Source organism: Amycolatopsis sp. NPDC003731 (assembly GCF_053586895.1).
On the sequence record NZ_JBSFNC010000021.1, the window covers coordinates 1 to 86,367 of the forward strand.

At 72.5% G+C, this 86,367-nt stretch carries 76 protein-coding genes and 1 other RNA gene; 25 read left to right on the top strand and 52 right to left on the bottom strand.

Translation table 11 applies throughout. The annotated features are described in order from the left end of the window. Positions 1–152: 152 nt before the first annotated feature. From rnpB to ACWDN5_RS11545, 4 genes are all read right to left on the bottom strand, one after another. Positions 153–544: RNase P RNA component class A (gene rnpB / locus ACWDN5_RS11530), an RNA gene on the bottom strand. 30 nt (positions 545–574) lie between these two features. After that, on the bottom strand, positions 575–1,810 hold the full coding sequence (locus tag ACWDN5_RS11535) for an NAD(P)/FAD-dependent oxidoreductase (RefSeq protein WP_310970677.1): 1,236 nt from the start codon (positions 1,808–1,810) through the stop codon (positions 575–577). Next, a complete protein-coding gene (locus ACWDN5_RS11540; protein WP_449676151.1) occupies positions 1,807–2,619 on the bottom strand; it encodes a 4Fe-4S domain-containing protein in 813 nt (270 codons plus the stop codon). Before ACWDN5_RS11540 ends, ACWDN5_RS11535 begins: the two co-directional genes overlap by 4 nt. Positions 2,620–2,627: 8 nt before the next feature. Continuing rightward, positions 2,628–3,296, bottom strand: coding sequence for a DUF4142 domain-containing protein (locus tag ACWDN5_RS11545; RefSeq protein ID WP_449676152.1), 669 nt, complete (start codon positions 3,294–3,296; stop codon positions 2,628–2,630). Positions 3,297–3,544: 248 nt separating this feature from the next. Between ACWDN5_RS11545 and ACWDN5_RS11550 the strand changes: the two genes are divergently transcribed. From ACWDN5_RS11550 to ACWDN5_RS11560, 3 genes are read left to right on the top strand one after another with little or no spacing between them, the layout of a single operon-like run. Continuing rightward, positions 3,545–4,123: a sigma-70 family RNA polymerase sigma factor gene (locus tag ACWDN5_RS11550; RefSeq protein WP_310970682.1), complete on the top strand. Its 579-nt coding sequence runs from the start codon at positions 3,545–3,547 to the stop codon at positions 4,121–4,123. Beyond that, on the top strand, positions 4,120–4,587 hold the full coding sequence (locus ACWDN5_RS11555; protein ID WP_310970683.1) for a hypothetical protein: 468 nt from the start codon (positions 4,120–4,122) through the stop codon (positions 4,585–4,587). Before ACWDN5_RS11550 ends, ACWDN5_RS11555 begins: the two co-directional genes overlap by 4 nt. A gap of 31 nt (positions 4,588–4,618) precedes the next feature. Then, a complete protein-coding gene (locus ACWDN5_RS11560; protein ID WP_449676153.1) occupies positions 4,619–7,471 on the top strand; it encodes an AAA family ATPase in 2,853 nt (950 codons plus the stop codon). 6 nt (positions 7,472–7,477) lie between these two features. Here ACWDN5_RS11560 and ACWDN5_RS11565 read toward each other — a convergent pair whose 3' ends face one another. The 5 genes from ACWDN5_RS11565 to ACWDN5_RS11585 form a co-directional block, all read right to left on the bottom strand. After that, positions 7,478–8,719 (bottom strand): SLC13 family permease, encoded by a 1,242-nt coding sequence (locus ACWDN5_RS11565; RefSeq protein ID WP_449676155.1) that lies wholly within the window; start codon positions 8,717–8,719, stop codon positions 7,478–7,480. A gap of 418 nt (positions 8,720–9,137) precedes the next feature. After that, positions 9,138–10,880, bottom strand: a complete 1,743-nt coding sequence (locus ACWDN5_RS11570; RefSeq protein ID WP_449676156.1) for a hypothetical protein — start codon at positions 10,878–10,880, stop codon at positions 9,138–9,140. Between the two features lie 184 nt (positions 10,881–11,064). Then, positions 11,065–12,198 (bottom strand): bifunctional RNase H/acid phosphatase, encoded by a 1,134-nt coding sequence (locus ACWDN5_RS11575; RefSeq protein WP_449676157.1) that lies wholly within the window; start codon positions 12,196–12,198, stop codon positions 11,065–11,067. After that, positions 12,195–12,932 carry a zinc ribbon domain-containing protein gene (locus tag ACWDN5_RS11580; protein ID WP_310970690.1) on the bottom strand — a complete coding sequence of 246 codons (738 nt, stop codon included), beginning with the start codon at positions 12,930–12,932 and terminating at the stop codon, positions 12,195–12,197. The genes ACWDN5_RS11575 and ACWDN5_RS11580 overlap by 4 nt, the downstream gene beginning before the upstream one ends. A gap of 10 nt (positions 12,933–12,942) precedes the next feature. Beyond that, positions 12,943–13,773, bottom strand: coding sequence for a Nif3-like dinuclear metal center hexameric protein (locus ACWDN5_RS11585; RefSeq protein WP_310970692.1), 831 nt, complete (start codon positions 13,771–13,773; stop codon positions 12,943–12,945). Between the two features lie 31 nt (positions 13,774–13,804). On the opposite strand from ACWDN5_RS11585, the gene ACWDN5_RS11590 reads away from it, so the two are divergent. The 5 genes from ACWDN5_RS11590 (at position 13,805) to ACWDN5_RS11610 (ending at position 18,168) form a co-directional block, all read left to right on the top strand. After that, positions 13,805–14,371, top strand: coding sequence for a chorismate mutase (locus tag ACWDN5_RS11590; RefSeq protein WP_449676160.1), 567 nt, complete (start codon positions 13,805–13,807; stop codon positions 14,369–14,371). A gap of 262 nt (positions 14,372–14,633) precedes the next feature. Next, positions 14,634–15,095 (top strand): low molecular weight protein-tyrosine-phosphatase, encoded by a 462-nt coding sequence (locus ACWDN5_RS11595; RefSeq protein WP_310970695.1) that lies wholly within the window; start codon positions 14,634–14,636, stop codon positions 15,093–15,095. An 82-nt stretch (positions 15,096–15,177) separates the two neighbouring features. Further along, a complete protein-coding gene (locus ACWDN5_RS11600; RefSeq protein ID WP_449676161.1) occupies positions 15,178–16,569 on the top strand; it encodes a ricin-type beta-trefoil lectin domain protein in 1,392 nt (463 codons plus the stop codon). A gap of 97 nt (positions 16,570–16,666) precedes the next feature. Beyond that, entirely contained in the window at positions 16,667–17,500 is an 834-nt protein-coding gene (locus tag ACWDN5_RS11605) for an SURF1 family cytochrome oxidase biogenesis protein (protein WP_449676163.1), read from the top strand. Between the two features lie 50 nt (positions 17,501–17,550). Then, positions 17,551–18,168, top strand: a complete 618-nt coding sequence (locus ACWDN5_RS11610; protein WP_310970698.1) for an FMN-binding negative transcriptional regulator — start codon at positions 17,551–17,553, stop codon at positions 18,166–18,168. Position 18,169: 1 nt separating this feature from the next. Here ACWDN5_RS11610 and ACWDN5_RS11615 read toward each other — a convergent pair whose 3' ends face one another. Then, entirely contained in the window at positions 18,170–19,054 is an 885-nt protein-coding gene (locus ACWDN5_RS11615) for a cobalamin biosynthesis protein CobD/CbiB (RefSeq protein ID WP_310970699.1), read from the bottom strand. Positions 19,055–19,096: 42 nt separating this feature from the next. Further along, entirely contained in the window at positions 19,097–19,801 is a 705-nt protein-coding gene (locus tag ACWDN5_RS11620; RefSeq protein ID WP_449676165.1) for a FadR/GntR family transcriptional regulator, read from the bottom strand. A gap of 103 nt (positions 19,802–19,904) precedes the next feature. On the opposite strand from ACWDN5_RS11620, the gene ACWDN5_RS11625 reads away from it, so the two are divergent. From ACWDN5_RS11625 to ACWDN5_RS11640, 4 genes are all read left to right on the top strand, one after another. Next, a complete protein-coding gene (locus ACWDN5_RS11625) occupies positions 19,905–20,402 on the top strand; it encodes a gluconokinase (RefSeq protein ID WP_449676166.1) in 498 nt (165 codons plus the stop codon). Then, complete coding sequence (locus ACWDN5_RS11630) at positions 20,399–21,766, top strand: GntT/GntP/DsdX family permease (protein WP_449676167.1); 1,368 nt, start codon at positions 20,399–20,401, stop codon at positions 21,764–21,766. Before ACWDN5_RS11625 ends, ACWDN5_RS11630 begins: the two co-directional genes overlap by 4 nt. A gap of 87 nt (positions 21,767–21,853) precedes the next feature. Continuing rightward, complete coding sequence (locus ACWDN5_RS11635) at positions 21,854–22,177, top strand: ArsR/SmtB family transcription factor (RefSeq protein WP_103340579.1); 324 nt, start codon at positions 21,854–21,856, stop codon at positions 22,175–22,177. Next, positions 22,174–22,683, top strand: a complete 510-nt coding sequence (locus ACWDN5_RS11640) for an SRPBCC domain-containing protein (RefSeq protein ID WP_310970705.1) — start codon at positions 22,174–22,176, stop codon at positions 22,681–22,683. The genes ACWDN5_RS11635 and ACWDN5_RS11640 overlap by 4 nt, the downstream gene beginning before the upstream one ends. A gap of 55 nt (positions 22,684–22,738) precedes the next feature. On the opposite strand, the gene ACWDN5_RS11645 is transcribed toward ACWDN5_RS11640, so the two are convergent. From ACWDN5_RS11645 to ACWDN5_RS11695, 11 genes are all read right to left on the bottom strand, one after another. Beyond that, positions 22,739–23,743: an N-acetylglucosamine kinase gene (locus ACWDN5_RS11645; protein WP_449676169.1), complete on the bottom strand. Its 1,005-nt coding sequence runs from the start codon at positions 23,741–23,743 to the stop codon at positions 22,739–22,741. Then, positions 23,740–25,005: a 6-phospho-beta-glucosidase gene (locus ACWDN5_RS11650; RefSeq protein ID WP_449676171.1), complete on the bottom strand. Its 1,266-nt coding sequence runs from the start codon at positions 25,003–25,005 to the stop codon at positions 23,740–23,742. The genes ACWDN5_RS11645 and ACWDN5_RS11650 overlap by 4 nt, the downstream gene beginning before the upstream one ends. Beyond that, entirely contained in the window at positions 25,002–25,895 is an 894-nt protein-coding gene (locus ACWDN5_RS11655; RefSeq protein WP_310970709.1) for a carbohydrate ABC transporter permease, read from the bottom strand. The genes ACWDN5_RS11650 and ACWDN5_RS11655 overlap by 4 nt, the downstream gene beginning before the upstream one ends. Next, positions 25,892–26,878, bottom strand: coding sequence for a carbohydrate ABC transporter permease (locus ACWDN5_RS11660; protein ID WP_310970710.1), 987 nt, complete (start codon positions 26,876–26,878; stop codon positions 25,892–25,894). Before ACWDN5_RS11660 ends, ACWDN5_RS11655 begins: the two co-directional genes overlap by 4 nt. After that, complete coding sequence (locus ACWDN5_RS11665) at positions 26,875–28,233, bottom strand: extracellular solute-binding protein (protein ID WP_310970711.1); 1,359 nt, start codon at positions 28,231–28,233, stop codon at positions 26,875–26,877. The genes ACWDN5_RS11660 and ACWDN5_RS11665 overlap by 4 nt, the downstream gene beginning before the upstream one ends. 11 nt (positions 28,234–28,244) lie before the next feature. Next, on the bottom strand, positions 28,245–29,456 hold the full coding sequence (locus ACWDN5_RS11670; protein ID WP_310971358.1) for an ROK family transcriptional regulator: 1,212 nt from the start codon (positions 29,454–29,456) through the stop codon (positions 28,245–28,247). A gap of 863 nt (positions 29,457–30,319) precedes the next feature. Beyond that, positions 30,320–31,339, bottom strand: a complete 1,020-nt coding sequence (nudC, locus tag ACWDN5_RS11675) for an NAD(+) diphosphatase (protein WP_449676172.1) — start codon at positions 31,337–31,339, stop codon at positions 30,320–30,322. Then, positions 31,339–32,718, bottom strand: coding sequence for a M16 family metallopeptidase (locus ACWDN5_RS11680; RefSeq protein ID WP_449676173.1), 1,380 nt, complete (start codon positions 32,716–32,718; stop codon positions 31,339–31,341). The genes nudC and ACWDN5_RS11680 overlap by 1 nt, the downstream gene beginning before the upstream one ends. After that, complete coding sequence (locus ACWDN5_RS11685; RefSeq protein WP_310970717.1) at positions 32,715–34,007, bottom strand: M16 family metallopeptidase; 1,293 nt, start codon at positions 34,005–34,007, stop codon at positions 32,715–32,717. The genes ACWDN5_RS11680 and ACWDN5_RS11685 overlap by 4 nt, the downstream gene beginning before the upstream one ends. Before the next feature lie 9 nt (positions 34,008–34,016). Beyond that, complete coding sequence (locus ACWDN5_RS11690; protein WP_449676175.1) at positions 34,017–35,579, bottom strand: DUF2207 family protein; 1,563 nt, start codon at positions 35,577–35,579, stop codon at positions 34,017–34,019. 2 nt (positions 35,580–35,581) lie between these two features. Then, a complete protein-coding gene (locus tag ACWDN5_RS11695) occupies positions 35,582–37,291 on the bottom strand; it encodes a DUF2207 family protein (protein ID WP_449676207.1) in 1,710 nt (569 codons plus the stop codon). 524 nt (positions 37,292–37,815) lie between these two features. On the opposite strand from ACWDN5_RS11695, the gene ACWDN5_RS11700 reads away from it, so the two are divergent. Beyond that, positions 37,816–39,006, top strand: a complete 1,191-nt coding sequence (locus tag ACWDN5_RS11700) for a neutral zinc metallopeptidase (RefSeq protein WP_449676176.1) — start codon at positions 37,816–37,818, stop codon at positions 39,004–39,006. 6 nt (positions 39,007–39,012) lie between these two features. On the opposite strand, the gene ACWDN5_RS11705 is transcribed toward ACWDN5_RS11700, so the two are convergent. Further along, entirely contained in the window at positions 39,013–39,915 is a 903-nt protein-coding gene (locus tag ACWDN5_RS11705; protein WP_449676177.1) for an RDD family protein, read from the bottom strand. Between the two features lie 34 nt (positions 39,916–39,949). On the opposite strand from ACWDN5_RS11705, the gene ACWDN5_RS11710 reads away from it, so the two are divergent. Further along, entirely contained in the window at positions 39,950–40,957 is a 1,008-nt protein-coding gene (locus ACWDN5_RS11710) for a stage II sporulation protein M (RefSeq protein WP_449676178.1), read from the top strand. 134 nt (positions 40,958–41,091) lie between these two features. On the opposite strand, the gene ACWDN5_RS11715 is transcribed toward ACWDN5_RS11710, so the two are convergent. From ACWDN5_RS11715 to ACWDN5_RS11735, 5 genes are read right to left on the bottom strand one after another with little or no spacing between them, the layout of a single operon-like run. Then, on the bottom strand, positions 41,092–42,384 hold the full coding sequence (locus ACWDN5_RS11715; RefSeq protein WP_449676180.1) for a DUF58 domain-containing protein: 1,293 nt from the start codon (positions 42,382–42,384) through the stop codon (positions 41,092–41,094). A gap of 1 nt (position 42,385) precedes the next feature. After that, the gene (locus tag ACWDN5_RS11720; protein WP_310970726.1) at positions 42,386–43,357 is read right to left on the bottom strand and encodes an AAA family ATPase; all 972 of its coding nucleotides are present in this window, start codon (positions 43,355–43,357) and stop codon (positions 42,386–42,388) included. Beyond that, positions 43,354–44,493, bottom strand: coding sequence for a DUF4350 domain-containing protein (locus ACWDN5_RS11725; protein WP_449676181.1), 1,140 nt, complete (start codon positions 44,491–44,493; stop codon positions 43,354–43,356). The genes ACWDN5_RS11720 and ACWDN5_RS11725 overlap by 4 nt, the downstream gene beginning before the upstream one ends. After that, positions 44,490–45,131: a DUF4129 domain-containing protein gene (locus tag ACWDN5_RS11730; RefSeq protein ID WP_310970729.1), complete on the bottom strand. Its 642-nt coding sequence runs from the start codon at positions 45,129–45,131 to the stop codon at positions 44,490–44,492. The genes ACWDN5_RS11725 and ACWDN5_RS11730 overlap by 4 nt, the downstream gene beginning before the upstream one ends. After that, entirely contained in the window at positions 45,125–46,303 is a 1,179-nt protein-coding gene (locus tag ACWDN5_RS11735) for a hypothetical protein (RefSeq protein WP_449676183.1), read from the bottom strand. Before ACWDN5_RS11735 ends, ACWDN5_RS11730 begins: the two co-directional genes overlap by 7 nt. A 250-nt stretch (positions 46,304–46,553) precedes the next feature. On the opposite strand from ACWDN5_RS11735, the gene ACWDN5_RS11740 reads away from it, so the two are divergent. Next, complete coding sequence (locus ACWDN5_RS11740) at positions 46,554–47,576, top strand: neutral zinc metallopeptidase (RefSeq protein ID WP_310970732.1); 1,023 nt, start codon at positions 46,554–46,556, stop codon at positions 47,574–47,576. On the opposite strand, the gene ACWDN5_RS11745 is transcribed toward ACWDN5_RS11740, so the two are convergent. Further along, complete coding sequence (locus ACWDN5_RS11745; RefSeq protein WP_449676209.1) at positions 47,569–47,988, bottom strand: hypothetical protein; 420 nt, start codon at positions 47,986–47,988, stop codon at positions 47,569–47,571. The two genes, ACWDN5_RS11740 and ACWDN5_RS11745, sit on opposite strands and share 8 nt — an antisense overlap. An 81-nt stretch (positions 47,989–48,069) precedes the next feature. Next, positions 48,070–49,149, bottom strand: a complete 1,080-nt coding sequence (locus ACWDN5_RS11750) for a potassium channel family protein (protein ID WP_310970733.1) — start codon at positions 49,147–49,149, stop codon at positions 48,070–48,072. Positions 49,150–49,228: 79 nt separating this feature from the next. Between ACWDN5_RS11750 and ACWDN5_RS11755 the strand changes: the two genes are divergently transcribed. Further along, entirely contained in the window at positions 49,229–49,597 is a 369-nt protein-coding gene (locus ACWDN5_RS11755) for a DoxX family protein (protein ID WP_449676185.1), read from the top strand. A gap of 146 nt (positions 49,598–49,743) precedes the next feature. Here ACWDN5_RS11755 and ACWDN5_RS11760 read toward each other — a convergent pair whose 3' ends face one another. Beyond that, positions 49,744–52,980: an ATP-dependent helicase gene (locus tag ACWDN5_RS11760; RefSeq protein WP_449676186.1), complete on the bottom strand. Its 3,237-nt coding sequence runs from the start codon at positions 52,978–52,980 to the stop codon at positions 49,744–49,746. Between the two features lie 343 nt (positions 52,981–53,323). Next, on the bottom strand, positions 53,324–56,497 hold the full coding sequence (locus ACWDN5_RS11765) for an ATP-dependent helicase (protein WP_449676210.1): 3,174 nt from the start codon (positions 56,495–56,497) through the stop codon (positions 53,324–53,326). A 234-nt stretch (positions 56,498–56,731) separates the two neighbouring features. Here ACWDN5_RS11765 and ACWDN5_RS11770 point away from each other — a divergent pair, with 234 nt between their 5' ends. Both ACWDN5_RS11770 and ACWDN5_RS11775 read left to right on the top strand, forming a co-directional pair. Then, positions 56,732–57,055, top strand: a complete 324-nt coding sequence (locus ACWDN5_RS11770) for an MGMT family protein (protein ID WP_310970739.1) — start codon at positions 56,732–56,734, stop codon at positions 57,053–57,055. A gap of 28 nt (positions 57,056–57,083) precedes the next feature. Beyond that, complete coding sequence (locus tag ACWDN5_RS11775; RefSeq protein WP_449676187.1) at positions 57,084–57,941, top strand: siderophore-interacting protein; 858 nt, start codon at positions 57,084–57,086, stop codon at positions 57,939–57,941. A gap of 19 nt (positions 57,942–57,960) precedes the next feature. Here the strand turns inward: ACWDN5_RS11775 and ACWDN5_RS11780 are convergent, their stop codons facing one another. Further along, positions 57,961–58,770: a uroporphyrinogen-III synthase gene (locus ACWDN5_RS11780; RefSeq protein ID WP_449676188.1), complete on the bottom strand. Its 810-nt coding sequence runs from the start codon at positions 58,768–58,770 to the stop codon at positions 57,961–57,963. Continuing rightward, positions 58,763–59,731 (bottom strand): helix-turn-helix transcriptional regulator, encoded by a 969-nt coding sequence (locus ACWDN5_RS11785; protein WP_310970743.1) that lies wholly within the window; start codon positions 59,729–59,731, stop codon positions 58,763–58,765. Before ACWDN5_RS11785 ends, ACWDN5_RS11780 begins: the two co-directional genes overlap by 8 nt. A gap of 62 nt (positions 59,732–59,793) precedes the next feature. Here ACWDN5_RS11785 and ACWDN5_RS11790 point away from each other — a divergent pair, with 62 nt between their 5' ends. Together ACWDN5_RS11790 and ACWDN5_RS11795 are read left to right on the top strand one after the other, a co-directional pair. Further along, the gene (locus ACWDN5_RS11790) at positions 59,794–60,189 is read left to right on the top strand and encodes a DUF3224 domain-containing protein (protein ID WP_310970745.1); all 396 of its coding nucleotides are present in this window, start codon (positions 59,794–59,796) and stop codon (positions 60,187–60,189) included. Between the two features lie 10 nt (positions 60,190–60,199). Beyond that, complete coding sequence (locus tag ACWDN5_RS11795) at positions 60,200–61,300, top strand: DNA glycosylase AlkZ-like family protein (protein WP_449676189.1); 1,101 nt, start codon at positions 60,200–60,202, stop codon at positions 61,298–61,300. A 138-nt stretch (positions 61,301–61,438) separates the two neighbouring features. Here the strand turns inward: ACWDN5_RS11795 and ACWDN5_RS11800 are convergent, their stop codons facing one another. From ACWDN5_RS11800 to ACWDN5_RS11850, 11 genes are all read right to left on the bottom strand, one after another. After that, positions 61,439–62,101, bottom strand: coding sequence for a DUF4097 family beta strand repeat-containing protein (locus ACWDN5_RS11800; protein WP_449676191.1), 663 nt, complete (start codon positions 62,099–62,101; stop codon positions 61,439–61,441). A 101-nt stretch (positions 62,102–62,202) separates the two neighbouring features. Then, a complete protein-coding gene (locus tag ACWDN5_RS11805) occupies positions 62,203–63,306 on the bottom strand; it encodes a uroporphyrinogen-III synthase (RefSeq protein WP_449676193.1) in 1,104 nt (367 codons plus the stop codon). Then, positions 63,303–63,647, bottom strand: a complete 345-nt coding sequence (gene nirD / locus ACWDN5_RS11810; protein WP_310970749.1) for a nitrite reductase small subunit NirD — start codon at positions 63,645–63,647, stop codon at positions 63,303–63,305. Before nirD ends, ACWDN5_RS11805 begins: the two co-directional genes overlap by 4 nt. Continuing rightward, entirely contained in the window at positions 63,644–66,151 is a 2,508-nt protein-coding gene (nirB, locus tag ACWDN5_RS11815; RefSeq protein WP_310970751.1) for a nitrite reductase large subunit NirB, read from the bottom strand. The genes nirD and nirB overlap by 4 nt, the downstream gene beginning before the upstream one ends. Position 66,152: 1 nt before the next feature. Next, a complete protein-coding gene (locus ACWDN5_RS11820; protein ID WP_449676195.1) occupies positions 66,153–67,547 on the bottom strand; it encodes a nitrate/nitrite transporter in 1,395 nt (464 codons plus the stop codon). Beyond that, positions 67,544–68,971 (bottom strand): FAD-dependent oxidoreductase, encoded by a 1,428-nt coding sequence (locus ACWDN5_RS11825; RefSeq protein ID WP_310970753.1) that lies wholly within the window; start codon positions 68,969–68,971, stop codon positions 67,544–67,546. The genes ACWDN5_RS11820 and ACWDN5_RS11825 overlap by 4 nt, the downstream gene beginning before the upstream one ends. Beyond that, a complete protein-coding gene (locus ACWDN5_RS11830; protein WP_449676197.1) occupies positions 68,968–71,016 on the bottom strand; it encodes a molybdopterin oxidoreductase family protein in 2,049 nt (682 codons plus the stop codon). The genes ACWDN5_RS11825 and ACWDN5_RS11830 overlap by 4 nt, the downstream gene beginning before the upstream one ends. 346 nt (positions 71,017–71,362) lie before the next feature. Continuing rightward, entirely contained in the window at positions 71,363–72,160 is a 798-nt protein-coding gene (locus ACWDN5_RS11835; protein WP_310970756.1) for a TIGR02569 family protein, read from the bottom strand. Positions 72,161–72,248: 88 nt separating this feature from the next. Then, positions 72,249–73,424, bottom strand: a complete 1,176-nt coding sequence (moeZ, locus tag ACWDN5_RS11840; RefSeq protein ID WP_310970757.1) for an adenylyltransferase/sulfurtransferase MoeZ — start codon at positions 73,422–73,424, stop codon at positions 72,249–72,251. An 89-nt stretch (positions 73,425–73,513) separates the two neighbouring features. Then, positions 73,514–74,680, bottom strand: coding sequence for a DUF3152 domain-containing protein (locus ACWDN5_RS11845; protein WP_449676199.1), 1,167 nt, complete (start codon positions 74,678–74,680; stop codon positions 73,514–73,516). Between the two features lie 81 nt (positions 74,681–74,761). Next, positions 74,762–75,739, bottom strand: a complete 978-nt coding sequence (locus tag ACWDN5_RS11850; RefSeq protein WP_449676201.1) for an alpha/beta fold hydrolase — start codon at positions 75,737–75,739, stop codon at positions 74,762–74,764. A gap of 113 nt (positions 75,740–75,852) precedes the next feature. Here ACWDN5_RS11850 and ACWDN5_RS11855 point away from each other — a divergent pair, with 113 nt between their 5' ends. After that, the gene (locus tag ACWDN5_RS11855) at positions 75,853–76,479 is read left to right on the top strand and encodes a TetR/AcrR family transcriptional regulator (RefSeq protein WP_003095505.1); all 627 of its coding nucleotides are present in this window, start codon (positions 75,853–75,855) and stop codon (positions 76,477–76,479) included. A 224-nt stretch (positions 76,480–76,703) separates the two neighbouring features. Here ACWDN5_RS11855 and ACWDN5_RS11860 read toward each other — a convergent pair whose 3' ends face one another. Together ACWDN5_RS11860 and ACWDN5_RS11865 are read right to left on the bottom strand one after the other, a co-directional pair. After that, positions 76,704–77,615: an alpha/beta fold hydrolase gene (locus ACWDN5_RS11860; protein WP_449676203.1), complete on the bottom strand. Its 912-nt coding sequence runs from the start codon at positions 77,613–77,615 to the stop codon at positions 76,704–76,706. Beyond that, positions 77,612–78,520 carry an AurF N-oxygenase family protein gene (locus ACWDN5_RS11865; protein ID WP_310970763.1) on the bottom strand — a complete coding sequence of 303 codons (909 nt, stop codon included), beginning with the start codon at positions 78,518–78,520 and terminating at the stop codon, positions 77,612–77,614. The genes ACWDN5_RS11860 and ACWDN5_RS11865 overlap by 4 nt, the downstream gene beginning before the upstream one ends. 55 nt (positions 78,521–78,575) lie before the next feature. Between ACWDN5_RS11865 and ACWDN5_RS11870 the strand changes: the two genes are divergently transcribed. After that, a complete protein-coding gene (locus ACWDN5_RS11870; protein WP_310970765.1) occupies positions 78,576–79,346 on the top strand; it encodes a TetR/AcrR family transcriptional regulator in 771 nt (256 codons plus the stop codon). Then, on the top strand, positions 79,343–79,666 hold the full coding sequence (locus tag ACWDN5_RS11875; RefSeq protein ID WP_310970766.1) for a DUF4873 domain-containing protein: 324 nt from the start codon (positions 79,343–79,345) through the stop codon (positions 79,664–79,666). Before ACWDN5_RS11870 ends, ACWDN5_RS11875 begins: the two co-directional genes overlap by 4 nt. Here ACWDN5_RS11875 and ACWDN5_RS11880 read toward each other — a convergent pair. The 3 genes from ACWDN5_RS11880 to ACWDN5_RS11890 form a co-directional block, all read right to left on the bottom strand. Further along, entirely contained in the window at positions 79,663–80,112 is a 450-nt protein-coding gene (locus ACWDN5_RS11880; protein WP_310970768.1) for a pyridoxamine 5'-phosphate oxidase family protein, read from the bottom strand. The two genes, ACWDN5_RS11875 and ACWDN5_RS11880, sit on opposite strands and share 4 nt — an antisense overlap. Positions 80,113–80,216: 104 nt before the next feature. Further along, on the bottom strand, positions 80,217–80,447 hold the full coding sequence (locus ACWDN5_RS11885) for a DUF3107 domain-containing protein (RefSeq protein ID WP_013223016.1): 231 nt from the start codon (positions 80,445–80,447) through the stop codon (positions 80,217–80,219). Positions 80,448–80,566: 119 nt separating this feature from the next. Beyond that, positions 80,567–81,220, bottom strand: coding sequence for a ferritin-like fold-containing protein (locus tag ACWDN5_RS11890; RefSeq protein ID WP_091304346.1), 654 nt, complete (start codon positions 81,218–81,220; stop codon positions 80,567–80,569). Between the two features lie 554 nt (positions 81,221–81,774). On the opposite strand from ACWDN5_RS11890, the gene ACWDN5_RS11895 reads away from it, so the two are divergent. Further along, positions 81,775–83,238 (top strand): DEAD/DEAH box helicase, encoded by a 1,464-nt coding sequence (locus ACWDN5_RS11895; protein ID WP_449676204.1) that lies wholly within the window; start codon positions 81,775–81,777, stop codon positions 83,236–83,238. 26 nt (positions 83,239–83,264) lie between these two features. Then, positions 83,265–84,563 (top strand): Rv3212 family protein, encoded by a 1,299-nt coding sequence (locus tag ACWDN5_RS11900; protein ID WP_310970774.1) that lies wholly within the window; start codon positions 83,265–83,267, stop codon positions 84,561–84,563. Between the two features lie 9 nt (positions 84,564–84,572). On the opposite strand, the gene ACWDN5_RS11905 is transcribed toward ACWDN5_RS11900, so the two are convergent. Together ACWDN5_RS11905 and ACWDN5_RS11910 are read right to left on the bottom strand one after the other, a co-directional pair. Further along, complete coding sequence (locus ACWDN5_RS11905) at positions 84,573–85,337, bottom strand: hypothetical protein (RefSeq protein ID WP_449676206.1); 765 nt, start codon at positions 85,335–85,337, stop codon at positions 84,573–84,575. Positions 85,338–85,383: 46 nt separating this feature from the next. After that, positions 85,384–86,235 (bottom strand): RecB family exonuclease, encoded by an 852-nt coding sequence (locus tag ACWDN5_RS11910; RefSeq protein ID WP_310971362.1) that lies wholly within the window; start codon positions 86,233–86,235, stop codon positions 85,384–85,386. Positions 86,236–86,367 lie beyond the last annotated feature (132 nt).

Below are 86,367 nucleotides of genomic sequence, written 5' to 3' on the forward strand. Positions count from 1 at the left end.
CTCGACGAGGCGGACGGCTCGGTGACGCCGCTGGCCGAAGAACTGACCGCCTGGTCTTCGACGAGCTTCGCGGCCAAACACGCGTGTCGACCCTTCAAGCACGCGTGTCGACCCTCTAAACACGCGTGTTGACCCTTTGAGCACGGGGTGGGCGGACGAGCTGGCATGTAAGCCGGATCCTGTTCCCCGGTCGCCTTGCGGCTCGCGGGGCGGCGGCCATCCATCTCGGCCTGCCGTCGCCGGCAGGCTCCAGCGGCCTACCCGCAGGCTCGGACGGGCCGTCCTCGAACGCCTGCGCAGGAGCTCGCGCTCCCTCTTGGCCTTGCTCCGGGTGGGGTTTACCTAGCCGTCCCGGTCGCCCGGGACGCTGGTGGTCTCTTACACCACCGTTTCACCCTTACCCCCGCCGAGGCGGGGGCGGTCTGTTTTCTGTGGCACTTTCCCGCGGGTCGCCCCGGGTTGCCGTTAGCAACCACCCTGCCCTGCGGAGTCCGGACTTTCCTCGGGCCGGGTCGCCCCGGCCCGCGACCGCCCTGCCAGCTCGTCCGCAGGCTGGATCGTAGCCCAGCGCGGCTCAGTGACCGGCCACCGCCTCGCTGCGGCGGCGGGGCCGGGCCGGGGGCGGGGACTCGGCGGGCGCCGGGTGCTGGCGGGCCAGTTCCGCGGTCCAGTGCAGGACGGCGGCCGGGCTGTCGAGGCCGATCAGGCCGACGAGCCGGCCCTGGCGGACGAAGCCGGTGATCGGCCGGGTGCCCGGGACCGGGGACTCCAGCAGCACCGTGTCGGTGGCCAGCGACGGCCGGCCGGCGACCTGGATCCGGACGCCGTGCTGCTCGGACCAGTAGCGCGGCACCGGCGTGTAGGCCGGGGCCCCCTGCGGCCCGGCCAGGAGGTTCTCGGCGGCCGCGCGGCTCATCTCCACGGCGTTGAGCCAGTGCTCCTCCCGGTGCGGTGCGCTGTCGAAGCGGAGGTTGGGCCAGCGGGCGACGTCGCCGGCCGCGACGATCGTCGACGAGCCGACCACGTGGCAGGTCGGCGCGCAGACGACGCCGTCGTCGAGCGGCAGCTTGGCGCCGCGCAGCCAGGACACCGCCGGGACGCTGCCGACCGCGACCACGACGCAGGCGGCCTCGAGGGCGCGGCCGTCGGCGAACTCGAGACCGACGTGCGTGGGCGCGGGCCGCCAGCGGCGGATCGTGGTGCCGAGTTCGAGGTGGACGCCGCGGGCGGTGTGCAGCGCCGTGAGCCAGTCGCCGATGTCGGGCCCGAGGACGTCGGCCAGGAGGGCGCGCTGCCGTCCGAAGAGGACGACCTCGCGGTTCATCTCGCGCAGGCTGGAGGCGACTTCGCAGCCGATGAAGCCGTCGCCGATCACGGCGACCGGGCCCGGGTTGGAGGCGAGGGCGCGCTGGAGGGCGATCGTGTCGGAGAGGGTGCGGACGACGACCACGCGCGGGTGGCCGTGCGGCGCGCCGGGCATCCGGCGCGGTTCGACGCCGGTGGCGACGATCAGGCCGTCGTAGTGGAGTTCTTCGTCGCGGAGGTGGACGACCTGACGGTTCGGCGAGAGCCCGGTGACCGGCGTGCCGAAGCGCCATTCGGCGTCGACCTCCAGGGGGTCGGCGAGCAGCGTGTCGGCGCGGCTGACCGCCCCGGTGAGCAGCTGCTTGGACAGCGCGGGGCGGTGGTAGGCGATGTCGGGTTCGGCGCCGAGGACGACGACTTCGCCGTCGAACCCGAGTTCGCGCAGCCGTTCGGCCGCGCGCAGGCCGGCCAGGCCGGCTCCGGCGATGACGATGCGTTCGCTCATCGGGTGGCTCCCAACAGGTGGATGGCTCTCATGGGGCAGGCGCGCGCGGCGGCCTGGACGTTCGGGACGAGCTGGGCTTCCGGGCGCCTCTCGTAGGCGAGCTGCCCGTCCTGGCCGAGCTGGAAGACCTGGGGCGCTTCGGACTGGCAGACCCCGTAGGCGTGACAGCGCTGGCTGTCGACGTCGACGCGCACGGTGGCCGGCTCCGGGCCGTCCCCCGCGGGCGGCCGCGCGACCAGGCCCACGCGGGCCAGCGCCTCGGCGGGCAGCACGCGCAGCACCGACAGCAGCACCGGCGGGACGAGCAGCGTGATGCCGGCCAGCCAGACGACGGCGAGGTGCCCGCTCGCGATGGCGCCGAGCCACGCGTGCACGGCGAGCAGGCCGATGGCGAGGTACCCCACCTGGTGGAACCGCAGCCAGCGGCCTTCGCGGGTGCCGCGGCGCAGGGCCGCGGTCACCGACACGGCGATGACGAGCTCGAGGCCGGCGATGCCCAGCGCGTGCCGGGGCGTGCCGTCGTAGAAGGGCAGGAGGAGGTCGGCGACGCCGAACGGGTCGTCCTCCAGGAAGAGGAAGGTCAGCCCGTGCAGGGTGCCGGTGGCGAGGGTGAACGCGGCGAGCACGACGTGCCCGGTGCGGATCGCGTCCTGGCCGCTGAACCGGCGGACCCAGCCGGTCGCGGCGAGGACGCCCCAGCACAGCGTCAGGCACATGCAGAGGTAGGTGAGGCGGCCGGACAGCGTGGCGGCCTCGGCGATCCCGGTGTCGTGCGGCGACACCGGGATCAGCGCGGCGTGGGGGGACATGGAGCGGCTTACCTCCGGGGGCGCGGCGAGGTCCTGCCGGGGGTTCCGAGCAGGCGGAGCAGGCCGAACGTGGCGACGGCGGCGAGGGCCACGAGAACGGCACCGGCGGCGATGGCGCCGCCGCCGAGGGTGTCGTCCTCGGTGGCGGAGACGAGCAGGGACGTGGTTTCGGCGAGCCCGGTGCTCTCGAGCAGGGTCAGGTGCCCGAGCGAGGTGTCGACGGCGGTCTGGGCGAACGCGCGGACGTCGTCGTCGCGGGTGCCCGCGCGGACGTCGGAGGCGAGCCCGAAGAGCGTGCCGTACTCGGCGCGGAGGCGGTTGACGTAGGCGCGGTCGAACGTGTCGCCGGAGTCGGCGGCGATCTCGTCGGCCCAGCCGCGCTCCCGGTCGGTCGGCTCCCCCGGCAGGGTGACGGCGAGCCGGTCGGCGACGGCGCGCAGGGCGACGTCGAGGCGGGCTTGGTCGTCGGCGATGCGGACGGCGACGGCGCGCACGCGGCGGTTGGTGGCCCGCTCGACGGCGAGCCTGCTCGACGGCACGGCCCACAGCGTGTGCTGCTTGAGCCGGGTCAGCAGGGCGCGGTCGGACTGCTGCAGTTCCCCGGCCGACGCCGGCCCGGCACAGCCCAGCAACAGCGCGGCCGCGGCGGCCAGCAACGCCACGAATCGGAGCGGCATCCCCGTTGTCCCTTCGCAAAGGAGTCCTCATCTCCTGGTACGGGGCAGGAGTGTGATCCGGTTCTCTCCGTCACCTTTTAGTGACCTGTGACCTGTATCACAAGACACATTGTGAACCGGCCGGTGGTGACACTCGCCGACGCTGCATCGAATTGAGCCGTGAAACTGATGCATATGGCCTATTAAGTGATTTTGCGCTACGCTCCGATGACCCTACGGTCCGCCAGTCAGGTGAGGTTGCGAGCTTTATGGAAGCAGCAGGAAGAGAAAGTCGCGGCCAGGTCGGCTACGCGTCGTCCGCGACAGCGGTCGACACCGGCCCCGCGGCGGGGGACGACCTCGTCCCGCTGCTCTACAAAGACTTCCGAGCCACCCTGTTTGCGCAGGTCCTGGCCCTGACCAACCATGATCGCCAGTGGACCGAAGACGTGGTGCAGGAGACCATGATCCGGGCCTGGCAGCACTCCGCGACGCTCGAACGCGAGCCCGGAATGCTGCGCGGATGGCTGCTCACGGTGGCCCGGCGGATCGTCATCGACGGCTGGAGGAATCGCCGCGTCCGCCCGCAGGAGGTCGCTCTGGAGATCCCGGAAAACGCCGAGTCCACGGACCGCACGGACAGCTCGTTAGCGGCGCTAACGATTACTCGGGCATTGCGGGAACTGGACGCCAAATATCAGTCGGTCATCTACGAGACTTATCTCGCGGGAAATACCGTTCGGCAGGCGGCGGAAATTCTCGGAATTCCCGAGGGAACTGTCAAATCGCGGTTGTACACGGCGATGCGGCAATTGCGGAAAGCGCTCGGGGAAGTGGCGATCCGATGAGCGGGCGGAAGGGGGACACCGCGGCCTACGGGCTCGGTGTCCACGACGATCCGGAAGAGTTCGAAGCCCACTTGCGGAGCTGCGCCCGCTGCCGGGGCCGGGTCGCCGGGTTCACCCCGGTGGCCGGCGCGCTGGCCGAAGCCGTGCGGCTGGGCTACCTGCCGCCGGGCGACGGGGCGGCCCGGCGCCGGAAGTCGGCGGGCTCGGCGGCCCTGCGGGGGCCCGCGGCCGGCCCGCTCCTGCTGCTGGCGCTCGGCGTGGCCGCAACGAATCTTGCGGGGGTCCGGGTGGCAGAGCCCCCGGCCCGCGGCGAAGCCGCGGATGTCACCGCCCTCTGCGCGCACCGGCCGGTGGTCGGGAAGATCCGGTTCGCAAGCCCTGCGTCCATCGTCTCCCCTGGTCAGGTCGTGGCCGGTACCGGCCGCGCACCGCGGTCTCTCCCGTGGTCGGCCGGTTTCCAGTAGTCTGCCCCAACCCAACATGAAAGTCCTTACGGTGGATACCGAAGTAAATCCCGAGCACCCCGCCAGCGGGGCTTCGGTACCGAAGCGTCCCGCCCCGCGGCTCCCCGGCCGCGAGCCCGAGCTCGGCCGCCTGACCGGTCTCTTCCCGGCCGTCCTGGGCGGCACGGCCGCCAACGCGGTGCTGGCCGGGGAGTTCGGCATGGGCAAGAGCGCCACCCTGCGGACCACCGCGGCGCTGGCCGCGGACGCGGGCTTCACCATCGCGACGGCCACCGGGTCGCGGCTGGAGAGTCACTTGGCCGGCGGGGTCGTCCGGCAGCTGGCCGACGCGCTCGAGGAGCCCGGCGCGCCTCCGCGCCCGCCCGTCGCCGAGCTGTGCGGCGCGGCCGGCGAGAGCGAAGCGCTCGACCTCTTCTTCCGGATCGTCCGCGACGCCACCGACCGCGGTCCGCTGTTCCTCGGCATCGACAACATCCACCTGGCCGACGCCTGGTCCATGCGGTGCCTGGCCTACCTCCGCAGCCGCGTGCTCGACCTGCCGGTGCTGGTCGTCCTGACGTCGGTCGTCGGCTACCCGCAGCACCGCGAGGTCGCGCTGCTGGACATGGTGGGGAGCACCCCGCTCACGGTCACGCTGAACGGCCTCGGCGACGCGGCCGCGGCGGAGGTCCTCGGCCTCGCCCCCGGCGAGCTGGCCTCCGCCTGCCGCGAGGCGACCGGCGGCAACCCGGTGCTGCTGCAGGCGCTGCGGCCGCGGCTGCTGCCCGGCGCGGACCCGCACGAGCTCGGCTCGTCGCTGATCGGGCAGGTGCTCACCACGCGGGTGCAGGAGTTCCCGCACGCGCCGGCCATCCTGCACGCGGCGGCGATCCTCGGCGAGGACGCCGGCTTCGACCTGCTGGCCCGGCTGGCCGGCGTCGACGAGCTCGACGCGCTGCAAGCGATCGACACCCTGGTCCGGCTGCACGTGCTGACCAACAGCGACCAGCCGACGCTGACCTACTCCTTCGTCCGCAACTCCGTGCTCAAGGACATGCCGCACACGACGCGGGCGGTCAACCACTCGCGGGCGGCGAAGCTGCTGACCGAGGCGGGGGCGCTGCCCGAGCGCGTGGCCGCCCACCTGCTGGAAGCGCCGTCGATCCGGATCCCGTGGGCGGTGGACGTGCTGCGGCTGAGCGCGCGCGACGCCGTGTTCTCCGGACGGCCCGAGCTGGCCGCGCGGCACCTGCGCCGGGCGCTGGAGGAGCGGCTGACGTCCGGGCGCCGGATGGCCGTGCTGCTGCAGCTCGCGCACGCGGAGTTCCAGTTCGACCCGCCCGCCGCGGCGAAGCGGGTGCGGGAAGCCGTCGACACGGTCGGCAACCGCGAGACGGCCGCGTACATCGCCACCGCGATGCTGCTGTCGCTGTGCGGCGGCCAGGACGCCCGGCTCGGGATCAGCGCGGCGGGCCAGATCGCGGCGCGGCTCGACGCGGGCGGCCCGGACGCGGTGTGGCCGCTGCTGTGCATGACCTACCTCGCCGAGGCCGGCAGCCGGCTCGGCCCGCCCCCGGAGTTCCGCGACTTCGAGGAGCAGTGGGCACCGCTGACCGACCCGGCGGCCCAGCGGAGCCGCTCGGCGCTGCTGGCGCTGGACGCGGTCCGCAGCGGCGAGTCGGCGCAGGACGCCATCGGCCACTTCGCCGACGCGCTGAGCCAAGCCGGGGCTTCGCCGCAGGCCGAGGGCGCCGCCACCCGGAGCCCCCGAGGGGTGGCGGGCGACGACGGCGACCTGTTCGAGCAGCACTACTTCTTCACGCTGGCCACGGCGGTGCTCGCGGACGAGCCGGCCCACGTCGACCGGCTGTGCCGGGTCCTCGACGTCGAGCGCGAGCCCTGGGACGTCCACGTGCCGCACGGCGCGCTCCCCACCCTGGCCCGCGGGATCGCCCTGCAGGCCAGCGGCGACCTGCAGCGCGCGAGCGTCCACTTCGAGTCGCTGCTGCGCCGCTTCGACGAGCGCGGCGCGACGACGACGTGCCCGGTCGGCGTCCTGTGCGCGGCGAAGCTCGTCGAATGCTGGGTGGACCTGGGCCGGTTCGAGGCGGCGACGTCCCTGCTGGACCGGATGGACTTCGTCGCCAGCCAGGGCTTGTTCACGCACACGTACCTGCTTTACGCGCGCGGGCGACTGCGCGTCGCGACGGGGTACACGCGCTTCGGGTTCGAGGACCTGCTGAGCTGCGGCCGCCGCCTGGCGCACCACGGCATGCGGTTCCCGGGGTTCGTGCCGTGGCGGGCCCACGCGGCGCGCGCGGCGCTGGCGCTGGGCCAGACCGACGACGCGGCCCGTCTGGCCGAAGAGGACATCAACGCGTCGGCCCGCTGGGGCGCGGCGCGGCCGCTCGGGACGGCGTTGACGACACTGGGGCTGGTCCGGGAGGACGACGAAGCCGAGCGGGCGTTGCAGAAGGCGATCACGACGCTGCGGTCGTCCCCGGCGCGGTTGCAGCTGGCGACGGCGCTGACGGAGCTGGGGACGCTGCAGGCCCGGCACGGTCAGTCGGAGAAGGCGATCGAGACGCTGCGGCAGGCGGTGGAGCTCAGCGAGCAGTGCGGGGCGCGGCCGCTGGCCCGCCGGGCGGCCGAGGAGCTGCGCTCGGCGCGGCGGGCGCTGACGCCGGCAAAGGACAACGAGCACGGGCTGACCCGGCAGGAGAACCGGATCGCGGTGATGGCGGCGCAGGGCCTGACGAACCGCGAGATCGCGACGGCGTTGCACCTGACGCGGCGGACGGTGGAGCTGCACCTGTCCGGGGCGTACCGGAAGCTGGGGATCCCCGGGCGGGCGGAGCTCGGTGGCGCGCTGGCGAAGTCGTCCCAGCGGGTGGACGGCCGCTGAGCGCGGTCAGCCCGCGAGTCCCAAGCCCAGCCAGAGCGCGACGGTGGCCGCGGCCAGGCACAGCGGGGTCGTGAGCGCCCCGAGGACGTGGAACGTCTTGAAGGAGGGCGGCTTCGGGAGCGTCCGGCGCCAGAGCAGGGTGGCCAGGGAGCCGAGGTAACTCGCGTTCGGGCCGATGTTGACGCCGAGCAGCACCGCCAGCAGCACGCCCGGCGCCGGGTGCGCGCCCAGCACCGACAGCAGGATCAGCGTGGCGGGCAGGTTGTTGACCAGGTTGGCCAGCAGCGCGGCCACCCCGGCGGCGATCAGGAGGTCGACCAGGCCGGTGGACGTCGGCAGGACGTCACGCAGCACGCCGCCGAGGACGTGCTCCGACACGGCCTCGACCACGACGGCCAGGCCGAGCACGAACAGGCACAGCTGCGGCGCGGCCTCGGTGACCAGCTGCCACGGCCGGATCTTGCCCTGCGCGAGCGCACGCACGCCGAGGACGAGCGCGGCCAGCGCGGCGATCCAGCCGGGTTCGACGTGCCCGAGCTGCCCGACGGCGAACCCGGCGAGCGTCAGCCCGAGGACGACGAGCGAGAAGGTCGGCGTCTCCAGGTGCTGCCGCGGTTCGGGCGTCTCCCGCGGCCGCAGGTCGGCCTTGAAGAACCGGAGGAAGACGAGCAGTTCGAGGCCGATGGTGACGAGCCACGGCAGGGCCATCAGCGCGGTGAACCCGGCGAAGGTCAGCCCGGACGCGGCGAAGGCGAGCAGGTTGGTCAGGTTGGAGACGGGCAGCAGCGTCGACGCCGAGTTGGCCAGGTGCGCGCAGGCGTAGACGTGCGGCCGCGCGGGCAGTTCGAGGCTGGTGGCGGTGGCGAGGACGACGGGGGTGAGCAGCACGACGGTGGCGTCCAGGCTGAGGATCGCGGTGACCCCGGCGGCGGCGGCGAAGGTGAGCACGAGCAGCCGCCGCGGCCGGCCGTGGCACGCCTCGGCGAGCCGGTTGCCGAGCCAGGCGAAGACGCCGTCGACACTGGCCAAAAAGGACAAAAGCAGGATAGCGGCCAGAAACCCCAGCGTGGGCAGGATTTCCACCGCCCGCTCCCCGGCGGCGGCGGGGTGCACCAGTCCGAGGAGGAGGGCAACCCCGGCAGCGGGAACGGCGGCAACGGCTTCGGGCCACCCCCGCGGCCGGACGATGGCGAAGACGAGCACACCGGCGAGGAGCAGCAGGCTGGCCGCGCCCGCGAGGAGATTCACGCGTTCACGCTAACCGCGGCCCGATTTTGTCGGTGCCACCGGGTAGCGTGGAAAACGGGGGGCGCCCCCGCGGGCCGGAGTCCGAAGTGGACGCCGGCTGGGCTTGCGTGGCCCGGTGGCGGGGCGCGAAGGGACATGACGCGCGGGCCTGGCGGGCCTCACGCGTGGCTGGAGCGGCATCACGCCAGCCTGAAGAACCACCACACGCACGGCGGGACATCCGCGGAACCGGAGCGGCACCACACGGGACCGGAGCGGCGTCACGCGGGCTCCGCGGGGCATCACGTGGGACCGAGCGGGTAACTCGCATAGTTGAGACCGGATCTCACGTGATCGGAGCCGGGTCCCGGGTGGTCGGCGGTTCCGGGCTCAACCACTCCGGCCAGAGGCGCGCCGGGGACCGGCGGTGAGAGCAGGGTCAGCTGGGCATGGTGATCGTCTGGCCCGGCTTCATCGTCGCCCCGCAGTCGTCGAGGGGGCCGCCGAAGCGGTCGGCCGCCACGGCCGGGATCGTCTTCGCCGCATACTCCTGGGCCGCCTTCAGCTTGGCCGGGTCCGTCACCGCGTCTCGGCGGACCCAGTCTCCGTTGCGCAGGCCCTCGATCGGCGATGAATAGATCAGCACGTAGTCGCGGTCGAGGCGCGGGTCCAGTGCGATGCCGTTGCCCGCCGCCCAGGGGCCCCACGAGTGGATGAACGTCGGCTTGACCGTGTCGAACACGTAGTTGCGCAGGCCCGCCAGGTCGTTGTCGTGGACCAGGTCCGCGATCGGCTTGTTGACCAGGCCCGCCATGTCGACCAGCTCGAGCCGGCTGGTCATCGACGAACCGCCGAGGTCCGGCAGCAGCAGCGACGCCTTCTGCAGGCCCAGGATGTCCGCGTACGTGTTGAAGCCGCGGCCGAAGCGGTCGGCCACCAGGCACGCCGTGATGTTCGGGTTCTTCGCGAACTTGTCCGCCGCGGCCGCGAACCCGACCGCCGACGGGACGAACGCGCCCACCAGCACCACGACGATCCCCGCGCGCAGCAGTACCTGCCGGTGGCGCAGCAGCTCGCCGGCCGACAGCGTGCCCGCGATCACCGCCAGCGCCCAGATCGGGCTGGCGAACCGGTGCTGGTACATCCAGTCGGCGACCATCACGCCGTACGCGACGATCCCCAGCCCCAGCGGCACCAGCAGCGCGATCAGCGACCGCCGCCACGGGGCCTTGACCAGCGCGAACACGATCACCAGCGCCAACGCGATGACGCCGGCCCAGCCCGCGTAGCCGACCAGCTCGAACGGCCGCTTGACCGCGTCGAAGCCGGGCAGGCCCTGCTGCTTGGCCACCGACGGGTTGGCCAGTAGCCGCCCGAACTCCGCGTGGCGCCAGACGACGTACGCGCCGAACGGCACCGCGAACGCCGCCACCGACAGCAGGGCGAGCCGGAAGCTCTTCCAGAACAGCCCCGAGCGCAGCAGGAACAGCGCCGCCAGGGGGTACGCGCCCGCGTAGATCAGGCCTTCCGGGCGGGTCAGCGCGGCGAACGCCACCATGACCCCGGCCCAGAGCGCGACCTTGGGGGTCAGGAGCCGGTCCTTGCGCACCGCGACGAACAGCGTCACGCCGAGGGTGACGACCGCGAACGCGAACAGCGAGTTCTCCAGGCCGGACACGACCCAGATGACGTACGACGGGATCGTCGCCAGGGTCAGGCCCGCGATCAGCGTCGCCAGCCACGCGAAGCGCGTGAAGATCTGCTTCGCGGCGATGTGGCAGGCCGTCAGGACGCCGCCGGTGAACAGCAGGCCCAGCGCCTTCGGGAACAACACGTAGTCCGGGATGCCGAAGATCGCGCCGTGGTCGAACAGGCCGACGAGCTTGCCGAGGCCGAGCAGCACCATCCACGTCGGGTCGGAGAAGCCCTCGACCGGCGGCGCGCCCGGCTGCAGCACCGGGCCGAGGCCGTCGGCGAAGCTGCGGGCGTAGGAGAAGGTGATGGCGGCGTCGTCGACGATCCAGTGGCCGTACCGGGTGGCGTGCACGGCCACGGCCGCGACGCCGGCGAGCACGGCCAGCACCGGCGCCAGGCGCGCGCCCCAGCCGCGGGTGGCCGTGGTGGTGGCCGGGTCCTCGGGGACGTCGCTCGGGGAGGTCTCGGTGAGTGCGCTAGCCGTCATGTCCTCGTCACTGTTCCGCCCGCAGGCTTCTGCCGGTGGGATACGCGCGAGCTGGCGCCCCCTGACTGGGTCGATCTTCGAGACCCGCCACCGCGGCGACGCGGTCGAGACACTGTAGCCAATACCCCATCCGGGGTCCGCCACGCGTCGGTGTTGAGCGTGATCCACCCCACATTTTCGCCGGTCAGGCCAGGTGCGAGGTGTCGTTGACGAGGCGGACCGAAGCGTTCCCGTCCGGGTAGAACTCGACGATCGACAGAGACGCCAGATCCAGGTGCAGCCGGAAGAGCAGCTGCGGGCCGGCGTCGAGGCCCATCCGCAGCAGTGTCTTGATCGGCGTCACGTGGCTGACCAGCACCAACGTCTTCCCGCCGTGCTCGGCGATGAGCTCGTCGCGGGCCTTGCGGACCCGCCGGTGGACGACGTCGAAGCTCTCCCCGGCGGGCGGCGGCACCGAGCTGTCGCCGAGCCAGGAGCGGTGCAGCTCGGGGTCGCGGTCGGCCGCTTCGGCGAAGGTCAGGCCCTCCCACTCGCCGAAGTCGGTCTCGATCAGGCCGGGGTGGGTCTCGACGCGGCCGCCGAGCGCGTCGGCGACGGCCTGCGCGGTCTGCTTCGTGCGGGTCAGCGGCGAGGAGACGATCGGGACGGCCTCGCCGTCGACGACCAGGCCCTCGGTCGCGGCCAGCCGCTTCGCGGCCGCGGCGGCCTGCGCCCGGCCCAGCTCGGTGAGCGGGACGTCGCCGCGGCCGGAGTAGCGGCGCAGCGCCGACATCTCGGTCTGGCCGTGCCGGAGCAGGAGCAGCCGGGTGGGGGTGCCTTTCGCGCCCGTCCAGGCCACCGTCGCGCGGTCCGGCTTGCGCGTCGGGAGCTGGGGTTTGGCGGCGGTTCCGGGGCGCCCCGCGGCGGGCTTGCCGGTCGCCGCGTCCATGGCCTCGTTGGCCAGCCGGTCGGCGTGGGAGTTCTGCGCGCGCGGGATCCACTCGTACTTGACGCGGGAGAAGCCGGCGGCCAGCTCCTTGGCCCGCTCGGCCAGCGGCTGCATGTCCGGGTGCTTGATCTTCCAGCGCCCGGACATCTGCTCGACCACGAGCTTCGAGTCCATCCGGACGTCCACAGTGGACGCCCCCAGCTCGGCCGCGGCGGCCAGGCCGGCGATCAGGCCGTTGTACTCGGCGACGTTGTTGGTGACCACGCCGAGGCTTTCCTTGCGCTCGGCGAGGACTTCGCCGTCGGCGTCGCGCACCACGGCGCCGTAGCCGGCCGGCCCGGGGTTGCCGCGGGAGCCGCCGTCGGCCTCGACGATGACGTGCGAGGTCACAGACCCGACTCCAGGGTCCGGACCAGGATCGCGCCGCAGTTCTCGCACTGGATGACTTCGTCCTCCGGCGCGGCCTTGATCTCGCTGACCGTGTTGCGGTCCAGCTCCAGCTGGCAGGCGCCGCAGCGGCGGGCCCGCAGCAGCGCCGCCCCGATGCCCTTGTGCTCGCGGACGCGCTCGTACAGCTTGAGCAGCGGCTCCGGGAAGCGCGGCACGAGCTTCTCGCGGTCTTCGGCGCGGCGCGCGCGGGTGGTGTCGAGGTCCTTGAACGCCTCGTCGCGGCGGGCGATCGCGGCGGCGACCTCGGCTTCGGCCTTGTCGACCTCGGCGCCGGTGCGCTGCGCGTCCAGGCCGAGGGCCTCGCGCTGCTCCATCAGCTCCAGCAGGTCGTCCTCCAGCGCGCTCTGGCGGCGCTCCAGCGACTGCAGCTCGTGCTCGATGTCGGTCATCTGCTTCGCGTTCACCGTGCCGGAGGCCAGGAGCTTGCGGTCGCGGTCCTCGCGGGCGCGCACCGACTCGATCTCCTTCTCCTGCCGGGCGATCTCGCGGTCGAGGTCGGAGGCGGCGGTCTCCACCGACACGAGCGCGTCGCGGCGCTCGCGGACGGTCTTCTCCCCCGCGTCGATCTCGGCCAGCTCGGGCAGGGTGCGACGGCGGTGCGCGGTGCGCGAGAGCTCGGCGTCCACCTTGGCGAGCTCGAGCAACTGGCGCTGCACGGCGGGTTCGGCCTTCACGGTGCTCCTCTTAGATCGATGTGCGCTCGGCGCGGACGTTCCACGGGTCGGTGCGCCGCGTGGAGACGTGAACGTCGACGTTACCCGCAAACGCCTGCGCCACGAGCGCCGAGGCTTGCCCGCACCAGGGCCACTCGCTGGCCCAGTGGGTCAGTCCGACCAGCGCGGGCACCGGGCCGCGGCCGGCGAGGTGCTCGCCGGCGGGGTGATGCCGCAGGTCGGCGGTGACGAAGGCGTCGACACCGGCCTCGGTGGCCTGCTTCAGGTAGGAGTCTCCGGCGCCGCCGGAGACGGCGACGGTGCGGATCGGGCGGTCGGCGTCGCCCGCGCCGAGCACACCGGGCACGGTCGCCGGGAGGGCGTCGGCGACGCGCTGGACGAACACCGCGAACGGCTCGGGCTCGGGCAGCTCGCCGATCCGGCCGATGCCGGTGACGCCGTCGGCTTTCGGCTCCAGGGGGCCGGTGACGCGAAGGCCGATCGCCTGCGCGAGGGCGTCCGAGACGCCAGGGTCGGCGGAGTCGGCGTTGGTGTGCGCGCAGTAGAGGGCGATGCCTTCGCGGATCATCCGGTGGACGAGCGAGCCCTTGGCGGTGTCGGCCGGGACGCCGTGCACCCCGCGCAGCAGCAGCGGGTGGTGCGCCACGATCAGCTGCGCGCCGAGCTCGACGGCTTCGTCGACGGTCTCGGCGACGGGGTCGACGCAGAACAGCACGCGGTGCACGGGTTCGGCGGGATCGCCGCAGACGAGGCCGACGGCGTCCCACGACTCGGCGAGTTCGGGCGGGTAGGCCCGTTCCAGCACGGAGATGACTTCGGAAAGGGCGGAAGGCGCGGGCACGCGGTGATTTTCGCATGTAGCGTTCCGGGTCATGCGCCTTCGGTCCTTGCTCGTCACGGTGACGGCGGTCCTCGCCGCGTCGCCGCTCTTCGCGGCCCCGGCATCGGCTTCGGAGCCGTCGTTGTGGCGGCTCACGGACCTGGCGGCCCAGCGCGTCGCGATCGCCGATCAGGTGGCGGCGGCCAAGTACGGGACGCCGTCGCCGATCGACGACCCGGTGCGGGAACAGCAGATCTACGACTCGGTGGCGTCGCGCGCCCCGGGCCTCGGCCTCGCCCCGGCGGACGCGGTGCGGTTCTTCCGCGCCCAGATCGAGGCGAACAAGCTGGTGCAGCGCGGCCTCTACGCGCGTTGGGACGCGCACCCGTCGGAGGTGCCTTCGCCGCGGCCGGACCTCTCGCGGATCCGCCCGGTGATCGACGGGCTCAACACGGGGTTGCTGACGGAACTGGCGGCGACGGTGCCGGCGCGGGCCGCGCGGACGTGCCCGATCCAGCAGCTGGTGACGGCGGACGTGGTGGACGTCTTCCACCGGTTCGACGCACTGCACGTGCGGGCGCTCGCCGAGGCGACGTCGGCGACCTGCACGGCGGGTTAGGGCGCCCCGGCGGCGTCAGGGCCGCCGCGGCGCCGGGTGGGGGTCAGTTGCAGTTGCCGCAGCAGCCGCAGCCCTGACCGGTGCACTTCGAGCAGCACCCGTGCATGATCGCTCTCCTTCCGGTTCGCGTCCTCGCCCGATCGACGCTAAGTGGGCGCCATCGGCCGCGGATACCGCCGAGCGGGCGGGTGACCGGGTGAACCCGGTGGTTACGCACGGGCCTCGCGGCCCGGCCGGGGTGGCCGGTCGTTACCCTCGGGGCGTGCCGCACATCGTCTTCGTCTGCTCCGGCAACATCTGCCGTTCCCCGATGGCCGAGCTGGTGTTCCGGGCCGGGCTCGACGCGGCCGGGCTCGGGGACGCCGTGCGCGTCACCAGTGCCGGCACCGGTCCGTGGCACGCCGGGGAGCCCGCCGACAAGCGGGCCCGCGCGACGCTCAAGGCGCACGGCTACCCCACCTCCCATGTCGCGTCCGAGGTCTCCGACGAGGACCTCGCCGCCGATCTGCTGCTGGCCGCGGACGAGGGGCACCTCGAGTTCCTGCGCGCGCGGGTCGACGACCCGGGCAAGGTGCGGCTGCTGCGGTCGTTCGACCCGTCGGCCCCCGAGGGCGCCGAGGTCCCGGACCCCTACTACGGCGGCGACGAAGGCTTCGAAGACGTCCTCGGCATGGTCGAGCGCACGGTGCCCGGCCTGCTGGACTGGGTGCGCGCCCACGCGTGATCGGCGTCACAGGCACGCGAAGTACTGATCCACCCGGCCCGGCGATATCCCTTCCGGCATCGTCACCGATGAGGGGAATCGCGTGCTCAGAAGAATTTCGGGCGTTCTTGCGCTCGTGACGGCGGCGGGGGTCCTGGCCGCCGCGCCGGCCCGAGCGATCGCCGGGGGAAGCCAGGCCGCCGAGGGGACGTATTCGTTCGTCACCAAGGTGAACACCGCCGGCCGGGCCTGCACCGGGTCGCTGGTCGCGCCGCAGTGGGTGCTGACCGCGTCGACCTGCTTCGGCGACTCGGTTCCGGCGGGACCGCCGCCGTCGGCCGCCACCGCGACCGTGGGCGGGCGGACCGCCGGAGTCACCGCGCTCGTGCCGCGGACGGACCGGAACCTCGTCCTGGCCCGGCTGGACGCCCCCGTCTTCACCGTCGCCCCGGTCGCGCTCGCCGCGGGCCCGGTGCGGGCCGGCGAGGTGCTGCGGATCGCCGGCTGGGGCCGGACCGCGACCGAGTGGGTGCCGGACAAGCTGTCCACCGCGCTCTTCACCGTGCAGTCGAGCACCGCCACGACGCTGGCCGTCACGGCCGGCGCGACCACCTGCAAGGGCGACGCGGGCGGCCCGGCGCTGCGCGAGACCGGCGGAACGGCCGAGCTCGTCGCGATCAACGCCGCGTCGTGGCAGCACGGCTGCATCGGGGAGACCGAAACCCGCCACGGCACCACCGAAACGCGGCTCGACGACATCGCGGACTGGGTCCGGGCGCAGCTCCCGCCGTACGCCATCCGCAACTTCAACGGCCTGTGCACCGCCGCCGGTGCCCGGGTGACCACCGCGGTCTGCGCGCCGGACGCGGCCGGGCAGCGGTGGACCCTGCCCGGCGACGGCACCGTGCGGACCCCGGACGGGCGCTGCCTCGGCGTGACCGGGACGGACGTCGTGACCGCCGCGTGCGCGGCCGTCCCGGAACAGCAGTGGCGGTTCCCCGGCGACGGCACCCTGCGGACGGCGGCCGGCGCCTGCGCCGACCTCGGCAGCAACGACGCGGGCACGCCGCTGCTCGTCACCGGGTGCGTCGCCGGCAACGTGAGCCAGCAGTGGTTCCTCAAGGGCGACGGCACCCTGCGCAACCACAACGGCCTCTGCGCCGACCTCGGCTCCAACGCCGAGAAGACGCCGATGATGGTGGTGGTCTGTGACGAGAGCCTCGTCAGCCAGCGCTGGGGGCTGTCCGGCGGCTCGCTCGTCAACACCAACCAGCTCTGCGCCGACCTGGGCTCGAACGCCCCGGGGACGCGGCTGATCATGGTCGCGTGCGACGCCGGCCACGTCAGCCAGCAGTGGACCACGCCGGGTGACGGCACCCTGCGCAACCACAACGGCCTCTGCGCCGACCTGCGGTCGAACGCCCCGGGCGCCGGGGTGATCACGGACGTCTGCGTCGCCGGGAACCCGAGCCAGCAGTGGCGGCTCGACCGCTGACGCCGGGTTCGCCCCGCCCGGGTGGTTCGTCCGGCCTCCGTCACCGGTGACGGAGGTCGGCGGGCGGCCCGGGCGGGGCACGGCCTACCGTGGTGGGGTGCGGTTGCGGTTCCTGCTGAAGCCCGGGTGGCTGGCTCTGACGGCGGTGGTGTTCACCTTCGCCATCTGCTGCTTCACCCTGCTCTCGCCGTGGCAGTTCAGCCGCAACACCGAGCGGGAGCAGCAGAACGCCGCGCTGGAGACGTCGTTCACCGCCGCGCCGGTGCCGCTCGCGCAGCTGCTGCCGCCGGGGAGCGTGCCCGGTCGGCACACCGAATGGCACCTCGTCTCGATCACCGGGCAGTACCTGCCGGACAAGGAAGTCATCGCGCGGCTGCGGACGGTCCAGGGCGAAGGCGCCTTCGAAGTCCTGACGCCGATGCGGACCACCGACGGCACGGTCGTGCTGATCGACCGCGGGTACGTCCGGCTGGACAGCAAGTCGGCCGCGCTGCCGTTCGCGCCGCCGCCGGCCGGGACCGTCTCCGTGACCGCCCGGGTGCGGGCCGACGAGACGGACCCCAAGAACCGCGACGCCTTCGCCGACGCCTCCACCGGCGGACGGCTGCAGAGCTACGTCGTCGACTCGCGGGTCGTCGCGCGGGCGGGCGGGCTCGACATCCGGCCGGGGTACTTCCAGCTCGACGTCGGCCAGCCCGGGGTGCTCGGTGCGCTCCCGCTGCCGCAGACGGACTCGGGGCCGTTCCTGTCGTACGCGCTGCAGTGGATCGCCTTCGGCGCGATGGCGCTGCTCGGCTGGCTGTACTTCACGGTCCGCGAGCTGAAGCCGGGCGGGGCGCTGGACGCCTCCGCCGCGGCGCCGGCGCGGCGGAAGTCCGTCGCGGAGATCCTCGCCGAGGACGAACTCGCCGAAAGTGGCCATCAGAAGTAGGCCGGAAATGGCCCTGTGGAGAGGCCAATTGCGGTGGTGATACTCGGGCCATGTTGATCCACCCGTGGGATGCGTCGTCCGGCACCGAGTGGCGGGAGTGGCTGTCCGCGCACGACTTCGGCCAGCTGATCGCCGGCGGCCGCGGCCGGGACCTGCCCGTGGTGACGCCGGCGCACTTCGCGTTCGACGGCGAAGGCACGATCGTCACGCACCTGGCCCGGCCGAACCCGATCTGGCCGCTGTTGGAGGAGCACCCGCGAGCGCTGCTGACGGTGCTCGGCGACTACACGTACATCCGCGCGGACTGGAACACGACCGGGGACCCGGCCCACGGCGTCCCGACGTCGTACTACGCGACGGTCCAGCTCGAAGGGGACGTCCGGCTGGTCGACGATCCGGCCGCGAAGGCGGCGCTGCTCGACAAGCAGCTGCGGCACTTCGAGCCGGACGGCGCCCGGGCCCCGGTGAGCGCGGACCACGACGCCCCGGACCGGCGGCTGCTGCCGGGGATCCGCGGCATCGAGTTCACGATCACCGGCGTCCGGGCGAAGTTCAAGTTCGGCGGCAACAAGACGGCCGAGGACCGCGAGCGGATCGGGGCCCGGCTGGCCGAGCGGGGCGGACCACTGGACGAGGAAGCTTTGGCCCAGCTGCGGCGGCGCGGCTGAGTCAGCGGCGTCCGAACCCCGCCAGAACGGCGACCACCACCGAAGTCGCCCCCGCGAGCCAGCCCACCACCCGGGACAGCTCCACCGCGCGCGTCACGTGTCCCGCGTCCGGGTTGCGGCCCACGCCCAGCACCGGCAGCTCCAGCACTCCGTGCGGGTACACCGTCCGGCCGCCGACGCGGATCTCCAGCGCTCCGGCGAACGCCGCCTCGACGCGGCCCGCGTTCGGGCTCGGGTGGGCGATCGTGTCGCGGCGCCACGCGCGCCACGCGCCGCCGGCCGAGCCGCCGACCACCGGGGCCGCCAGCACCGTCAGCGCCGCCGCCACGCGGGTCGGGACCAGGTGGACCAGCTCGTCGGCCCGGTCCACCGCCCAGTGCCCGCGACGGCCGGCGCGGGACCGGCGCAGCAAGCTCACCGCCCGCGCGCCCAGCAACCCCGGCACGCCCGCCAGCGCGCCCCACACCAGCGGGGCCACCACCGCGTCCGACGTGTTCTCCGCCAGCGTCTCCACCGACGCCCGGGACAGCGCGATCGCGCCCAGGCCGTCCGCCACCCGAGGGTCCAGTTCGGACAGCGTGGCCCGGGCCGGTTCGAAGCGGCACTCCTCCAGGTCGCGGGCCAGTTCCGTGCCCTGCTGGGCGAGGCCCGCCGCGCCGAGGACCGCCCAGGTCGTCACCGCCGTCGCCGTGGCCTGCGCCAGGGGACGGCCGCGGCTCGCCCGCTCCAGCACCGCCCCGCCCGCGACGAGCACGCCCGCGGCCACGACCGCCGACCGGCGCGGGAGCCGCCGGAACGCCGTCACCGGGAGGCGGCGGCGGGGGTCGCCGAGGGCGCCGTCGGCCGCCACGCCCAACACCAGTCCGATCGCGCGCGCCGCGCTCACCCGTGCCCCCCGGCGGAAGAAAGTCCAGTTCTCCCCGGGAGGCTACTCGGCCTCGGCCGGCCCCTCCTCCACCAGGGCGGCGATCTCGTCCCGGGCTTGGACGACGATGTCGCGCATCGCCCGCTCCGCCCGGTCCGCGTCCCCCGCCGCCACCGCCGCGGCCACCTCGACGTGCAGCGCCACCGCCTCGGGCTGCGGCTCCGGCGGCATCAGGCCGTGCCCGGTCCGCCCGGTGAGCACCTCCGCGACGACGTCCGACAGCTGCCCGAACATCGGGTTGCGGGACGCGGCCAGCAGCAGGTCGTGGAAGGCGATGTCGAAGCCGAGGAACGCCGAGAGGTCGCGGGCGCGGGCCGTCCGCGCCAGGCGCTCCCCCAGCGCGCCCAGGCGGCCGCGCTCCTCCGGCGTCGCGCGCAGGGCCGCGTACCGCGCCGCGCACGGCTCGATCGCCGAGCGGAGCTCGTTCAGCGTGGCCAGCGCCGCCGGGCGGGCCGGGCCGTCGAGCTGCCAGCGGATCAGCCGCGGGTCGTAGTGGTTCCACTCTTCCGGCTCCCGGACGATCACGCCGACCCGGCGCTTGCTGGTGGTCAGCTGCATCGTCTCCAGCACGCGGACGACTTCGCGGGCGACGGTCCGCGAAGCGCCGAAGCGTTCTTGAAGGTCTTCCGAGCGCAGCACGCTGCCCGGCGCCAGGGAACCGTTCGCGATCGCCGCGCCGAGGGCGTCCAGGACCTGCTCATGCCTCACACCCGGCAACTTAGCCGTCTGACTCGATTAAGTAGTACTTCATCTTGAATAAGTAGTACTTTTGAGTTTCACTCACCTGGGCACAACGAAGTGGGAGGTGCGGATGACCGTCATCGTGGTGATGGGGGTGTCAGGCTCCGGGAAGACGACGATCGGCACGGCACTCGCCGAGGCTCTGGGCGTCGAGTACGCGGAAGCGGACACGTTCCATCCGAAGGCCAACATCGACAAGATGACCGCCGGCACGCCGCTGACGGACGAAGACCGCGCGCCCTGGCTCGAAGCCATCGCCGGCTGGATCCGCGAGCACCAGGCCACCGGCGGGGTCGTGACGTCCTCCGCGCTCAAGCGCCGGTACCGGGACGTCCTGCGCACCGGCGGCGACGTCTGGTTCGCCCACCTGCAGGTCGACCGGGCGCAGCTGGCCGAGCGGATGAAGACCCGGAAGGGCCACTTCATGCCGGTGTCGCTGCTGGACTCGCAGCTCGCCGACCTCGAACCGCTCCAGCCGGACGAGGCCGGCGTCGTCCTCGACAACTCCCGCGGCACCCCGGAAGAAATCACCGAAGCCGCGCTGACCGCCTTCCGGGAGCACGCGTGAACGCCGTCCTCGCCGCCGGCTGGACCGGCCACGACACCCGCCTGATCATCGCGACGGTCGTCGCGATCGCCGTCATCGTCGTGCTGATCACGAAGGTGAAGCTGCACCCGTTCCTGTCCCTGACGATCGGGTCGCTCGCGCTCGGCCTCATCGCCGGGCTGCCGATCACCAAGGTGATCGAGACCTTCAGCAAAGGCGTCGGCAGCACGGTCGCCTCCGTCGGCATCCTGATCGCCCTCGGCGCGATGCTCGGCAAGCTGCTGGCCGACTCCGGCGGCGCCGACCAGATCGTCGACACCGTTCTCGGCAAGGCCCGCGGGGCCGCGCTGCCGTGGGCGATGGCCCTGGTCGCCGCCCTGATCGGGCTACCGATGTTCTTCGAGATCGGCCTGGTCATGCTGATCCCGGTGGTGCTGCTGGCGGTCAAGCGCACCGGGAAGCCGTTGATGCTGCTGGGCATTCCGGCCGTCGCCGGGCTTTCCGTGCTGCACGGCCTGGTCCCGCCGCACCCCGGCCCGCTCGCCGCGGCCGGCGCGCTGAACGCGAACGTCGGCGTCACGCTGGCGTTCGGCCTGCTCGTCGGCATCCCGACGCTGGTCGTCGCGGGCCCGCTGTTCGGCAAGGTCGCGGCCCGGCTGGTGCCGGACGCCGTCGCCCCCGAGCGGCTGATCCCCGAACGCGCCGACACGGACAAGCCGCGGCCGAGCTTCGCCGCGACGCTCACGACGGTGCTGCTGCCGGTCGTGCTGATGCTGGCGAAAGCGCTCTCGGACATCCTGCTGGCCAAGGACAACCAGGCGCGCAAGGTGTTCGACTTCGTCGGCGACCCGCTGATCGCGCTGCTCGCGGCGGTCCTGGTGGGCATGGTGCTGCTCGGCCGCCCGGCCGGGCTCGGCCGCGAAAAGCTGTCCACTGTGGTCGGTGACTCGCTCGGCCCGATCGCCGGCATCATCCTGATCGTCGGCGCGGGCGGCGGCTTCAAGCAGACCCTGGTCGACGCCGGCGTCGGCGACGTCATCACCGGCCTGGCCAAGGACGCGAACCTGTCCCCGCTGCTGCTCGGCTGGCTGGTCGCGGTGGCGATCCGCCTGGCGACGGGCTCGGCCACGGTCGCCACCGTCTCGGCGGCGGGCATCGTGGCCCCGCTGGCGGCGACGATGGACCCGTCGCACAGCGCGCTGCTGGTCCTCGCGATCGGCGCCGGGTCGCTGTTCTTCTCGCACGTCAACGACGCCGGGTTCTGGCTGGTCAAGGAGTACTTCGGGCTCTCGGTCGGGCAGACGCTGAAGAGCTGGTCGGTGATGGAGACGCTGATCTCGGTGGTCGCGATCGCGCTGATCCTGCCGCTGTCGCTGGTCGTCTAGCCACGGCCCCAAGGCCGCCACCCACCGCGGGTGGCGGCCTTTTTCACCCGTTGACATGTGACCTTTTGGTCACCTATTCTCGCTGACGTGCCCGACGACGACCTGGTGTTCAAGGCGCTGGCGGATCCGACCCGCCGGTTCCTGCTCGACCTGCTCTTCGAGCGTGACGGCCGCACGCTCACCGAGCTGGAGACCCAGGTGGAGATGACCCGCTTCGGCGTCATGAAGCACCTGAAGCTCCTCGAAGAAGCCGGGCTCGTCGTCGCCAGGAAGGAAGGCCGCGAGAAGCGGCACTTCCTCAACCCCGTCCCGATCCGCCAGATCCACGACCGGTGGATCGACAAGTACACCGAGCGCCGGGTCACCGCGCTCCTCGACCTCAAGAACGAGCTGGAAGGCGAAGAACCATGACGAACACCGTGCAGGTCCACCGCATCTACATCAAGGCGACCCCGGAGCGCATCTGGGAGGCCATCACCAAGCCCGAGTGGACGCAGAAGTACGGCTACACCGGCCTCGCCGACTACGACCTCAAGGCCGGCGGCAAGCACCGCACGCGGCCGACGCAGGAGTTCATCGACGCCGGGTTCACCGGTGACCTCGCCGACGGCGAGGTCGTCGAGGTCGACCCACCGCGCAAGCTCGTCATCACCTGGAAGCTGCTGATGAGCCCCGAGCTCGCCGAAGAGCCCTACACGACCCTCACCTACGACATCGAAGAGACGAAGACCGCGGGCACCCGGCTCACCATCACCCACGACGTCACCGGCGCGCCGAACACGGCCGCCCTGGTCAGCGGGCAGATGGAGGACGTCGACGCCGGGCCGGGCGAGAACGCCGGTGGTGGCTGGGCTTGGGTGCTTTCGGACCTCAAGTCGCTGCTGGAGACCGGCGAGATCCTGGTCCCGGCGCCGTAAGGGGGTCTGGTGGAGCCTGTCCCGCGCCGCTTCGGGACAGGCTCCACCAGAGTCTTCAGACGCGCTGGGTCGCCGCCTTCAAGGCCGCCTTCGCGGCCTCGGGCGCTCCCAGCGTGTCGAGTCCGAACAAGGCCGCGCCCACCACGGGGTTGACGTCGACGACGCGGACCACCGCGCGCGGCGCCACCTTCAGGCACCGCTTCTCGATCTCCGCGATCACCGGCGTGCCGACCCCGGTCAGGACGCCGCCGCCGAGGACGATCTCCGGGGCGTCCTCGGTCAGGTCCAGCTCGCGGAGGATCACCGCCGCGAACACGCTGACCTCCTCGACGAACCGCGTCACGATGTCCTGCGCGACCTCGTCCCCCGCCGCCGCGACTTCGAACAGCAGCGGGCACAGGCCGTGGATCGACGCCGGGTCGATCTCCTCGAAGTGCAGGCCCTGCACGACGTCCAGCAGCGTCGGCTTCCCGAAGTACGCCGCCACGGCCGGCCTCAGTGCGGTCCGCGGGCCGCGGCCGTCCTCGGCGCGCACGGCCCACCACAGGGCCTCCTCGCCGAGCCGGTAGCCGCCGCCCCAGTCGCCGGAGATCTTGCCCAGCGCGGGAAAACGGTGCACGCGGCCGTCGGGGCCGACGCCGGCGCCGTTGATCCCGGCACCGCAGACGACCGCGACCCCCACCCCCGCACTGCCCGCCCGGAGCAGTGCGAGGGTGTCGTTGCCGACGGTCAGCGTGTCGCTCCAGCCGCGCGCGGCCAGGGCCGCGTGCAGCACCTCTTCTTCCCGGGGGAAGTCGAGCCCGGCCAGGTACGCCGAGGTGTGGACCGCGGACGGCTTCCCCTCGAACGCGGGATACGCCTCGAGCACCAGTTCTTCCAGCGCCGCCACACAGCCCGCGACGCCGATGTTCTGCGGCGACGCGCCGGGGCCGCGTGAGGACCCCAGCACGACACCGTCTTCCGAGATCACCAGGACTTCGGTCTTGCTGTTGCCGCCGTCGATCGCGATAACCGCCGCCGACGCACTCTTCCCCGCGGAGGCGGAATCAGACACGCTCATCCGCGCGCCCAGGGCAGGTACTCGCGGTTGATCTGGACCAGCGAATCGGCGAGCGTGTCGGCCTTCGAGTACTGCCCGACCAGCGGGTGCGCCAGGAGCGCGTCGGCCACGCGGTCGCGGCCGCCCTTCAAAGCCGCCTCCAGCGCCAGGAACTCGTACGCCGTCGTCGCCGAGATCAGGCCCGAGTACTGGGGCTCCACCGGCGGCTGCGGAATCGGCGCGGCACCGGAGGAGTCCACTGTGGAGCGCGCTTCGATGACGGCGTCGTCCGGCAGGAACGGGAAGGTGCCCTCGTTGCGGACGTTCACCACGTGCTCCTCGGCCGGACCGCCCGCGGTCAGCGCGTGCACCAGCTGGACGGCGGCCTCCGAGTAGTACGCGCCGCCGCGCTTTTCGAGGGACTCCGGCTTGGTGTTCTGCTCCGGGTCCAGGTAGATCTTCAGCAGTTCTTCCTCGACGTCGGAGACGACGTCCGCGCGCGGGCGTTCGGTGCGCTGCTTGGTGACCTGCTCGTCGTGCGCGTAGAAGTACTTCAGGTAGTACGACGGCACGACGTTCAGCCGCCGCAGCCACATCTGGGGCACGCTGACCTCGGTGGACAGGTAGTCCAGGTGGTGCTCCAGCAGCTCGGGCAGCCGGTCGACGCCGTCGACCAGCGCGCCGCGCTCCCAGCTCAGGTGATTGAGGCCGGTGTGGACGAGCTTGACGTCGTCCGCGCCGACACCCAGGAGCCGGCCGAACTGCCGCTGCAGGTTGATCGCGACGTTGCACAGCCCGACCGCGCGGTGACCCTCGTTGAGCAGGGCGCGGGTGACGATGCCGACCGGGTTGGTGAAGTTGACGATCCACGTGTCGTCGCCGGCGACCTTGCGGACGCGGTCGGCGATGTCCAGCACCACCGGCACCGTGCGCAGCGCCTTGGCCAGCCCGCCCGCGCCGGTCGTCTCCTGGCCGACGCAGCCGCAGGCGTGCGGGAACGTCTCGTCCGAGCGCCGTGCCCGCTGCCCGCCGACGCGCAGCTGGATCAGCACGGCGGAAGCGCCGTCGACACCCTCTTCGAGCGACTGCGTGGTCCGCACCTGCGCCGGGTGCCCGGCGTGGTCGAGCAGGCGCTGGCTGAACCCGCCGACGGCCTCGACGCGGTAGGCGTCCGGGTCGACCAGCACGATCTCGTCGACGTCCAAAGTGGACCGGCGGCCGGCGATCCCGTCGATCAGCTCCGGCGTGTAGGTGGACCCGCCACCGACGACTGCCAGCTTCATCCCTTGACCCCCGTGAATGTGATGCCCTTGACGAACGACTTCTGCGCGAAGATGAACAGCACGATCACCGGCGCCATGATCAGCGCGGTGGCCGCCATCGTCATGTTCCACTCGACGTGGTGCATGCCGCGGAAGGACGCGATGGCCAGCGAAAGCGGCCAGTGGTCCTGGTTCTCGCCGGTGTAGAGCAGCGGCCCGAAGTAGTCGTTCCAGGTGAACAGGAAGCAGAACATGGCGGTGGCCGCGATCCCGGGCTTGGCCATCGGGATGAGCACGCGGTACATCGCCTGGAACTCGTTGCAGCCGTCGATCTTCGCCGCTTCGAGGTAGTCCTTCGGAATGGTGAGGAAGAACTGCCGGAGCAGGAAGATCGAGAAGGCGTCGAAGAAGAAGTACGGCACGATCAGCGGGACCAGCGTGCCGGTGAGGCCCATGCGCACCCACAGGTCGTACAGCGGCACCACGGTGACCTGCGGCGGCAGCAGCATCGCCGCCACGGTCAGCATGAAGAACAGGTTCTGCCCGCGCCACTTGAGCTTCGCCAGCGCGTAGGCCGCCGGAATCGCCGAAAGCAGCGCACCCGCCGTGGCCAGCGCCGAATACAGCAGGCTGTTGCCGAAGTATTCGAGCAGCGGCGCCTTCTGGAACACCTTGACGAAGTTCTCGAAGTGCCATTCGCTCGGCCACAGGCTCGCCGTCATCGCCTGGTCGCTCTTCATCACCGCGGTGAGGAAGACGAACAGCAGCGGCAGCATGAAGATCACGCCGAGCGCGATCCCGACCGCGTGGGTGGCGATGAAGCCCAGCCGCTTGTCCCAGGTGCGCTTGAACCGCACGCGCGGCGGCACGGACACCGGCGGCTTGCGCGCGGTGTCGGACAGCGTGATCATGCCCCCTCCTCCTGGTGCTGGGACTTCCGCAGCTGCCGCACGAGGATCCAGGTGAACCCGGAGCTCACGATGAACAGCAGCACCGCCATCGCCGCCGCGTAACCCATGTTGAAGTAGCGGAAACCCTGGACGTACAGCCAGATCGGGTAGGTCAGCGTCGAGTTCTGCGGTGCCCCGATGAGCTTCGAGTTGCCGGCGACGTCCGCGGTACCCGCGCTCGCCGAGGCCGCCACGATCGCCTGGGTGAAGAACTGCAGCGCGTAGATGATCGAGTTGACCACGCCGAACAGCAGCACGGGCGAGATCGACGGCAGCGTGACGTGCCAGAACCGGCGGATCGGGCCGGCGCCGTCGAGCTCCGCGGCTTCGTACTGCTCGGTCGGGACGTCCAGCAGCGCGGCCAGGATGATGATCATCAGCTCGCCGGAGCCCCAGAGCGCCAGCAGCGTCAGCGCGGGCTTCGACATCTCCGGGCTGTTGAACCAGAGCCCGCCGTCGATGCCGACGAGCCGCAGGAACCGGTTGACCGGGCCGAACTCCGGGTTGAACACGAAGACGAACGCCAGCGTCGCCGCCGCCGGCGGGGCGAGGGTCGGCAGGTAGCACAGGGTGCGGACCAGCCCGACGCCCGACTTGAGCCGCGAAATCACCGACGCGATGCCGAGGGAGAACACCACCCGGCAGACCGTCAGGACGACCACCAGCCACAGCGTGTTGTACGCGGCCGTGCCCACCAGGGGCTCGGTGGTGAACATCCGGATGTAGTTGTCGAAGCCGATGAACTGCGGCGGGTTGATCAGGTCGTAGCGGGTGAAGGAGTAGTAGACCGTGGCGATCAGCGGGTAGCCGAAGAAGATCAGGAACCCGAGGAACGCCGGGGCCATGAAGAACAGGACGGTCCGGCGGCGCTTGGCCCGGCGGGCCCCCGCCCGCACCTTCGCAGGTGCGGACGGGGAAGCCTTTTCCGCGAGGGTGGAGGTCATCCGCCCGCGCCCTTCTGCTTCAGCTCGTCGTCGATCTGGGCGTCGACCTTCGCCAGGCCCGCGGTCAGGTCGGGCACCGAGCCGGCCTGCCACTTCTCGGCGAAGTCGTTGACCGCCTTGAGGTGCGCGTCGCCGATCGGGGTGGTCTGGTTGGCGACCAGCTTGCCGCTGTCGTAGATGTCGAGGAACGTCTTGAACTGCGGCTGCAGGTCCAGCTTCGGCGAGGTCAGCGACGCCTTGGTGCTGGGCACGTTCTTCAGGCCGTTGGCCATGTCCACCAGGGTGTCGGTGTCCAGGGTGACCTGCTTGATGAGCTCCCACGCGGCGCCGGGGTTCTTGGCGCCCTTGGGGATCGCGATGATCGTGCCGGTGGTGAAGCCGCCGCCGTAGTGGTCGGCCATGCTGTCGAGCACCGGCGCGGGCGCGGTGGCGTAATCGAGCGACGGCGCCTGGTCCTTGAGGAACGCGGTGCGGAACTCGCCGTCGTAGATCATCGCCAGCTTGCCCTTATGGAAGCCGTTGTCGGCGGAGTACTCATCACCGAGGCCGGCCTTGAACTGCTCGACCTTGTCGTGCCCGCCGAGGAAGTCGATCATCTTCTTCTGGAACTCGAACATCGCCTTCCAGCCGGGGTTGCTGGCGAGGTCGGACTTGCCGTCCGGGCCGAGGAACGGCGCGCCGAAGTTCGGCGCCCAGTACTGGGCCTGGTTGGCGTAGAACGGCATCGAGGGCAGGAAGCCGGCGACCTTGATCGAGCCGTCCGGGTTGAACTCGGTGAGCTTCTTGGCGTCCTCGAACCACTCCGTGGTGGTCTTCGGCGGCGAGGTGATGCCCTTCGCCGCGAACATGGCCTTGTTGTAGTAGAGCCCGTAGACGTCGGCGAGCATCGGCATCGCGCACCGCTTGCCCTGGTACTCGGTGTAGTTGCGGACCGCTTCGGGGATTTGGTTCAGGTCGATCTTGTCGCGGTCGATGTAGGGCTTGAGGTCCTGGAAGCTGCCGGTGGAGCACCAGGCGCCGAGGTTGTCGGTGTAGAAGGAGATGGCGACGTCGGGTGGGTTGCCGCCGCGGATCGACTGGGTGAGCTTGTCGTCGTCCTGGTTGCCTTCGTGCTTGATCTCGATGTTCGGGAACTTCGCCTTGAGCTTGTTCAGGCCGGCCGTGACCACGCCGTACTCGCGGTCGGTGAACTTGGAGTACACGGTGAGCGTGAGCTTGTCGTCCTTGCCGGGCGCGGCGGCCGTGTCACCTCCGCTCGGGGCGGCGGCGCCGGAACAGGCGCTGGTCAGCAGGACGGACGCCGCGGCGGCGGCCACCAGCAGGGCGCCACGGCGGGTCCGGGTGGTCGGGGGCATGGCCCTCCTCCTCATCGGTTGGGGCTGGTCGGTCGGGGACGGGTGCTGTCGCCCTCGGGCCGGCGCGACCCGAGGAGCGTGGGGGTGACGACGCCGAAGACGTCCTCACGGGTGGTGGCGAGCGCCGATTGGAGGGCGCCCGCGCGAACGGCGTTGCCCTGCACGGAAGCGCAGCCGACGGGCGTGCGCGGCAGGACGAGTTCGTGCAGCTTGTCCTGTACGAGCGCGGCGAACTCCTCGCCGCCGGCCCGGCTGGTGTCGCCGCAGAGGAGGACGAGCTGCGGATCGGCGACGGCGACGAGGTTGGCGACGCCACCGGCGACCCTCCTGGCGAGATCGTGCCGGAAGGGGTGGTCCGGTCCGGTCTTCGCGACGGCGTCCCAGGCGGTGTCGGCCGGGATGCCGTGGGCGGCGGCGAGCCGGCAGATGGCGGGCGAGTCGACCAGGTTGCCGAACCGGGCGCCGGCCGCGGGCCAGACGTCGCCGGTGTCCACGGTGGCCGGATCGGGCACCCGCATCCAGTCGATCTCGCCGCCCCCGCCGGTGGCTCCGCGCAGCAGCCGCCGTCCGATGACGACGGCACCGCCGACGCCTTCGGACAGCCAGACCATGACGAAGTCGTCGACGTCCTGCGCCATCCCGACGGTCATCTCCTCGACGGCGACCAGGTTGACGTCGTTCTCGATGAGGACGTCGACGCCGAGTTCGTCGCTGAGTTTCTGCGGGACGTCGAAGCCGAGCCAGCCGGGGATGTGCGGCGCGGAGGAGAGCAGGCCGGTCCGCGGATCGAACGCCCCCTGCGCGCCGATCACCACGTGGGCCAGGTCTTCGCGCTTGATCCCGGCTGCTTCGGCGACCTTCTGGAGGGCCTCGCCGAAGGTCCCGACGACGTCGGCGCCCGCGTGCACGGGCAGCGGCGTCCGGTGTTCGGCGAGCACGATCCCGGCGACATCGGCGACGACGAAGTCGGCAACGTGCGGCGTCAGATCGACGGCGGCGACGAAGGCGAGGCCCCCGTTGGCCGCCCAGAGCTGGGCGCGAGGCCCCCGGCCGCCGCCCCGCACACCGGCTTTGGTGACGAGGTTGTCCTGCTCGAGCCGGGTGAGCAGCTGGGCGGTGGCGGGTTTGGAAAGCCCGATGGCGAGCTCGAGTTCGGCCCGCGTGAGCGGCCCCTCCCGCAGGAGGACCTCGATGGCGGCGCGATCGTTGATCTCGCGCAGCATCCGCGGGCTACCGGCTCGCACTCGTTCCTCCGGACTTAATTAGGATACTTTACAGACGGTTTCCGGGGACTGTAGTGAGCCGGGGCACAGCCGTCAACGGTCTCGCGAAACGGGGAGATAACGCTTGAGGGCGCGTTGGGCCAGGTGGCCGGTGTACCGGTGAACGAGTTGCGCTGGTCGCGGTGGGTTCGGTAAGCGGATTTCGACTTGCGGCGGCGGGGAGGCTGGTCGTTGTGGACATCGTGCGGACCACCTGGACCAAGCGGTCCAGGGGTGGCCCGGGGGCGGCTGCGCGGAACCGGGTACCAATCGCGTTCCCGCTGCTCCGCCACCTCCGGTGAAGGTTCCCGGCACTACCGACCTCGATCCTCCGGGACGGCATCGACGGTCTACGAGTAGCGAGAGAAGGATTCAAGGGTGTCCGAAGAAAACCGGCTCTGCCGGCGCTGCGGCTACCCGGTGCGGCTGAACCGGGACGACTACGAGACGTTCGAGCGGATGCACTTCGTGTGCTTCCACTACGAGTTCGAACACCGCTCGGGGGTGCCCGACAACGACCCCGACGTCGCCTGTGGCCTGCTGCACTGCCCGTCAGCCCCGGCCGCTCGGCACGAGGACGAACTGGTGGCCGTCGTGACGGCGTTGGCCGCGGACTGCTCGGAGGGAGTGCCGGCCTTCTGGGCCAACGACACGCTGCCCCGGTACCTGGAAGCGCTGGCGGCGTGGCTGACCGACCGCGGCGGCGACTACCCGATCGAGGACACCTGGAGCGGCTGGGAGGTCGCCGCGAAGCCATGCGGGCCGCGACGAGCTACGAGCGGTGAACCTGCTGAAGGCCGGCACCGGCCCTCAGCAGGTCGGGCCTACTCCTCCGCGTCCGCCCAGGCTTTGAGCATCACGCGGGCGATCGACGAGTTCCCCGGCAGGATGATCTCCGCCGCCCCACCGGCGATCGGCGTGGGGCGAGAACCCGCGCCCCGGTCGGCGCTGTTCTCGAACGCCTCCCGCACCTCGGCCCGCGAGACCCACAGTGCCTCTTCGATCTCCCCGTCCGCCGGCACCAACGGCAGCGAGCGGTCCGCCCGGGCCGTGAACCCCAGCATGATCGACCTCGGGAACGGCCACGGCTGGCTGCCCAGGTACCGCACGTCGGACACCGAAGCGCCCACCTCTTCGCGGATCTCCCGGACCACGCACGCCTCCAGGGACTCCCCCGCCTCGACGAACCCCGCCAAGACCGAGTACCGCCCCGCCGGCCAGATCGGCTGACGCGCCAGCAGCACGTGGGAGCCGTTCACGCCCTCCGACGAGTGGACCAGGCAGATCACCGCCGGGTCCGTGCGGGGGTACTCCTCGCGGCCGCACCCGGTGCACTTGCTCGCCCAGCCGAACTGGATCAGCTCCGTCGGGCTGCCGCACCGCGTGCAGAACCGCGCCTGGCGCCGCCAGAAGCGCAACGCCTGGGCCGTCGTGAAGAGCCCTGCCGACGTGTCGTCCAGGAGGTCGCCGTAGCCGCGCAGCTCGACCCAGACTTCGCCGTCCGCGCGCGGGACCTCCTCCACGAAACCCCAGCTGCCCGCCATCTTCACCGTGTCGGCCGCGCCCGACGGGCCGCCCGGGAGCGACCAATAGTCGACGTCCTGCCACTCGCCGAGGAACACCGCGTCCTCCGGCGGCGAAGCACCGAAGTCGATCGCCTTGCGGAACGCCAGCGTCGACGCCCCTTCGGCCACCGGGGTGCGCCCGGCGTCGTCCAGGAGGACGACCCGGGCGTCCGGCCAGCGCGACGCGAGCCGTGCGGGGTTGGTGCGCAAGCCTTCCTGGCGGTCCACTGTGGACCGGGACAGGGTCGGCAGGTCCCCCAGGGTGAACGGGACCGACATCAGGCCGGCTCGCCCACGACGACGTCGCCGAGCGCCAGGAGCTTGCGCTCCAGCACCGCCGCGTCGCCGACCACCACGCCCGTGAACCGCTTGGGCGCGAAGTACTTCAGCGCCGCTTCGGCGACCTCGTCCGCGGTCACCGCCGCCACCCGCGCCGGGTGCTCGTTCAGCCACTCCAGGCCCAGCCCGGTCGACGCCAGCGCCAGCACCTGCCCGGCCAGCCCGGCCTGCGAGGACGTCGAGGTCAGCAGCGAGCCGATCGCGTACTGCCGCACCGACTCCAGCTCGTCGCCCGACGGCGGGACCTGGCCGAGGCGACCCAGCTCGTAGCGGGTCTCCAGCAGCGCCGGGGCCGTCGCGTCGGTCGCCGTGTCCGCGTCGACGTTCACCACCGCCGTGCCGTCGGTGAATTCGAAGCCGGAGTGCGCGGAGTACGTGTACCCCTTGTTCTCGCGGATGTTCTCCACCAGCCGCGACGAGAAGTACCCGCCGTAGGCCAGGTTCGCCAGCTGCAGCGCCGCGTAACCCGGGTCCGTGCGCGGGATCGTCTGCGCCGAGAGCCGGATCTGTGACTGCACCGCACCCGCGCGCGGCACCAGCAGCACGCTCGGCCCGGTCAGGTCCGGCAGCGGCGGCAGCCGGACGGCGGAGCGGTCGGACGCCCAGCCGCCGAGCACCTTCTCCAGCTCGCCGACGACACCGGCCGGGTCGAGGTCGCCGACCAGCACCATCACCGAACCCCGCGGCAGCACCGACGCCTGGTGCAGCGCCCGCACCTGCTCCGGCGTCACGACCGCGACGTCTTCGGCGCGCGGGACCTCGCGCGTGGCCGGGTGGTCGCCGTAGCGGTGCTTCTGCAGCGCCTCCCGAGCGATCGTGCGCGGCTGTGTGCGCGAGACGGCGATCCGCTCGACCAGCCGCTCCTTCTCGCGCGCGATCTCCTCGTCGGCGTACGTCGCCCCGGTGAGGACGTCGCCGAGGACGTCGAGGAACGTCGGCAGCTTGTCGGCCAGCGCGGACCCGGTGAGCACCAGGCGCTCCGGGTCGACACCCGCGCCGATGTCGCCGCCGATCAGCGCCAGCTCGGCGTCGATTTCGATGCGGTTGCGGCGGGCCGTGCCGGTCAGGATCGTCTCGGCGAGCACCTCGGCCGTCGCCGGGTGCAGCGCGTCGTCGCCCGCGAACGGGATCCACAGCCGGGCCTCGATCATCGGCACGGTCGCCTTGCGGACGGCCACCACGCGCAGGCCGTTCGCCAGCGTCGTGTCCACATGAGACAGGTCGGCGGCGGCCCGCTGCTCGCCGAGCGGCGGCAGCGGCCGCGGCCCCCGCGCGGTGCGGCCGATCTCCTCCGCGCTGCGGTGCGTTGCTGAAGTCACTGCTCGTTGTTCCCTTCCGAAGCGGGCTTGACCACCAGCACGGCGCGCGCGTCCGGGCGCAGCGCCTTCGCCGCCGCCGACACGGCCTCCGCGGTGACGGCGGACATCCGGTCCGCGAGCCGGTACACCAGCGACGCGTCGCCGTAGAGCAGTTCGAACGAGCCGAGGGCCAGGGTCCGCGACACCAGCCTGTCGTGCTCGGAGTGCAGGCTCGCCGTCCAGCGGGCGGTGACCTTGCGCAGCTCTTCCTCGCTCGGCGGGGTCTCGGCGAGCTTCTCCAGCTCGTCGTCCAGCGCGGCGAGCACGCGCTCGCGGGGCACCTCGTGCGGGTGGATCAGGGTGATGGTGAACGTGTCCGGGTCGCGGGCCTCGAACGGGCCGAACAGCCCGGCGCCGGCCCCGATGTCGACGACCAGGGGCTCCTTGTGCACCAGCCGCTGCTGCAGGCGGGAGCCGTCGCCGTCGGTGAGCACGCCGGCCAGCACGAGGTAGGCCAGGTAGCTGTCGACGTCGTTGATCGGGTCCGGCATCCGGTAGCCGATGCCGAGCGCGGGCAGCGGGGCGTGCGCGTCTTCGACCTCGCCGCGCAACTCGGTGGTCGGCAGCGGCTCGGCGAACGACGGCCGCTGCGGCGCCGGCCGGTGCGGGACGTCGCCGAAGTGGTCCTCGATCAGCTTCTTGGCGGTGTCCACCTCGAAGTCGCCCGCCACGGTCAGCACGGCGTTCGCCGGCGAGTAGTAGGTGTCGAAGAAGGCCGCGCAGTCGTCGACCGTGGCGCTTTCGAGGTCCTCGAAGCCGCCGTAGCCGTTGTGCGCGTTGGGGAACGTCGAGTACAGCACCGGCGGCAGGGTGATCCACGGGAACCCGCCGTAGGGCCGGTTCAGCACGTTGAGCCGGATCTCCTCCTTGACGACGTCGATCTGGTTCGCCAGGTTCTCCGCGGTCAGCTTGGGCGCGCGCATGCGGTCGGCTTCGAGGAACAGCGCCCGCTCGAGCGCGGCGCTCGGGAGCACCTCGAAGTAGTCGGTGTAGTCCGGGTGGGTGGACCCGTTGAAGGTCCCGCCGCTGGACTGCACGTGCCGGAAGTGCGCGAGTTTCTCCAGGCTCTCGGAGCCCTGGAACATCAGGTGCTCGAAGAGGTGCGCGAAACCGGTGCGCCCCTCCGGCTCGGAGCGGAAACCCACGTCGTAGTGCACGCTGACGCCGACCACCGGCGCGGTCGCGTCGGGGGCGAGAACCACGCGCAGACCGTTGTCGAGGGTGTATCGGACGAGCTCGGGATCGGCCATGGCCCCACCCTACGACGGCGGGGCCGTCGCATGCGTCTCGACTGGCTGCTGAGAACCGGCGGCCCGGCCGGCGTCGGCGAGGAGGTGGGCGCGGTGGGCGGCGGCGAAGGTGCCGGCGAGCGCCGTCGCGAAGGATCCGGCCTGGTCAGGACGGACGTCGCCGGCGTGCCAGTAGACCGGCGGCGGGTGCTTGAGGCCGTCGAACGCGGCCACCCAGGACGCCAGTTCGCCCAGAGCGAGCGCGTACGGCAGGCCGCGGGAGAAGACCAGCTCGCGCTGCGGCTTGTCCAGGTCCTCGACCCGGACGGCGGCGACGCCGCGGAGCCGGCGCGCGACCTCGGCGCCCGCTCGCCGCCGCGCGGGCAGGGCGGCCGAGGCGGCGACGGCGGTGACCCCGGCCAGCGCGAGGAGCACGCCGAGCTGGGCGTAACCGACCGTCAGGGCCAGCAGCACCGTGAGGAACACGCCGTAGCAGACGACCCGGAGGCCGGCCCGGCGAAGCCGCCCCGTCGCCCACCAGCCGCGCCGGACGAGGTCGGCGGCCATCTCGGCGCGCGGGACTTCGACGCGTCGCTGCCGCAGCTCGGCGAGCGTCACCGTCTCTTCCGGCAGGACGGCTTCGAAGACAGCACGTTCGAAGGGCGACAGGTGCTCGTCGGCGGGGTTGCGGCGGCTCAGCCGGGACCCGTCTTCGCTCACCCAGAGGTAGTTGCGGACGGCGAGGTCGAGCACGGTCGCGGCCAGGTCGAGGGGTCCGGCCCGGCCGCGCAGGAGGACCCCGGCGTGGCCCGGCAGCACCCCGGCCGGGGACGCGAACTCGCCGTTCGCGGTGACCAGCTCGGCCTTCGGAGCCGCCCCCTGATCGGCGTCACGGCGGCGCGCGAGGCCCACCAGCAGAGCGGTGACCAGCAGCAAGACCGCGAAGCCCGCCCAGGCCCAGCCGACCGGCGCGGTGAGCACGAACGCGCCGGCGATCGTCTTCGCCGGGACCAGGACCTCGTTCGCCGGAACGGTACCGGCGGGCAGCTCGACGGTCGCCGTCATCCGGTCGCCCGCGGCGAGGTTCTGCTGGCTGAACCGGGTCAGCCCGGCGTGGTCGATCTGCGCGGCCGCGCACGGGAGGTCGCCGGCGAGGCAGTCGACGGCGACCGGGATCTTCGGCGCCGCGAAGGAGGCGCGGAGGAACTTCAGCTCGGTGCTCCAGCCGCCGGCCAGCTCCCAGGTGACCCGGTCGCCGGCGACCGCACCGTCCACTGTGTACCGGACGATCGACGTGCCGGAGGTGAGGTGGACGGTGAAGGCGTCCTCGCCCACGCTCGCCGTCCCGCGGCCTTCCAGCACGACGTCGCGGACGCCGTAGACGCGGTCGCGGTGGTGGGGCGCGGCGACCCGCAGCGGGACCCGGCGATCCATCGTGAGGCCGTCGGGGACCGAGATCGCTTCGACGACCGAGAGCGAGCCGTCGCGCTGGACCTTGAGCTGGATCTCCGCGCTCTGCGGCACGGTGGGCAGGGGCGGCTGGTCCGCGGGGCCGGCGGCCAGTGCGAGCGCGAGGACCGCCCCCGCGAGCACGGTCAGCGGGCCGCGGCGGCGGTGAGGACGCCGTCGAGCGCGGTCAGGAAGGACGGGAAGTGCGCCCCGAACCGGCGCAGGTCGTGCTCGGCCTCCATGCCCCCGTACCAGTACAGCCCGGCGGAGCCGTCGGCCGACGGGTTGAGCGCGGCGAAGGTGCCGAGCCAGCGTTCGGTGTCGCCCAGGACGACCGCGTACGGCAGCGAGCGGGAGAACACCAGCTCGCGGTCGGCGGGCGGGATGTCGTCGGCCCGCGCGGTGTGCAGGTAGTCGAGCAGGCCGCGGACCTGCCCGGCCAGCGCCCGGCCGCGGGCGGTGCGGGACGGCAGCAGCGCGGCCACCGCGACGACGGCGAGCCCGGCCAGGGCCAGGGCGACGCCGAGCAGCGCGTACCCCGCGGTGAAGGTGAGCACCGCGGTGGTGACCAGGCCGAGGGTGAAGATCCCGGCGCCGAGCCAGGTCAGCCGGCCGCGGGCGGTGTCGGGGCGGCGGGAGAACCAGCGCTTGCTGACGACGTCGGCGTACATCGCGTCGCTGATCCGGCGCAGGTCGAGCCCGCCGCGGGCGCGCAGCTGCGACACGAGCACGGTGTCGGTGCCCGGCGGCAGCAGGGTTTCGCAGACGGCGCGTTCGAAGTCGTGGAGGTGCTCGTCCGGCGGGTTGCGGCGGGCGATCTGCCAGTCGGGGCCCGGGACTTCGGCCAGCCACAGGTAGTTGCGGACGGCGAGGTCGACGACGGTGGCGCTGATGTCGACGACGTCGACGGTCTCGTCGACGACCGTGCCGACCTGGCCGGGCAGCACGCCGTCGGGGCTGGCGAAGAAGACGCGGTCGCCGTCGCGCAGGAGCACCTCGACCGGGCCGGTGGCGGTGCGCAGCGCACCCGCGTCCTGCTTGCGGCGCCGCCACACGAAAAGGGCGGCCGCGACGAGGAAGACGAGCAGGACGGCGAAGGCGATTCCGGTCAGCGGCGTCAGCGCGAAGGCGTTGGCCAGCAGGCCGATGGCGGCGAACCGCGCGTTCGCCGGGGCGGTGCCCGCGGGCAGGCCGACGAGCAGGTCGACGCGGTCGCCGGGGCGGACGTCGTCCTGTTCGAGCCGCACGACGCCGGTGTGGTCGAGCTCGGCGAGCGTGCACCGCTGGTTCGAGCCGACCGGGCCGGCGAAACAGTCCACAGGGGACAACCGGGTCGCCGGGGCGACGAGGGACGCGGTGAGCTTGGCGAGCGGGGTGTCGAAGCCGCTGGCGACCTGCCACCGGGCCTGCTGGCGGCCGTTCTGGTCGGCGATGGCGCCGTCGACGGTGTAGGTGACGCCGCTGGTGCCGGCGGGGAAGGTGATGACGAGCTGGTCGCCGGTGAGCTCGGTGGTGGCGCCTTCGGCTTTGACGTCGCGGACGGCGAAGACGCGGTCCTGGTCGTCGCTCGCGGGGACCTTGAGCGGGACGCGCGAGGTGAGGTGCTGTCCACCGGGGACGGTGACGTGTTCGGTGACGGAGAGGGTGCCGTCGCGGAGGACCTTGAGGGCGACGTCGGCGGTGGCCCCTTCGGGCGGCCGGACGTCCTGGCCGCCGAGCAGCTGGGGTTTCTTGGACTGGTCGTCGGGCAGGTTGGGCAGCACGGGCCCGGCCGACGGCCCCTGCGCGGCGGCGGGCCCGGCGGCGGTCACCAGCACGGCCGCGACGGCGATCGCGGCGGCGGCCCCCCATTTCATCGACACAGCACCACACCCTAGAGCACTCGATCTATGCTGACGCCCGGAACGGCGCGATCACCGCAGGTACGCCGCTTCCGACGGGGAAATCGCACGGGGGGTTCCATTCGATGACGCACGGTCCTGGTGCCGGCCCGGGTCCTGGTGCCGGCCCGCACGACCCGCGCCGCCCGCAGCCGCCGGGCCGGCCGCCGCAGCCGCCACCGGGAGCGCGGCCGCTGCCGCCGCCGGGGGTGCGGCCGCTGCCGGGGCAGGGTGGGCCGCCGAATCGCTCCGGACCGCCCGCGCACCAGCCAGGCCCGGGCAGCGCACCCGGCCCTTTCGGGGCGCCCGCACAACAACCCGGCCCCGGTGGTGCACCCGGCCCGTTCGGGGCGCCCGCACAACAACCCGGCCCCGGCAGCGCACCCGGCCCGTTCGGGGCGCCCGCACAACAACCCGGCCCCGGCAGCGCACCCGGCCCTTTCGGACCGCCCGCACAACAACCCGGCCCCGGTGGTGCACCCGGCCCGTTCGGGGCGCCCGTGACGGGTGTCCCGCAGCCGCCGCGCGGTCCGTACGGGCCGCCCACCGGGCCGTTCGGCCACCCCCTCCCGCCGCCCGCGCGGGCTCCGCTGCCACCGCCGGCCGCGGCCGCGGCGCCCGTCTTCGCGCCGGGTTACGCCGCACCTCCCGCATTCGGGCCGCGGTTCGCGCCCGGCTACACCCCTTACGTCGCCAAGAAGTCGAACACCGGGGTCGTCGTCGCCGTCGCCATCTTCGCGATCGTCGCCGTCGCGGGTGGGCTCATCGCCGCCGTCGCGCTGTCCGGGAACCACAAGCGGCACGTCGCCGACGCCGGCTACTCCAGCACCTACCCGACCACCACCGAAGAAACCACCACCGAAGCGACGACCACCGCGACCACGACGTCGGCCGGGGAAACGACGACCGCGCGCACCACCGAACGCCGGACGCCGGCCTCGCAGCCGCCGTCCGGGCCGCGGTCGGTCGCGGCCACCGGGAACAACCCGCTGTTCGGCAGCCCGGACTACGGCCTGCAGAACGTCCCCTGTTCGCTGAGCCGCTGGGCGACCGACCAGAACAGCGTCACGCGCTTCTTCCAGTCCGGCATCGGCTGCCTCGACGCGATGTGGTCGCGCATGCTCGGCGCCGTCGACCTGCCGTTCCGGTCGCCGAACCTGTCGGTGCCGCGGTCGCTGTCGGAATCGTCGACGCCGTGCGGCAGCGGCGGCACCACCACCGGTGTCACGCCGTTCTACTGCTCGGCGAACAACACGATCTACATGCCGATGGACCGCATCGAGCTCGACGTGTGGGGCAACCACCCGGGTCCGTACCTGTCGATCCTGGCCCACGAGTACGGCCACCACGTGCAGAACATGTCCGGCATCACCGAGGCGTTCGCCAACCAGCGCTACGACGCGGGCGCCGACTCCGCGGCCGGCCTGGAACTGTCCCGGCGCATGGAACTCGAGGCGCAGTGCTTCTCGGGGATGTTCCTCGGCTCGGCGTCGGTCTCCGGCGGCTCGGTCGACAAGAACATCTACAACGAAGCCTGGAACGCCCAGGACCGCGGCGACGACTACGCCCGCAACGGCAAACGCGACCACGGCAGCGCGAAGCACAACATCAGCTGGTGGCAGCACGGCGCCACGAAGAACCGCAACCAGCAGTGCAACACGTGGCTCTCCCCCTCGGGGGACGTCTCGTGACGCCGGTCAGCTCGGCGGGGTGAACGGGTTCTCCACCCCCGTCGGCGGCGTCGGCGGATCCGGCTGCACCACGGACGGGACACCGGCCGCCGCCGGGTAGGGCTGCGGCAGCTGTCCCCGCGCCGCCGCGACCTGGGCCTGGTAGGCCTGGAACGCCCGGGCGTGGTCGCGGTTGCGCCGCTCGGCCAGCACCGCCGCCAGGAACGCCCACGGCGGTACCCCGGGCGGCACCGGCGTCCCCAGCGCGTTGCCGACCTGCTGCGCGAGCCCCCAGCCGAGCGCGTGCGACGCCTCCGGGCGCAGCTCGCGGAACCGGGCCAGGAACTGGCGGCTCGCCAGCGCGAGGTCGTCCGGCAGGCGGGTCAGGTCGAGCTGCGACGCCCAGCCCTCGAGGCCCGGCGGCATGCCGATCGCCGCGTACGCCGCGCCTTCCGGGACGCGCTCGCGGACCACCAGCGTCCCGGCGAGGAAGTCGCCGACGCGGCGGCCGTCCGACGAGCACAGCGACACGATCACCGCGACCGCGCCGAACAGGCCGAGCGCCCAGAAGTCGACGACGAAGCCGCCGAGGCCGCGGACGAGCGCGTGCCGGAAGCGGATCGGGCCGCCGTCGACGCGCACCACCCGCAGGCCCACCGCCATCTTGCCCAGGGAACGGCCGCGCGTGAGCGTCTCGGAGATGACCGGGTAGCCGACCATGACCAGCACCACGAAGACCAGCAGCAGCGCCACGAAGAGCGACTCGTCGTCGGCCGGCGTCACGAACGAAAGCACCATGGCCGCCGCCAGCAGCAGGGCCAGCTGCAGGAGGACGTCCAGCGCCATCGCCAGCGCGCGGCTGGCGAGCTTGGCCACGCGCAGGTCCAGGACGACCGCTTCGCCGGTGACCAGCTCCGATTCCTCGTGCACGAGGACCAGCGTATCGACGGATAGGGTGGCCGGTGTGGATGTGGACGTCTTCGTCGCCGCGCACGCGGCGGAGTGGACCCGGCTCGGCGAGCTGACCCGGCGCGGCGGCAAGCTGACCGGGCCGGAAGCCGACGAGCTGGTGACGCTCTACCAGCGGACCGCGACGCACCTGTCGATCGTGCGGTCGGTCGCGCCGGACCCGGCGCTGCTCGGCCGGCTGTCGGACCTGGTCGCCCGCGGCCGGGCGGCGGTCTCCGGGTCGCACAACCCGGCCTGGCGCGAGGTCGCCCGGTTCTTCACCCGCCGGTTCCCGGCCGCGGTCTACCTCTCGCGGCGCTGGTGGATCCCGGCCGCGCTGGTGTCGATCGCGGTGATGGTGGTGATCGCCGTCTGGGTCGCGCGCGACCCGCTCGTGCGCGCGTCCCTGGGCACCCCGGACGAGCTGCGCGAGCTGACCAAGCCCGGCGGCGACGCGGAGACGTACTACTCGACGGGACCGGCGGCGTCCTTCGCGGCGCAGGTCTGGACGAACAACGCGTGGGTGGCGGCGACCTGCCTGTTCCTCGGCGTCGCGCTGGGCCTGCCGGTGATCGGCGCGCTCTGGCTGAACTCGCTGAACGCCGGGATGATCATCGGCGCGATGAGCGCGGCCGGCCGCGGCGACGTGATGATCGGCCTCCTGCTCCCCCACGGCCTCCTGGAGCTGACGGCGGTGTTCGTCGCGGCGGGGACGGGGCTGAAGCTCGGCTGGACGGTGATCGACCCGGGCCGCCGCTCCCGCACGGCGGCGCTCGCCGAGCAGGGCCGGTCGGTGGTGGTGATGGCGCTCGGGCTGACGTGCGTGCTGCTGGTGTCCGGCGTGATCGAGGCGTTCGTGACGCCGTCGGGCTGGCCGACGTGGCTGCGGGTGGGCATCGGCGCGGCGGTGGAGGTGGCCTTCCTGGTCTACGTCTTCACGCTGGGCCGCCGCGCGGCGAAGGACGGCGAGGTCGGCGACCTGGACGCCCGCGACGCCGGGGACGCGCTACCCGAGTCGGCTTGAGTTGTGCGGCAACAGCCGACACGCGTGATTGGCGAGCCGGCACGCGTGATTGACGGGTCGACACGGCAAGGCTCGTCGTGTCGACCTCCCGATCACGCGTGTCGACCTTCGGATCACGCGTGTCGGCTTTGCGATCACAGTCGTCCTGCGGCCTTCAAGGCCAGGTAACGGTCCGCGAGGGCCGGCGGCAGTTCCTCCGGGACCGCGTCCACCACGTGCACCCCGTGCCGCACCAGGCGTTCGGTCACGCGCTGGCGCTCGGCCGTCGTGCGGGCCGCCGAGGCCGCGTCGTACACCGCTTCCGCGTCCCCGCGGGACGACAGCATCTCCGCCACCCGGGGGTCCGCCACCGACGCCACCACCAGCTCGTGCCGGCCCGTCAGCGAACTCAGCACCGGGAAGAGGCCCTCCTCCAGCGGTGCCGCGTCCAGTCCGGTCAGCAGCACCACCAGCGCGCGCCGCCGGGTCCGCTGGAGGACCTCCGCGATCATCCCGCGCGCGTCCGTCTCCACCAGCGACGGCTCGAGCGGTGCCATCGCGTTCACCAGCGACGTCAGCAACGACGCCCCCGACGACCCCTGCACCGCCGCGCGCAGGCGGCGGTCGTAGGCCAGCAGGTCGACGCGGTCGCCCGCGCGGGAAGCCAAGGCCGCCAGCAACAACGCCGCGTCCATCGCCGCGTCCAGCCGCGGTGCGTCGCCCACCCGGCCCGCCGATATGCGGCCCGTGTCCAGCACCAGGACCACGTGCCGGTCGCGCTCGGGGCGCCACGTCCGGACCATGACGTCCGCCGCGCGGGCCGTGGCGCGCCAGTCGATCGAGCGGACGTCGTCGCCGATGACGTATTCGCGCAGCGAGTCGAATTCCGTGCCCTGGCCCCGGATCAGCACCGCGTTGCGGCCGTCGAGCTGCTGCAGCCGCGCCAACCGCGACGGCAGGTGCTTGCGGCTGTGGAACGGCGGCAGCACCCGGACCGTCCACGGCACCGCGTGCGACCCCTGCCGGGCGGCCAGGCCCAGCGGCCCCACCGAGCGGACCGTCACCCGGGCCGCCGTCCGGTCTCCGCGCCGGGTCGGCCGCAGGGACGTCACCAGGGCCCGCCGCTCCCCCGCCGGGACGTGCACGGCGTGCCGGTCGGCCGCGCCCGCCGATGGCGGCCACGCGTCGCGCAGCTGCCCGCGCACCGCACGGCCACCGGGGTTCGCGACCACCAGCCGCACCTCGCACGGCTCGCCGAGCCGGACCGAGGTGTCGCCCGAGCGCGCGAACGTCAGCGCCCGCACGCTGCCCGCCAGCGCCAGGTCGACGGCGACGAGCACCAGCAGCACCGCGCCGACCGCCAGGATCCCGGTCGTCGACGGCAGCAGCAGCCCGACCACCAGCGCGCCGAACAGCGCCAGCAGCCCGAGCCTTCCGGTGACGGCCATGTCAGCGCGGCACGGGCACGGACGCGAGCACGCGGTCCAGCACGCCGTCCGCGGTGACGCCTTCGAGCTCGGCCTCGGGCCGCACGTCCAGGCGGTGCCGCAGCGCGGGCCGGGCGAGCGCCTTGACGTCGTCCGGGGTGGCGTAGTCGCGCCCGGCGAGCCACGCCCAGGCGCGGGTCACCGCGAGCAACGCCGTGGCGCCACGCGGGGAAACGCCGATCCGCACCGACGGCAGCGACCGCGTCGCCCGGCACAGGTCGACGACGTAGCCGATCACCTCGGGCCCGATCGTCACCCGCGCCACGGCTTCGCGCGCCGCCGCGAGCTCGGGAGCTCCCGCGACGGCCTTGAGGCCCGCCGCGGCGAGGTTGCGCGGGTCGAAGCCCTGCGCGTGCCGCCACAGGATGCCGATCTCGTCCTCGCGCGACGGCGCCGGCATGGTCAGCTTGAGCAGGAACCGGTCCAGCTGCGCCTCCGGCAGCGGGTAGGTGCCCTCGTACTCCACCGGGTTCTGGGTGGCGATCACGATGAACGGGTCCGGCAGCGGCCGCGACTTGCCGTCGATCGAAACCTGCCGCTCCTCCATCGCCTCCAGCAGTGACGACTGCGTCTTCGGCGGCGTCCGGTTGATCTCGTCGGCGAGCAGCAGGTTGGTGAACACCGGCCCCTCGCGGAAGGAGAATTCGCCGCTGTGCGCGTCGTAGACGATCGAGCCGGTGACGTCGCCGGGCATCAGGTCCGGCGTGAACTGCACGCGCGTGGTCTCCAGGTCCAGCGCCGCGGCCAGGGCCCGCACCAGCAGCGTCTTCGCCACGCCCGGGACGCCCTCGAGCAGCACGTGCCCCCGGCAGAGCAGCGCCAGGATCAGCCCGGTGACGGCGGCTTCGTTGCCGACGACGGCCTTGCCGACCTCGGTGCGCAGCGCGATCAGCGCGTCACGGGCCCCGGTCGCGTTCTCGGTACCGCTGGTCAAGTTCGCCCTGCCTCTCGTTCCACCTGATCGAGTTCGCCGGCCAGCCGGACCAGCGCGGGGTCGTCCGGCACCGGCGGGCCGTAGAGGATCGCGCCGACGTCGTTCGCCGGACGGCCGGTCCGCGTGCTCACCGACGCCACCAGCGCCGCCGCGTCGGCGTCGCGCGGCAGGCCCAGTGCGGTCCGCAGCCGGCCGCGCGCGGCTTCCCGCAGCGTCTCGCCCGCGTGCCCGGCCGCCTTGGCCCGCCGGTACAGCCGGGCGCGGCCCTCGGCCGTTTCGGCCGCGCGGACGACGATCGGCAGCGGCTCGGTGACGACCGGGCCGAGCCGGCGCGCCCGCCACAACGCCAGCAAGGCCACCGCGACGAGCGCCTGCGCGGCGCCGTAGTACCAGCCGTCCGGGATCAGGTCGAAGATCGACCGGCGGGAGTCGTCCAGCGCCGGGTCGGACGTGGTCGGCAGGTACCAGACGAGCTTCGGGTGCGCGCCGAGCAACCGCAGCGAAAGGGCCGCGTTGCCCTGCTCGGCGAGCCGCTGGTTGGTCAACGGTGCCGGCGTGCCGAGCAGCGTCGTCGTGCGGTTCCCCTCGGCGAGCTGCAGCAGCGTGCCGCCGCCGTCCTCGCCGGGGTAGCACGAGCGCGCGCCGGGCGAGGTGTAGCCGATCCCGCCGAGCGTGACCTCGCCGGCCGCGACCGCCGCGGCGACCGTGCACTGCGGCGGCAACGTCCCGACGTCGCTGCGCCCGGCCGGGTGCACCAGCGGCAGCGAATCCCGCAGCGTCACCTCGCCCGGCGTCACCAGGACGACGTCGGCCGCGCGCGCCCGCAGCGCGTCGAACCGCTTCGCCGGGGCCAGGTCCGGGGCGGTCACCAGCAGCGTGGTGTCTTCGCCGACTTCGGCGTCCGCTTCGGCGACCGTGTGCGCGGTCCGGACGTCGACGCCCTGGTCTTCGAGCAGTTTCACCAAGGCGTGCGCGCCGCCGGGTTCGTACGAGCCGGGTTCGAGGGCGCCGTAGGCCTGCTCGCCGCGGCCGAGCAGGAGCAGGGCCCCGGCGACGAAGATCAGGACCAGGAGGGCGAGCGGGATCCGGGCGCCGCGCCAGATCCGGCGCAGGTCGGGCGAAACCGAGGTGGTCACGGGGCCGCCATGGCGACCGGCCGCTCACGGCGGCAGCGTTCGTCCAGTTCGGTCAGGGTCCGGTACGCCGCTTCGGTGCCTTCGCGGCCGCCGTAGTGGACGTCGTCGAAGAGCCGGGCGCCCTGCCGCAGCTGATCCGCGACGTTCGGCAGCAGCTGCCCGGCTTCGGCGGCGGCTTCATCCGCCGTCCGGCCGGAGCGGACGTCGAGCAGCGCGCGTTCCTCCAGGGCCCGCACGACGGCGCGGAAGCGGTCGCGGACGGCGTCGTCGAACCGGCCCGCGGCGGCGGCTTCCGCGGCCGAGCGGCGGTAGTCGGCGGCACTCCGGCGCTGCCCGCCGAAGACGACGCGATCGGCCCGCGCCGCGCGGGCGACCTTGCCCGTGCGCACCCGGATCACCACGACGAGCACGATCAGCAGCGCCAGGACCAGCAGCACCCCGAAGATCCCGCCGGGGACGTCCGAGGACAGGCTGTTCAGCAGCTTGTCCAGCTGCTCCCCCAGCCACCGGCCGATCTCCTGCAGGAAACTCGGCCGCGCCTCGCGGTACTTCGGGTCGGAGAGCTCCTGCTCGGCCGCGCGGCGGGCCGCGTCCCGGTCGATGTCGACCGGGACGTCGGTGAGCCGGAAGGTCACCATGCCTGCGGTGGCTGCACCCCGGCGGCGCGGGCCAGTTCGATGTCCATGCCTTCGCGGCGCATCCGCTGGTCGAGGTAGACGATCACGGTGACCAGCGCGACGAACGGGATCGCGACGGTGCCGGCGATGATCTGCCCGGCCGACGCCAGCAGCAGGTCCCCGGTGCTCGGCACGGTCACCTTGCCCGGGTTGAACACCTGGCTGAACATGCCCGTGCCGATGGTGAACGGCAGCTGGATGATGTTCTCGAAGAACGACTCGATGATCCGGGCCAGCAGCAGCACGCCGAGCACCCGCCAGAACGCGCCGCCGACCAGCTTGACCGACCGCGCGAACGCCTCCCGGAACGTGCCGCGCTCGAGCACGAGCGCCGGGGCGGCCAGCGCCCAGAACACCCAGGCGAGCACGCCGGGGATGATGCAGAGCATGACGCCGATGGTGCTCAGGAGCGCGTAGACGAACGCCACGCCGAGCAGCGGCAGCAGCCGCGGCTGCACCTCGCGCCAGGCGATGCCGAAGCTGACCTCGCGGCCCAGCGCGGCCCGGCCCATCACCGCGGCCATCAGGCCGGTGGTGACGGTCAGCAGGAGCGTCGAGACCAGCGTCGAGGAGATCAGCACGATGAACAGGTCGCCGAACGTGCCGAAGAGGGCGTTGCGCAGCTCCTCTTCGGTCGCCGCCGGGCCGAGTTCGACCGTGGTCGCGAAGCTCTCCAGGTCGGTGAGGACGTACCTCTGCAGGACGAACGTGAGCGCGGCGCTGAGCACCGCCACCACCGCGCCGATGCCGAGGATCAGCAGCGCGTGCCGGCGGATCGCGGTGATCGCGCCGTCGAGGATGTCGCCGATGTTCAGCGGCCGCAGCGCGATCACGCCGGGCTTGCCGAGCCCGTCCGGGTTCCAGCGCGGCGGCTGGTACTGCTGCTGCCCGGTGAACGGCGGCAGCGCGTCCGGCCGGTAGGACGACCCGTGCTGCCAGCCCGGCGGCGGGGTCGCGGGCGCGGCCGGGGTGTCCGGTGCCTGCCAGCCTCGCGGCGGCGTCGGCGGTGACGCGGCGTGATCTTCGGGCGGCTTCGGCTCACTCGATCCGGGGGCGGGAGCCGAGGGCACGCCCTGGCTCGGAGTCGGCGTGTCGGCACCCTCGCCGCCGGGCGCGCCACCGGTGTCTGTCATCGAAGCCCCTCGCCTGCAGTACCTGCTTGGCAACACTCTCTCAGAGCCCATTGCACCCGGCCAGACCTGGGGTGACGTCGGTGCGTCGTGACGCGGTGCGCACGGACGGGTGCGAGACGGCCCGTTCCCCCGATATGCTGAATGGCGGGATCGGGTACCCCCGGTCCGTACCGAGACCCTTCGGGACTGCCTAGTGACGCAACCGCCCCCCGGCCAGGAACCGCCTCGCGGAACCGTTCAGCCGCCGCCGGTGCCGGATGCGCAACCGGATCTCCCGTGGCTCGGCCGCCCGCACACCGTGTCCGCACCGAGGCGCCGGTCACCGGCGGCGGTGATCGGCGTGTGCCTCGGCGCGGTGGCCGTGCTGGTGCTCGGCCTGGTCGCGATCGTCGCCCTCAACCGCGACGAGACCCCGCTGGCCAACGCGAACTTCCGGGACGTCCCGACCTCGCAGGACGTCCCCCCGCAGCAGCTGCCGCCCGGCGGCGCGGGGGCCCCGGCGTCGGCGTCGAACCCGGCGACCGAGCTCTCGACGCCCAGCCCGACCGGGCCGCAGAAGATCCTCAAGCTGGCCGACCACCCGATCCTGCAGGACCCGAACGCCGGCCTGCAGAACCGCGTCTGCACGCTGCCGGCCTGGCAGAGCACGCAGGAAGGCGCGGAAGCGTTCTTCACCGCGGCCAGCAAGTGCCTGGACGCGGCGTGGGGCCCCTTCCTCGAGGCCTACCACCTGCCGTTCACGTCGCCGTCGCTGCACTTCCCGACCGGCGCGAGCTTCGAGACCGAGTGCGGCACGATCCAGGTCGGCATCGCCACGGCCGCGTACTACTGCGAAAACAACCTGTACGTCCCGTTCCGCGGCCTGCAGACCGACCAGTACGGCAACAACCCGGGTGTCTACCTGGCCCTGTTCGCCCACGAGTACGGCCACCACGTGCAGGAGGTCGCCGGGCTGATGGACGCGGCCTGGCAGAAGATCTACGAAGCGGGCCAGAACAGCCCGGCCGGGCTGGAGATGTCGCGGCGCAAGGAACTGCAGGCCCAGTGCTTCTCGGGGATGTTCCTCGGCGCGCACGTCGACCAGGGCGGCACGATCAGCCGCGACATGTACAACAAGGCCTGGAACGACCAGGAGACCCGCGGCGACAACACCTCCCGCAGCCACGACCACGGGACGAACGCGCACTACGCGTCCTGGTGGCGGGCGGGCGCGACGAGCAACCGGATCGCCGACTGCAACACCTTCGCGGCGCCGTCGTCCGAGGTCAGCTAGCGGTTCTGGGGCGCAGCGGGATGCTCAGCCACAGGTAGACGAACATCCCGCCGGAGAAGCACGCGAACACCAGCAGGGCCAGGCCGAGCGGGCGCCGGGCGTCGGACGCGCCCATCGACGTGTCCGCGGCGGTGACGGTGACCTGGCCGGTGTCGGGCAGCACGTCCGGCACCGCGACCTCGACGCGCTCGCCCTGCCCGTGCCCGCAGCCGTCGAGCGTGCCTTCGTGGGCCTTCCCGGCGACGGTGAACTTGACGGTTTCCTTGGCGTCAGCCCGGCCGCAGGGCGCCGGCTTGGTCACCTCCGCCTGCACCGGCGCGCCCAGGACGTCGTTGCCGATGCCGAGCAGGCCGGGCCCGGCCAGCCAGGCGAGCAGCACGACGAGCACACCCGCCGCGGCGGGGATCGCCACCGTGGGCCACGTGAGGGCGAGGGATCGCGGGGGCACCCGGCCATGGTTCCAGATCCCGCGGGCAAAACCCAGGCGCCCTGGTCACCGCTCGATCTTCTCCGCCTGGGTGACCTTTTTGACGTAAAGCAGCTTGTCGCCCGGTTCGATGGCGTCGGCCTGCGGGGCGTCGATGCGGTACAGGACGCCGTCGCGGACCAGGCCGAGGACGAGGTCGGCCAGGTGCCGCGGCGAACCGCCCTCTTCGGACGGTTCGACCGCCCGCTCGGCGATCGCCAGCCCCGATTCGGGGGTCAGCAGGTCCTCCATGATGTCGACGACCAGCGGCGTCGACGTCGCCATGCCGAGCAGCCGCCCGGCCGTCTCGCTGGAGACGACGACCTGGTTGGCGCCCGACTGCTTGAGCAGGTGGACGTTCTCCGCCTCCCGCACCGACGCGACGATGTGCGCCTTGGGCGCCAGCTCGCGGGCGGTGAGCGTGACGAGCACCGCCGTGTCGTCCCGGTTCGGGGCGACGACGACCGCCCGCGCGTGCTGGACCGCGGCCACCCGCAGGACGTCCGCCCGGGTGGCCGAGCCGTGCACGGCGACGAGGCCGAGCGCGCTCGCCGCGTCGAGGGCCTGCTGGTCGGTGTCGACGACGACGATCTGCTCCGGGGCGACGTCCTCGTCGCCGAGCAGCGCGTTGACGGCGGACCGGCCCTTGGTGCCGAACCCGACGACGACCGTGTGGTCGCGCACCTTCGTCCTCCACTTCTGGATCTTGAACGCCTGGCGGGAGCGCTCGGTGAGCACTTCCAGGGTGGTCCCGACCAGGACGATGAGGAAGAGCACCCGCAGCGGGGTGATCACCAGGACGTTCACCAGCCGCGCGGACGACGTGGCCGGCGCGATGTCGCCGTAGCCGGTCGTCGAGAGCGAGACGGTGGCGTAGTACAGGCTGTCCAGCAGGGAGAGGCCGTCGCCGTTGGCGTCGCGGTAGCCGTCGCGGTCGAGGTAGACGATGACCACCGTGGCCAGCAGCGCGAGCGTCGCGCCGATGATCCGCTTGACGATCGAGCGGAGCGGGCTGACCGTCAGCTCCGGCATCCGCAGGACGCCGACGAGCTCGTGGTCGGGCCGATCGGTGAGACTGCCCAGCGGCAACCGTTTGAGGGCCTTCATGCTGGCTCGTGTCGAGCGTCACTCACGCCCGGAGGATAGCCGAACCGGACACCGCGCCGCCGCGTGGAACGATGAGTTCATGGCAACCTCGCAACGGCCCGCGCACGTGTTGGCGGGCGCGCTGGGCTTCATGGGCGTGCTGCACTTCGCCGTCCCCAAGCCGTTCGACGGCCTGATCCCGGCGTCGCTGCCGGGCTCTCGGCGGGCCTGGACGTACGGCTCGGGCGTGGCGGAACTGGCGGTCGCGGCCGCGGTGGCGACGCCACGCACCCGCCGCCTCGGCGGCCTGGCGGCGGCCCTGCTGTTCCTGGGCGTGTTCCCGGGGAACGTCAAGATGGCGGTGGACGCTCGTCGAGCACCGGCCCCGCAGCGCGCGATCGCCTGGGCGCGCCTGCCGCTGCAGTGGCCCCTGATCGCCTGGGCCCTGAAGGTCCGCGACAACGCGTGAACCGCGTGATCCAGCGGTCGGCACGCGTGATCGAAGGGTCAACTCGCGTGATTCAAGGGTCGACACGGCGACCCAGCCCGAACCCCGGTGTGTCGTCCCCTCAATCACGCGTGTCGACTTCTCAATCACGCGTGTCGGCTCTCTGATCACGCCTCGGGGAGGTCGCGGAGCAGGCCGCGGAGGGCTTCCGGGGCCAGGAGGTCGGCGGGGCGGATCGTGCGGTTCGCGCGGACGTAGTGGAACGCCGCGCGGACCCGCTCCACCGGGACGTCCTTCAGCGCCGCCCAGGCCATCCGGTACGCCGCCAGCTGGACCGACAACGCGGGGATGCGGGACTCCGGCGGGACCGCGCCGGTCTTCCAGTCGACCACCGTCCAGCCGCCGTCGGGGTCGGCGAACACCGCGTCCATCCGGCCGCGCAGAGTGATGCCTTCGACGTCGGCCGAGAACGTCACCTCCACCGCCACCGGGACCCGCGCCGCCCACTCGCTCTTCTCGAACTCCGTCTGCAGTTCCTCGAAGTCCGCGTCGGGGGCCTCGCCGAAGTCGGCCGCGCCCGGGAGGTCGTCGATCTCGATGAGCTGGTCGCCAGCGAAGCGGCGCTCCAGCCAGCCGTGGAACTCCGTGCCGCGGCGGGCGAAGCTGTTGGGCTCCACCGGGAGCGGGCGGCGCAGGTCGGCGGCGAGGCGGCCGGCGTCGTCGGCCAGGGCGACCAGCTGGCTCACCGAAAGCCGCGACGGCAGCGGGACCCGGTGCACGTGGTCGTCCTTGCGCGCCCACTCCTCGAGCAGGACGTCGGTGTCGGTCACCCAGCCGTCGGGATCGTCGTCCTCGGCTTCTTCCGAAGGCTCGGCGGCCAGGGCTTCGGACACCAGTTCCACGCCGGTCTGCACGCCGGTGCGGCGGTCGCCCAGCGGGTCGACCGGCCAGCGCGCCGCCCGCGAGTCCGTCACCAGCGGGTTTTCGTCGTCCTTGTCCGGTTCCGGCGCCCACTCCGCGAGCTGCCCGATGCCGGTCTCGCGCAGGACCTCGGCGATCTCGGTGAGGAACTCCGACGGCCCCTTCGCCCGGCTGCTGCTCTCGTTCCACCAGTGCCCGGAGACGATCATCGCGTGCTCGGACCGCGTCAGCGCGACGTAGCAGAGCCGCCGTTCTTCCGCCTGTTCCCGTTCGACGAACCCGGCTTCGTGCAGCTCCAGTCCATCTTGGACTTCCTTGCGGTCGTAGCCCTCGACGATGTCCAGCGTCGGCAGGTCCTCGGCGTCACCGCGCAGCTTGGCCGGCAGCGACGTCGCGGTCCGCAACCACGACGACGACCGGCGGCGCCCGGGGAAGACGTCCTGCACCAGGTGCGGCACGGCGACGACCTCCCATTCGAGGCCCTTCGCCGAGTGCACGGTCAGCACCTGCACGCGGTCCGGGACGACCTCGACCTCGCCGGGGGTGAGCCCGTCTTCGGCGTGCGCGGCGGTGTTCAGGTAGTCCACAAAGGACAGAAGGGTGGCGGTCGGCGCCGTCTCGGCGTAGTCGGTGACGACTTCGGCGAACGCGTCCAGGTGCGCCCTTCCCGCGGATCCTGGCCGGGCCAGCGATTCGACGTCCAGCAGCATGGTGCGTTCGACGTCGGCGACGAGCTCCGGCAGCGACTGGTCGAGCCGCCGCCGCAACGCCGCCAGCTCCCACCCGATCCGCCGGATCCGCCGGTAGCCCTCCTCGGAGTACCGCTCCGGGTCGCCCGGTTCGTCGATGGCGTCGATGAGACCGGCCTGCTCGACGCGCTCGACGACCAGTTCCGGCGTGTCCGGCTTCTCGGGGCTGGACAGCTCGCCGGCGCGCCGCCACAGCGCGGCGACGTCGGCGGCGGAGAGCCGCCAGCGGGCGCCGGTCAGCAGCCGGGCCGCGGCGCTGCCGGACAGCGGGTCGGCGAGCACCTTCAGCGTCGACACGAGGTCCGCGACCTCGGGCTCGTCCAGCAGCCCGCCGAGCCCGACCACCTCGACGGGCAGCCCGCGCGCCCGCAGTTCGGCGGCGATCGGCGCCATGTCGGCGCGGCGCCGCACGAGCACCGCGGCGGTCGGCGGCTTGCCGGTTTCCTCTTGGTGGGCGTACCAGCGCCGGGCGAGCGCGTCGGCGACCCACGCGCGTTCGGCGCGGATGTCCGGCAGCAGCGCACAGGCGAGGTCGGCGGGCCCGGCGCCGTCGCGCGCCCGCAGCCGTTCGACGCCGAGGCCGCGGGCGCGCAGCGGTTCGGCGATCGCGTTCGCGAGGTCGAGGATTTCCGGCGGGTTGCGGAAGCTGGTCAGCAGCCCGAATTCGTGCGCGGGGACGAGCCGTTCGCCGTCGAAGCGCGGGAAGTCCGTGGTGAACCGGGGCAGGTTGGCGGCGCTGGCGCCGCGCCAGCCGTAGATGGCCTGCGCGGGGTCGCCGACGGCGGTGACCGGCATCGGCGGGTTCTCGACGCCGCCGAACAGCGCCCGCAGCAGCACGCGCTGGGCGTGGCCGGTGTCCTGGTATTCGTCGAGGAGGACGGCGCCGTAGCGCTCCCGCTCGCCGCGCACGACCGACGGGTACCCGCCGGCCAGCTGGGCCGCGAGGGACATCTGGTCGGCGAAGTCGAGTGCGCCTTCGTTGCGCTTGCGGCGGTGGTAGTCGTCGACGAGCGGGAGGAGGGCGAGCCGGAAGTGTTGCGCGGCCATGATTTCGGTGAGCTTCTGCGGCAGCGCGGCTCGTTGGCCCTTGGCGCGCGGGGCGTTCTCGATGACTCTGCACAGCCAGGTCGTGTACTCGGCGAGCTGTTCGGTGGAGACGAGGTGCTCGCCGAGCTCGCCGGCCAGCGCGAGGAGGTCGGCGGTGACGGTCGGCGGGACGCGGTCGGTGTCGAGTTCGTTGTCCCATGTGGACACCACGCGGTGCGCGATCTGCCACGACGACGTCTCGGAGAGGAGCCGGACGCCGGGCTGGACGGGCAGGCGAAGGCCGTGTTCGGACAGCAGGCGGCCGGCGTAGGCGTGGTAGGTGAGGACGGTGGGTTCGCCGGCGACCACGGTCGACCGCAGGCCGCCGGTCGGGTCGAGGCGGTCGAGGAGGCCGGACCCGGCGAGGCGGCGCAGGCGCGCGCGGACGCGTTCGCCGAGCTGGCGCGCGGCTTTGCGGGTGAAGGTGAGGCCGAGGACGCGGTCGGGGCTGACGATGCCGTTGGCGACGAGCCAGACGACCCGCGCGGCCATGGTTTCGGTCTTCCCGGCCCCGGCCCCGGCGACGACGAGGGAGGGTTCGACGGGCGCGGCGATGACGGTGGCCTGTTCGGGCGTGGGCCGGTGCAGCCCGAGCGCATCGGCGAGTTCGGCGGGCTCGACGGGGTTGGCGATGACGAGCGGGCTCACGGCCGCACCTCGCGGGGCTCCGGCTCGGTCGCGTGCTCACGCCTGGCTGAACTCACCGGATAGTTCACACGCTCGCCGCCCGACCAGCGCCGCACTGCCGCGCGTGAACTAACCAGATGGTTCACAAGCCCTGCGCCCAGCCAGCTCGCCGCAGCCAACGAACTCACCGGATAGTCCACAAACCCACCACCCAGCCAGCGCTGCACCACCGCGCCTGAACTAACCAGATGGTTCACAAACCCCGCACCCAGCCGACCCCGCGCAGGCAACGAACTCACCAGATAGTCCACAAGCCCGCCGCCCGGCCGCCCCCGCCCCACAGCGCCTGAACTAACCAGATGGTTCACAGCCCCGGCACCTGCCGCCCCTCGGGCCGGAGCGGGCAGCACCCGCGCGCCGGGCAGCGGTCGCAGTCCGGGTTCTCCTGGGCCTGGTAGTCCGGACCCGCCGCCGAGGCCGCCGCCTTCTGGACCAGCTCCAGCCACTGCTTGCCGCCCACCTCGTCGAGCGGCGGCTGGGACCGCTCCGTCGCTCCCGTCTTGTTGTTCGCCTTCGCCACATACACGAGCCGGGCGCCACCCGCCTCGGTCCGGCCCTCGATCGCCCCCAGCAGCACCGCCAGCTGGTACGCCGCCAGCTGCGGGTGCGCCTCGGCCTCCGCCCCGGACACCGGGACCTTGCCCGTCTTGATGTCCACGATCACGGGCCGCCCCTCGGAGTCGAGCTCCACCCGGTCGACCCGCCCGCGCAGCAGCACCCGGACCTCGTCCGCGCCCCCGGCCGGCAGCTCGACCTCGATGTCCTGCTCGACCCCGGCTTCCTTGAGCTCCGCCCGGCTGCGCTCCAGCCACGTCGTGAAGTTCCGCAGCATCTGCTCGACCCGCCGCCGCTCCCGCCGCGAGAACCACGGCGCCCCGGCGTCGACGCGCACCCACGCCTCGTCCAACGCGGCCTGCAGCTCCGCGTCCGTCGAACCGGACGCGACCGCCTGGGCGAGCCCGTGCACCAGCGTCCCCGTCACCGCCGCGAGCTGGGCCGGGTCGCTGCCGCCGTGGCGCTCGATCATCCAGCGCAGCGGGCACTTCGTCAGGATTTCCACTGTGGACGGTGAGATCCGGATCAGGTCGCCCGGCGGGTGCACCGGCTCGTCGCTGGACGCCGGGAGCAGGCCGTACCACGTCGACGGGTGCGCGCCGGGCACGCGGGCGTCGGCCAGCCGGGCCAGCTGTTTCGCCGCCCGACGCCGCCGCGCGGGGTCGGCCTTGTCGTCGCAGACGACCTCGCGCAGCTCCCCCACCAGCTCGGCGAGCACCAGCGACCGGCCCGGCGGCTTCATCCGCGAGTCGAGCCCGCCGTCGTCGGCGCCGTTCTCCTCCAGGTCGTCGAGGAACCGGGACGGCTGCTCGTCCTCCCCCGACACCGCGGTGACCAGCAGCGTCCGCTTCGCGCGGCTCAGCGCGAGGTAGAACAGGCGCCGCTCCTCGGCGAGGATCGGCGCGGTCTGGGAGACGGCGTCGTCGTCGACCCCGGCCATCAGGTCCTTGAGCCGCTCCACGCCCAGCACGGACCCCCGCAGCCGCAGGTCCGGCCACGCGCCCTCCTGCACGCCCGCGACGGCGACGACCGTCCACTCGCGACCGGCGGCGGCGTGCGCGGTGAGCAGCGAGACACCGTCGGACGGGACGGCCGCCGGCGCCAGCGTGTCGCCAGCAATCCTCTGCGCGCCAAGGTAATCCGCAAAGGAGGCGACGCTTGCGCGCGGCAGCCGGTCGACGTACCGGCCCGCGGCGTCGAACAGCGCGACGACGGCGTCGAGGTCGCGATCGGCCTGCGCCCCCAGCGACCCGCCGCGTTCGACCTGCTTCAGCAGCTTGTCCTGCAGCCCGCTCTCCCGCCACAGCTGCCACAGCACCTGCTCCACACCCTCGCCGCGCGCGACGGCCTGGTGCGTGACGCGCAGCAGCCCGCCGACGCGCCGCACCGGCTCGGCCTCGGCGTCGGCGAGCCCGGCCAGGATGTCGCCGCCGCGCAACGCTTCGACGAGCAGCTCGTCGCTCGACCGCTGGCCGCCGCCGGCCAGTTCGAGCCGGCGTAGGCCGCGCCGCAACCGCCGCAGCGCCAAGGGATCCGCGCCGCCGAGGGCCGACGAAAGCAGCATCTCCGCGAGGTCGACGTCGAGGAGCTCGGGCGACGGCGCGAGCTTCAGCACGGCCAGCAGCGGCCGCACCGCGGGCTGCTTGGCCAGCGGCAGTTCCTCGGTCGCCGACCCGATCGGGACGCCGGCCGCGCGCAACGCGCGTTGCAGGACCAGGAAAGTCCGCGCGGGCGATCGGACGAGCACCGCGATCTCCGACCACGGCACGCCGTCGACGAGGTGCGCGCGACGCAGCTGGTCGGCGATCCAGCTCGCCTCGGCGGCGGGCGTCGGCATCACGCGGACGCGGACGTTCCCCCCGGTCGCTCCGCGTGGCGGCACGATCTTGCGGTGCGGCGACGCGCCCGGCAGCGTCGCGCCGATCTTGGCCACCGCGAGCCGGACGGCCGGGGCGAGCCGGTGGGCCGTGGTGAGCGTGACGGTCCGGCTGCCGTCCGGGTCGGCGTCGGCGAACAGGCGCGCGTCCGCGCCGCGGAAGGAGAACACGTTCTGGTCGGGGTCGCCGGCCACGACGAACTCGGCCGCGGTGTGCCCGATCACCCGGACCAGGCTGGTCTGCAGCGGGTCGAGGTGGTGGGCGTCGTCGACGAACAGGTGCCGGACGCGGGTGCGCTCGCGTTCGCGCAGCTCGTCGTCGTCTTCGAGGGCGAGCAACGCGGAGGTGACGAGCTCGGCGGCGTCGAGGGCGGGCGCGCTCGCGACACCGAGGGCGTTGCCGCCCGCGCCCTGCAGCTGCGTGACTTCTTCGTACTGCGCCCAGAACTCCCCGGCGGCGATCCACTCCTCGCGGCCGCGGCGCCGGCCCAGCTCGGCGAGGTCCCCGGGGCCGAGGCCGCGCTCGGCCGCGCGCATCAGCAGGTCGCGCAGCTCCTCGGCGAAGCCGGGGACCATCAGGGCGGGCCGCAGCTGCTCGGGCCAGTACTCGGCCTCTTCGTCGAGGTCACCGGCCAGGAGTTCGCGGACGACGACGTCCTGTTCGGCGCCGGCCAGCAGCCGCGGCGGCGGGAGCTCTTCGGCCATCGCCTCCAGCCGCAGCAGCGAGTAGGCGTAGGAGTGCACGGTGCGGACGAGCGGTTCGCGCACGGTCCGGGGCAGCGGCCGCGCCAGGTCGGGGTCGGCGGTGAGCCGCCGGGTGATGTCGGCGCGCAGCGCGTCGGCGGATTTGCGGGACGTGGTGAGCACGAGGACGCTCTCCGGGTCGGCGCCCTCGGCGATGCGGCGGGTGGCGGCCGAGGCCAGCAGCGCCGTCTTGCCGGTGCCCGGGCCGCCGAGCACGCGGAGGAACCCGCCGGGTGCGGAGAGCACGCGCCGCGCGCCTTCGTCCCAGGTGAACGATGGTGTGGCGACGATCGGCGTGCGCACCAGCCGCGCGTCCGCCTGCGCCGTTCGCCTCCCGTTCACCCCGCGATGGAACCACGCCCGGTCCCCCGGGTGGCGCACCGGCACGGCTTAGCGGGGGTCCGTTCGGCGAAGGCGCCGCAGCGTGCGCTGGATGGTTGCGAAAAGTGTCGGTGACATCTGGGGCTCCGCCCCAAGCCGGGGGCTCCGCCACCCGAACCCCCGAAAAATGTCGTACCCATCCGGCACAGTGTCGGTATGGACGACGTTCTGCACGAGCGCGTGCGGGAGATCATCGAGTCGGTGCCGGCCGGCACGGTGGCGACGTACGGCGACATCGCCGCCCTCGCGGGGGCGCCGTCGCCGCGGATGGTCGGCGCGATCCTGGCCGAGGACGGGCACGACCTTCCGTGGCACCGGATCCTGCGCGCGAACGGCACCCCGGCGCCGCACCTGGTCCACGACCAGCTGGAACGGTTGCGCGCCGAGGGTGTGCTGGCCGACGGCCAGCGCATCGACCTGCGGAAGTACCGGTGGAAACCGGACGGAGAGGAGGACCACGGACCGGAAGGACTGTTCTGAACTCGCGTCGTTAGGTTAGCCTCGCCTAATGACGACCCAGCTGGAGCGACCTGCCCTGACCTACCACCGGGCGCGGGTGACCGTCGTCCGGCCGGTCACGCCGCACCTCGTGCGCGTGACGTTCGCCGCGGAGAGCTTCCGCGACGTGCCGGCCGGGGCGCCCGACCAGTACGTCAAGGTGTTCTTCCCGCAGCCCGGGCAGGAAGCGCCGGTGCTGCCGGAGACGGCTTCCGACGTCATGTCCTGGTACCGCACGTACCTGGCGATGCCGGACGGCGTCCGGCCGCCGATGCGCACGTACACGGTCCGGACCCACCGCCCGGACGCGGCGGAGATCGACGTCGACTTCGTGCTGCACGGCGACACCGGGCCGGCCTCGGCGTGGGCGTCGCGGGCGACACCGGGCGACCGCGTGACGTTCACGGGGCCGTACGGGCTGTACGCACCGCCGGAGGACTGCGGCTGGCAGCTGCTGGTGGGCGACGAGACGGCGCTGCCGGCGATCGGCGCGATCATCGAGCAGCTCCCGCCGGGCGCGCGCGCCTCGGTGTACGTCGAGCTGGCGGACCGCGCGGACCGGCAGGTGTTCGAGACGCGCGGAGCGGTGGAGGTCCACTGGGTGCTGCGCGGGTCACGGCCGCTGGGCGAGGCGTTGCTGGAGGCGTTGCGCGGCGCGGCGTTCCCGGGCGGGACGCCGTATGCGTGGGTGTCCGGCGAGGCGGGCGTGGTGAAGTCGGTGCGGCGCCACCTGGTGCGCGAGCGCGAGGTGGACAAGCGGCTGATCTGCTTCACGGGCTACTGGCGGCTCGGGATGAGCGAGGAAGCGGCCGGCCGCGAGGCGGTCCGGGCGGCGGAGGCAGGCGAAGCCCTGGCCGAAGCGGACTGAGTCCGCGCAAGCGGGCGGGCTACTCCCTGCCGAGCTTCGTGGCCAGGAGTTTCACCAGGGCACCCAGGCGCTGGCGGTCCGGCTGCAGCGTCTCGATGCCCGCCGCCTCCAGTGGGGCCGCCGTCACCGGGCCGACGCACGCGCACACCAGCGGGCCGCGCAGGGCCGTCAGCAGGTCGTCGTAGTGCCCGGACGTGCGCGCCAGCGTCAGGAAGTTCGCCGCGGCCGGGGCGCTCGTGAAGGCCAGCGCGGCCAGCTCGCCCGCGACGATCGCGTCGATCAGGTCGTACACCGGGGTGACGTCCGGCGGGGAATGCCAGCGGTACGGCTGCACCTCCACCAGGGAGGCGCCGGCCTGCACGAGGGGGTCGGTGAGCTCCGGCAGCGGCGTTCCGTGCAGCTGGACGGCGACCCGCTCGCCGGCCACCCCGGCCGAGGTCAACGCCCCGAACAGCTCGGCGTTCGACTCCGACGCGGCCGAAAAGGACTCGCGCAGGCCGGCCCCGCGGACCGCGCCCACCGCCTTCGGGCCGCGTGCGTAGATCCGCGACTCCCCCAGCGCCGCCACGAGCCGATCGCGCAGGCCCCAGCCCCCGGCCGCCTCGAGCCAGCCGCGGAAACCGGCGCCCGTGGTGACCACCGTGAAGCCGACCGGCTCCGCCAAGACCGCCTCGGTGCCCGCGCGCAACGCCGGGTCGCTGTCCAGGGGCACGATGGTGATCGTCGGCGCGTGGCGGACCTCGGCGCCGTGGCGTTCGAGGGCCGCGATGAATTCGCCCGCTCGCCGCTCGGCCGTGACCCCGATGGCGATACCGCTCAGCTCACCCATAGAACGCGCCCATCTCCTCGATCGCTTCGGCCAGCTCCGCCCGGAGGTCCGCCGGTTCCAGGACCTCCAGGTGCGGCCCGAAGCGCAGCAGCTCGCCGATGGCCGGTTCGCCCGGCTCCACCGGCAGCTCCACGGTGAGCCAGCCGTCCGCGTCGGGCTCGTTCCGGCAGTCGCGCAACGCGCGGGCGCCGACGGAACCTCCGTAGAACGGTACGAGGGCCTGCGCCCGCGGCGAAAGGCGCACCACCGCGACGCGCGGGTACATCCGGCGTTCGAACTGCTCGGACCACTCCTGCCAGTACCGCGCTAGGTCGAAGCCGGCCGGCCGCTCGAAGACCTCGCCGAGGTCGGTCAGCTCCAGGACCCGCGAGATCCGGTACGTCCGGTCGGTGCCCTCGCAGCGGCCGGCGAGGTACCAGTTGCCCGCCTTGAGGATCAGCCCGAGCGGCTCCAGGTCCCGTTCGACGACCCGCTGCCCCCAGCGTTCGTAGCGGATCCGGATCCGGTGCGACGACCACACGGCGTCGGCGATCGCCGACAGCGTCGGCAGGCTCTCGATGCCCCGGTGCCAGCCCGGGACGTCCAGGTAGAACCGCTCGGCGACGCGGCCGGCGCGATCGCGCAGCTCGCCCGGCAGCGCGGCGTACAGCTTGAGCTGCGCCGCCGCCAGCACCGTGCCGAGCCCGAGCTCGGCCGCCGCCACCGGCAGGCCGGCCAGCGACAGCGACTGGGCCTCTTCCTCGGTCATCCCGGTGAGCCGGGTGCGGTAGCCGTCGACCAGCCGGTAGCCGCCGGTCCGGCCGCGGTCGGCGTACACCGGGACGCCGGACGCCGAGAGCGCGTCGATGTCCCGGTAGACCGTCCGCACCGAGACCTCGAGCTCTTCGGCCAGCTCCTCGGCCGTCATCCGGCCGCGGTTCTGCAGCAGCAGGAGGACGGACAGGAGGCGGCTGGCGCGCATGGTCCAAGTTTGGCAGAAATACCTGACACAAGCTGACAGGTATGCCCGGCAGGGTGATCCCCATGAACGGATTTACGACGAAAAACTGGGAAGAGAAGATCGTCAGCGGCACCGAGGGCGGGCCGCGGGTGGCCTACGCGCACGCCACCTTCGCGTACCAAGGCGTCATCGAGGGTGAGTCGATCTGCGACCTTCTGCTGTACTACGCGGGCGAAGGGTACGAAAGCGGCGAGACGACGTCGCCGTGCTTCGAACGCTTCGAGGGCAAGGTCGACGGTCGTGAAGGGACGTTCATCGTGCGCCACGAGTACACCTTCGACGCGAAGGGCATCGCCTCGACGTTCACCGTCGTCCCCGGCTCGGGCACCGGCGACCTGGCCGGGCTCACCGGCCGCGGCACCGCCGGCGGCGCGATGGGCGAGGACCCGATCGGCTACACGTTCGAGTACGCGTTCTAGGAGCTGCCCCGTGGACCGCCGTCAGGTACTCGCCTACCGCATCGCCGAGCACGGCCTGCACCGCACGGCGAAGGACGTCGCCGACCTCGCCGTGGTCCGGGCCGGGCTGCAGGACAGCATGCGCGACACCGCGCTGCTCGCCCTGGTGGCCCGGCTCGACGGCCCGGTGGCCCTGGACGACGAGCGGCTCGTCCTGGCCTGGACGTTGCGGGGCGCGCCGCACTTCCACCTGCGCTCGGACCTGCCCGAGGCGATCCGGGCGCTGGTCCCGCTGGACGACGCGGACGCCCTGGCCCGGATGTTGTGGCAGCGCAAGGAAATGGCCGCCACGGGACTGGCCGCGACCGAGGTGGTCTTCACCGCGGCGGGCGCGCTCCGGAAGGTCGTCACGAAACCGATGTCGAAGGGCGCGGTGTCGACGGCGGTCACGAAGGTGCTGCCGCCGTCGTTCTCGCGGTGGTGCCGGGGTTGCCACGCGACGCACATCCAGGAGCAGCTGATGCGCATCGCGACGCCGCACGCCGGAGTCCGCCTGGTGACGGGGGCATCGCCGGCAACGCTGGCCCCGCTGGAAGGCCGTGGCCGAATGCGCAAGACCCCGGACCCGGCCGCGGCGACGGCGGTGATCGAGCGCTACCTGGGGTTGAACGGCCCGGCCTCCCCGGGCGACGCGGCGGAGTTCGCGGGCACGGCCCGCGCGGTGGTCGACCGCACCTGGCCGGCGGGCTTGGTCTCGGTGCAGGTCGAGGGCAAGACACGGTACCTGCCGGAGGACCGGCTCCCGGCGCTGGAGAACCCGCCGGAGCCGGACGTGGTGCGGCTGCTGCCACCGCTGGACCCGTTCATCCAGGCGCGGGACAAGGCGTTGCTGGTCCCGGACCCGTTGCGGCGCAAGGAAGTCTGGAAGATGCTGGGCAACCCGGGGGTGCTGGTGGCGGACGGCGACATCGCGGGAACGTGGCGCACGAAGGGCAGCGGGGCGAAGCTGACGTTCACGGTGACGGCGTTCGACCCGCTGCGCCCGGCACTGCGCGAGGAGGCCGAGGCCGAGGCAGCCCGGGTGGCGGCGGCGCGCGGCTTCGAGAAGCACGCGGTCACCTGGGCCGGCTGACCACGCCCGCGGGGGCGCCCCCCGTTTTCCACGCTACCAGCGGGCACCGACAATTTCGGTCCCTCCCCAGCGCCCCCGATGTGGCGTCCGGTGCCTCAGAAGCCACCGACGCCACATCGGGGCGCTCCAGGACCGGCCTCACAGGCTGTGGGCGTCGATGTCGCCGTAGGACGTGGTCGCCTGGATGGCCAACTCCGGCGTTCCCTCGTTCTTCAGCGCGTTGCGGATCCGGCCGTACGTCGTCCCCGCGTCCAACGATGCCGAGACACCCGCCGCCGCTCCCACCGTGATGTTGCCCGCCTGGGTGCTCAGCACCAGGTTGCCGCTCGCCGCCTCGGCGATGCGGATGTCGCCCTTGCCCGTGGTGATCTCGGCCGGGCCCGTCAGCCGGCCCACCGAGACGTCGCCCGCGTGGGCCGTCAACCGGAGGCTCGCCGCCTCGTCGAAGACGACCTCGCCGTGCGCTCCCGAGACCGTGACGTCACCGAGGCGTCCGACGCCCCGCAACGAGACGCTCGCCGCCTTGGCCTCCACCGACGAGCCCGCCGGCAGCGAGACCGTCACGTCGAGCGCCCCGGACGGGCCGAAGTACTGGTTCTTCGTCTCGAGCGAGATGCGCAGGACGCCGTCGTCGAACGACACGGACGCCTCCGAGGCCGCCTTCACGTCGCGGTTCTTCGCCGGGTCGGCGGGCAGGACCTGGACGACGGTGCCGGTGTCGTCGGAAGCGACGAACCGGACGCGGCCGGCCGGGATGGCGAGGGCGGTGGTGATCGGGGCGGGGGTGGTGAACTTCTGCATCGGATTCTCCTTGGCTCGGTGTGTGAACCCACCTTCGCCGCCCCCGCTGACACCGAAAGGCCACCGCCCTGACACGACCCCTGACAGCGCCGACGCGCTCCTCAGGCGTCGACCGCCAGCCGGTATCCGCGCTTCACCACCGTCTGGACCACCTTCCCGCCCCCCAGCGACGTCCGCAGCCGGCCGATCGCCGTCTCCACCGCGTGCTCCTCGCCGCCCCCGGGCAACGCCGAGATCAGCTCGCGCCGCGACACCACCCGCCCCGGCGACGCCGCCAGCGCCCGCAACAACGCCATCGGCGCGGGCGCCACCTCGCACCACTCGCCGTCCACGATGGCCGCCTGGCCGCGGAGCTCGATCGAACGCCCTCCCGCGCGCAGGCGAGGCGAACGCGCGACCAGGGTCTCCGCCACCGTCCTGGCCAGTGCGCCGATCCGGGCGCGGTGCGGCTGCACCGTCGGCACCCCCAACGCCGCCAACGGGCCGGCCGTGATGGGTCCGACGCAGGCCGCCACCACCGGGCCGGACAGCGCCGTGACGAGCCCCGGCAGCCGGCCCGTGCGGCGGGCCAGCGCGATGAGGGACGCCGCCGCCGGGGCGCTGGTGAACGGGAGCGCGTGGATGGAGCCGTCCAGGACGCCGTCGAGCAGGCGGTCGACCGGGCCCGGGTCCACCGGGCCGACCCAGCGGTACACCGGGATCTCGATCACCTCGGCGCCCGCCGCGCGCAGCGTGTCCACGAAGTACGGCAGCGGCTCGCCGTGCAGCTGGACCGCGATGCGCAGCCCGTCGACCCCCGACGACAGCAGGTGCTGCAGCAGCTCCGCGTTGCTCTCCGACGCCGGTGAGTACGACTCCGACAGCCCGGCCGCCCGCAGCGCGCCGGTCACCTTCGGCCCGCGGGCCAGCAGCGCCGCCGTCGACAGCCGGTCCAGCAGCGAATCCCCCAGCCCCCAGCCCTCGGCCGCCTCCAGCCAGCCGCGGAAGCCGATGCCGGTGGTCGCGACGACCGCGTCGACCGGCGCCGCCAGCAGCGCCGCCGTCGCCGCGTGCAGCTCCCGGTCGTCCGTCAGCGGCACGATCCGGATCGCCGGGCCGTACCGGACGCTCGCCCCCTTGCGCACCAGCAGCGCGCCGAGCTCGTCAGCCCGGCGCGCCGCGGTGATGCCGATCACGAAACCGGCCAGTGGGAGCACATCGCTCACGGGCTCTCCACTTCGACGACGCCTTCCCGCACGCGCACCTCGTACACCGGCACCGAAACGTCCGCGGCGTCCAGGCACTCGCCGGTTTCGAGGGCGAACCGCTCCTTGTACACCGGCGACGCCACCACCGGCACGCCGCCGGTGTCGCCGACGATGCCGCGCGAGAGCACCGCCGCGCCGCTGCACGGGTCCCAGTTGGACAGCGCGTACAGCCGGTCACCGGGCAGCCGGAAGATCGCCACCTGGACGCCGTCGTCGAGCAGCGCCGCCACCCCGGCGTACTCGGGCACCGCGCCGACGGGGCAGACCGCCGTCCAGGTCCGTTCGATCGACGTGGTCATCGCCGCACCTCCGGAACTCCCAGCATCACAGGCACTTTCTGCGCCCGCTCCTCACGGAACGAGATCGCCGGGTCGGGCGCGCCCGGCGCGTTGACGAAGGAGGAGAACCGGGCCAGCTTCTCCGGGTCCTCCAGGACGCCCTTCCACTCGTCGGCGTAGTTGTCGACGTGCTTGGCCATCGCCGCGTCGAGGTCCTCGCAGATGCCGAGGGAGTCGTCGACGATCACCGCGCGCAGGTGGTCGAGGCCGCCCTCCAGCTCCTCGATCCACGGCGCGGTCCGCTGCAGCCGGTCGGCGGTGCGCACGTAGAACATCAGGAACCGGTCGATCGTGCGAATCAGTGTCTCGGTGTCCACATCGGACACCAGAAGTTCGGCGTGGCGCGGGGTCGTGCCGCCGTTGCCGCCGACGTAGAGGTTCCAGCCGTTCTCCGTGGCGATGATGCCGAAGTCCTTGCTCCGCGCCTCGGCGCACTCCCGGGCGCACCCGGACACCGCCGACTTGAGCTTGTGCGGCGAGCGCAGGCCGCGGTAGCGCAGCTCCAGCTCGATCGCGAGGCCGACGCTGTCCTGGACGCCGTAGCGGCACCACGTCGACCCGACGCACGACTTCACCGTGCGCAGCGCCTTGCCGTAGGCGTGCCCGGACTCGAACCCGGCGTCGACGAGCCGCCGCCAAATCAGCGGCAGCTGGTCCACGGTCGCGCCGAACAGGTCGATCCGCTGGCCGCCGGTGATCTTGGTGTACAGCCCGAAGTCGCGCGCCACCTCGCCGATCACGATCAGCTTGTCCGGCGTGATCTCGCCGCCGGGGATCCGCGGGACCACCGAGTACGTGCCGTTGCGCTGCAGGTTCGCCAGGTACCGGTCGTTGGTGTCCTGCAACGTCATCTGCTCGCCGCCGAGCACGTGCCCGTTGCCGAGGGTGGCCAGGATGGACGCCACCGCCGGCTTGCAGATCGCGCAGCCGCTGCCCGCGCCGTAGCGGGCGATGAGCTCGCTGAACGTGGTGATCCGGGTAGCCTGGACGATCTCGAACAGCTCCGCGCGCGACTGCGGGAAGTGCTCGCAGACGGCCTTCGACTGCTCGACACCGGCCGCGCTGAGCAGCTTGGACAGCAGCGGGACGCACGACCCGCAGGCGGTGCCCGCCCGCGTGCACACCTTCAGCTTCGGGACGGTGTCACAGCCGTCCTCGTGGATGGCCGTCGTGATCGCGCCCTTGGAAACGGCGTTGCACGAGCAGATCTGCGCCGCGTCCGGCAGCGCGTCGACGCCGACCGCGGCGCCGCCGCCCGCCGGGGCGAGGATCGCGCCCGGCTCGGCCGGCAGCGGACGGCCGACCAGCGCGCGCAGCGTGTTGTACTCGGTCGCGTCGCCGACGAGCACGCCGCCGAGCAGCGTCTTGCCGTCGTCGGTGACCACGAGCTTCTTGTACGTCCCGGCCACCGCGTCGTTGACGGCGACTTCCAGGGCGCCCTCGGTCGTGGCGTGGGCGTCCCCGAAGGAAGCGACATCGACGCCCATCAGCTTCAGCTTCGTGGACGTGTCCGGCTCCGGGAACGTCCCGCCGCCACCGGTGAGCTGGGCGGCGACGATCTCCGCCATCGCGTAGCCGGGCGCCACGATGCCGTACACGCGGCCCTCGACCGCGGCGCACTCGCCGATCGCGTAGATCGCCGGGTCGCCGGTGCGGCAGGAGGCATCCGTCAGCACGCCGCCACGCGGGCCGAGGTCCAGTCCGGACTGCCGGGCGAGGTCGTCGCGCGGCCGGACCCCGGCGGAGAACACGACCAGGTCGACGTCCAGTTCGGTGCCGTTGCCGAGCTTGGCCAGCAGCCGCGAGCCGTCGGCCTCGATCGCGTCGGTGGACGTTCCTGTGTGGACGGTGACGTCCAGGTCGGTGATCAGCCGCCGCAGGAGCGCGCCGCCGCCTTCGTCGACCTGCAGCGGCATCAGCCGCGGCGCCATCTCGACGACGTGCGGGGACAGGCCCATGTCCCGCAGCGCCTTCGCGGCCTCCAGGCCGAGCAGGCCACCGCCGATGACGACGGCCGACCGCCGGCCGCGGCCCGGCTTGTCGATCGCCGCCGCGCGGATGCTGTCGAGGTCCTCGATGGTCCGGTAGACGAAGCAGCCGTCCAGGTCGTGGCCGGGCACCGGCGGCACGAACGGCCGCGAGCCGGTGGCCAGCACCAGCGCGTCGTAGGAGACGACGTCACCGGAAGCCGTGGTCACCGTCTTGGCGGAGCGGTCGACCGACACCGCCAGCTCACCGAGCCGGAGCTCGACGTGCGCGTCGCCGGCGTAGTCCGAGCCGGGGAGGGCCAGGGTGGCCGGGTCCCAGGTGTCCACATAGGACGTAAGGGCCACCCGGTCGTACGCCGGGCGCGGCTCCTCGGACAGGACGACGATGTGCCAGGTCCCCGAAGGGTCTTCCGCGCGCACCGCCTCCACGAGCCGGTGGGCGACCATGCCGTGTCCGGCGACGACCAGGGTGGGCATCTCAGACCTCCGCTCCCGCGAGCGCCAGACCGCGCTCACTCGTGGGCTGTTCGGCGGGCTTCCGCAGGTAGACCGCCCAGGTGACGGCGAAGCAGAGCCCGTAGAAGACGAGGAATCCGATGAAGGCGGGCACGCCGCTCTTCGCGTCGGCGAAGGACTGCCGGAACGCCAGGTTGATGAAGAGGCCACCTTCGGCACCGATCGCGCCGGCCAGGCCGATCAGCGCGCCGGACAGGCGCCGCGCCTTGAGCAGTTCGGCCGTCTCTCCGGCGCCGTTCGCGATGGCGACCTTCGCCTTGGCGCGGAAGATGGCCGGGATCATCTTGTACGTCGAGCCGTTGCCGATGCCGGTGAGCACGAACAGCACGATGAAGGCGGTCGTGAACAGCGCCAGGGACTTCGACGTCGACGCCAGGATCAGCACCACCGTGGCCAGCGCCATCCCGATGAACGTGAAGAAGGTGACCTTGCCGCCGCCGATGCGGTCGGCCAGCCAGCCGCCGGTGGGCCGCGAGAGCGAGCCGAGCAGCGGGCCGAGGAACGTCACCGCGGCCGCCTGCAGCGGAGTGCGGCCGAACTGGTTCTGCAGCACCAGGCCGAAGGCGAAGCTGTAGCCGATGAACGAGCCGAACGTGCCGACGTACAGGAACGACATCACCCAGGTGTGCGGGTCCTTGACGACCTCGCGCATCGCCTTCGTGTCGCCCTTCATGGTGGCGAGGTTGTCCATGTAGAAGTACGCGCACAGCGCCGCGATGACGATCAGCGGCAGGTAGATGAACAGCACCAGCCGCGGCGCGGTCGCGCCCGCCGTGCCGATCACCAGCAGCCCGACCAGCTGGATCGCCGCGACACCGAGGTTGCCGCCGCCGGCGTTGAGGCCCAGCGCCCAGCCCTTGTGCTTCTCGGGGTAGAAGGCGTTGATGTTCGTCATCGACGAGGCGAAGTTGCCGCCGCCCACCCCGCCGAGGGCGGCGACGAGCAGGAAGGTGCCGAGCGACGTGCCGGGGTGCAGCACGATCGCGGCCAGCGTGGTCGGGATCAGCAGCAGCACGGCCGAGACGACCGTCCAGTTGCGGCCGCCGAACTTCGCCACGGCGAACGTGTAGGGCAGCCGCATCAGGCCGCCGATCAGCGTCGGCGTCGAGACGAGGAGGAACTTGTCGGCGGCGGAGAAGCCGTAGTCCTTACCCATGAACAGGACGATGACCGACCAGAGGGTCCAGATCGAGAAGCCGATGTGCTCGGCGAAGACCGAGAACCACAGGTTGCGGCGGGCGACCTTCTTGCCCGTGGACTCCCAGAATTCTTCGTTCTCGGGTTCCCAGTGCTCGATCCAGTGCTTTCCTTGGTGGGCCACGGCGTTCTCCTTCGTGCGGCGGTTCGTGCTGGTCATTGCGCGGCGAGCCAGTTCGCGATGCCGCCGACGGTGTCGGTGCACCCGCCGCATCCCGTGGTGGCTCGCGTGGCCCGCGCCAGTGCGGGAGTGTCGGTGGCCCCGGCCTTCCAGGCCTCGATCAGCCGGCCCTTGGTGACGTTGTTGCAGCGGCAGATCACCGCCGCCGCGGGCAGGTCGGCGGGGCTGGCCGCCGGGGTGCTGCCGCTGGGCAGCGCGCGGCCGAGCAGGACGGCGAGCCGGTCGTCCGGCAGCGGCGTCCCGCGGTCGTGGAACTGCGTGATGGTGGCGGCCGCGTCGGGCAGGCCGAGCAGGATCGCCCCGGTCACGCGGTTTTCGCGGACGACGAGCTTGCCGTACCGGCCACCGGTGGGGTCGTTGAAGGTGAGCACCTCGGCGCCGTTGTCGGATGCTTCGAGCTGGGTCTCGCCGAGCGCGGCGAGGTCGATGCCGCGGGCCTTGAGCCGGGTGACGGCCGTGGTGCCGCGGTAGCGGGCCGCCGCGTTCGTCCCGGTGAGGACGTCGGCGAGGACTTCAGCCTGCTCCCAGGCGGGCTGGATCAGCCCGGCCGGGGCGCCGGGGTGGCGGGCGCAGTCGCCGAGGGCGTGGATGCGGCCGTCGCTGGTGCGCAGGACGTCGTCGACGAGGATGCCCAGGTCGACGTCGAGGCCGGCTTCGGCGGCCAGGCTGGTCTCGGCGCGGACGCCGGCGGCGACCACGACCAGGTCGGCCGGGACGAGGCTGCCGTCGTCGAGCTTGAGCCCGTCGCCGGGCAGGTAGCGGGCGGCGGTGGCGCCGAACTTGAACGTCACGCCCAGGTCGGTCAGCCGGCGGGCCAGCACGTGCCCGGCCGCGGGGTCGAGCTGGCGTTCCATGACGTGACCCAGCGGGTGCACGACGGTCACCTGGTTGCCGCGCCCGGCCAGCCCGCGGGCGGCTTCGAGGCCGAGCAGGCCGCCGCCGAGCACCGCGACCGGCGCGCCGAAGCGGGCGGCGTCGAGGATCTTGGCGCAGTCGTCGAGGCTGCGGAAGGCGACCACGCCGGGTCCGGCTTCCAGGCCTTCGACCGGCGGGATCCACGGGTTCGCGCCGGTGGCGAGCACCAGGGCGTCGTAGTCGACCGAGGAACCGTCGGCCAGCTCGACACAGCGCTTCTCGCGGTCGATGCGTGCTACGTCGACGCCCAGCCGGAGGTCGATGTTGTGGCGCTGGGCCCATTCGTCGTCGTGCAGGCGGACGCTTTCGGCGCTCATCCCGCCCGCGACGACGGCTGACAGCAGGACCCGGTTGTAGGCGGCGTGCTTCTCGGCACCGAGGACGGTCAGGCGGACGCGCTCGGCGATCGGGTCACGGCGGCGGATTTCGTCGGCGAGCCGGGCGCCGGCCATGCCGTAGCCGACGATGACGACTTCACGGGGGGTCATGCGGCACCATCCACAGTAGACAGGGCAACGGCACACACCTTGAACTCCGGCATCCGGGAAACCGGGTCGAGCGCCGGGTTGGTGAACAGGTTGGCCCGCTGCTCACCCGGGAAGTGGAACGGCAGGAAGACGAGGTCGGGTTTGAGGCTCTGCGCGAACCGGACCCGCGCGACGGTTTCGCCGCGCCGGGAGCGGATCAGCGCCCGGTCGCCTTCTTCGAGCCCGGCGCGCTTGGCGGTGTCCGGGTGGACCTCGACGAACGCCTCCGGGACGACCTCGTTGAGCTCGCCGATCAGCCGCGTCTGCGCGCCCGACTGGTAGTGCTGCAGCACGCGGCCGGTGGTGGCCTGCAAGGGGAACTCGTCGTCCGGGAGCTCGGCCGGGCCGGTGTGCTCGACCGGCACGAACCGCGCGCGGCCGTCCGGGTGGGCGAAGGCGTCGAGGAACATCCGCGGGGTGCCGGGGTGGTCGTTCCCGGGGACCGGCCAGTGCAGCGCCTCGCCGCTGCGGAGCCGGTCGTAGCTGACGCCCGAGTAGTCGGCGATACCACCCTTGGACGCGACCCGCAGTTCCTCGAACACGGTCTCGGCGTCGGTCGGGAACCGGCCTTCGGGCTGGCCCAGCCGGAGCGCGAGGCCGTGGAGGACGTCGAGGTCGGACCGGACGCCCGGCGGCGGGGTCAACGCCCTGCGCCGCAGCAGGATCCGGCCTTCGAGGTTGGTGAGCGTGCCGTCCTCCTCGGCCCACTGGGTGACCGGCAGGACGACGTCGGCGAGCGCCGCGGTCTCCGACAGCACGAAGTCGGCGACGACCAGGAAGTCCAGTTCGGACAGTCGATCCTGGACCCGCTGCGAGCGCGGCGCCGAGACGACGACGTTGCTGCCGAACACCATCAGCGCCTTCGGGCCGTTCTCCTGGCCGAGCGCTTCGAGCAGTTCGGTGGCCGAGCGGCCGGGGCCGGGCAGGCTTTCGGCGTCCACACCCCAGACACCGGCGACGTACGCGCGCGCGGCCGGGTCGTCGAGCTTGCGGTAGCCCGGCAGCTGGTCGGCCTTCTGGCCGTGCTCGCGCCCGCCTTGGCCGTTGCCCTGGCCGGTGAGGCAGCCGTAGCCGGAGCCCTGGCGGCCGGGCAGGCCGAGGCTGAGGGCGAGGTTGATCCAGGCGCCGACGGTCGCGGTGCCGGTGGCGTGCTGCTCGGTGCCGCGGGCGGTGAGGACGTAGGCGTTGCGGGCGCCGGCGAGCTTTTCGGCGGCGAGCCGCAGGTCGGCGGCCGAGACACCGGTGACGCGCTCGGCGCGCTCCGGCCACCAGCTCGCGGCGATCCGCCACACGTCGGCGAACCCGCTGGTGCGCTCGTCCACATAGGACTGGTCGAGGTGGCCGCCTTCGACGACGGCGTGCAGGATGCCCAGCGCCAGCGCGAGATCCGTGCCGGGCGCGGGCGCCAGGTGCAGGCTCGCCAGCTCGGCGGTCGGGGTCCGCCGCGGGTCGACGACGATCAGGTCGGTGCCGCGCAGGTGCTGGGTGAACGGCGGCATCGTCTCGGCCGGGTTCGCCCCGGCGAGCAGCACGACGTCGGCGTTCTTGAGATCGGTGACCGGGAACGGCATCCCGCGGTCGGCACCGAAGGCCTTGATCCCGGCGGCGGCGGCCGACGACATGCACCAACGGCCGTTGTAGTCGATCTGCGAGGTGCCGAGCGCGACCCGGGCGAACTTGCCGAGCAGGTAGGCCTTTTCGTTGGTCAGTCCCCCGCCGCCGAAGATCGCGACGCCGTCGGGGCCGTGGTTTTCCTGCGTCTCGCGGAGCTTCCGGGCGACGAAGTCGAGAGCGAAGTCCCAGCTGACCGGCTCGAGCGCACCGTTGACGCGCAGCATCGGCGTGGTCAGCCGCTTCGGGCTGGTGAGCAGCGAGCCGGAGGTCCACCCCTTCTGGCACAGGCCGCCGGCGTTGACGGGGAAGTCCCGCGGGGTGACGCGGGTGCCGTCGAGGCTCATCCCGCACTGCAGGGCGCAGTACGGGCAGTGGGTGTCGACCTGCGGCATCGGGCACCTCCTCGGCGTTTCGGGCGTGCCCTGACGCTAAGGAGGCCGTGTTAACCGGATTCGACCGAATGTTTCAGGCAGTTGACATTGCGGCGGTGTTTCCGCCGCCCGGCCGGTGAGATCCGTGTCCATCTGGCGGGAGTCGGGAGGTCAGCGGTCGGTTCCCGAAGGTGACACGGGTGGCTGGGACGTGGGTCACAAGCCCCCGGACACCGTGTCGTCCATCCAGGTACGCGCGTCGTCCATCCAGGTACGCATGTCGTCCATGCCGGTACGCGTACACAGCCGGACGACACGCGTATCCAGATGGACGACACGCGTACGCAGGTGGACGACACGGCGGCGCTCAAAGGACGCCGGAGACCTCGCGCGCCGCCGCGCGCAGGCCGTCCAGCGATGCCTGGGTCGACCTCGGGTTCAGCGCGTTCGACGCCAACCGGAACAGCACCGCGCGCAACAGCAGCTGTGGCCACTCCGGCAGGTGGGCCCACCTTTCGAGCAGGTCCCGCCCCGCGCCACCCCAGGCCAGGGCGTCGACCGCGACGATCGCCGCGCCGTACTCGCCCGGCCGGTAGTACGGGACGAAGTCGACCAAGCCCGGGCCGGCGTCTCCGTCGAAGAGCAGCCCCGCCAGCAGCTCGCCGTGCGCCACCTGCGACGGGAGCCGGATCGGGCGGCGGGCGGGTGCGAGGACCTCGAACCAGCGGCCGCCCTTCGTCTCGTCCAGGGGGACCTCGAGCTCCTCCCAGGCCACGCGGTCGGCGACCGCGTCGACGTCGGTGCGCGTGTCGAGGAAGTCCGGTCGCGGCAGGCCGACCGTGGCCCGGTGCAGCTTGACCGCGGCCAGCACCGAAGCGTCGCCGCGGTGCTCCGGCGTGCCGGAGACGAACCGGGAGGCCGTCCAGCCGCCGACGATCCAGCGGCCGTCCGTGGAGCGAACCGGCTTCGCGACCCGGAGGCCCGGCTCGCGGACGTAGTCGAGTGCGTGCGCGGTCCACAGTGTCCGGACCTTGTCGGTGACCGGCTTGAGCACCAGGTCGCCGCAGCGCCACGCCGTCGAATCCGGCAGGCGTTCACCGTCGTCCGCGGGGCCGCCGAAGGCCGCGCGGACGTGCGCCGGGGGACGTTCGAGGGTTGACCGCACGAGCCGTGACGTTACCCGGCCGGGTGTTCCACGAATGAGAAGACTCGCTGCTCACACGCGGTTTCCCGGCCGGGCGAAAGACACACTGTCAGTAGGTCGGCAGGCTCGGGTCGATCTGCTTCGCCCAGGCGAGCACGCCGCCGCCGAGGTGCGTCGCGTCCTTGAAGCCGGCCGCGTGCAGGGCGGCGAGGGCCTCGGCGGACCGGGCACCGGACTTGCAGTGCAGGACGATCGGCTTGTCCTGCGGCAGCTCGGCCAGCGCCTCACCCGAGAGGATCCGGTCCTTCGGGATCAGCGTCGCGCCCTTGATGTTGACGATCTCGTACTCGTGCGGCTCGCGGACGTCGATCAGCGCGAAGTTCTCGCCGCTGTCGAACTTGGCCTTGAGCTCCGCCGGGGTGATCGTGCTGCCCGACGCCGCCGAAGCCGCCTCGTCGGACACGACCCCGCAGAACGCCTCGTAGTCGATCAGCTCGGTGATCTTCGGCGTGTCCGGGTCCTTGCGGATCTTGACCTCGCGGTACTTCATCTCCAGCGCGTCGTAGCTGATCAGGCGGCCGAGCAGCGGCTCGCCGATGCCGGTGATGAGCTTGATCGCCTCGGTCACCATGATCGAGCCGATGGACGCGCACAGCACGCCCAGCACGCCACCCTCGGCGCAGGACGGGACCATGCCCGGGGGCGGCGGCTCCGGGTAGAGGTCGCGGTAGTTGAGGCCCTTGCCGTTCGGCGCGTCCTCCCAGAACACGCTGACCTGGCCTTCGAACCGGAAGATCGAGCCCCAGACGTACGGCTTGCCCAGCAGCACCGCGGCGTCGTTCACCAGGTAGCGCGTCGCGAAGTTGTCGGTGCCGTCGACGATCAGGTCGTACTGCCCGAAGATCTCCAGCGCGTTCGACGAGTCGAGGCGGTCGGTGTGCAGGTGCACCTTGACCAGCGGGTTGATCTCGGCGATCGACTCCTGCGCGGACGCGGCCTTGAGCTTGCCGACGTCGGATTGGCCGTGGATGACCTGGCGCTGCAGGTTCGACTCGTCCACGACGTCGAAGTCGACGATGCCGAGCGTGCCGACCCCGGCGGCGGCCAGGTACAGCAGCGCGGGGCTGCCGAGGCCGCCGGCCCCGATCACCAGGACCTTCGCGTTCTTCAGCCGCTTCTGCCCGGTCACCCCGACGTCGGGGATGATCAGGTGACGGCTGTACCGGGCCACCTCTTCCTTGGTGAGCTCGGCAGCCGGCTCGACGAGCGGCGGCAGTGCTGACATGGGTCCTCCATCTCGCGCGCGTATCGCGTCCATCCCACTATGCACAACGCGCGCAGGCAAATATGCCTTCCCGCGTCCAGGGAGTGGGATTACTGCGGGGTGGGGTTCGGCCAGGAGTTGGTCTTGCAGATGCGGCCGTCCTTGGCCACCTTGCCCTTGTCGCCGCCGGGGATGTCGTTGAGCATCGCCACGTAGTCGTCGTTGACGCCGAAGGACTGCTGCATCATCACCGGCGCCGGCTGGTCGGTGCCGCCGCAGCCGACGTGCTGGTTGCCCAGGGCGTGCCCGACCTCGTGGTTGATGGCGTACTGCCGGTACCCGGTCATGTCGGCGCCGTAGGCCTTCGCGCCGCGCACCCAGCGGGCCAGGTTGATCAGCACCCGGCCGAGGCTCTTGCGGTAGCAAGAGGCCTCGAACTTGATCTGGAACCCGCAGGCGTCCGGCCGGTGCGTGGTCTCCGGCGTGGTCAGGCTCACCCGGAACGACGGGTTCGGGAAGTTGGCGTCCACCCGCTGGAACGCGATCTTGCCGTCCCAGGTCCAGCCCTGGGTCGGGTTCGACAGCGTGCCCTGGACGGCCGTGGCGAAAGCGTCGTCACCGGCGTAGCTCGCCGGGTCGATGCCGTCCTCGACCTCGACGGTGTAGGTGTACAGCTTCCCGTTGCCGATCTTCGGGCCGCTGCCCGGGACGACGTGCCACTTGCCCGCGCCCGCCTGCGTGAACGGGATGCCCTCCGGCAGGTCCGCGGTCGGCACCTTGAGGTCGACCGGGGTGGCCGGGTTCTCCGGGATGGGCTGCTCGCCGTTGCCGTCGATCGCGCCGCCGGAGGAGTCGCCGCCCGCCGACTCGACGCCGGGCGCGGAGGCGCCGGGGCCCTGCTCGGCGATCGGCTGGGCCGGGCTGTTGGCCGTGTTGACCACGACGAGCACGGTCAGCACCACCAGGATCGGCAGCGCGTAGACGCGCCAGCCGTAGGTCTTGGCCAGCTTCCCCAGGCCGGACTTCGACGGCGGGTCCGCCTCCTGCTCCCGGGCGACCGGCACCTCCGGCTTCCAGGAGGCGCTCAGCGGCTCGGCGCTGGTCCGGCGGCTGCCCGAGCGGTAGCGGTCCTCGCCGACGCGCAGCGCCGGCGACTTCGACGACGGTCGGTACTGCCCGGTGCGCGGGTGGTCCTCGGCGTCCGGCGTCCGGCGGGCCGACGCGCGGTGGGGCGTCCGCCGATCTTCGCCTCGCGCGTCCTGCTTCACCCGGTCCACCGCACCAGGGTGCCACAGCGGCGAAGCGCCACTCGCGCCGACTGGCGGATCATCGAGTGAACTCGGCATCCCCCGATCGGGCTACCAGGTGCCCGCTTCGACGTGCTCCCACATGCCCAGCACGGCCTTCGCGACGACGACCGGGCGTTCCATCTGCGCCACGTGGCCCGTGCGCGGCAGCACGAGGAGCCGGGCCCGCGGGATCGCCCGGGCGGTCCGCACCGCGCGTTTCACCGAGATGACGCGGTCCTCCCGGCCCCAGACGACCAGCGTCGGCGCCTTGACGAGCGGCGCGACCGACCACAGCGACGCCTTCCCGAGCGTCGACCACGCCCGGAAGATGGCGAACGTGCTGCGCGCCATCGCGGGCGCGGCCCAGGCGAACCCCGCGCGGGCGCCGTGTTCCTCGGTCAGCTCGTCGAGCCGGCTCTCAGGGAACCGCGACGGGTCGGCGAAGCACAGCTTGATGACCTGCGCGGCGCGTTCCCGCGGCCCGAGCGCGGCCAGCTGGGCCCGCACCCGCGCGCCGACCAGCGGCAGGTAGGCGAACGCCATCCGCGGGTCCGACAGCCGCCGCGGGTCGAGCCGCAGGTCGGGCACCGCCGGCGAGATGAGCGTCAGCGTCTTCACGAGCTCGGGCTTCTGCGCCGCGACCAGCAGGGCGATCGCGCCGCCCATGGAGTTGCCGAACAGGTGCACCGGCGCGCCGACCGCCTCGATGTGCTTCACGACGACGTCTGCGTGCGCCTGAAGCGTGAAGTCGAAGCCCTCTTCGGGCTCGGAGTAGCCGAACCCGGGCAGGTCGATCGCCGTGCCGCCGGCGACCGGCGCGAGGAGCGCGGCCAGGTCGGTCCAGTTCGTCGACGAGCCGCCGAGGCCGTGGACGTACACCGCCGGGACGCCGTCCGGGCCCGGCGTGCGGCGGACGTGCAGCCGGGCGGTGCCGACCTCTTCGAACGTCGCCGGCCACGGCGGCGGGACCGGGTCGAGCGACGGCAAGGCCCTGCTCGAGAGCGGCACGTGGGTCAGCGGCGGCCGGGCCTGCACGGGGGTGTTCACGGGTCCAGAATGCCCGACCCTTGGCGCGGCACACGTACCGGCGAGTAATCTTCAGGGCGACTTCACGCGGTGGCGACCCCGCCCGTCGAAGAAGCGATGACGGGAGGATGAGCATGACGGAGATGACGCGGCTGCAGCAACGTGGGGTGCGGCTGCCCCGGACCGAGCGCCGGGCTCAGCTCCTCGCCGCGGCGCAACGGGTCTTCGCCGAAAACGGTTACCACGCCGCCGCGATGGACGAGATCGCCGAGGTCGCGGGCGTCTCGAAGCCGGTGCTGTACCAGCACTTCCCCGGCAAGCTCGATCTGTACATCGCGCTGCTGGAGAGCCACGTCGACGAGCTGGTCAAGCGCGTCCAGAACGCGCTGGACTCGACGACGGAGAACAAGCAGCGCGTGCCGGCGACGGTGGGCGCGTTCTTCGACTTCGTGAGCAACGACGCGGGCGCGTTCCGGATGGTCTTCGAGTCCGACCTGCGCGGCGAGCCGGCGGTCCAGGAAGCGGTCGACCGGGCGACGTCGGCGAGCGTGGACGCGATCACCGAGACGATCACGGCGGACGCGGGCCTCGACGAGGACAAGGCGCGGTTGCTGGCCGTCGGGCTGGTCGGGATGAGCCAGGTCAGCGCCCGGTTCTGGCTGGCCCACCATCAGTCGATGAGCCGCGAGGAGGCGGTGGCCCTGACGGCCAACCTCGCCTGGCGCGGCATCGGCGGCGGCTTCCCGCTCAAGGACTCCTGACGCCTCGGGCCGGTTGTGAACTAACCGGTTAGTTCACACCGCTCGGGTTAACTAACCGGTTAGTTACGCTGGCCCTCCAGGTGAACTATCCGGTTAGTTACGCCCTGGCCTCGGTGAACTATCCGGTTAGTTAACCCGGCGTCCGTTGAACTATCCGGTTAGTTACCTCGGGCGCCGATGAACTATCCGGTTAGTTCTCTTGAACTCACCAGTTAGTACATTACTCAGGGCGCGGCAGCCACCCGGACCAGCGCGGAGATGCGGCGGGCGACCTCGAAAGGACGCTCCTGCGGCAGCATGTGCCCCGCACCGGGGAACCGGACGAACTCCGCGTGCGGCAGCTCGTCCGCGATCACCTTCGCGTGCGGCAGCGGGCACAGCCGGTCCTTCTCCCCAGCCAGCACCACCGACGGCACGTCGCACAACGCGCCCAGCCCGCCGACGCCCCGGTGGGCCGCGATGGCGTCCAGGAACAGCCCCGCGCTCGCCGGGTGCGCGCAGAGCAGCTGCTCGACGACGCTGTCCACCTGCGCCCGCCCCGGCCGGTCGCCGAACACGAGCCGCCGGGCGCCCGAACGGACCAGGCCCGGCCGCAGCCGCAGCGTGTCCGACCGCAAGCCGGCCAGCAGCCGGGCGACCCGCGGCTCGAAGCGCGTCACGCTCCGGCCGACCAGCCCGGGGAACCCGAGGGTCAGCTGGTCCATGTCCCCGGACGACGTCGCCACGAACGCCGCGCCGGCCAGCCGGGAAGCGACCAGCGACGGGTGCCGTTCGGCGAGCACCATCAGCGTCATCCCGCCCATCGAGTGCCCGGCCAGGACGAGGGGCCCGGAAGGGACGCGGTCGGCGATCAGCTCGGCGAGGTCGTCGGCCAGCCGCGCGATGGTGGCGCCGCCGGGCCGGGCCGGCGACGAACCGCCGTGGCCGCGCAGGTCGTAGCGCAGGACCCGCAGGCCGGGGTCGAGGTGCGGCAGCACCAAGTCCCACGTCCGGTGGTCCTGCGTCCAGCCGTGCACCAGGACCAGCGTCACCGCCGAATCGGCCGGCCCGGACTGCGAGACGTGCAGCGCGGCGCCGTCGCTCGCGACGAACCGGTGCTCGATCGCCGGGTTCCTCAGCCGGGACGCGGTCGTCATCGGCCCGCCGGGAGCAGGAACGACTTGCGCCAGAAGTACTTCCCGGGCAGCCCGACCAGGCCGGACTCCTGCAGGAACGGCATGATCTTCTCCCCGGCCCACGCGATCGTCCCCTGCCAGTTCGGGTTGTTCAGCGCCGCCTCGACGCCGTCGCGCGGGCGGATGCCGACCGCCTTGTAGACGTCCGGGTTGATGAACGCCCGCGTCACGAAGTACGAGATGACCGCGATGATGAACTGCTGGTAGGCGATCTCGGCCTTCGACAGCTTCGCCATCCCGCGCGTGACCTCTTCGCGGGCGAAGGTGACGTGCCGGGCCTCTTCCAGGACGTGGATCCGGTTGACCATCCGGACCAGTGGCTGGACGCCTTCGTCGTTCATCTGCTCGCGCTGCAGCCGGTCCAGGACCTCCTCCGCGACGAGGATCGCGCCGTAGCGGGCCGGGCCGTAGGAAATCGTCGGCATCAGCTTCGCGAGGCGCCGCAACCACGGCACCGGGCCGTAGGCGGGGCAGCCGATCCGCGACGCCATCCGCGCGAACATCGTCGAGTGCCGGCATTCGTCGGCGATTTCGGTGAGCGCGAACTGGGCGTGCGCGGACGTCGGGTCCTGTTCGTAGACCTCTTTGAGCAGCATTTGCATCAGGAGGATTTCGAACCACAAACCGGTCGTGGCGACGCTCGCGACCTCGTGTTTGCCCAGCTCGATGCGCTGCTCGGGAGTCAGCTTGTCCCAGAGTTCGGTGCCGTAGAGCGAGGAGCGCTCTTCGAGGATGAACCGTTTGCCCTCGACGAGCGGCGCGGTCCAGTCGATGTCGACGTCGGGGTCGTAGAACTTGTTCGCCGACGACTTCAGCAGGCGGTCCGCGGTCTTCTCGCGATCCGGTTCCTTCAGCGTCCGCGTCATTGCCGACACCCCTTCCGCGACATGTAACTTGAGGTAACAGTTACCTGTGCGTAGCATGACCCTCGTGATCGAACGTGTCAAGCGCTCAGGCAAGCAGGCCGGCAAGTCCTCCCGCGGCGACGAAGCGACCGGCGACGCCCGGCGCGACCGCTGGCGCAAGCACCGGATCGCCCGGCGCAAGGAGTTCGTCGAAGCCGCGCTCCGGGCGCTCGACACGCACGGCCCGGACCTCGGCATGGAGGACGTCGCCGCGGAGGCCGGCGTCACGAAACCGGTGCTGTACCGGCACTTCGACGACAAGGCCGACCTGTACGTGGCCCTCGGCCAGCGCGGCACGGAAATCCTCTTCGAGCGGCTGATCCCGGCGATCAACGCCGAGCTGGCGCCGGTCCCGCGGATCCGGATGGCCCTCGACGCGTTCTTCACGGTGATCGAGGAGCACCCGAACCTCTATCGGCTGCTCGCGCACGGCCGGCCGGAGAAACCGGTGTCGTCGGACGTCGTGGCCGAGGACAAGGAGCTGATCGCGACGGCGCTGACCGCGCTGCTCGGCGACTACATGCGGATGTTCAACATGGACTCCGGCGCGGCCGAGCCGTGGGCGCACGGCATCGTCGGCATGGTCCAGAACACCGGCGAGTGGTGGCTGGACCGCCGGTCGATGAGCCGCGACGCGGTCGTGGAGTACCTGACGCAGATCATCTGGGCGGCCATCGACGGGCTGACCCGCCAGAACGGCGTGGTCATCGACCCGAACCTGCCCCTGGAAGCCAACAAGGTGGTCCAGCTGGGCCGCACCCCGGAGTCGCTGGAGGAAACGTCATGAGCGAGCACGAACACGACGAAGACGGCTACCACGGCGAGGCGACCCTGGTGGTCGACGGCGTTTCGCTGACGACGACGGTCGAGCTGCGCGGCTACTTCCAGCCGATCGACGGCTATTACCGCTGGTACGGCCGGGTGGCGGTGAACGAGGAGCTGACCCGCCTGGCGGGCGGCAAGAAGAAGGCCGTCGCCATCCAGGCGGGCGCGCACTCGGCCACCGGGGAACTGTCCGACCCGGACCCGTGGGGCCGCTACCGGATCACGGGCACGAGCACGCCGCCGTTCCACGTGCCCACGACCCTGGAAGAGCTCAACGCCTAGGGCAGCCGCGGGCCGGGCAGCTCCACGCCGGGCAGCACGCCGTTCGCGATGTCCGTGGCGCGCCACTTCGGCACGCTCAGCCGGACGGCCGTGACCGGCGCGGCCAGGAAGGGCGCGGCCTCGGGGACCTTGGCGACGAGCAGCTCGCGCACCCGCGCGTCTTCGTCGCCGCCGAGGATCTCGGCGGTGGCCTGGGCCTGCAGGAACGGCTGCATCGGCGAGCCGGTGGAGACGACGACCGAGACCACCGGGCTCTCCCGGATGGCGGCCAGCGTCCGGCCGCGGTCCTCGAGCACGAGGTTCAGCGTGAACTCGCCGCTTTCGGCGAAGTAGACCCCGCCGACCCACGGCCCGGCGCTGCCGGCGGTGGCGAGGAACATCGACTTGTGCGCGGACAGGGTGTTCCGCACGAGGTCCGCGACGGCGGCCTGTTCAAGAGTGGTCACCGGGCGAAGCTAGGGGCCGGAAAAGCGACACTCCAAGGAAAACGCCACCATCCGGTGAAACCGGGAAGGCCGTCCCTCGGGACGGCCTTCCCGCCGGGACCGAGTCAGTCGCCGACGCCGAAGCCGACCTTGCGGACGTCCGAGGGGGCGATCTCGACGTACGCGATGCGGTCGGACGGGACGATGTACTTGCGCCCCTTCTCGTCGTTGATGCGGAAGAGCCCGTCACCGGCCGTCAGGGCCTCGGCGACCAGCTTCTCCACCTCTTCGGGAGACTGGCCACTGGACACCACCAGCTCGCGCGGCGTGTCCTTGATGCCGATCTTGACCTCCACGTGGGACCTCCGCTGGAAATTCGTAAGGGATGTGCCGGCCAAGGCTAACCGAACCGGCTCGTTCCGGTGGCGCATGTCCGCGCCCGACCGCGTCGTCACTTCCGGGTACTCCATCGGGTTCAGCCCAGGCCGAGCGCCTGCATGCGCTTCGTGTGCCCCTGTTGCAACCGCCGGAACAGCGCCGCGATTCCGGAAAGGTCGCCCGAGCCGCTGATGATGAGCTCGGCCAGCCCGTCGCGCTCGGCGACGACGTACTGGGCCTGGGTCAGGGCCTCGCCGAGCAGGCGGCGGCCCCACAGGGCGAGCTTGTCGCGGGTCTTGGGGTCGGCCTCGATGCCGGCCGCGACCTCGCGTTCGGCGAAGGCCGAGTGGCCGGTGTCGGCCAGCACGGTCAGCACCAGGTCCTTCGTCTCCGGGTCGAGCCAGCTGGCGATCTCCCGGTACAGGTCGGCGGCGAGCCCGTCGCCGACGTAGGCCTTGACCAGCGACTCCAGGTACGACTTCGGGGGCGTCGAAGCGTGCCAGGCGTCGATGTGGTTCACGAACGGGGCCATCGCGTCTTCGATCTTGATGCCGTTCGCGGCCACGTGCTTGGCGAGCTGGCCGTAGTGACCGATCTCGGCGGCCGCCATCGCCGCCAGCGCGGCCCGCCCGGCCAGCGTGGGGGCGCTGCGCGCGTCCTCCGCCAGCCGGTCGAACGCGGACAGTTCGCCATAGGCGATCACCCCGAGAAGGTCGACTACGCCTTCACTGATCTCTTTGGGCTCGGTCACGGGGGCAGGGTATCGCCGAAGCACCCGGGCGTGTCGGGACGAGACCGATCACACTGGTTCCGGCGCGCCGGGTACTGTCGAAAAACTGCTGACCAGGTACACTGGCACACGATATCGAGCTTCCGTACGCCATACCGGCGTCGGGAAACAGGCAGGTCACGTGGCCTGCCGACGTACTGCAATGTGCGTGCACGCCTCTTCCGGCATTCCCGGGACGGACCGGTTCCGCGCTCCAGAACAGCGCCAGGGACCAGGGTTTACTCCCGGTCGAGTGTCGAGCGGACCCACGGCTGTGCGCGCTGGTCACGAGAGAGGCGATCACCCTGACCGCAGAAATTCCCACAACCGAACAGACCCCCGCCGTCGCGCTGGAACACAGCGAGACCGGCCCGGCCGCGCTCGACACGTCGCACCCGCTGCAGGCGGGCGTCGAGGTCGAGCCCGAGGCCCCGACCTTCGCGTCCTTCGGCGTCAAGCCCGAGATCGTCAAGGCTCTCGGCGAGGCCGGCATCGAGCGGACGTTCGCCATCCAGGCGCTCACCCTGCCGCTGGCCATGGCCGGCGACGACCTCATCGGCCAGGCCCGCACCGGCATGGGCAAGACCCTCGGCTTCGGCGTCCCGCTGCTGCACCGCGTGCAGGTCCCCGGCGACGGCACCCCGCAGGTGCTCGTCGTGGTGCCGACCCGCGAGCTGTGCATCCAGGTCGCCAACGACCTCAAGGGCGCGGGCAAGCACCTGGGCATCCGGACGCTGGCCATCTACGGCGGCCGCCCGTACGAGCCGCAGATCGAGGCGCTGCGCAAGGGCGTCGACGTCGTGATCGGCACCCCGGGCCGCCTGCTCGACCTGGCCGAGCAGCAGCACCTGGTGCTGGGCAAGGTCCGCGGCCTGGTCCTCGACGAGGCCGACGAGATGCTCGACCTGGGCTTCCTGCCCGACATCGAGCGCATCCTGCGGATGGTGCCGGACGAGCGGCAGACCATGCTGTTCTCGGCCACCATGCCCGGCCCGATCATCACGCTGGCCCGCACGTTCCTGAACCAGCCGACGCACATCCGCGCCGAGGAGAACGACGCCGGCGCGGTCCACGAGCGCACCACCCAGTTCGTCTACCGGGCGCACTCGATGGACAAGCCCGAGGTCATCGCCCGGGCGCTGCAGGCCGAAGGCCGCGGCCTCACGATGATCTTCAGCCGCACCAAGCGCACCGCGCAGAAGGTGGCCGACGACCTGGTCGAGCGCGGTTTCGCCGCCGCCGCCGTGCACGGTGACCTGGGCCAGGGCGCCCGCGAGCAGGCGCTGCGCGCGTTCCGCTCGGGCAAGGTCGACGTGCTGGTCGCGACCGACGTCGCCGCCCGCGGCATCGACATCGACGACGTCACGCACGTGATCAACTACCAGTGCCCGGAGGACGAGAAGACCTACGTCCACCGGATCGGCCGCACCGGCCGCGCCGGGCGCACCGGCGTCGCGATCACCCTCGTCGACTGGGACGAGGAGCCGCGCTGGAAGCTGATCTCGGACACTCTCGGCCTGGACATGCCGGAGCCGGTGGAGACGTACTCGTCGTCGAAGCACCTGTACGAGGACCTGGGCATCCCGGAGGGCACCACCGGGCGGCTGCCGCTGGCCAAGCGGACCCGCGCCGGCCTGGCCGCCGAGGAGGAAGAGGACCTGGGCGGCAAGAAGCGCGGCCGTCGTCGGGGCGAAGCCGCCTCGGAGGACACGCCGCGCAAGCGCACCCGGGCCCCGCGCAAGCGGACCCGCGGCGGCTCGCGGGCGGCCGAGGCGATCGAGGCCGCGGACAACGCCGCTGCCGCTGCTTCCTCGGACGAGGCTCCCGCTTCGGCGGAGGGCCGCACCCGGACCCGCCGCCGCACCCGCAGCGGAAACGCCCCGGAGGCGACCGGCCCGGCCGTCGAAAAGGAAGCCGGCGAGAACGCCGAGCGCCCGGCTCGACGGCGCCGCCGTCGCCGCCCGGCCGCGACGTCTGATACACCTGCGTCGGCAGACTGAGGCTTCTCCATCGGGGGTTCGGGTACGTGAGCGACGTCGAGAAGGCGGACTTCGGGTCCGAGGACGTACTCGAGGACACTCCCGAGAGCACTCCGCCCGCCCCGCGGGTCAAGGCACGTCGTTCGCCTTGGAACCGCGGGCGGGACAGGGTGGCCGCCGCGCTGATCGCGGTGGGCGTGCTCGCGGTCGCGCTGATCATCGGCGTGACGAGCGACAGCGCGGCCACCGACCGGACCGAGGCGGCGCCACCCCCGGCGCTGCCCGCGGTCCCGGACAAGGTCCCGGGGTCGATGGCGGAGATCTGGAGCGCCCCGAGCGGCGCGACACCGGTCCCGGTCGTGGCCGGCGAGTCGGTGGCCACCGCGAACGGCGGCGAGGTCGCCGCGCGTGACCCGCTGACCGGGCAGATCCGCTGGCACTACACGCGTGACCTGCCGTTGTGCACGCTGGACCAGGTGTGGGGGCGGCTGAACGCCGTCTATGCAAAGTCGATGGGGTGCAGCGAGGTCACGCAGCTGGACCCGGGCACGGGCCGCATCACGGCCCAGCGCAACGGCAACGCGGAGCTGGGCACCCAGCTGGTCGACGACGGCTCCCACGTCACGGCGACGGGCAAGAAACTCCTCACCACCTGGCGTGACGACCTGGTGCAGAGCGCGGAGTACGGCCAGGTCCCGGCACTGGTCAACGCGGGCAAGCAGCCGCGAACGGGCTGCACGTACGGAACGGTCGCGGCGGGCTCGGGCAAGATCGGCGTGATCGAGCGCTGCCCGGGCGACCCGGCGGACCGGCTGACGGTGTACAAGGCGGCCCCGGAGAAGGACGACGAGCCGCAGGTCAGCTTCAGTTCGGTGCTGGCGGGCAAGAGGGCCCGCGTGATCGCGATGTCGGGCGACCTGACGGCGGTGGTGCTGCCGGACCAGAAGCTCCTGGTGGTCTACAACGGCGACGGCACCCAGCGCGCGGCGTACCCGCTGGACGTCCCGCCGGGCGACCTGGCGGCCGACCCGCCCTCGGGCGTCGAGGCCACCACCCAGACGGCGGCGAACATGTACTGGTTCAGCGGCTCGAAGCTGGTGGCCCTGTCCCGCGACGACCTGTCACCGCGCTGGACGTTGAGCAGCGCAGCGGGGCCGGGGATCACGTTCGCCCAGCAACTGGTGGTCCCGATCAAGGGCGGCTTGGCGGTGCTGAACGAGACGGACGGTTCGACGATCCGCACGGTCGGTGTCGACCGCCGCGGCTACCAGGGAGTGGTCCGCCTGGGTGCGGCCGGCCCGGTCCTGCTGGAACAACGCGGCCCGACCCTCACCGCCCTGAAGTAACCCGCCTGATCAGGCGAGCCAGAACATGGTGATGGCGGAGACCGTGAAGAGCACGACCGCGAGCCCAGCTCCCACGGCGGGGGGCCCGTTGCGGCGGTCGGCGACCCGCTGAGCGAGCAGGGCCAGCACGGCGGCGATCGGGTGACCGATCAGGAGCGTCGCGCCGGGGCCGGGTGCGCCGGTGAACAGGCAGATGACCCCGACGGCGAGCACCCCGGCGGCGAGGACCGCGAGCCCGGCCGCCAGCGAGCCGGTGAAACCGCGCCACCAGCGCCCACGGTCTTTCGCGGCCTTGGCGGGTGAACCGGCCGCGTCATCGTGCTCGGATTCGGCGGGGTCGATCCGCTCGGGTTCGACCCGCTCCTGCGGCTCGGTCGGCGCCTCGGCCACAGCCCGCCCGCCGACCGGCGGCACAGCCGCCGCGCCGCGCACGGGGGCCGGCTCGGCAGGCTGGAGCGGCACGGCTGCCGCGCCGTGGGCGGCCGCCGGCACGGCAGGTTCGGCCCCGTCGCGTGGCACAGCCGCCGTGCCGCGCGCGAGGGCCGGCCCGGCGGGCTCGGCCCGCATCGACGGCACCGGACCCGGCACGGTCGGCGCATCAGCCACAGCCCGCCCGCCGACCGGCGGCACAGCCGCCGTGCCGCGCGCGGGGGCCGGCTCGGCAGGCTCGGCCCCGTCGCGTGGCACAGCCGCCGTGCCGCGCGCGGGCGTCGGCTCGGCGGCTTCGCGGGCCGCCACCTGCTCGGCGTCAGGCTCTCCGGCCGGCAGCGGCACTGTCGCCAGTTCGTCGGTGTCCGGTGAAGCCAACGTTCCCTCCCGTTCAGGGCGCGAGCAGGTCCCAGGGCTGCGCCGCCGGGGCTGCTTCCTGGCCCGCCGCGCAGCTCGGCCTGAAGTCGCACCAGGCGCACCTTCGGTCCGGGCGGGCCGGGAACAGCACCTCTGCGTCGCCGCCCGCGTCCAGGGTATCCGTGGCCAGCCTCAGGTCGCCCGCGGTCTCCTCCGCCCTCTGCAAGTGCCTCTGCAAGCTCTCCGGGGTGTGCTCCGCCGCCGCGATCGTGCCCGTCGGGACGTGGTGCAGCTCCACCGTCGTGCACGGCATGCGCAACGTCCTCGCCGCCGCCACCGCATACAGCGCAAGCGCTTGCGACGCCCTCGCCTCGTACTCGTCCGGCGGGCGGCGGCCCGTCTTGTAGTCCACGATCACCAATTCCCCGGCGCGGGCGTCGATCCGGTCCGCGCGCCCCTCGATGATCATCGACGGCCGCTCCCCCGGCGTGCCGGACACCGGCGCCGACACCCAGCGCTCCAGCCCCACCGGGTCGTGCGAGACGTCGTTGTCCTCGACGTACTCCGCCACCCAGCCCTTCGCCCGCGCCCGGTACCGCGCCGCCTGCTCCTCGCTCTCGAAGCCAGCGTCCTTCCAGAACTCCGCCACCAGCGCCACCGCCCGCTGCGGCACCCGCTTGAGCACCGGCAGGTCGAACAACGCCCGCAGCGCGTTGTGCACCACCGCGCCCAGCGTGCTGTGCGCCCACGGCCCGGTGCGCTGCGGGGTCGGCCGTTCGAGGTACGCGAGGCGGTACCGGCGCGGGCAATCGTCGAAGGTCGCCAGCCGCGCCGGCGAGACCTTCGTGAGCCGCACCGGTTGCGCCACGCCGAAGTCGAAGCCCATCTGCTCCTTCACGACGCCCACGCTACGCACCACCACCGACACTTTTTTCGGGGGTTCGGGTGGCGAAGCCCCCGACCTGGGGCGAGGCCCCAGATGTCACTGCCACTTTCCGCGCGGGGCGAACCCGCCCCG

Bases quoted from the DNA above. Each gene is read 5' to 3' on its own strand.
- ACWDN5_RS11735 (WP_449676183.1), bottom strand. From the start codon at position 46,303: ATGACAGACACCGGTGGCGCGCCCGGCGGCGAGGGTGCCGACACGCCG.
- ACWDN5_RS11625 (WP_449676166.1), top strand. From the start codon at position 19,905: ATGACCGTCATCGTGGTGATGGGGGTGTCAGGCTCCGGGAAGACGACG.
- ACWDN5_RS11780 (WP_449676188.1), bottom strand. From the start codon at position 58,770: ATGGGTGAGCTGAGCGGTATCGCCATCGGGGTCACGGCCGAGCGGCGA.
- ACWDN5_RS11820 (WP_449676195.1), bottom strand. From the start codon at position 67,547: ATGACCAGCACGAACCGCCGCACGAAGGAGAACGCCGTGGCCCACCAA.
- moeZ (WP_310970757.1), bottom strand. From the start codon at position 73,424: ATGTCAGCACTGCCGCCGCTCGTCGAGCCGGCTGCCGAGCTCACCAAG.
- ACWDN5_RS11660 (WP_310970710.1), bottom strand. From the start codon at position 26,878: ATGACCTCCACCCTCGCGGAAAAGGCTTCCCCGTCCGCACCTGCGAAG.
- nirB (WP_310970751.1), bottom strand. From the start codon at position 66,151: ATGCCCACCCTGGTCGTCGCCGGACACGGCATGGTCGCCCACCGGCTC.
- ACWDN5_RS11865 (WP_310970763.1), bottom strand. From the start codon at position 78,520: ATGACGCGGACGCTGAAGGAACCGGATCGCGAGAAGACCGCGGACCGC.
- ACWDN5_RS11785 (WP_310970743.1), bottom strand. From the start codon at position 59,731: ATGCGCGCCAGCCGCCTCCTGTCCGTCCTCCTGCTGCTGCAGAACCGC.
- ACWDN5_RS11540 (WP_449676151.1), bottom strand. From the start codon at position 2,619: ATGTCCCCCCACGCCGCGCTGATCCCGGTGTCGCCGCACGACACCGGG.
- ACWDN5_RS11910 (WP_310971362.1), bottom strand. From the start codon at position 86,235: ATGGGCTTCGACTTCGGCGTGGCGCAACCGGTGCGGCTCACGAAGGTC.
- ACWDN5_RS11750 (WP_310970733.1), bottom strand. From the start codon at position 49,149: ATGAAGGCCCTCAAACGGTTGCCGCTGGGCAGTCTCACCGATCGGCCC.
- ACWDN5_RS11895 (WP_449676204.1), top strand. From the start codon at position 81,775: ATGGCCGGCGACGACCTCATCGGCCAGGCCCGCACCGGCATGGGCAAG.
- ACWDN5_RS11730 (WP_310970729.1), bottom strand. From the start codon at position 45,131: ATGGTGACCTTCCGGCTCACCGACGTCCCGGTCGACATCGACCGGGAC.
- ACWDN5_RS11665 (WP_310970711.1), bottom strand. From the start codon at position 28,233: ATGCCCCCGACCACCCGGACCCGCCGTGGCGCCCTGCTGGTGGCCGCC.
- ACWDN5_RS11670 (WP_310971358.1), bottom strand. From the start codon at position 29,456: ATGCTGCGCGAGATCAACGATCGCGCCGCCATCGAGGTCCTCCTGCGG.
- ACWDN5_RS11715 (WP_449676180.1), bottom strand. From the start codon at position 42,384: ATGGCCGTCACCGGAAGGCTCGGGCTGCTGGCGCTGTTCGGCGCGCTG.
- ACWDN5_RS11650 (WP_449676171.1), bottom strand. From the start codon at position 25,005: ATGAAGCTGGCAGTCGTCGGTGGCGGGTCCACCTACACGCCGGAGCTG.
- ACWDN5_RS11655 (WP_310970709.1), bottom strand. From the start codon at position 25,895: ATGATCACGCTGTCCGACACCGCGCGCAAGCCGCCGGTGTCCGTGCCG.
- ACWDN5_RS11570 (WP_449676156.1), bottom strand. From the start codon at position 10,880: ATGACGGCTAGCGCACTCACCGAGACCTCCCCGAGCGACGTCCCCGAG.
- ACWDN5_RS11775 (WP_449676187.1), top strand. From the start codon at position 57,084: ATGACGACCCAGCTGGAGCGACCTGCCCTGACCTACCACCGGGCGCGG.
- ACWDN5_RS11790 (WP_310970745.1), top strand. From the start codon at position 59,794: ATGAACGGATTTACGACGAAAAACTGGGAAGAGAAGATCGTCAGCGGC.
- ACWDN5_RS11755 (WP_449676185.1), top strand. From the start codon at position 49,229: ATGGCAACCTCGCAACGGCCCGCGCACGTGTTGGCGGGCGCGCTGGGC.
- nudC (WP_449676172.1), bottom strand. From the start codon at position 31,339: ATGTCGGTCCCGTTCACCCTGGGGGACCTGCCGACCCTGTCCCGGTCC.
- ACWDN5_RS11860 (WP_449676203.1), bottom strand. From the start codon at position 77,615: ATGACGACCGCGTCCCGGCTGAGGAACCCGGCGATCGAGCACCGGTTC.
- ACWDN5_RS11685 (WP_310970717.1), bottom strand. From the start codon at position 34,007: ATGGCCGATCCCGAGCTCGTCCGATACACCCTCGACAACGGTCTGCGC.
- ACWDN5_RS11830 (WP_449676197.1), bottom strand. From the start codon at position 71,016: ATGCCGCAGGTCGACACCCACTGCCCGTACTGCGCCCTGCAGTGCGGG.
- ACWDN5_RS11695 (WP_449676207.1), bottom strand. From the start codon at position 37,291: ATGAAATGGGGGGCCGCCGCCGCGATCGCCGTCGCGGCCGTGCTGGTG.
- ACWDN5_RS11645 (WP_449676169.1), bottom strand. From the start codon at position 23,743: ATGAGCGTGTCTGATTCCGCCTCCGCGGGGAAGAGTGCGTCGGCGGCG.
- nirD (WP_310970749.1), bottom strand. From the start codon at position 63,647: ATGACCACGTCGATCGAACGGACCTGGACGGCGGTCTGCCCCGTCGGC.
- ACWDN5_RS11610 (WP_310970698.1), top strand. From the start codon at position 17,551: ATGTTGATCCACCCGTGGGATGCGTCGTCCGGCACCGAGTGGCGGGAG.
- ACWDN5_RS11555 (WP_310970683.1), top strand. From the start codon at position 4,120: ATGAGCGGGCGGAAGGGGGACACCGCGGCCTACGGGCTCGGTGTCCAC.
- ACWDN5_RS11855 (WP_003095505.1), top strand. From the start codon at position 75,853: ATGACGGAGATGACGCGGCTGCAGCAACGTGGGGTGCGGCTGCCCCGG.
- ACWDN5_RS11800 (WP_449676191.1), bottom strand. From the start codon at position 62,101: ATGCAGAAGTTCACCACCCCCGCCCCGATCACCACCGCCCTCGCCATC.
- ACWDN5_RS11535 (WP_310970677.1), bottom strand. From the start codon at position 1,810: ATGAGCGAACGCATCGTCATCGCCGGAGCCGGCCTGGCCGGCCTGCGC.
- ACWDN5_RS11590 (WP_449676160.1), top strand. From the start codon at position 13,805: ATGCGCCTTCGGTCCTTGCTCGTCACGGTGACGGCGGTCCTCGCCGCG.
- ACWDN5_RS11550 (WP_310970682.1), top strand. From the start codon at position 3,545: ATGGAAGCAGCAGGAAGAGAAAGTCGCGGCCAGGTCGGCTACGCGTCG.
- ACWDN5_RS11770 (WP_310970739.1), top strand. From the start codon at position 56,732: ATGGACGACGTTCTGCACGAGCGCGTGCGGGAGATCATCGAGTCGGTG.
- ACWDN5_RS11825 (WP_310970753.1), bottom strand. From the start codon at position 68,971: ATGACCCCCCGTGAAGTCGTCATCGTCGGCTACGGCATGGCCGGCGCC.
- ACWDN5_RS11875 (WP_310970766.1), top strand. From the start codon at position 79,343: ATGAGCGAGCACGAACACGACGAAGACGGCTACCACGGCGAGGCGACC.
- ACWDN5_RS11640 (WP_310970705.1), top strand. From the start codon at position 22,174: ATGACGAACACCGTGCAGGTCCACCGCATCTACATCAAGGCGACCCCG.
- ACWDN5_RS11870 (WP_310970765.1), top strand. From the start codon at position 78,576: ATGACCCTCGTGATCGAACGTGTCAAGCGCTCAGGCAAGCAGGCCGGC.
- ACWDN5_RS11545 (WP_449676152.1), bottom strand. From the start codon at position 3,296: ATGCCGCTCCGATTCGTGGCGTTGCTGGCCGCCGCGGCCGCGCTGTTG.